General features: G+C 48.6%; 87 protein-coding genes and 5 pseudogenes (2 of these 92 cut by a window edge). 35 read left to right on the top strand and 57 right to left on the bottom strand.

What is annotated here, in order from left to right; all coding sequences use genetic code 11:
- The 3 genes from MJO57_RS19615 to MJO57_RS19605 all read left to right on the top strand — a co-directional run.
- Nucleotides 1–916, top strand: the 3' portion of a protein-coding gene (locus MJO57_RS19615) for an IS66 family transposase (RefSeq protein ID WP_252017330.1). 599 nt of this gene lie to the left of the window's left edge; the window shows 916 of its 1,515 coding nt (coding positions 600–1,515); its start codon lies beyond the left edge, outside the window; its stop codon occupies nt 914–916.
- Nucleotides 913–1,281 carry an IS200/IS605 family transposase gene (tnpA, locus tag MJO57_RS19610; protein ID WP_252027005.1) on the top strand — a complete coding sequence of 123 codons (369 nt, stop codon included), beginning with the start codon at nt 913–915 and terminating at the stop codon, nt 1,279–1,281. Before MJO57_RS19615 ends, tnpA begins: the two co-directional genes overlap by 4 nt.
- Before the next feature lie 100 nt (nt 1,282–1,381).
- The gene (locus tag MJO57_RS19605; protein ID WP_252018082.1) at nt 1,382–2,089 is read left to right on the top strand and encodes a hypothetical protein; all 708 of its coding nucleotides are present in this window, start codon (nt 1,382–1,384) and stop codon (nt 2,087–2,089) included.
- 7 nt (nt 2,090–2,096) lie between these two features.
- On the opposite strand, the gene MJO57_RS19600 is transcribed toward MJO57_RS19605, so the two are convergent.
- The 3 genes from MJO57_RS19600 to MJO57_RS32850 all read right to left on the bottom strand — a co-directional run bounded on the left by MJO57_RS19600 (nt 2,097) and on the right by MJO57_RS32850 (nt 4,362).
- Complete coding sequence (locus MJO57_RS19600; protein WP_252018081.1) at nt 2,097–3,548, bottom strand: NAD-dependent succinate-semialdehyde dehydrogenase; 1,452 nt, start codon at nt 3,546–3,548, stop codon at nt 2,097–2,099.
- A gap of 65 nt (nt 3,549–3,613) precedes the next feature.
- Nucleotides 3,614–4,270, bottom strand: a complete 657-nt coding sequence (locus tag MJO57_RS19595) for an FAD-dependent oxidoreductase (RefSeq protein WP_371924648.1) — start codon at nt 4,268–4,270, stop codon at nt 3,614–3,616.
- Nucleotides 4,228–4,362 carry a hypothetical protein gene (locus tag MJO57_RS32850; RefSeq protein WP_256491733.1) on the bottom strand — a complete coding sequence of 45 codons (135 nt, stop codon included), beginning with the start codon at nt 4,360–4,362 and terminating at the stop codon, nt 4,228–4,230. Before MJO57_RS32850 ends, MJO57_RS19595 begins: the two co-directional genes overlap by 43 nt.
- On the opposite strand from MJO57_RS32850, the gene MJO57_RS19590 reads away from it, so the two are divergent.
- Complete coding sequence (locus MJO57_RS19590) at nt 4,361–5,875, top strand: IS66 family transposase (protein WP_252018080.1); 1,515 nt, start codon at nt 4,361–4,363, stop codon at nt 5,873–5,875. The genes MJO57_RS32850 and MJO57_RS19590 overlap by 2 nt on opposite strands.
- Before the next feature lie 19 nt (nt 5,876–5,894).
- Here MJO57_RS19590 and MJO57_RS19585 read toward each other — a convergent pair whose 3' ends face one another.
- Nucleotides 5,895–6,566 (bottom strand): isochorismatase family cysteine hydrolase, encoded by a 672-nt coding sequence (locus MJO57_RS19585; RefSeq protein ID WP_252018079.1) that lies wholly within the window; start codon nt 6,564–6,566, stop codon nt 5,895–5,897.
- A 545-nt stretch (nt 6,567–7,111) separates the two neighbouring features.
- Between MJO57_RS19585 and MJO57_RS19580 the strand changes: the two genes are divergently transcribed.
- The 5 genes from MJO57_RS19580 to MJO57_RS19560 all read left to right on the top strand — a co-directional run bounded on the left by MJO57_RS19580 (nt 7,112) and on the right by MJO57_RS19560 (nt 15,175).
- Nucleotides 7,112–8,221: an HlyD family efflux transporter periplasmic adaptor subunit gene (locus tag MJO57_RS19580; RefSeq protein ID WP_252018078.1), complete on the top strand. Its 1,110-nt coding sequence runs from the start codon at nt 7,112–7,114 to the stop codon at nt 8,219–8,221.
- Between the two features lie 58 nt (nt 8,222–8,279).
- Entirely contained in the window at nt 8,280–12,020 is a 3,741-nt protein-coding gene (locus MJO57_RS19575; RefSeq protein ID WP_252018077.1) for a tandem-95 repeat protein, read from the top strand.
- A gap of 78 nt (nt 12,021–12,098) precedes the next feature.
- Nucleotides 12,099–14,126 carry an ATP-binding cassette domain-containing protein gene (locus MJO57_RS19570; RefSeq protein ID WP_252018076.1) on the top strand — a complete coding sequence of 676 codons (2,028 nt, stop codon included), beginning with the start codon at nt 12,099–12,101 and terminating at the stop codon, nt 14,124–14,126.
- Nucleotides 14,127–14,166: 40 nt separating this feature from the next.
- On the top strand, nt 14,167–14,616 hold the full coding sequence (locus tag MJO57_RS19565; protein ID WP_252018075.1) for a hypothetical protein: 450 nt from the start codon (nt 14,167–14,169) through the stop codon (nt 14,614–14,616).
- A 124-nt stretch (nt 14,617–14,740) separates the two neighbouring features.
- Nucleotides 14,741–15,175, top strand: coding sequence for a LysR family transcriptional regulator (locus MJO57_RS19560; protein WP_252018074.1), 435 nt, complete (start codon nt 14,741–14,743; stop codon nt 15,173–15,175).
- A 102-nt stretch (nt 15,176–15,277) separates the two neighbouring features.
- Here MJO57_RS19560 and MJO57_RS19555 read toward each other — a convergent pair whose 3' ends face one another.
- The 9 genes and pseudogenes from MJO57_RS19555 to MJO57_RS19515 form a co-directional block, all read right to left on the bottom strand.
- Nucleotides 15,278–15,514, bottom strand: coding sequence for a RidA family protein (locus MJO57_RS19555; RefSeq protein WP_252018073.1), 237 nt, complete (start codon nt 15,512–15,514; stop codon nt 15,278–15,280).
- On the bottom strand, nt 15,511–16,659 hold the full coding sequence (locus tag MJO57_RS19550; RefSeq protein WP_252018071.1) for a pyridoxal-phosphate dependent enzyme: 1,149 nt from the start codon (nt 16,657–16,659) through the stop codon (nt 15,511–15,513). Before MJO57_RS19550 ends, MJO57_RS19555 begins: the two co-directional genes overlap by 4 nt.
- A gap of 325 nt (nt 16,660–16,984) precedes the next feature.
- Nucleotides 16,985–18,652: a helix-loop-helix domain-containing protein gene (locus tag MJO57_RS19545; RefSeq protein WP_252018069.1), complete on the bottom strand. Its 1,668-nt coding sequence runs from the start codon at nt 18,650–18,652 to the stop codon at nt 16,985–16,987.
- Between the two features lie 324 nt (nt 18,653–18,976).
- A complete protein-coding gene (locus MJO57_RS19540) occupies nt 18,977–19,105 on the bottom strand; it encodes a TIGR02808 family protein (RefSeq protein WP_252018067.1) in 129 nt (42 codons plus the stop codon).
- Nucleotides 19,106–19,134: 29 nt separating this feature from the next.
- Nucleotides 19,135–19,746: a NapC/NirT family cytochrome c gene (locus tag MJO57_RS19535; RefSeq protein WP_252018065.1), complete on the bottom strand. Its 612-nt coding sequence runs from the start codon at nt 19,744–19,746 to the stop codon at nt 19,135–19,137.
- A 27-nt stretch (nt 19,747–19,773) separates the two neighbouring features.
- Nucleotides 19,774–20,154 carry a nitrate reductase cytochrome c-type subunit gene (locus tag MJO57_RS19530; protein ID WP_252018064.1) on the bottom strand — a complete coding sequence of 127 codons (381 nt, stop codon included), beginning with the start codon at nt 20,152–20,154 and terminating at the stop codon, nt 19,774–19,776.
- A 158-nt stretch (nt 20,155–20,312) separates the two neighbouring features.
- Nucleotides 20,313–21,203 carry a quinol dehydrogenase ferredoxin subunit NapH gene (napH, locus tag MJO57_RS19525; protein ID WP_252018062.1) on the bottom strand — a complete coding sequence of 297 codons (891 nt, stop codon included), beginning with the start codon at nt 21,201–21,203 and terminating at the stop codon, nt 20,313–20,315.
- Nucleotides 21,200–21,970 carry a ferredoxin-type protein NapG gene (napG, locus tag MJO57_RS19520; protein ID WP_252018060.1) on the bottom strand — a complete coding sequence of 257 codons (771 nt, stop codon included), beginning with the start codon at nt 21,968–21,970 and terminating at the stop codon, nt 21,200–21,202. Before napG ends, napH begins: the two co-directional genes overlap by 4 nt.
- A gap of 27 nt (nt 21,971–21,997) precedes the next feature.
- Nucleotides 21,998–22,333: pseudogene (locus MJO57_RS19515) on the bottom strand (molybdopterin dinucleotide binding domain-containing protein); the annotation flags it as partial.
- Nucleotides 22,334–22,447: 114 nt separating this feature from the next.
- Between MJO57_RS19515 and MJO57_RS19510 the strand changes: the two are divergent.
- Together MJO57_RS19510 and MJO57_RS19505 are read left to right on the top strand one after the other, a co-directional pair.
- The gene (locus MJO57_RS19510) at nt 22,448–23,875 is read left to right on the top strand and encodes an IS4 family transposase (RefSeq protein ID WP_252017676.1); all 1,428 of its coding nucleotides are present in this window, start codon (nt 22,448–22,450) and stop codon (nt 23,873–23,875) included.
- Nucleotides 23,872–24,108, top strand: coding sequence for a hypothetical protein (locus tag MJO57_RS19505; RefSeq protein WP_252018056.1), 237 nt, complete (start codon nt 23,872–23,874; stop codon nt 24,106–24,108). The genes MJO57_RS19510 and MJO57_RS19505 overlap by 4 nt, the downstream gene beginning before the upstream one ends.
- Nucleotides 24,109–24,149: 41 nt before the next feature.
- On the opposite strand, the gene MJO57_RS19500 is transcribed toward MJO57_RS19505, so the two are convergent.
- Entirely contained in the window at nt 24,150–24,323 is a 174-nt protein-coding gene (locus tag MJO57_RS19500; RefSeq protein ID WP_252018054.1) for a hypothetical protein, read from the bottom strand.
- On the opposite strand from MJO57_RS19500, the gene MJO57_RS19495 reads away from it, so the two are divergent.
- On the top strand, nt 24,322–25,836 hold the full coding sequence (locus MJO57_RS19495) for an IS66 family transposase (protein ID WP_252017330.1): 1,515 nt from the start codon (nt 24,322–24,324) through the stop codon (nt 25,834–25,836). The genes MJO57_RS19500 and MJO57_RS19495 overlap by 2 nt on opposite strands.
- On the opposite strand, the gene MJO57_RS19490 is transcribed toward MJO57_RS19495, so the two are convergent.
- The 11 genes and pseudogenes from MJO57_RS19490 to napF form a co-directional block, all read right to left on the bottom strand.
- Entirely contained in the window at nt 25,823–26,497 is a 675-nt protein-coding gene (locus MJO57_RS19490) for a DUF6444 domain-containing protein (RefSeq protein WP_252018052.1), read from the bottom strand. The two genes, MJO57_RS19495 and MJO57_RS19490, sit on opposite strands and share 14 nt — an antisense overlap.
- 48 nt (nt 26,498–26,545) lie before the next feature.
- Nucleotides 26,546–27,022, bottom strand: a complete 477-nt coding sequence (locus MJO57_RS19485) for a molybdopterin-dependent oxidoreductase (protein WP_371924893.1) — start codon at nt 27,020–27,022, stop codon at nt 26,546–26,548.
- Nucleotides 27,023–27,045: 23 nt separating this feature from the next.
- On the bottom strand, nt 27,046–27,465 hold the full coding sequence (locus MJO57_RS19480) for a transposase (RefSeq protein ID WP_252018050.1): 420 nt from the start codon (nt 27,463–27,465) through the stop codon (nt 27,046–27,048).
- A 202-nt stretch (nt 27,466–27,667) separates the two neighbouring features.
- Nucleotides 27,668–29,137 carry an IS66 family transposase gene (locus MJO57_RS19475; protein ID WP_252018048.1) on the bottom strand — a complete coding sequence of 490 codons (1,470 nt, stop codon included), beginning with the start codon at nt 29,135–29,137 and terminating at the stop codon, nt 27,668–27,670.
- A gap of 48 nt (nt 29,138–29,185) precedes the next feature.
- Nucleotides 29,186–29,887 carry a transposase gene (locus MJO57_RS19470; RefSeq protein WP_252018046.1) on the bottom strand — a complete coding sequence of 234 codons (702 nt, stop codon included), beginning with the start codon at nt 29,885–29,887 and terminating at the stop codon, nt 29,186–29,188.
- 48 nt (nt 29,888–29,935) lie between these two features.
- Nucleotides 29,936–30,175: pseudogene (locus MJO57_RS19465) on the bottom strand (molybdopterin-dependent oxidoreductase); the annotation flags it as partial.
- 5 nt (nt 30,176–30,180) lie between these two features.
- Nucleotides 30,181–31,607 (bottom strand): annotated as a pseudogene (locus tag MJO57_RS19460) (IS4 family transposase).
- 242 nt (nt 31,608–31,849) lie between these two features.
- Nucleotides 31,850–33,211, bottom strand: coding sequence for an ISNCY family transposase (locus tag MJO57_RS19455; protein ID WP_252017318.1), 1,362 nt, complete (start codon nt 33,209–33,211; stop codon nt 31,850–31,852).
- A gap of 140 nt (nt 33,212–33,351) precedes the next feature.
- Nucleotides 33,352–34,488: a molybdopterin-dependent oxidoreductase gene (locus tag MJO57_RS19450; protein WP_252018043.1), complete on the bottom strand. Its 1,137-nt coding sequence runs from the start codon at nt 34,486–34,488 to the stop codon at nt 33,352–33,354.
- Between the two features lie 4 nt (nt 34,489–34,492).
- The gene (locus MJO57_RS19445; RefSeq protein ID WP_252018041.1) at nt 34,493–34,744 is read right to left on the bottom strand and encodes a chaperone NapD; all 252 of its coding nucleotides are present in this window, start codon (nt 34,742–34,744) and stop codon (nt 34,493–34,495) included.
- Nucleotides 34,741–35,343: a ferredoxin-type protein NapF gene (napF, locus tag MJO57_RS19440; protein ID WP_252018039.1), complete on the bottom strand. Its 603-nt coding sequence runs from the start codon at nt 35,341–35,343 to the stop codon at nt 34,741–34,743. Before napF ends, MJO57_RS19445 begins: the two co-directional genes overlap by 4 nt.
- Nucleotides 35,344–35,470: 127 nt before the next feature.
- On the opposite strand from napF, the gene MJO57_RS19435 reads away from it, so the two are divergent.
- Both MJO57_RS19435 and narL read left to right on the top strand, forming a co-directional pair.
- Complete coding sequence (locus MJO57_RS19435) at nt 35,471–37,495, top strand: histidine kinase (RefSeq protein WP_252018037.1); 2,025 nt, start codon at nt 35,471–35,473, stop codon at nt 37,493–37,495.
- Nucleotides 37,488–38,123 (top strand): two-component system response regulator NarL, encoded by a 636-nt coding sequence (narL, locus tag MJO57_RS19430; protein WP_252018036.1) that lies wholly within the window; start codon nt 37,488–37,490, stop codon nt 38,121–38,123. Before MJO57_RS19435 ends, narL begins: the two co-directional genes overlap by 8 nt.
- Nucleotides 38,124–38,189: 66 nt before the next feature.
- Here the strand turns inward: narL and MJO57_RS19425 are convergent, their stop codons facing one another.
- Together MJO57_RS19425 and MJO57_RS19420 are read right to left on the bottom strand one after the other, a co-directional pair.
- On the bottom strand, nt 38,190–40,175 hold the full coding sequence (locus MJO57_RS19425) for an ankyrin repeat domain-containing protein (RefSeq protein WP_252018035.1): 1,986 nt from the start codon (nt 40,173–40,175) through the stop codon (nt 38,190–38,192).
- Nucleotides 40,176–40,601: 426 nt separating this feature from the next.
- A complete protein-coding gene (locus MJO57_RS19420) occupies nt 40,602–41,189 on the bottom strand; it encodes a TetR family transcriptional regulator (RefSeq protein ID WP_252018034.1) in 588 nt (195 codons plus the stop codon).
- Nucleotides 41,190–41,340: 151 nt separating this feature from the next.
- On the opposite strand from MJO57_RS19420, the gene MJO57_RS19415 reads away from it, so the two are divergent.
- Entirely contained in the window at nt 41,341–42,726 is a 1,386-nt protein-coding gene (locus MJO57_RS19415) for an MATE family efflux transporter (protein WP_252018033.1), read from the top strand.
- Nucleotides 42,727–42,757: 31 nt separating this feature from the next.
- Here the strand turns inward: MJO57_RS19415 and recQ are convergent, their stop codons facing one another.
- Nucleotides 42,758–44,944, bottom strand: coding sequence for a DNA helicase RecQ (recQ, locus tag MJO57_RS19410; protein ID WP_252018032.1), 2,187 nt, complete (start codon nt 44,942–44,944; stop codon nt 42,758–42,760).
- 12 nt (nt 44,945–44,956) lie between these two features.
- Nucleotides 44,957–48,514 (bottom strand): DEAD/DEAH box helicase, encoded by a 3,558-nt coding sequence (locus MJO57_RS19405; RefSeq protein WP_252018031.1) that lies wholly within the window; start codon nt 48,512–48,514, stop codon nt 44,957–44,959.
- A 453-nt stretch (nt 48,515–48,967) separates the two neighbouring features.
- Between MJO57_RS19405 and MJO57_RS19400 the strand changes: the two genes are divergently transcribed.
- Nucleotides 48,968–49,210, top strand: a complete 243-nt coding sequence (locus MJO57_RS19400) for a DUF5062 family protein (RefSeq protein WP_252018030.1) — start codon at nt 48,968–48,970, stop codon at nt 49,208–49,210.
- Nucleotides 49,211–49,237: 27 nt separating this feature from the next.
- Here the strand turns inward: MJO57_RS19400 and MJO57_RS19395 are convergent, their stop codons facing one another.
- On the bottom strand, nt 49,238–49,495 hold the full coding sequence (locus tag MJO57_RS19395; protein ID WP_252018029.1) for a DUF6482 family protein: 258 nt from the start codon (nt 49,493–49,495) through the stop codon (nt 49,238–49,240).
- Between the two features lie 178 nt (nt 49,496–49,673).
- Here MJO57_RS19395 and MJO57_RS19390 point away from each other — a divergent pair, with 178 nt between their 5' ends.
- Entirely contained in the window at nt 49,674–50,654 is a 981-nt protein-coding gene (locus MJO57_RS19390) for an NAD(P)/FAD-dependent oxidoreductase (protein WP_252018028.1), read from the top strand.
- 92 nt (nt 50,655–50,746) lie between these two features.
- Here MJO57_RS19390 and MJO57_RS19385 read toward each other — a convergent pair whose 3' ends face one another.
- A complete protein-coding gene (locus MJO57_RS19385; RefSeq protein ID WP_252018026.1) occupies nt 50,747–51,331 on the bottom strand; it encodes an AraC family transcriptional regulator in 585 nt (194 codons plus the stop codon).
- 503 nt (nt 51,332–51,834) lie between these two features.
- Here MJO57_RS19385 and MJO57_RS19380 point away from each other — a divergent pair.
- Both MJO57_RS19380 and MJO57_RS19375 read left to right on the top strand, forming a co-directional pair.
- Nucleotides 51,835–52,212: a hypothetical protein gene (locus MJO57_RS19380; protein WP_252018024.1), complete on the top strand. Its 378-nt coding sequence runs from the start codon at nt 51,835–51,837 to the stop codon at nt 52,210–52,212.
- On the top strand, nt 52,136–53,098 hold the full coding sequence (locus tag MJO57_RS19375; RefSeq protein WP_252018022.1) for a reverse transcriptase domain-containing protein: 963 nt from the start codon (nt 52,136–52,138) through the stop codon (nt 53,096–53,098). Before MJO57_RS19380 ends, MJO57_RS19375 begins: the two co-directional genes overlap by 77 nt.
- Nucleotides 53,099–53,158: 60 nt before the next feature.
- Here the strand turns inward: MJO57_RS19375 and MJO57_RS33370 are convergent, their stop codons facing one another.
- The gene (locus tag MJO57_RS33370) at nt 53,159–53,314 is read right to left on the bottom strand and encodes an AraC family transcriptional regulator ligand-binding domain-containing protein (protein ID WP_371924892.1); all 156 of its coding nucleotides are present in this window, start codon (nt 53,312–53,314) and stop codon (nt 53,159–53,161) included.
- 67 nt (nt 53,315–53,381) lie between these two features.
- On the opposite strand from MJO57_RS33370, the gene MJO57_RS19365 reads away from it, so the two are divergent.
- Together MJO57_RS19365 and MJO57_RS19360 are read left to right on the top strand one after the other, a co-directional pair.
- Complete coding sequence (locus MJO57_RS19365; RefSeq protein WP_252018018.1) at nt 53,382–54,188, top strand: SDR family NAD(P)-dependent oxidoreductase; 807 nt, start codon at nt 53,382–53,384, stop codon at nt 54,186–54,188.
- 196 nt (nt 54,189–54,384) lie between these two features.
- On the top strand, nt 54,385–54,990 hold the full coding sequence (locus MJO57_RS19360; protein WP_252018016.1) for a TetR/AcrR family transcriptional regulator: 606 nt from the start codon (nt 54,385–54,387) through the stop codon (nt 54,988–54,990).
- Between the two features lie 192 nt (nt 54,991–55,182).
- Here MJO57_RS19360 and MJO57_RS19355 read toward each other — a convergent pair whose 3' ends face one another.
- On the bottom strand, nt 55,183–56,877 hold the full coding sequence (locus tag MJO57_RS19355; protein WP_252018014.1) for a hypothetical protein: 1,695 nt from the start codon (nt 56,875–56,877) through the stop codon (nt 55,183–55,185).
- 394 nt (nt 56,878–57,271) lie between these two features.
- On the opposite strand from MJO57_RS19355, the gene MJO57_RS19350 reads away from it, so the two are divergent.
- On the top strand, nt 57,272–58,312 hold the full coding sequence (locus MJO57_RS19350) for an IS1595 family transposase (protein WP_252017335.1): 1,041 nt from the start codon (nt 57,272–57,274) through the stop codon (nt 58,310–58,312).
- A gap of 22 nt (nt 58,313–58,334) precedes the next feature.
- Here the strand turns inward: MJO57_RS19350 and MJO57_RS19345 are convergent, their stop codons facing one another.
- Entirely contained in the window at nt 58,335–58,556 is a 222-nt protein-coding gene (locus MJO57_RS19345; protein WP_252018012.1) for a hypothetical protein, read from the bottom strand.
- Nucleotides 58,557–59,106: 550 nt separating this feature from the next.
- Here MJO57_RS19345 and MJO57_RS19340 point away from each other — a divergent pair.
- The gene (locus MJO57_RS19340; RefSeq protein ID WP_252018011.1) at nt 59,107–59,880 is read left to right on the top strand and encodes a hypothetical protein; all 774 of its coding nucleotides are present in this window, start codon (nt 59,107–59,109) and stop codon (nt 59,878–59,880) included.
- Between the two features lie 290 nt (nt 59,881–60,170).
- On the opposite strand, the gene MJO57_RS19335 is transcribed toward MJO57_RS19340, so the two are convergent.
- The 7 genes and pseudogenes from MJO57_RS19335 to MJO57_RS19305 form a co-directional block, all read right to left on the bottom strand.
- A complete protein-coding gene (locus tag MJO57_RS19335) occupies nt 60,171–62,609 on the bottom strand; it encodes a hypothetical protein (protein ID WP_252018009.1) in 2,439 nt (812 codons plus the stop codon).
- Between the two features lie 122 nt (nt 62,610–62,731).
- A complete protein-coding gene (locus tag MJO57_RS19330; protein WP_256493357.1) occupies nt 62,732–66,049 on the bottom strand; it encodes an ankyrin repeat domain-containing protein in 3,318 nt (1,105 codons plus the stop codon).
- The gene (locus MJO57_RS19325; protein WP_252017920.1) at nt 65,950–67,008 is read right to left on the bottom strand and encodes a transposase; all 1,059 of its coding nucleotides are present in this window, start codon (nt 67,006–67,008) and stop codon (nt 65,950–65,952) included. Before MJO57_RS19325 ends, MJO57_RS19330 begins: the two co-directional genes overlap by 100 nt.
- 21 nt (nt 67,009–67,029) lie before the next feature.
- Entirely contained in the window at nt 67,030–67,614 is a 585-nt protein-coding gene (locus MJO57_RS19320; RefSeq protein WP_252018005.1) for an ankyrin repeat domain-containing protein, read from the bottom strand.
- A gap of 190 nt (nt 67,615–67,804) precedes the next feature.
- Nucleotides 67,805–68,988: pseudogene (locus tag MJO57_RS19315) on the bottom strand (transposase).
- Between the two features lie 80 nt (nt 68,989–69,068).
- Complete coding sequence (locus MJO57_RS19310) at nt 69,069–70,055, bottom strand: ankyrin repeat domain-containing protein (protein WP_252018004.1); 987 nt, start codon at nt 70,053–70,055, stop codon at nt 69,069–69,071.
- Between the two features lie 633 nt (nt 70,056–70,688).
- Nucleotides 70,689–73,106 carry an ankyrin repeat domain-containing protein gene (locus MJO57_RS19305; protein ID WP_252018002.1) on the bottom strand — a complete coding sequence of 806 codons (2,418 nt, stop codon included), beginning with the start codon at nt 73,104–73,106 and terminating at the stop codon, nt 70,689–70,691.
- Here MJO57_RS19305 and MJO57_RS33365 point away from each other — a divergent pair.
- A complete protein-coding gene (locus MJO57_RS33365; RefSeq protein WP_371924647.1) occupies nt 72,990–73,238 on the top strand; it encodes a DUF4277 domain-containing protein in 249 nt (82 codons plus the stop codon). The genes MJO57_RS19305 and MJO57_RS33365 overlap by 117 nt on opposite strands.
- Here MJO57_RS33365 and MJO57_RS19300 read toward each other — a convergent pair.
- Nucleotides 73,200–73,502 (bottom strand): annotated as a pseudogene (locus tag MJO57_RS19300) (integrase core domain-containing protein); the annotation flags it as partial. The gene MJO57_RS33365 and the pseudogene MJO57_RS19300 overlap by 39 nt on opposite strands.
- 78 nt (nt 73,503–73,580) lie before the next feature.
- Here MJO57_RS19300 and MJO57_RS19295 point away from each other — a divergent pair.
- Entirely contained in the window at nt 73,581–74,213 is a 633-nt protein-coding gene (locus MJO57_RS19295) for a DUF4277 domain-containing protein (protein ID WP_252018000.1), read from the top strand.
- Here MJO57_RS19295 and MJO57_RS19290 read toward each other — a convergent pair.
- From MJO57_RS19290 to MJO57_RS19255, 8 genes are all read right to left on the bottom strand, one after another.
- Nucleotides 74,180–75,694, bottom strand: coding sequence for an IS66 family transposase (locus tag MJO57_RS19290; protein WP_252017330.1), 1,515 nt, complete (start codon nt 75,692–75,694; stop codon nt 74,180–74,182). The two genes, MJO57_RS19295 and MJO57_RS19290, sit on opposite strands and share 34 nt — an antisense overlap.
- Nucleotides 75,695–76,246: 552 nt before the next feature.
- Entirely contained in the window at nt 76,247–77,326 is a 1,080-nt protein-coding gene (locus tag MJO57_RS19285; protein WP_252017999.1) for an NAD-dependent epimerase/dehydratase family protein, read from the bottom strand.
- Between the two features lie 367 nt (nt 77,327–77,693).
- Nucleotides 77,694–79,478 (bottom strand): BatD family protein, encoded by a 1,785-nt coding sequence (locus MJO57_RS19280; RefSeq protein WP_252017997.1) that lies wholly within the window; start codon nt 79,476–79,478, stop codon nt 77,694–77,696.
- On the bottom strand, nt 79,472–81,409 hold the full coding sequence (locus MJO57_RS19275) for a VWA domain-containing protein (protein WP_252017995.1): 1,938 nt from the start codon (nt 81,407–81,409) through the stop codon (nt 79,472–79,474). The genes MJO57_RS19280 and MJO57_RS19275 overlap by 7 nt, the downstream gene beginning before the upstream one ends.
- On the bottom strand, nt 81,402–82,439 hold the full coding sequence (locus MJO57_RS19270) for a VWA domain-containing protein (protein WP_252017993.1): 1,038 nt from the start codon (nt 82,437–82,439) through the stop codon (nt 81,402–81,404). The genes MJO57_RS19275 and MJO57_RS19270 overlap by 8 nt, the downstream gene beginning before the upstream one ends.
- The gene (locus MJO57_RS19265; protein ID WP_252017991.1) at nt 82,432–82,929 is read right to left on the bottom strand and encodes a DUF4381 domain-containing protein; all 498 of its coding nucleotides are present in this window, start codon (nt 82,927–82,929) and stop codon (nt 82,432–82,434) included. The genes MJO57_RS19270 and MJO57_RS19265 overlap by 8 nt, the downstream gene beginning before the upstream one ends.
- Before the next feature lie 73 nt (nt 82,930–83,002).
- A complete protein-coding gene (locus MJO57_RS19260) occupies nt 83,003–83,905 on the bottom strand; it encodes a DUF58 domain-containing protein (RefSeq protein WP_252017989.1) in 903 nt (300 codons plus the stop codon).
- A 173-nt stretch (nt 83,906–84,078) separates the two neighbouring features.
- Nucleotides 84,079–85,050: a MoxR family ATPase gene (locus MJO57_RS19255; protein ID WP_252017987.1), complete on the bottom strand. Its 972-nt coding sequence runs from the start codon at nt 85,048–85,050 to the stop codon at nt 84,079–84,081.
- A 405-nt stretch (nt 85,051–85,455) separates the two neighbouring features.
- On the opposite strand from MJO57_RS19255, the gene MJO57_RS19250 reads away from it, so the two are divergent.
- Complete coding sequence (locus MJO57_RS19250) at nt 85,456–90,324, top strand: NAD-glutamate dehydrogenase (protein ID WP_252017985.1); 4,869 nt, start codon at nt 85,456–85,458, stop codon at nt 90,322–90,324.
- Nucleotides 90,325–90,466: 142 nt separating this feature from the next.
- Here the strand turns inward: MJO57_RS19250 and MJO57_RS19245 are convergent, their stop codons facing one another.
- A complete protein-coding gene (locus MJO57_RS19245; protein WP_252017983.1) occupies nt 90,467–92,080 on the bottom strand; it encodes a protein kinase in 1,614 nt (537 codons plus the stop codon).
- Between MJO57_RS19245 and MJO57_RS19240 the strand changes: the two genes are divergently transcribed.
- Nucleotides 92,079–93,593: an IS66 family transposase gene (locus tag MJO57_RS19240; protein ID WP_252017330.1), complete on the top strand. Its 1,515-nt coding sequence runs from the start codon at nt 92,079–92,081 to the stop codon at nt 93,591–93,593. The genes MJO57_RS19245 and MJO57_RS19240 overlap by 2 nt on opposite strands.
- 314 nt (nt 93,594–93,907) lie before the next feature.
- On the opposite strand, the gene MJO57_RS19235 is transcribed toward MJO57_RS19240, so the two are convergent.
- Nucleotides 93,908–94,264, bottom strand: a complete 357-nt coding sequence (locus MJO57_RS19235) for a glycine zipper domain-containing protein (protein ID WP_252017981.1) — start codon at nt 94,262–94,264, stop codon at nt 93,908–93,910.
- A gap of 425 nt (nt 94,265–94,689) precedes the next feature.
- The gene (locus MJO57_RS19230; RefSeq protein ID WP_252017979.1) at nt 94,690–95,007 is read right to left on the bottom strand and encodes an HlyD family secretion protein; all 318 of its coding nucleotides are present in this window, start codon (nt 95,005–95,007) and stop codon (nt 94,690–94,692) included.
- A gap of 57 nt (nt 95,008–95,064) precedes the next feature.
- On the opposite strand from MJO57_RS19230, the gene MJO57_RS19225 reads away from it, so the two are divergent.
- A protein-coding gene (locus MJO57_RS19225; RefSeq protein WP_252017319.1) for an IS3 family transposase occupies nt 95,065–96,635 on the top strand; the annotation gives its coding sequence in 2 pieces (ribosomal slippage) (nt 95,065–95,539 and nt 95,539–96,635; 1,572 coding nt in all).
- A 596-nt stretch (nt 96,636–97,231) separates the two neighbouring features.
- Here MJO57_RS19225 and MJO57_RS19220 read toward each other — a convergent pair.
- Nucleotides 97,232–98,746 (bottom strand): IS66 family transposase, encoded by a 1,515-nt coding sequence (locus MJO57_RS19220; RefSeq protein WP_252017330.1) that lies wholly within the window; start codon nt 98,744–98,746, stop codon nt 97,232–97,234.
- A gap of 556 nt (nt 98,747–99,302) precedes the next feature.
- On the opposite strand from MJO57_RS19220, the gene sstT reads away from it, so the two are divergent.
- Complete coding sequence (gene sstT / locus MJO57_RS19215; protein WP_252017977.1) at nt 99,303–100,553, top strand: serine/threonine transporter SstT; 1,251 nt, start codon at nt 99,303–99,305, stop codon at nt 100,551–100,553.
- A 51-nt stretch (nt 100,554–100,604) separates the two neighbouring features.
- On the opposite strand, the gene MJO57_RS19210 is transcribed toward sstT, so the two are convergent.
- Nucleotides 100,605–105,182, bottom strand: coding sequence for a hypothetical protein (locus MJO57_RS19210; protein ID WP_252017975.1), 4,578 nt, complete (start codon nt 105,180–105,182; stop codon nt 100,605–100,607).
- Nucleotides 105,183–105,345: 163 nt separating this feature from the next.
- On the opposite strand from MJO57_RS19210, the gene MJO57_RS19205 reads away from it, so the two are divergent.
- A complete protein-coding gene (locus tag MJO57_RS19205) occupies nt 105,346–106,368 on the top strand; it encodes a quinone-dependent dihydroorotate dehydrogenase (protein WP_252017973.1) in 1,023 nt (340 codons plus the stop codon).
- Nucleotides 106,369–106,435: 67 nt separating this feature from the next.
- Here the strand turns inward: MJO57_RS19205 and rmf are convergent, their stop codons facing one another.
- The gene (gene rmf / locus MJO57_RS19200; RefSeq protein ID WP_081622191.1) at nt 106,436–106,666 is read right to left on the bottom strand and encodes a ribosome modulation factor; all 231 of its coding nucleotides are present in this window, start codon (nt 106,664–106,666) and stop codon (nt 106,436–106,438) included.
- A gap of 124 nt (nt 106,667–106,790) precedes the next feature.
- On the opposite strand from rmf, the gene rlmKL reads away from it, so the two are divergent.
- Together rlmKL and MJO57_RS19190 are read left to right on the top strand one after the other, a co-directional pair.
- Nucleotides 106,791–108,959 carry a bifunctional 23S rRNA (guanine(2069)-N(7))-methyltransferase RlmK/23S rRNA (guanine(2445)-N(2))-methyltransferase RlmL gene (gene rlmKL / locus MJO57_RS19195; protein ID WP_252017971.1) on the top strand — a complete coding sequence of 723 codons (2,169 nt, stop codon included), beginning with the start codon at nt 106,791–106,793 and terminating at the stop codon, nt 108,957–108,959.
- A gap of 129 nt (nt 108,960–109,088) precedes the next feature.
- Nucleotides 109,089–109,712 carry a phosphoadenosine phosphosulfate reductase family protein gene (locus MJO57_RS19190; protein ID WP_252017969.1) on the top strand — a complete coding sequence of 208 codons (624 nt, stop codon included), beginning with the start codon at nt 109,089–109,091 and terminating at the stop codon, nt 109,710–109,712.
- A 35-nt stretch (nt 109,713–109,747) separates the two neighbouring features.
- Here the strand turns inward: MJO57_RS19190 and MJO57_RS19185 are convergent, their stop codons facing one another.
- Complete coding sequence (locus MJO57_RS19185) at nt 109,748–110,056, bottom strand: BolA family protein (protein WP_371924646.1); 309 nt, start codon at nt 110,054–110,056, stop codon at nt 109,748–109,750.
- Between the two features lie 211 nt (nt 110,057–110,267).
- Here MJO57_RS19185 and MJO57_RS19180 point away from each other — a divergent pair, with 211 nt between their 5' ends.
- The 3 genes from MJO57_RS19180 to MJO57_RS19165 all read left to right on the top strand — a co-directional run.
- Nucleotides 110,268–110,960 carry a queuosine precursor transporter gene (locus tag MJO57_RS19180; protein ID WP_252017965.1) on the top strand — a complete coding sequence of 231 codons (693 nt, stop codon included), beginning with the start codon at nt 110,268–110,270 and terminating at the stop codon, nt 110,958–110,960.
- Entirely contained in the window at nt 110,918–111,610 is a 693-nt protein-coding gene (locus MJO57_RS19175) for an SDR family NAD(P)-dependent oxidoreductase (protein WP_252017963.1), read from the top strand. Before MJO57_RS19180 ends, MJO57_RS19175 begins: the two co-directional genes overlap by 43 nt.
- 205 nt (nt 111,611–111,815) lie before the next feature.
- Nucleotides 111,816–115,343: the 5' portion of an ankyrin repeat domain-containing protein gene (locus MJO57_RS19165; RefSeq protein WP_371924645.1), read on the top strand. 246 nt of this gene lie beyond the right edge of the window; 3,528 of the gene's 3,774 nt are visible here — the first part of the coding sequence; the start codon lies at nt 111,816–111,818; its stop codon lies beyond the right edge, outside the window.

The following is a 115,343-nucleotide window of genomic DNA, read 5'->3' as shown; positions in this document are numbered from 1 at the left end:
CCATTTCCTGCCTTTTAAGCGCGTGTCAGAGTATTTTAATACTCTCTATAAAATGAGTGTAAGTGCAGGCACTGTCGCCAATTTTGTGGCCAGAACCTATGAAAATCTGGCTTCTACTGAAGAGGTTATTCGTGACGCCTTGCGGGAATCGTCTGTTGCCGGAGCCGATGAAACGGGTATGCGGGCCGAGGGCTCTTTGCACTGGCTACACGTTATGCGGGATGAACAATGGACGCTCTACTACTTGTCTGAAAAGCGAGGTCGTGAGGCCATGGACACGATGGGCATACTGCTAACATTTGCAGGCGTTCTGGTTCATGATCATTGGAAATCCTATTTTGCATATGCGGCAACTCACGTACTTTGCAATGCCCATCACCTGAGGGAGCTTTTGGGTGTTGTTGATAGGGACAGCAATCAACTGGCGTTGCGATTGATGAAGCTACTGAGGCTTTCCTGGCATTACTGCAAGGGCTTTAAGACCATAGGTATGCTACAGATGCCAAGTGTTGTCTGTGAACGAATCGAGAAGATTTATGACCGGTTGCTTCAGCGGGCTCTAATGAAAGAAGTCGTCTATATGGAGAAGCAACGAGAGGAGCTTAAGCGCAAGAAAGTCAAGAATACTAAAGCTTACAATCTCTTCAAACGACTCACTGAGTTCAAGGCTGAGACACTGCGCTTCATGTCAGATTTTACCATTCCCTTCGATAACAATGGCAGTGAGCGGGATGTTCGAATGGCCAAGTTAAAGCAGAAAATCTCAGGCTGCTTCAGGAGTGCAGACGGTGGTTCTATGTTTGCACGGATTCGCAGCTATTTGTCGTCTGCCAGAAAACAGGGAATGGACATATATCAATCACTTCATAGAGCTGTTCGGAATTACTGTAATATGCCTTTGCTCAGTGCTGAATAGTTACTGTTCATTTAGTGTTCACTACAAAGTACAGACGCAAGCTGTTTGATGGGTACATGATTCAACAATTACGTGATGCGTTCGAGAGTGCCTGCGTGAAATTGGAGTGTGATTTGCTGGAAATGGATGGAGAGAAAGACCATGTCCATTTACTGATTGCCTACCCACCGAAACTGGCTGTCAGTGTCATGGTAAACAACCTGAAATCAACATCATCAAGGCAATTGCGAATATTGAATACCCACCTTACGACTCAAAGTAAATCAGGCCGGTTATGGTCAAGGGCGTACTTTGCTTGCAGTGCAGGAGGGGCGACTATCGAAACTCTCAAAGAGTACGTGAATAGTCAGAGTACGCCTGATTGATAGTGCAAACCTGCTGGCGGAAGGCTCTACGCCTGCGCGGCCCGGCCTTCCCATCTTATATCCCCGCCCGATTGGGCGAGGGTTTACGACGATTTTGCTAATGTCTAAACAAATTCTGATCATTATGGCCATGGCAGCGGAAGCCCGTCCGGTCATTGACCAGCTCGGACTGCGGGAACTGCCCGCCAATCCGCAATTGAAAAATCACTTCCCCCGCTTTCAGGGTGCGTTTGCCGGTAAGGACATCGTTATCTCTCTGAATGGCAAATCCAGTGAGTATGGTGTCGACAGAATAGGCACCGAGTTTGCCGCGCTGAATACCCAGTCTGCCATTCTTGAGTATGCTCCGGAGCTGATCATTAACGCGGGAACCTGTGGTGCTTTTTCAGCCGATGCGGACATTGCTGATATCATCACTTCCGACCAGCCGGTGGTTTATCATGATCACCGGGTGCCCCTGGAGGGCTTTGACCGTTTTGCCATGGGCGCTTATCCAACCGCCTATTGCCCCGAATACTTTCAGGGTATTGAGCATAAGCTTGGGGTGGTCACCACAGGCAACTCCCTCGACATGCCGGATATCGACAGGCAGTGGATTATGCAAAACCAGGGAATGGCCAAAGAGATGGAGTGTGCCGCCGTTGCTGCAACCGCTCATCTTTACGGTATCGACTTCCTGCCGATCAAATCCGTTACCGATCATATTGATATCGAACTGGGTAATGTCGAACAGTTCCTGAACAACCTGAGCAAGGCCAGCCAAAAGCTGAGCGAAACCTTGATCAGGGTATTAACCAATATCAAGTAAAATCCGATTATGCTCCTACACCAAGACAAACGTATTTGATTTCAAGATAGTCTTCGATGCCATATTTTGAGCCTTCCCGCCCGATGCCGGACTCTTTGATGCCGCCAAATGGTGCTACCTCGGTGGAAAGGATACCTTCATTAACAGCGACCATGCCATACTCCAATGCTTCGCTGACCCGCCAGACTCGTGACAGGTCACGGGAATAAAAATAGGCAGCCAACCCAAACGGCGTATTATTTGCCCGATGGATGACGTCCGCTTCTGACTTGAACCGGAACACCGTAGTAACCGGTCCGAACAGTTCCTGGTGAGCCACATCCATGCTTTCATCAACACTTGTCAATATGGTGGGTTCAAAATACAGGTCTCCGACATCGGATCGGGACCCGCCCATATGCACGGTAGCCCCCTGTTCTTTTGCCAGGTTAACGACGTACGCAATTTTTTCTATTGCGCGGCTATTTATCATAGGGCCTATGTCTGTCTCTTTATCAAGGCCATTACCCACCTTAAGTGCCGCAACAGCTGCAGTATACTTCTCCAGGAACTCATCGTAGACACCATCCTGTACGTAAAGGCGGTTTGTACATACACAGGTCTGGCCAGCATTCCTGTATTTTGAGATCAACGCCCCTTGCACTGCCTTGTCGATGTCTGCGTCGTCAAAGACGATAAATGGTGCATTTCCGCCCAACTCCATGGAAACTTTTTTTACCGTATCGGCACTCTGACGTATAAGATGCTTACCAACCGGCGTTGACCCCGTAAAGGAAACCTTTCGAACCAAAGGGTGCGTGGTTAGCACCGGACCAGTCTCTGCAGCGGACGACGACGTAATTACATTAATCACACCCGCAGGAATCCCGGCCTGCTGCGCAAGCCTGGCCATCGCAAACGCACATAATGGGGTGTCTTCAGCCGGCTTGATAACAATAGTACAGCCAGCTGCCAGTGCCGGTGCTGCTTTTCGGGCAATCATGGCAATGGGAAAATTCCATGGTGTTATGGCACTGACCACCCCCACCGGTTGCTTCATCGTTAAATAGCGGGCAGTTGCCATCGTAGAGGGGATGATATCACCATAGGTTCTCTTGCCTTCTTCGGCGAACCATTCGATAAAGGATGCGCCATACAATACTTCACCGTATGCCTCCTTATAGGGCTTTCCCTGCTCAAGGGTTAACAGTTGAGCAAGATCCTCCGCATACGAAGTCATGAGCTGGAACCATTTATTCAAAAGCCCTGCCCGCTCTTTGGCTGTGGTTCTTTTCCATGAATTAAAGGCCTCACTGGCCGCTTCAACAGCCTGTTCAGCATCTGCTGCCCCCATATCCGGTACTTCTGCAATCTGTTGTCCGGTAGCGGGATTGGTTACCCAATAGGTGCGGCCACTTTGTGCACTAACCCACTGACCGTTAATCAATGCCTCGTTACTCTCAAAGAGAAATGGGTTCATCAGCCTGCCTCATTTTTTTTGAATCGGTTTATTCTCATTCTTTGATCTGGATGCTATCAAAGTGATCAACTGCCGATATATATTATCCGGCAAAAGTCATGGACCAGTGAGCCATCCTTAAGAACAGCCTGGGCACGAATACCTGCAGGATAAGGTTCAAGATCATCAATTGTGATTTTGTCGCAGTACTTATTAACCCGTTTCAAGTAACCGGACTTCCGCCAGGATTCCCAGGTTTCTTTCAGCCCGGTGCCCAGGTGTTTCAGAGTAACTTTCCAGAAACCAGGGAAAGTCACCATGTCCCTGACGTCTTTCAGGTCAACATTAAAACGGCCATAGCCCTCCCGCTTCCAGCCCTGAACCGCATTAGGGCCTACTGTGACCGAGCCATCAATCATTCGGGTCAGATGAACCCCCAGAAAAGGTAAATCCGGATCCGGTATCGGATAAATAAGGTGATTGATGACCTCGTTGTGCCGCTTCGACAAACGATAATATTCACCACGATATGGGATAATTTGGAAGTCTGTGGGTATATCAAGCATTTTTGTCATGCGATCAGCCAGAAGACCGGAGCAGGTAATCAGGTATTTACTCTCATAACAGACCCGCTCACCATTATGGCAACATTCGGCAGTGATCGTCTGGCTGGTTTCGGCCAACCCGGTTACGGTGGTATTCAGCTGAATCTCCCCTCCCAGATCAGTAAACTCTTTTGCCATCGTAACTGTTCAGCACCCCCACATAAATCTGGAATTTTCTGATTTTTATACCATCCTCTTAAGCACCATTTTTCCACAATATTCGCCAGCATGATTCCAGAACTACCCGCAACTATGTCGGCTGAGATTCTCTTGAAAGAGAATGCAGAGCTGCGGATGAGAGTTGCCTGTCTGGAAGAGCGATGTCGAGAATTGGAAGAAAAGGTTGGCAAGAACAGTCAAAACAGCAGCAAGCCGCCATCGTCTGATGGTTATCAAAAACCTTGTAAAAACAGTAATTCTCCAGATCATTCTGACGACCTTTCCGCAGATAAAGGTACCGATCCATCGGATGAAAAACCCAATCCTAAAAGTCTGAGACAGTCTTCTGGTAATAAAGCCGGTGGAAAGAAAGGGCATCAGGGCACTTGTCTTAAACAGGTCGATATCCCTGACTATATTGAGTACCTTCCGGTTAAAGAATGCAATAAATGTCAGGCGTCTCTTCTTGATAGTGAGCCGGTCAAATATATTGAACGACAGGTGTTTGAACCAGGGAGACCGGGTGAATTTGAAGTAACGGCCCATAGAGCTGAAGTAAAAATCTGCACTTGTGGTTGTCGGAATCAGGCTGAATTCCCGGAAGGTGTTACCGCTGCCGCACAATATGGCTCAGCCACACAGGCTATGGCCGTCTATCTTAACCAATACCATTTCCTGCCTTTTAAGCGCGTGTCAGAGTATTTTAATACTCTCTATAAAATGAGTGTAAGTGCAGGCACTGTCGCCAATTTTGTGGCCAGAACCTATGAAAATCTGGCTTCTACTGAAGAGGTTATTCGTGACGCCTTGCGGGAATCGTCTGTTGCCGGAGCCGATGAAACGGGTATGCGGGCCGAGGGCTCTTTGCACTGGCTACACGTTATGCGGGATGAACAATGGACGCTCTACTACTTGTCTGAAAAGCGAGGTCGTGAGGCCATGGACACGATGGGCATACTGCTAACATTTGCAGGCGTTCTGGTTCATGATCATTGGAAATCCTATTTTGCATATGCGGCAACTCACGTACTTTGCAATGCCCATCACCTGAGGGAGCTTTTGGGTGTTGTTGATAGGGACAGCAATCAACTGGCGTTGCGATTGATGAAGCTACTGAGGCTTTCCTGGCATTACTGCAAGGGCTTTAAGACCATAGGTATGCTACAGATGCCAAGTGTTGTCTGTGAACGAATCGAGAAGATTTATGACCGGTTGCTTCAGCGGGCTCTAATGAAAGAAGTCGTCTATATGGAGAAGCAACGAGAGGAGCTTAAGCGCAAGAAAGTCAAGAATACTAAAGCTTACAATCTCTTCAAACGACTCACTGAGTTCAAGGCTGAGACACTGCGCTTCATGTCAGATTTTACCATTCCCTTCGAGAACAATGGCAGTGAGCGGGATGTTCGAATGGCCAAGTTAAAGCAGAAAATCTCAGGCTGCTTCAGGAGTGCAGACGGTGGTTCTATGTTTGCACGGATTCGCAGCTATTTGTCGTCTGCCAGAAAACAGGGAATGGACATATATCAATCACTTCATAGAGCTGTTCGGAATTACTGTAATATGCCTTTGCTCAGTGCTGAATAGTTACGCTATCTTTATTGATTCAGCACCGACCATGTTCATCCGGTTCATTGTGTTCACTGATTTCATGAATTATCTCAACGGTGGTGCGTTGGCGGCAGTAGCCATTGACCGCTTTCAAGGAATAATGGTGTCTCGTTTCGGTAAATGTTGTACAGGCATCGGAAACCAGGGTAACCAGATAGTTTAAGTCGCAGGCATCACGCACAGCACTTTCTACACATTGATCCGTCAAGACACCGGCAATGATCAAATGCCGACATTCCATGTTTCGTAAAAGGTAGTCGATGTTAGTTGAGATAAAGACGCTGGATGATGTTTTCGGGATCACTATTTCATCGCTTACGGGTTTGACAATCTCTATGACCTGTGCATCTTTTGAGCCTCTTGGTACGTTAAAACCGGTAATCTTGTAATCAAGTCCTCTGTCTCTCCCATCTAAAGTAAGACTTTCAATAACCGTAAAGAGAACTTCAATCCGTGCCTGTCGACAGGCCTTTTGCAGACGCTGGATATTGGGCAGTACTGTAGAGGACAGTTGCTGGAAGTAGTATTCATAGGATTCCATGTCATTTGAACTCTTACCCTTAAAGTTTCCACCCTCTGGAGTACAGCTGAAGTTTTGAATATCGATAATTAACAATGCACTATGTCCTGAAGCCGGAGGCAAATCACGGGACAGTATTTTGTTCATTTTCCGGACTCTTCTTTAATTGCTCAGGACCAATCAGTGTTCAGTGAATTGTGTGATGGCAGGATAGCTTGACACACATGGGGAAGTTGATAAAGCACTTTAGCTGATGGATTTCTGAGTATCAGATATCCTGAATATAGGATTTATTAAAAGTATCCTTATTTTTATTCATCCTTTAAGGCTGATAGACCTTAATTCTGAGTAATTTTAGTGATTTATCTTGTTTTAGTTCAACTAGATATATCTTTCGTCTTGAATTTAATGGTGGCCAATGAGCGGCGTGTAAGTGGTTAACGAATCCCGGCTGCAGGCGTCAGGCTAAGTAAGGTGGCAATAGAATGAGTAACTATAATAAAGGCATTAATAGTGAAATTCTTAACTTGTTGGTGAATAGTTAATTTATATCTTCCAATTGCGTTAAGATAGCTAAAAATATTTTTTTATTTCTAAAAGTATTATTAGTCGAGACTTTTGTCTTGTTCCAAGCGAAGGAAAAGTCAGGAGGTATTGATTAGTTTTAACTTTTTACCAGGAAGTGAATTCGTATGGATGCAAAAAATGGATTGATACTCAGTGCTTTCCTCTTTTCAACGTTATTACTGATTAGCACATTTGTTGAAGTGGAAGTTTTCACCAGAGCAGATGGAAAAGTTTCTTCTTTTTCATCCCCTGCCTTTGCCGACTTTTCCGATGATGGCGTCATTCAGCACATATTTGTGGCTGAGGGTGATTTTGTCGAAGAGGGTGATATTCTGGTTGAGCTGAATAACGAAGAACAGAAGATTAACCTGGATATTGTCACTGAAAAACGGGCACGACTGGAACAAAAGCTGGAAATTCTCCAGGCGCTGCTTGAAGAGCAACAGCTTCAAAAGTTTGTTGATGGTCAGGCGCTGGAGAAGCAGGTTGAGCGATTTACGCTACTCAGTAATAACTATCAAGACAGTGTGAGAAACCTGCAGAAGCTGGTTGCTATCGACCGACAGAAGAAACAGGCGATCAATGTCCTGGTCGAAAAGAAGGCTGCGGGAACCATGCAGTCCATGGACTCAACCCAGAAAGTGCTCCGTTCCCGAAAGGATCTTTTGAAAGTCAAAAAAGAATTCGAAGAGCGCATTGTTTTTGAAATTGAGCGATACGAAGAGCAACTGCGGGAGGTCAGCAACAGTATCCGTCTCTACAAACATTACATTGAGCGTTCCTATGTTCGTGCTCCCGTGGCCGGTGTGGTCCGTCATGTTCATTTTTCTCAGGTGGGCAAGTTTATCAGTCAGGGTGATACCTTTGCCGAGATTATTGAGCGAACCCCGCAACCCTACAAAATCACGCTCAATGTTTCGGCCAGTGATATTGGCATGATCAAAGCCAATACGGATGTACGGCTGCGTCTTGATGCTTACGACCACACAATTTTCGGCTATCTCGATGGATCGATCAGACGCATCAGTGTGGACAGGCTGGAAGAGTCTGGCGGTGAGCTGTTTTATCGGGTCGAAGTTGTGCCGGAAAAAGGGTTTCTTGAGTACAGGAATAATCGTTATCCCCTGAAATATGGCATGACTCTGTATGGAACGATTGAGCGTGGCAGAATCTCTCTGATCAGTTACCTGATGAGCCCGGTTATTAAACACTTCCATGAGATTGGCCATATCTGAACCAGGTCACCTCTGCCTCTGACTTGAGTCAGTCAGCATAATCCATGGAGGGTTGAGAATGAGTGAGACTAATCAGGTAAATTCGTCTTCGTCTGGCAGCACAAGTGTCGAAGCAGCATTGCAGATCGCAACCGTGTTGGCGGCTTCTGATAGCCTGATTAGTGAGCGTTATGAGGCTGAGGAAAAGGCTCGTGAAGATGCTCTCGCAGGGCTTTCAGAAGAACAGTGGGAATCTTTCTCTGCCTACAGTGATGATGAAGAAATCCAAGAGGAGAGTTCCATTACTGCCAGGTCAGCGAGTCGTGCAGGCAATGTGGTTACCCCGGGTGCTCCAGGTGGTATAGCTTCTGCAGCCGGTGCGGCTGGCAGTGTCGCTATTGCAACGGGAGCGAACTCAGCTTCAGTACAGGCTTCACCCGGTGTTCCGGATGCAGCAGGCGATCCCGGGGCGGGCGCTGGTTCGGGTAAGGACGAAGATGATGGGGATGAAGATGATGGAGATGATCAAGAGAATACCGATGAACAGTCGGAAGATGACGAGTCATCTAAATCTGATCAGAGCAGCGAAGAAGACATTATTGAGGTAGAAAGCTCAGAAACTCCGGAAGAGGGTACGGCTTCTGGACCAAATAGTGACAGTGTTGCTGATGAGACAGTGGCTGCATCCGAAAGTAACAGCGTTTTTGAACCCCCTGCCACGGAACAACCTTTTTTGAACCCAAACCATCAACCAGTAGCCGTTTCCGATGATGTGGTGGGCAGTGAGGGGGACACTTTGCTTTTTGATCCACTGGCTAATGATATTGATGTGGATGTCAATGATCATCCCGCCAACTTTAGCCTCAAAAGCGCTGCAGTAGTGGACGCTAATGGTGATCCCGTCAGTGGACAGGGAAGTGTCAGCATTGTTGATAATCAGATTCAGTTTGAACCTGGCCATGACTTTGAGGCACTTGCTGAAGGAGAAGAGCAGCTGGTCACAGTTCGCTATGTAATGAGCGATGACGAAGGGGCACAATCTTCCGCGACGGTGAATATTACCTTAACAGGCACTAACGATGCGCCGTTGGTCAGCGATCCTGTCTTGCTGGCAACAAGCAGTAGTGAAGACACCGTGATTGAAATTACTGAAGCGGCTCTACTGGCGAATGCGTCTGATGTGGATGGTGATCGGTTGAGTGTTCAAAACCTGAGCTCTGAACAGGGATCAATTGTTGACCATGGTAACGGCAGCTGGTCGTTTACTCCGAATAGCCATTTTAGCGGTACAGCCAGATTTTCCTTTGATGTATTTGATGGAATAACAACCAGTGCTGCACAAGCAACAATTTCTCTGACCGGCGTTGCTGACCAACCATATCTCAATATTTCTCCTGTCCATAATGTTCTAACGGTTGCCAACCATGATTTTAACAGTGGCTCAGAAGGCTGGACCCAGATGTGGACCGGGTCCGGATCGTTTGCCACGGGAAACATACTGGGTAATTACACGGGCTCTGGCGGCAATCAGCTAATATCGAATACTTATGCGATACCACAGGGTGTCAATGAGCTGACATTGAATTTTACCTTCTATGAAATCGATTCCTGGGATGGTGAAGAGTTTCGGGTATTTGTCGATGGTCAGCTTTTTCATGGGCGTCCCTACCATATTTTTAACCATTCCGGTGACGGTGCGGGTTCCGAAACCCTGAAAAACCATCATGGGGATGTTGTTGGCCAAGTGGTGCATGATGAGGGTATTTATGCCCTGGGATCCGGTGGCTGGATTGACCAGGCCCACCATTATACGCTGACCATTCCGGTTGACCCCTATGCGGGGCAAGTCTCCTTTGGCTTTGGCTCGTTGTTGGATGAGGCAAGGAGTAATGAATCCTGGGGAATCGACAACCTGAATCTGGCCATTACCGGGTCAATCAGTGATGCGATTGGCCTGGATAATCCGACCATTGACCTGATGGTTGCCGACCATAATTTTAACACTGGCTCAGAAGGCTGGTCCCAGATTGGGATTGGGTCCGGATCGTTTGCCACGGGAAACATACTGGGTAGTTACACGGGCTCTGGAGGCAATCAGCTAATATCGAATACTTATGAGATACCACCGGGTGTCAATGAACTAACATTGAATTTTACGTTCTATGAAATCGATTCCTGGGATGGGGAAGAGTTTCGGGTATTTGTCGATGGTCAGCTTTTTCATGCGCGTTCCTATCATATCTTTAACCATTCCAGTGATGGTGCGGGTACCGAAACCCTGAAAAACCATCATGGGGATGTTATTGGCCAGGTGGTGCATGATGAGGGTATTTATGCCCTGGGATCCGGTGGCTGGATTGATCAGGCCCACCATTATACGCTGACCATTCCGGTTGACCCCAATGCGGGGCAGGTTTCTCTTGGCTTTGGTTCGACATTGAATGAGGCAAGGAGTAACGAGTCCTGGGGAATCGATAACCTGAATCTGGCCATTACCGGGTCAACCAGTGATGCAATTGGCCTGGCAGGTACGGCCATTCCACTGGAGGTTACCTCGGCACTGGTAGATACCGATGGCAGTGAATCCATGTCCCTGACTTTTTCCGGATTACCCCTTGGGGCAATGCTGTCTGCCGGACAACAGAACCAGGATGGCAGCTGGACTCTATCCGCTGCTGATTTGGATGCTCTGACGATTACCCCCCCCCTGCACTTTAATGGAATGATGTCATTAACAGTGACGGCTACCTCCGTTGAAACTGAGACAGGAGCGTCTGCCAGTATAACGGACACGATTACGGTGAGTGTCGCTGGTCAAAATGAGGTTTCACTGCCGTTGGGTGAATTTCTGGCGACTAATCCGACTGCCACCACAGGTAATGTCTCTGGCTGGACCACCCATGCAAATGGAAAGGGAAGTCTGACGATTGACAGCAGTTCGTTGCAAATCGAGGGTGGTGTCATGCTGGGGACTGATCTTGCAGGGCAGATTGTTGAGAGTAATGGTTTTACCTCCCTGGATCAGTGGTTACTGGAACATGCCGGGGGAGCGCTTTCAGTTTCGTTGAATACCACGGATAGCAACAGCTGGCTTGCCGGTGTCCGTCTGCTGCACAGTGATGCCTATGGCTCTGTCGGTGCAGAAGTGGCTCAGTTCAGCGGACAGTTGGCGGCAACCGGTCCGGCTATGGAGGTACTGACGCTGGATGACTTACCGGCTGGCCATTACCAGCTTGTGTTGGGAAATAATGGCTTTGATGAAAGCGATGTCGGCAGCGCGCTGGATTATCCGGGAATGGTCAGTGGTGAGCACAGCTACGAGGTGGCTGTTTCCGGTCAGGTATCGGTTGTTGGCCTGCCAAGGGATCCTGGTCAGCATGCCCTTATTTCCGGTGAAACCCATGACCAGACTGAAGGAATTCTCACTCTTGCCGTTGTAAACAATGAAGCTGAAATGGTCGATACCAGTAACACCTTGTATTACGAAGTATTTAATAACGATGCCGGGGTTGCTCAGGGAGCGTTGGATTTCAGTAGTGGCGATAGTCCACAGAACATCGCTGTTTCGATCAATAACGAGCTTCTGGAAACGCTGACACTGGACGAAATTCAGGTGATATTCCATGAAATGAATGCTTCCGGAGAAGTGGTCAGTAGTCAGACATTTGAGTTTAATCAGGCCATTATCCCGGATGGGGAGCCGGTAGCAGCCCGGGGAGGTGACGGGTTACAGGGGCTGGAGCTGTTGGAGCTGGGTCTGGATTATTTTGAACTGGGTTTCAGTGAATTAGTGGATGATATGCAGGGGCACCAGGTTTAGCGGTGCCAGCCTTTACATCGATCTTTTGCAGGACCTTGAGTAATTCCCGGTATTGTTGAACGGTAATGGACTGAGAATATGGATAGTGAAGATTGTCTGGTCAATTCAGCCAGTTTGAGCAGTGCACTGGAATACCTGAACAAGCACTTCAAGCTGGACAGCAAGCTTGTGTATATCAACAACAAGCTGCGTAAAACCAGCGATCTGACTGTTTATCAAACGAAAGCTTATCTCGAAGACCTTGACTGTCTTATCAAAATCTCTACGGTAGAAAACCTTGAGCTGGTTGATCTCGATGAACAGCATTTGCTGTTTTGCTTTGACCATGAACACGACATCATCATTCTTCGTCATAACAGTGATATCAATCGAGCACGCTCCAAACACAGTATGGAGCATCCGATTCTGATCATCAGTACTGAAAAGCTGGAAGCCAGAGTAGACAAATCTGGCCGTGAACCCAAGACCATGGGCTGGTTTTTCAGAAAACTTACCGATCGTGACGGCTTTTATCTGATTCTGACCGGAATTATCACCAATCTTCTGGTTTATGTTGTGCCGCTATACAACATGAACGTATTTGACAAGGTACTACCTAGTGGTTTTGTGGGCATCCTGTCTTCATTGGTATTGATTGCTGTTTTCCTGGTATTGATCTGGTTTATTAACCGATCGGCACTTTCTTACTTGCTGAGTGACCGGGTTTTTCGCATGGAAATTGAGCTGGCCAGGGAGTTTTCATACCGGCTTTGTAACCTGAAGCCATCGGCAATGCCTCATTCGGCTTCATTCATGACCCAACTCGTGACCTATGGCAGGTCACTGAGCCAGATGCTCGGGACACTCCATCTGCTGGCATTGGTTGATTCACCTTTCATGCTGCTCTCTCTGGCTTTGATTGCCTATTTCGGCGGTGCAATGGTGGCCATACCTCTGGTTGCCATTGCTCTGGTTGTTGGCATCAATCTTGTTCTACAGCCAAAGATTCAACGATACATTAATGATCACTATGAATTTGAAGGGAGAAAGCGGAAGTTTGAATATGAAATCATGCAGTCACTGCCCTTTATCAAGCTGGCCGGAATGGAGCGCTATTTTACCGAAGTGATCGAGCACAGAAGACCGGACCATCGACACTATTTTTCCATCTCGGCCCATATCAATCATATATCGATGTTGATTCTGTTTCTCTCTCTGATTGCTGTTACTGGTTATGGAGCCTGGCGGGTATCGGAAGGATTGATGACCCTGGGGCAATTGGTGGCTTGCTCACTTCTCGCGTCCAAATCGATCTCAAATGCATCCATCACCAATTTGCTATTCAATATCAATCGCATCCGTATTCTTTTTGATAACTTGAACAAGTTTTATGCAATACCCGTTGAGGAACGTGGTGCCTCTTTCTGTTTGACCCGGATTAAACATCTTGAACTGAAAAACATCGAGTTTAACTATGCCGACAACAAATACTTTCAGATAAAAGGGGCAAACATCGATCTAAACCTGCCTGATTCACTGTACGTCTATGGTCGGCCGGGAGCTGGCAAATCAAGCCTGTTTAATATCCTTGCTGGGCTTGAAGAACCGTCCAGTGGCCATTTGCTGGTTAACAATCTGAATATCGAACACTTTGATTATCGGGACGTGCGCAGCCACATTCATTTCTCACCTTCCTACTACCGGTTTTTTACCGGTTCTCTGCATGAAAATCTGACGCTTGGTCGTACGTCAGTAACAGCAGAACAGGTAGCTGATGCTCTGGAAAAAATGAACCTGACAGAAAAAATAAATCAGATTGATGATGGCCTGCACTTTCAGGTGGATAATAATGATATTATTCCCTTGTCTTCCGGTGAGCGGAAACGCTTCATGTTGGCCAGAGTCTTTCTGTCAGATGCTGATCTTGTTGTTCTGGATGAACCATTTGAATTTTTGAGTGATGACGACAGTCTTCATTTTATTCAATCGGTTCGATCTTTTTGTGAAGAGAATAAAAAAGGGTTGATCGTGTTGAGTAATCGCAAGTCTTTTGCTCATTTCTGTCATCATGCTCTGACACTCAATAATGGACAGCTTTACCCAATGAAAACTCAAAAGAGCTACTGATAGCGAGAAGCCAGAGAGGGTTTCTGCAACTCCCGGATTATTGGTTTTATCTCCTTCATTACTTTCCCTTTTTCTACTGAACACTGTAGGCTTTACGCCTTGCTGTATTTTAAAAAAACGACAAAGTATGATGGACCGATATGAGGAAACGGCGCAGAAGAGTGGCGCACGAATTGTCCACTGCAGTGGCTTTGATTCCATTCCTTCGGATATGGGCGTGTATTTTACCCAGAGAAAGGCGAAGGAGGTATTGGGTTCATTCTGTATGGAGATCAGCATGCGGGTGAAAGCTGCGAAGGGCGGGCTTTCAGGAGGAACGTTGGCCAGCATGATCAATATCACCCGTGAGGCGGCAAAAGACTCTGCATTACGCAGGCAGTTGGCTAATCCTTACATCAGCAAAAGACTGGTCAGCCGGGTGGTTTCTGGACAACTTCCACTTTGTTTGGTGATCGGCTTATTGAGCGGTTGGAAAAAGATGCTGATATAAAATTTGAAATTATCCAGCCCTAATATTTGCAACCTGAAGAATACTGTTTATAGCCGGTTATCGATTGGCTTTTGTCATCTACTATGGCATTGTTCCGTGACTTCCCGGCGGCATCAGAAACATCATGTTATTAGAAGGCATTGAGACCTTGCTGGTTCTTCAGAAGGAGAGAACCATGAGCCGTACCGGCAGTCATCTTTATGTTAGCCAGTCTACGGTCAGTAAACGCATTGCCAACCTGGAAAAGAGAATCGGAAAAAAGCTGATAGAGCCGGATGGTCGCTATATTCGCCTGACAGCGGATGCTCTGGCTCTGGTGGAAACCATTGAGCCGACATTCCGGGAGTTGTGTGGTCAGATCTACGAGAACCAGGCCCTGGAAAGCCATACCCCCATTCGTCTGGATTGTTCTGAAACTCTGGTTGCCGGGTTAATCAGTGAAGCGTTGGCGGATTGTGTGCGACAGGATCGCTATATCACCATTACTACCAACCATACCCCAAGAATTGTTGAAGGCTCTTGTAGGATTTCAGACTGCTACTGGGTTGAACATTGCTGAAGCCCTTTATCTACAAAGGTTGTCAGCATATTGTCCGGTAATGTTGCCCAATCCTTGTTTTTCGTGACCTACAGTCAGTTTTCACTGTAGAGCAGTTCGTAATCAAAATAGAGCCACCAGCTTTATGACCTGATTAAGGGTGGTGCCCGCTTCACTCAAAATCAGGGCCAGGTTATCCAACACTTGTCGGGTTTGCTGCTCAATATCACCCGCTGTTTTCTCTCCTGTATCGGGGTTAACCGGTAGCTGCCCTGAGACGTAGAGTAATCCATGGTGGAGGATTGCCTGGGCGTAATGGCCGGCAGGTTTGAGCTGGTTGCTGGTCTGAATATAGTTCATTGCAGACCTCCTTGGCCGGATAAATCTTCTTCCAGCAGGTGCCGGATGGTGCCAGTGGCTTTCAGGCCATGTCCGGTGATAACACCGACGGTGGTATCACCGGTACTGATTCTGCCATCCTCAATCAGACTGGCAATGCCGGCAAAGGCCGTCGCGGATGTGGGCTCAATAAAAAAGCCTTTAGATCCCATATCATACAGTGCAACCTTGATTTGATCTTCTCCGACACTCAAGAAACCACCGTTGGATTCACGAACAAAACCGATGATTTCCTCAAGGTGTGATGAACGTTGAATCTTGATGCCCTCAGCCAGAGTGTCGGTGTCCCCTATCTCGATGGCCTGGTCATTAAAGCACTGAACAAAGGGCTGGATACCATGGGTTTGAACCCCGAACAGACGCGGCATTTTACTGATTTCACCATTCCTCAACAGTTCTGAAAAGCCCAGGTAGGCCCCTGCCAGCAGACTGCCATTGCCCGCCGGGACCACAAAATTGTCCGGGGCCTGGTAACCACATTGTTCCCAGATTTCATAGGCAATGGATTTGACGCCCTCAATAAACAGTGGATGCCAGTTATGACCTACATAATAACCGCCATCTGTCTGAATACTGTTCATGGCGGCTACAGCCACATCATTTCGGGAGCCACTGACTTCAATACAGCGGGCTCCGTAAACCCGGGTTTGCACGGTTTTTCCCGCCGAGGTGCCTTTGGGGACATAAATATGGCAGGCCAGCCCGCCTTTTGCGGCATAGCCTGCATAAGCTGCGCCGCCATTGCCACTGGAGTCCTCTGCAATGCTGTTGACGCCCTGATTATTCAGATAATTGACGACCAGTGCCGCTCCTCTGGCTTTGAATGACCCCGTTGGCATAAGTGAATCCATTTTTACCAGGACCGGAACACCGGCAATCTGCGTCTTGGCCAATGGCGTAATGGTTTCATTAAACGATATTGTTATCTCTTCTCTGTTTAATGGGTAGGCTGTGGAGTAGCGCCACATGGTAAAGTCATTCGGAATCAGATCGGCCCTGGTGAATTCAGACTCATGTTTTACCCACAATGATGATCCGCACTGGCATTTAATTAATTCTGGTGCTGGTGGGTATTCGCTCTGGCAATGCCTGCAGAAATAGTGCATCTATGCTTCCCCCTGATTTGGTAACACTGCATAACGTCAATGTATTGGTAATACGGCATGGGGATAAGCGAAATGTGAGCATGGTATCTATTCTATTTTTGCATCGGTTGGTATCCACCGCTATCTCATTCACACTATTTGCGTGAATCGTTCCTGATCGGGAATAGGAAGTCCTCAACATGCACTTTATACCAGCATTCAGGAACAGCTGACTCTGGCTGGAAACCACGTTGCCGGTTTATCATGAAAACATGGTAAATGTTGAGCGGTAGATATATCAGGGTCACCGGTTTTGTCATTCATCGCACTGCTGAATTGATGCCATTTATACGAGCCTGGGCTTTTTCCTGATGTGATATGTCATCTCTTTATCAGGGTTCATCTCTTTACACAGCATCTCCTGGTGCTGTTGCTCAAGGATATAGGGTCGCTTTTCTTCAGCTGTCAATGACTGCCATACCATAACGGCTTTTTTGGAGATATCCTGCTCAGATACTTCCTTATCCTGGAGGCGGCATATTGTGCCAAATAATTTACGAAAAGGTATGAATGCATCTTTCTTTTTTTGTTGCTCAGCACAATCATCATGGAAATTTTCAGTTTTAAAGACACCTTCTCGATGAGGAACGGTTTCCAATGAATCGAGAGGAGATGAAGGCATTCCTTCCAAAATACGCAAGGTTGTGAAGCTTGACCTCTGGAGATTATCCCGGAATGCGGTATCAGGTGGGGTTATCCTTGTCCTGGCTGCCAATGACTCCGGGGGTAGAGATGATTCAAAACGATGGTCATAAAGTTGTTGATAAGTGCTTTGCATTGCACGCAGATGGGCACAACCGGGAAGTTGTTCTTCTTTATTTTTCTCAGGAACTTCTGCGCCCTGTCTCATGTTTACATGAGCAACGGGCATTTCTACATGTCCGGGGGCTCGGGACTCATAAGTAGCAGGTTTCAATATGTTGCTTTCATTCGAGTATGAAGAGTACTCGCAATCGCAATCTTCACCAGATATGCCTGACAGACTGAGTGAAACTGCTGCTACCAGACTTGACCCAATGTTGGGTTCAGTGGTTCCCGCTTTAGCTGGTGAGCCGATCAATGATGAATTGAAACATCCTGTGTTTTCAAAAGGCTGAGGGAGTATGGGTTGGTTCTCGATTTCTTCTCTGATTTCCCCTTTTTTCTCTGTTTTTATACATGAAATATGGCTGAGGAGTATTTCCGGGAGGGAGTGACTGGCTGTTTCTTTTGGTTGTGTCTGCCATCTTAACAGGTGTTCTTGTTGAGAATATCCGAATGGAAGCCTGGTATCATCAAGGTGTCTGTACCCGCAGATACCTTGTTCTGCAGCATCGAATCTTCCGGCTATCAATGCTGTTTCTGAACTTTTGACCTCTGTTGGTGCAGACAGGTGTCTGTTAAGAATGTTGATATATTCTGTGGCTAACTTAAGAGTTCCAAGTTTCGATAGTCTGCTTACTCTTGGTGTTAACTCATCAGGAAGCAGGTCTCGTAACTTTTTGAACGCAACATTGATGGCTGCCACACGCCTTCGTTCTTGCCTGTTTTTTGTCAGTCGCAATTCCTTTGCCAGTGTATCTATATCGGGCCTGGCCTGTTGGTTTTCGTGAACAGAGTGCGCGTGACCTATTAGCTCGGGCTTTGCTCCAAGATAGGCAGAGCCTTGTAACTTTGTGTGGCGCAAGGTATGGCATAAGAGATTGCCGGGTGTACTGTTACGTTCATTGTAATTGCAGACCCTGGCGGCATCAGGGGAAGGGTGTGAGTCTCTTGCTATATAAGATTGAGCAGCAACTGCCACAGGTGAGAATGAATTTGTACCATATTGAGGTGGAAGTGTATTTAACGAGCGTCCATAGTCGTTTGCGACACCTGATTGTACTGGTAGAAAAAGCGAACTTGAGTTTGGCAACATTTTCTCATGTCCCTGATTATATATTGTTGAATATTCACTGTGGGTCTGAAACAGCACAATTAATTATGAAATACCTGTGTTGTAACTCATTAAAATACCAATATATTATTTTCATAAACTACTGACTGTGGATAGTAAAAAAATCAAAATAGGAAAACATACCGGGTTTATCAAATATTATTTTTGAATGTTGTCCATAAGGTAAGTGTTATTAATTGTGGTTGTTGCAGTTTTTGCAGGCAGTTTCTCGGGAATTTTCCGGGAATGTGTCGAGGCGCAGTTGAATTGAGACTTTTATAGAAACATGTCGGTGATAAAGCCAGCGGATACTGGCTTCACCACAACCAGACTCTTTTCCAAGAGCCTGATGTGTACAAAGTGTTATCGTTTTCCTGCCTTATCCATAACAAAACAGAAAATCAATGCCGTGGCGATAAACCCACCGATAAAAATAGCAGGCATAGCGGCATAGCCCAGTAAGTGCCAGATGACAGACTCCAGTGTGCTCATTGCATTCTCCTTGCGTTCTCCGGGGCTGCTTACCAGCCCTCAATACCCTGCATATTGGGCAGCTCATGGGCAATACCCTTGTGGCAGTCGATACAGGTCTCACCGGTAGGCGGTTGCTTATCCGTACCCAGGAAGGCCCTGGTGTGACTCTCCATCGCTCTGGCAGACTGTTCAGAAAAGTCCATATAGTCAAAATTGTGGCAGTTCCGGCACTCCTGGGAATCGTTGGCCTTCATTCGGGCCCATTCACGTTCAGCCATTTCACGACGATGCGCGACAAATTTTTCATGGGTATCAATTTTTCCGGTCATTTTGCCCCAGAGTTCTTTGCTGGCCTGTATCTTTCTTACCAGTTTGGGTGTCCACTCTTTGGGTACGTGACAATCCGAGCAGACCGCTCTGACACCGGAACGGTTATTGTAGTGGATGGTGGTTTTGTACTCTTCAAAGACATTGTCTGCCATTTCATGGCAGCTGATACAGAACGCTTCGGTATTGGTTTTCTCCATGCCGGTATTGAAACCACCCCAGAAAATAATGCCTGCAACAAAGCCGAAGGCGAGGATAACGCCCATGGATATTTTGCCAGCCGGTGTGCTCAGCATCGTCCAGTAGCGTTGCAGAAAAAAGTCCTTACTCATCATGTTCACCTTTACCTGGATGCGTCCTTACTTCAGGGAATCAACCGGCTCAAAATTGTTTTTTTGCAGTGGCACCGTATCAGCCTGAGGCACATGACACTGCAGGCAGAAGTAGCGGTTGGGGGCGACATCGGCACGTTGTTTGCCATCCCGGTCATAGAAGTGGGTGACGCTGATTCGGGTGGCTCCCCATTTGCTGGCATGCTTCCAGCTGTGGCATTGCAGGCAGGTATTGACGTCTTTATTGACTTTGTAACCGCGAATGTCGTGAGGAATCAGAGGAGGTTGTTCAATAAAATCACGGTGAAAGTTGGTGTCACTCTCCAGAACCTTTTTCATGGCTTCCGCAGGGGCTTCGGTGGAGAGGTCAATGGTTCTCAGTGAGTCGATACCACCCGTCTCCGCCATCGCAACCGTGCTCAATGTGATTGAAAAAACGGAGGCCACCAGCCTTTTGCCGAATGTTTTCAATGTATGAAGATGGTCTGGTTTGCATGTGCTTATTATTCTCGTAGCGATGGTCATGGGTTGGCTCATGGCAGTGTCTCCGCCTTCCTGGTCAGTCATTATTCAGGGTCCACAACCCGGTTATCTGGCCGGGTTGATGCAATGATGTGATGGTTAAGGGATGTCTGAAAGGAAAAGACGTTCTTTTCACAGACATCAATACAACGACCGCAGCGGGTGCAGTCACTTTGGTTCAGTACCGGGCTGTTGCCCTTTTTTTCCTTAAGGGCAGCCGGGAGAATTTGCGGTTCAGGACAGACGGCATAGCAGTCCATACAGTCATCGCAGTGTTGGCGCCCGGTGGCACAGACCTGCATAGGACTAATGCGGCCAAGCAATCCATAAAACGCACCCAACGGGCAGAGATGGCCACACCAGCCCCGGGCGCTGACCAGGAAATCAAACAGAAAGACGGCAGCGATCAGATACCAGCCCGCTCCCATGCCAAACAGTAAGCCTCTGACCATTTGGCTCACCGGGTTGAACAGTTCCCAGACCATCATTCCGGTAACCAGCGGCAGTACCAGAATCATGGCCAGAATCCAGTAGCGGCTGTTTCTGGACAGCTTATGGCTGTTGCGGATTCCCAGCCTTTTTCTCAACCAGGCGGCCAGGTCAGTAACAAGGTTGATTGGACAGACCCAGCTGCAGAAACTCCGCCCTCCAAGCAATCCATAGAGAAGAGTGACCACACCAGCACCAATAAGTCCCTGAGCTGCCATTGGGTGACCAGCCAGTAGCCCTTGCAATATGGCCAACGGGTCACTCATTGGCAGAATGCCTAATGTTAAACTGGACGACAGGTTTCCGTTGATTAGCAGTGTGTCACCGGTCCATTGCACCAGGAATGGGGATGCCAGAAAAAGGGTTGGTACCATCAGCTGGCAGCAACGACGGAGCAGAAGAAAGCGCCATTTCTTCCAGTGGTTTCGTGATGTTATGGCCCTCATGATCCTTCTCCTGCTGGTCGATGCGCAGGCAGTTTCAGGTTGCGGGGCACCAGCTGCGTGCCGGTGCGTTCCTCCTCCTTCCAACCCAGCCGGTAGTGGCTGCCCAGTTCGCCCTGAGCCAGCTTGTGGGGCACTACCTTGATGGCCGCTTCATCCAGCACACAGGTCTGTTCACATTTGCCACATCCGGTGCAGGCATCAGCATGCACAACAGGTTCAAATATTGCATGCACATTGGTGCGTGTATTACGGCTCAGCTGTAGGGTAATGGCTTCATCAATACGGGGGCATACGCGATAACAGACATCACAGCGAAGTCCCTGCAGGTTCAGGCAGTTCTCGCGATCAATAAGAACCGCCAGCCCCATTCGGGCATCGTTAATATCCGTCAGTTCCGGTGACAGCGAACCGCTGGGGCAGTTGGCGGTACAGGGAATGTCTTCGCACATCAGGCAGGGATTTTCCCTGGCCGTAAAGAACGGTGTACCGGAAGCAACCGGGTCTTCCGGTTGAGCCAGATTCAGTACATCGTATGGACAGTCTCTGACACAGATACCGCAGCGCAGACAGGAGGCCAGAAACTCATCTTCCGGCAGCGCGCCGGGTGGGCGCAGAACCTGAGCTTCCGGGGAACTTGACTTGTCAGCAACCCAGCTCAGTCCCAAACCCAGCAGGCTGACAGCACAGGCGGCCTGGGCTGTGCCGGTAATAAAACGACGCCGGCTTACTGTACGATGGTTGTGCTGGCTGGGCTTGTTCTTACTCATACGGTTCCTGCTTATGGCTCAGCTGCATCAAACTCTGACGATCTTCGCGGCGGTTTTTTTGAAATCCGTCTCTTTCGACAGTGGGTCGGTTGCGTCCAGGATTAACTTGTTCACCAGCTGACCGGCATCAAAGAACGGCATAAATACCAGACCTTTTGGTGGCGTATTACGGCCCCGGGTTTCCACACGGGTACGCACTTCGCCATAGCGGGTCACGATTTTTGCTTCCATACCACGACGCAGACCACGTGTTTTGGCATCGTCTGGGTGCATGTAAACCACGGCATCGGGAAATGAACGATAAAGTTCAGGTACCCGGCGGGTCATAGAGCCGGAGTGCCAGTGTTCAAGAACACGTCCAGTGGAGAGCCAGAGATCGTACTCGTCATCCGGTACTTCATGAGGTGGCTCGTAGGGGCTGTCTCTTGATCACAAATAGCTACCTTGTTCTATCATTTCTCACTGATAAAACAGGTCATGCTTCCACTTTCTCCTAAACCATGGTCAGAACTAACTTTTGGATGTGCTGATTTGGGCGATACTCGACGTACAAAACGACTTGTCAAAGTTGCTGCCGAGCTTTCAGCTCATACCGGTAATTCTTTGTCATCTTCATGCGAAGGTTATACCGCACTGGTAACTGGAGCTTACCGGCTGATTGAGAATGAGGCCGTAAAGCCTGAAGCAATAGCTGAGGCAGGCTTTCAGGCAACTGCCAAAATAGCGAGACAGTCTCGCCTACTTCTGGCTCTCGAAGATACAACAACCCTGGGTTATAAACATGCTGTCAGATCCGAGCTTGGTGATCTTGGAGGTCCTGAAGGCTCTAAAACCAGAGGATTCCACGTCCACTCTGTCTTCTTGGTTGATGCGGATACAGAGCGAAGCATTGGGCTTATTGATCAAGAACGATGGGTTAGAGAGGACGTTCAGCGGGGGAAAAAGAACCAACGTCGTCAGCTACCTTACGAGGGAAAGGAAAGCTTTAAGTGGCAAAGAGCCTCTGAAAACACAGAACAAAGGATGGGGGGTAAAATGCCTGACATCATCAGTGTTTGCGACCGGGAGGCGGATATATACGAATATATGCACTACAAACTGGATAACCGACAGCGGTTTGTTGTAAGAGCTACACAAAACAGAATCCTGGTGGATGGCGAACTCTTATTATTTGATTCCTTAGCTCAGACTGAAGTGTTGGGGAAATATACGATAGTGGTTCCTCAAAAAGGAGGTAGAAAGAAGCGAAAGGCAACGCTGCAGGTCAAAAGAAAGAAGATGACAATACAGGCGCCGCAAAGGCCAGGCGGCAGGCCGGAACCGGTAACTATGAATATTGTGTCGGCTGAAGAGATTGGCAATGACTCCGAAGACCGTTTGCACTGGGTACTATTGACAACTGAAGATATTGAAACATTCGAAGACTGTCGCTCTATCATTCGATTTTACGAGCTCCGATGGCGAATAGAAGAGTTCCATAAGGCTTGGAAATCGGGAGCAGGAGTAGAAAGGCTTCGTCTGCAATCTCCGGATAACATTGAACGACTTGCGGTCATATTAATGTTTGTCGCTGTCAGACTAATGCAAATCCGTGAAGCATTAATGTTACCGAATGACAGGCAGCACAAAGACAGAAAGCTTTGGAGTGAAAAAACACTCGCGAATGAGGTGGTCAGTGATGATGAATGGCAGGTTCTCTGGCTAACCTATGAAAAAAAAGCGTTGCCCGATAAGCCGCCAACAGTCACTTGGCTGCTTCAAACGATTGCTCGGCTTGGTGGTTGGGGTGATTCAAAGCATACAGGGCAGCCCGGCTGGTTAGTGGTATGGGAAGGCTGGGCGAAATTGCAGGATCGGGTAAAAACCTGGCAGATAGCCCGGCAGTTCAGCGCTGGAGAGATGTGATCAAGAGTCAGCTCGTAGGGGAGGGCAAACAGCCAGGCTTTACCATCGGGCTTGCCGTAGAAATTCACTTCTTCTCCAGCTTTGACATATGGGTCGTAGCCTTCGCGGTAGCGCCAAAGGGTTTCCTTGCCATCAACCACCGGCCAGCGCAGTCCCCGGGACTGGTGATACAGGTCGAATGGTGCCAGGTCATGGGCCTTACCACGGCCAAAGATGGCGTACTCTTCAAATAGGCCTTTCTGAACATAGAAACCAAAAGCACGGCTTTCGTCGTTCAGGCGATCGGCAGGAATCTCATCCAGGGAGTATTTATCGGCCTGTCCATTGGCGTAGAGAACGTCAAACAGGGTTTTGCCCGTAACTGTTCAGCACCCCCACATAAATCTGGAATTTTCTGATTTTTATACCATCCTCTTAAGCACCATTTTTCCACAATATTCGCCAGCATGATTCCAGAACTACCCGCAACTATGTCGGCTGAGATTCTCTTGAAAGAGAATGCAGAGCTGCGGATGAGAGTTGCCTGTCTGGAAGAGCGATGTCGAGAATTGGAAGAAAAGGTTGGCAAGAACAGTCAAAACAGCAGCAAGCCGCCATCGTCTGATGGTTATCAAAAACCTTGTAAAAACAGTAATTCTCCAGATCATTCTGACGACCTTTCCGCAGATAAAGGTACCGATCCATCGGATGAAAAACCCAATCCTAAAAGTCTGAGACAGTCTTCTGGTAATAAAGCCGGTGGAAAGAAAGGGCATCAGGGCACTTGTCTTAAACAGGTCGATATCCCTGACTATATTGAGTACCTTCCGGTTAAAGAATGCAATAAATGTCAGGCGTCTCTTCTTGATAGTGAGCCGGTCAAATATATTGAACGACAGGTGTTTGAACCAGGGAGACCGGGTGAATTTGAAGTAACGGCCCATAGAGCTGAAGTAAAAATCTGCACTTGTGGTTGTCGGAATCAGGCTGAATTCCCGGAAGGTGTTACCGCTGCCGCACAATATGGCTCAGCCACACAGGCTATGGCCGTCTATCTTAACCAATACCATTTCCTGCCTTTTAAGCGCGTGTCAGAGTATTTTAATACTCTCTATAAAATGAGTGTAAGTGCAGGCACTGTCGCCAATTTTGTGGCCAGAACCTATGAAAATCTGGCTTCTACTGAAGAGGTTATTCGTGACGCCTTGCGGGAATCGTCTGTTGCCGGAGCCGATGAAACGGGTATGCGGGCCGAGGGCTCTTTGCACTGGCTACACGTTATGCGGGATGAACAATGGACGCTCTACTACTTGTCTGAAAAGCGAGGTCGTGAGGCCATGGACACGATGGGCATACTGCTAACATTTGCAGGCGTTCTGGTTCATGATCATTGGAAATCCTATTTTGCATATGCGGCAACTCACGTACTTTGCAATGCCCATCACCTGAGGGAGCTTTTGGGTGTTGTTGATAGGGACAGCAATCAACTGGCGTTGCGATTGATGAAGCTACTGAGGCTTTCCTGGCATTACTGCAAGGGCTTTAAGACCATAGGTATGCTACAGATGCCAAGTGTTGTCTGTGAACGAATCGAGAAGATTTATGACCGGTTGCTTCAGCGGGCTCTAATGAAAGAAGTCGTCTATATGGAGAAGCAACGAGAGGAGCTTAAGCGCAAGAAAGTCAAGAATACTAAAGCTTACAATCTCTTCAAACGACTCACTGAGTTCAAGGCTGAGACACTGCGCTTCATGTCAGATTTTACCATTCCCTTCGATAACAATGGCAGTGAGCGGGATGTTCGAATGGCCAAGTTAAAGCAGAAAATCTCAGGCTGCTTCAGGAGTGCAGACGGTGGTTCTATGTTTGCACGGATTCGCAGCTATTTGTCGTCTGCCAGAAAACAGGGAATGGACATATATCAATCACTTCATAGAGCTGTTCGGAATTACTGTAATATGCCTTTGCTCAGTGCTGAATAGTTACACTCATTTTATAGAGAGTATTAAAATACTCTGACACGCGCTTAAAAGGCAGGAAATGGTATTGGTTAAGATAGACGGCCATAGCCTGTGTGGCTGAGCCATATTGTGCGGCAGCGGTAACACCTTCCGGGAATTCAGCCTGATTCCGACAACCACAAGTGCAGATTTTTACTTCAGCTCTATGGGCCGTTACTTCAAATTCACCCGGTCTCCCTGGTTCAAACACCTGTCGTTCAATATATTTGACCGGCTCACTATCAAGAAGAGACGCCTGACATTTATTGCATTCTTTAACCGGAAGGTACTCAATATAGTCAGGGATATCGACCTGTTTAAGACAAGTGCCCTGATGCCCTTTCTTTCCACCGGCTTTATTACCAGAAGACTGTCTCAGACTTTTAGGATTGGGTTTTTCATCCGATGGATCGGTACCTTTATCTGCGGAAAGGTCGTCAGAATGATCTGGAGAATTACTGTTTTTACAAGGTTTTTGATAACCATCAGACGATGGCGGCTTGCTGCTGTTTTGACTGTTCTTGCCAACCTTTTCTTCCAATTCTCGACATCGCTCTTCCAGACAGGCAACTCTCATCCGCAGCTCTGCATTCTCTTTCAAGAGAATCTCAGCCGACATAGTTGCGGGTAGTTCTGGAATCATGCTGGCGAATATTGTGGAAAAATGGTGCTTAAGAGGATGGTATAAAAATCAGAAAATTCCAGATTTATGTGGGGGTGCTGAACAGTTACTTTTGCCCTTCAGTTCAGGTGCTCTGGCCAGCAACTCATCGGACCAGACTTCTTCTACTTTGAAGCGTTTGGAAAATTCCATCAGCTGCCAGAGGTCAGATTTGGCTTTGCCCTGTGGGGCTACCTGTTGATACCAGAATTGGGTCCGGCGCTCGGCGTTGCCATAGGCCCCTTCTTTTTCCACCCACATGGCGGTTGGTAGAATCAGGTCAGCGGCCTGGGCCGTAACGGTCGGATAGGGATCAGAAACGACGATAAAGTTTTCAGGGTTGCGATAACCCGGCAGGCTCTCATGATTGATATTGGGCGCTGTCTGCATATTGTTGTTACACATCACCCAGTAGGCATTGAGCTTGCCATCCTTGAGCATGCGGTTTTGCAAAACCGCGTGGTAACCCACTTTGGCGGGGATGGTGCCTTCGGGGAGTTTCCAGATTTTTTCAGACTTATCACCTGAAGTTACGCAGCTAACAGCTCTCTCAGCTGCCCCAACGAAGCTTTCAGCCCTGCCATATAGATTTTGGCTCTGAGCTGAAAGTGATTCAGATTTACTTTCAATGACAATACTTCCAACCTGAAGGCTGAGTAAATTGAAAGAAAGATATGATTACTCTGTGTTCTCACAGTATGCGCCGGTGACTTGGCCATTGACGCATTCGATTTCAGCGTTTTATGGAAGACCTCGACTTTCCACCGTTTCTCGTAGATTGCCTTGAGAGTCTCGGCATCACAGTCAAGATCGCTGCAAACCAGATAGAGAATGCCTGTGCTTCCGTCTTTGTTTTTAAAGACCTGACGGTATAGCAGAACAGGGAAATCGACACCTGCTATCCACCCTTGTACAGGCTTATCTTCTGAAAAATCGTAACTATTCAGCACTGAGCAAAGGCATATTACAGTAATTCCGAACAGCTCTATGAAGTGATTGATATATGTCCATTCCCTGTTTTCTGGCAGACGACAAATAGCTGCGAATCCGTGCAAACATAGAACCACCGTCTGCACTCCTGAAGCAGCCTGAGATTTTCTGCTTGGCTCTATTTTGATTACGAACTGCTCTACAGTGAAAACTGACTGTAGGTCACGAAAAACAAGGATTGAGCAACATTACCGGACAATATGCTGACAACCTTTGTAGATAAAGGGCTTCAGCAATGTTCAACCCAGTAGCAGTCTGAAATCCTACAAGAGCCTTCTGCTTTAACTTGGCCATTCGAACATCCCGCTCACTGCCATTGTTATCGAAGGGAATGGTAAAATCTGACATGAAGCGCAGTGTCTCAGCCTTGAACTCAGTGAGTCGTTTGAAGAGATTGTAAGCTTTAGTATTCTTGACTTTCTTGCGCTTAAGCTCCTCTCGTTGCTTCTCCATATAGACGACTTCTTTCATTAGAGCCCGCTGAAGCAACCGGTCATAAATCTTCTCGATTCGTTCACAGACAACACTTGGCATCTGTAGCATACCTATGGTCTTAAAGCCCTTGCAGTAATGCCAGGAAAGCCTCAGTAGCTTCATCAATCGCAACGCCAGTTGATTGCTGTCCCTATCAACAACACCCAAAAGCTCCCTCAGGTGATGGGCATTGCAAAGTACGTGAGTTGCCGCATATGCAAAATAGGATTTCCAATGATCATGAACCAGAACGCCTGCAAATGTTAGCAGTATGCCCATCGTGTCCATGGCCTCACGACCTCGCTTTTCAGACAAGTAGTAGAGCGTCCATTGTTCATCCCGCATAACGTGTAGCCAGTGCAAAGAGCCCTCGGCCCGCATACCCGTTTCATCGGCTCCGGCAACAGACGATTCCCGCAAGGCGTCACGAATAACCTCTTCAGTAGAAGCCAGATTTTCATAGGTTCTGGCCACAAAATTGGCGACAGTGCCTGCACTTACACTCATTTTATAGAGAGTATTAAAATACTCTGACACGCGCTTAAAAGGCAGGAAATGGTATTGGTTAAGATAGACGGCCATAGCCTGTGTGGCTGAGCCATATTGTGCGGCAGCGGTAACACCTTCCGGGAATTCAGCCTGATTCCGACAACCACAAGTGCAGATTTTTACTTCAGCTCTATGGGCCGTTACTTCAAATTCACCCGGTCTCCCTGGTTCAAACACCTGTCGTTCAATATATTTGACCGGCTCACTATCAAGAAGAGACGCCTGACATTTATTGCATTCTTTAACCGGAAGGTACTCAATATAGTCAGGGATATCGACCTGTTTAAGACAAGTGCCCTGATGCCCTTTCTTTCCACCGGCTTTATTACCAGAAGACTGTCTCAGACTTTTAGGATTGGGTTTTTCATCCGATGGATCGGTACCTTTATCTGCGGAAAGGTCGTCAGAATGATCTGGAGAATTACTGTTTTTACAAGGTTTTTGATAACCATCAGACGATGGCGGCTTGCTGCTGTTTTGACTGTTCTTGCCAACCTTTTCTTCCAATTCTCGACATCGCTCTTCCAGACAGGCAACTCTCATCCGCAGCTCTGCATTCTCTTTCAAGAGAATCTCAGCCGACATAGTTGCGGGTAGTTCTGGAATCATGCTGGCGAATATTGTGGAAAAATGGTGCTTAAGAGGATGGTATAAAAATCAGAAAATTCCAGATTTATGTGGGGGTGCTGAACAGTACGAAAAATCAACAGTATCTATACGCTGTGAACGGCCTTGTAATTTGTCGTCCAGACTGAGGGATACCTTGCGGTTTGACTTCATCGCCATCAGGAAATGTTTATTACAGTCGTGTCGAATAAACATCATATTGTCGTTTGAGCAAAACCAGCTATCTGCAAGGACATAGCGGAACATAAGCTGGTTATGGCAGCAAATCATCAGCATCTCCCGCATCATTTCATTTTTGGTTTGCTCTGCATATCGTCTTACCTTTTTTGTCTTCAAGTCGGTGTACAGGATGGTTTTCTCGATCAATTTATAGGCGACAGGAATCGACGCATCTCCGGCATGGTAGTGTGCATTGAGCAGATTTATACCTTTCACGGTGCGATTTTTTGTATGATCAAAATGCCAGGTGTTCAGGGCATTCTCTTTGCTGAACTGCTTTTCCTGAATCGTATCGTCAAAGATCAAAACCCCATCACTGCACTCAACCTGTCGCACGACGGGTTTAACGTAAAGCCATAAGTCACGACTGGTAAACTCATTGTTTGAAAGCAATCGGGTGAATTGGTCATGACTGTAGACATTATCCAAAAGCTCTGACACTCCCGTTGCAGTGGTCTTCCCAGACGACGACAACAGGTAGTCAGAATAAAGTTCTATGAGATCATTTTTCATGCCACCAATAATGGCTGATTTTCAGCAAGGTGCGTAACTTGAGTTATCACGATGCTGTTTGTTGGCCACGACCATATCGGCGGGCAGACGGTGGGCAAAGGTGCCCACTTCACGGGCGGTACCGCAGGCAGAAGGCTGACCGGTCAGGGAGAAAGGACCACAACCCGGTTTGGAAATCTTGCCAGTGAGCAGGTGCAGGTTGTAGATGATATTGTTCATCCAGACACCGCGGGTGTGCTGGTTAACCCCCATGGTCCAGAGGGACATCACCTTGACCTTGGGCTGACTCTTGATCACATCTCTCCAGCGCTGAACTGCCGGGCTATCTGCCAGGTTTTTACCCGATCCTGCAATTTCGCCCAGCCTTCCCATACCACTAACCAGCCGGGCTGCCCTGTATGCTTTGAATCACCCCAACCACCAAGCCGAGCAATCGTTTGAAGCAGCCAAGTGACTGTTGGCGGCTTATCGGGCAACGCTTTTTTTTCATAGGTTAGCCAGAGAACCTGCCATTCATCATCACTGACCACCTCATTCGCGAGTGTTTTTTCACTCCAAAGCTTTCTGTCTTTGTGCTGCCTGTCATTCGGTAACATTAATGCTTCACGGATTTGCATTAGTCTGACAGCGACAAACATTAATATGACCGCAAGTCGTTCAATGTTATCCGGAGATTGCAGACGAAGCCTTTCTACTCCTGCTCCCGATTTCCAAGCCTTATGGAACTCTTCTATTCGCCATCGGAGCTCGTAAAATCGAATGATAGAGCGACAGTCTTCGAATGTTTCAATATCTTCAGTTGTCAATAGTACCCAGTGCAAACGGTCTTCGGAGTCATTGCCAATCTCTTCAGCCGACACAATATTCATAGTTACCGGTTCCGGCCTGCCGCCTGGCCTTTGCGGCGCCTGTATTGTCATCTTCTTTCTTTTGACCTGCAGCGTTGCCTTTCGCTTCTTTCTACCTCCTTTTTGAGGAACCACTATCGTATATTTCCCCAACACTTCAGTCTGAGCTAAGGAATCAAATAATAAGAGTTCGCCATCCACCAGGATTCTGTTTTGTGTAGCTCTTACAACAAACCGCTGTCGGTTATCCAGTTTGTAGTGCATATATTCGTATATATCCGCCTCCCGGTCGCAAACACTGATGATGTCAGGCATTTTACCCCCATCCTTTGTTCTGTGTTTTCAGAGGCTCTTTGCCACTTAAAGCTTTCCTTTCCCTCGTAAGGTAGCTGACGACGTTGGTTCTTTTTCCCCCGCTGAACGTCCTCTCTAACCCATCGTTCTTGATCAATAAGCCCAATGCTTCGCTCTGTATCCGCATCAACCAAGAAGACAGAGTGGACGTGGAATCCTCTGGTTTTAGAGCCTTCAGGACCTCCAAGATCACCAAGCTCGGATCTGACAGCATGTTTATAACCCAGGGTTGTTGTATCTTCGAGAGCCAGAAGTAGGCGAGACTGTCTCGCTATTTTGGCAGTTGCCTGAAAGCCTGCCTCAGCTATTGCTTCAGGCTTTACGGCCTCATTCTCAATCAGCCGGTAAGCTCCAGTTACCAGTGCGGTATAACCTTCGCATGAAGATGACAAAGAATTACCGGTATGAGCTGAAAGCTCGGCAGCAACTTTGACAAGTCGTTTTGTACGTCGAGTATCGCCCAAATCAGCACATCCAAAAGTTAGTTCTGACCATGGTTTAGGAGAAAGTGGAAGCATGACCTGTTTTATCAGTGAGAAATGATAGAACAAGGTAGCTAGTTCTCGTCCAAAAACGCATCAGGCAATCATAATTAGATTGTACGTGCGTTTTGATATTTCCTGAAATTCCAGAGAGCCGCAAAAACTCTTCCTTTTTTTCTCTAATCTGGGACGGATATTGGAGAAAAACGCGAAAAGCAGGCAGAAAACATCCTCCCACCATGCTGGAAAGGTACTTTCATGTAGCGTGGAGGTGGCTATCAGGATGGTGCCGGGTGTCTGGCCAGAATCACCAGGTTGTAACAGACCACCGATAACCAGCAATGAGAATCAAAACGCTCAGAACCCTTGCAGTGGCAACGTGATAGCCCAAAACATCTCTTTAGCCACGAAATTCCCGCTTCAATACCTGCCCGGAAGCGAAAGAGCGTTTTATACACATACTGACTTTTAGTCATCTCTTCGACTTCAAGTCCGCGCTTCTTATTAAAAGCTACATCGCTGATTCCCATGGCCTTGGCTTTTTCCAAATTAGCGCGACACGCGTATCCGCCGTCACCGCTTGTCTGGCGAGGTACACGACCATAAATTTCTTTTTGTCTTTCCATCATCGGAATGAATTGGTCCGAATCCGCTGGGTTACCTTCCTCAATAACCAGGTCCAGGATCAATCGACTTTTTCCCTGAACCAGGTTCAGTTTATGGCCATACTGTACTTGCCGCCTGTCTTTTACGATGATATCCGTATGGGGTTCATACAGGCTAACCACTTTTTCCTGGGCTGGCACCTTTTCACCCTTAAAGACCCTGCGCTCTGTCTGGGAGACTATTGCATCCACCAGGGGTAACAGGTGATCCACATCGGCCTGCCACTTGTCGGCATCATCAGCCAGGAGACACTGCCCCTGCTGACGGGCGTTTGCTAGCGTGACAGTAGCTTCGATAAGTACCTTCCGGGATTTTCGGGTCAACTGCAGCAGTTTTTTATAATGCTGATGCCGCTCTTCTTTGCCAGCGTAGATGCATTTTCTGGCCGCATCTTTTACGGCTCGGTTGTGATGGGTATATTCATAAAGCGGTGTCGCTGTCAGTGTTTGTCCCCGTTCCAGCAGCCGACAAATTTCTTTAACGGAACTGGCTAAAAGATCACTGTCGCAAGGAGGTTTGATATCCGATTCGGTGACTGTGCTGTCAATAGCCACAGTGCGCCCTTTTTCAATACCCTGATCTTTAGCGGTCATTAGCTGACAGTTATTAATCCGTTCCCATGTAGATGCAGTAAGAAGGCTGATGAGCCCATGCAAACTGGAGCGACTGGGGCGCTGGTTTGGTTCGAGGCGACAAAAGTCTCGAAAGAGCATGGAGTCCATCAAAACAAACGACAAGTAGTCATAATCACAATTCAAATACTGTTTCAGGAGTGCCGCACGAAGAACGGATTCTGCTGATAGTCCGTTCCGCCCAGTGTTCTGTTTATCACCAGAACTTAAGTCCTCATAAATCCAGTCATTGAACTGTGGATGGGCGTCAAGCCATTGCGAGATACCGGAAAGCTGGGAGCAGATTTCATGAGGTACGTAATGGAGTTCCATACTACACTGCGGGTTGCGTTTTTTGCGCATTTGGAGTCCTCTGTTTTTGGCAATCCCTTATGTTTCTTGCTCTTGGGAAGTTTAGTCGCCAGATAGCAGTAGGGCTCCACTTAATTTTTCAGGATAAAATCTACAGTTTTCAATTGGTTGTGTTTTTGGACGAGAACTAGCTATTTGTGATCAAGAGACAGGACCTTGGGGTCTGCATACAATTTGGCCAGGGCTTCCAGCTGCTCTACCGGTACACCGGACAGCGTCGAGGTTTTTTCTGCCGTGTATTCGCTGACAAAGGCTGCAAATTGATCAAAGGTAATCTCCTCAGAGCCACCATTGCCGGGGTTTTTGGCCTGCTTTTCCAACGGGTGGTCCGGGCGAAGACCGTAGCCGATATCGGTGACACCGCTGCGGAAACGGGTATGCTTTTTGACGAAGTCCTGGTCAACGGCCTTGTTCTGGATGATGTAATTGGCAATAAAGTTACCAATGGCCAGATCGGTATGAGGGGTAAATATCATGCCAATGTCAGCCAGTTCAAAGGAACGGTGTTTGAACGTCGACAGAACGGAGACATTGACCTGGTCACTGGAGAGGCGACGGTCGGTCAGTCGTGACCAGAGCACCGGGTGCATCTCGGCCATATTGGCGCCCCAGAGTACAAATGCATCGGCTTGTTCGAAATCGTCATAACAGCCCATTGGCTCATCCATGCCAAAGGTACGCATGAAGCCTACGACAGCGGATGCCATGCAGTGACGGGCGTTGGGATCAATGTGGTTACTGCGGAAACCGGCTTTCATTAATTTTGCCGCAGCATAGCCTTCCCAGACGGTCCACTGACCGGAACCAAACATGCCGACAGCGGGCATCTCGGCTGTGTTTCGGGTTTTGGCAATGGCAGCTTTCCATTTGTCAGCCATGATGTCGAATGCCTGATCCCAGGTGATGGGCGTGAATTCACCCTCTTTATGGAACTGGCCATTTTTCATCCGCAGCAAGGGGGTCTGTAAACGGTCAGAGCCGTACATGATCTTGGACAGGAAGTAGCCTTGGATGCAGTTAAGGCCACGGTTGACCGGTGCTTCCGGGTCACCCTGGGTGGCGACGATACGGCCATCCTTGCTGCCTACCAGAACGGAGCAGCCGGTACCGCAGAAACGGCAGGGTGCTTTGTCCCACTTGATCTCTGTTGCTTTACTGCTGGTTATCAGATTGGTGGCCGCTGCTGGTGTACTGACTCCGGCAGCCGCTGCGGTGGCAGCAATCGCGCTGCGCTTTATAAAGTCCCTTCGAGTTTGCTTTATATCCATCTGTTTACTCCTGATGCGCATAAATCAGTGCAGCAGACAACACTCCCGCCACAGCATTAATCTCGGTCAGCCGGTCAACCATCAGTTTTTCACCGGGTAGCTCTTCAACGGTAACCACCAGTTTCCCCCGGGGATCACAGGCGTGAACCTCAACACCTGGCAGGGCCTCCAGTTGCCGGGTGACGTCGGTTAACTGGCCCGGCAGGGCCCGGACGACAACGCCGGAGATGGCGCAGATTTCGGCAGATTGCGTCATTGATAAATCCCTCTGGCCGGTGCTGTTTCTGAAGATGGTTGTTCTGAATTTGACATCATGGCAATGGCTTTTATCGGGCACTGGGAGACACACTCACCACAGCCGGTACACTGGTCGGTATCGATGCCGGGAATGGCCACACCGCCAGTTTGTAGCGTGAAACTGATGGCGCTGGCTGCGCAGGATTCCTGACAGGTGCGGCAGTGCACCCGGTTCATTGCCAGACAGTGCGAATTGATCGTGGCCAGAATATTCCAGGGCGTGCCTTCGGTTTTTTCAGTAACGTTGTTTTGAATTACGTTTCTTTGAGTTACAAGGTACTGACAGGCATCACTGCAGGCTGCGCAGAATGAACAGCCTGCCCGGGAAAAGTCTGCCTCTGGAAAGCCACCGCTGCCTTTTTTCAGAAGTCCGGTTTCACAAACAGCAATACAGTCATCACAACGACGACATTGGTCGATAAATTCGGTTTCTGCTGGCGTCCAGGGTGGACGAAAAACCGGACCTTCCTGTCGGCTGCCGGTTAAGAAACGACGTCGTGAAATCAGGTTGCCTGCCCCCATGGTGATCAGTATCGTTTGTTCTGAGTTGACGTTCATAATCGGTTTTAAGTGATCATAACCCTCTGAATAACAGCGTAAAGACGGTGTCGATTGGGGGTGTCAGGGAGGGGGTACGGGTGTTGTACCTCTAAAGAGGTATGAGCTTGATGATCATTATCAGGTTATGATTCTTCAGGTCAGAAAAATAGTGTTAAAAAACAAGAGTGTCTCTCCATTCAAGCGCCATTCAGGCGCCATTCAGGCGCCATTAGAGTACAGGCTTTGCTGCTCGTGGGACTCTTTTCGGGCAAAACGGGAGATAATGGGAAAAAAGAGGTACATGCCATTAATTACAGGGGATGTTGATCTGGATCAATTAGTCTTTGGCTCTGAACAGGAGCGGGAAAAAAAATGTATTGGCTCGCTGCGGCAGAAAGCGCTGCTGGTAATAGCAGGCATCTGTCTTTTGGTACTGGTCAGTGTGGGCAGCTCGCTATGGTTTGCCCTGGTGACTGAGAGTGATGCGGCGGCGATCAATATCTCAGGGTCATTGCGAATGCAGTCCTGGCGACTGGCTGAACATGTATTGATTCCTGAGCTGACCAGCCAGGACACGCTGGACCGGTTAATAGATATCTACGACAACAGCATCAACAGCGAGCCACTGAGAAAATTACTGGATGATCGGGGCGACTTGGGAGAAGCCTATCGACGGGTGGCCAGCCAATGGTTTGTTCAAATGAAGCCATTGCTGGCTGATCCTCATGGCTATGAGGCTTTTGTTTACCAGGTGCCGGAGTTTGTTGATCGTATCGATCATATGGTCAACTCTCTTCAGCTGCATACCGAGCAGAAACTCCGGCAGCTGTTTTTAACAGCACTGTTTGGGCTGGTTGGTATTCTCTTCATGGCATTGATGACCGTCCGGTTTATTAATCATCATCTTCTCAAACCCATGGATGAGCTGGGAAACGCTGCAAGCCTTATTCAGCATGGTCAGTTCAGTGGGCTTGGTCTGAATTATCAGGCCAGTAATGAAATCGGAAACCTGACCCGAACCTTCCGTGGAATGGCGCTCGAACTGGGGAACCTGTATGGCCACCTGGAAGAAAAAGTTGAACAGCAGACGCAGGCATTGGCTCAGTCCAACCATGCCCTTGAGCTGTTGTACAAAGCTTCCAGAAACCTGGCAACCAATCCATACGACGAACGTCTGGTGGCTTCTTTGGTCAGAGAATGGCAAGAACTGCTCGATTTGGAGGACTGTTATCTGTGCCTTTCGGATACGGAAGACAGTACCCGTTTGCAGAGAATTGCCAGTGATCGCAAAAAGCCCTGCGCCGGAGAGCATTGTCTGGACTGTCTGAACAAAACAGTGGCAATTCAGGTGGCTGAACCAGGATCTTGGCAGTTTGCCCTGTTGTCCAAACAGCACCGCTTTGGCTTTTTGCAAGTAACCGCTGGTTCAGCCACTGATTTGTCCGAAGAGAGCCAGCAATGGCTGCAGACCTTTGCCGATATTATTGCTACGGCTATTGACCAGAGCCGTGCCAAAACCCATGAACGTCGCATGTTGTTGATGGAGGAGAGGGCGGTGATTGCCAGAGAGCTGCATGATTCATTGGCCCAGGCGCTGTCTTATCAGAAAATTCAGAGCTTGCGGCTTAAGCGACAATTAGAAAAACTGGAAGTTCAGCCACAAGTTATGGGGATTCTTGACGAGTTAAGGGAGGGTACCAATAATGCCTATGCCCAGTTACGGGAGCTGTTGAGAACCTTCCGGTTGACCTTGTCAGAGGGAGGCCTTGAACAGGCCCTGCAAAAGACGCTGGAAGAGTTCTCTCAGCGCTCACCGAAGATTCATTTTCAGCTGGATTATCAACTGCGCTTTTCCAGTATTGATGCCCATGACCAGATTCATGCCTTGCAGATTGTGCGGGAGGCGCTGATGAATGTGGTCAAACATGCGAAAGCCAGTGAGGCCCGGGTCAGCTGTTTTATAACCGCTGATGGTGCGCTGGCTATTACTGTGACTGACGACGGCTGTGGTATTGAGGCCAAACCTTCATCACATGGCCATTACGGCACAGCCATTATGCGTGAGCGTGCAGCCAGTATGGGTGGAATACTGGATATCAGGACGTTATCACCAAGGGGGACTGAAGTGTATCTGGAGTTCGGGCGATCTGAAGAGAGAACCTATGAGTGAGCAAACCATCGATATTCTTTTGATTGATGATCACCCTTTGTTGCGCAAGGGCTTGGCCCAGTTAATCAATGAAGAAGACGGATTACATGTGATTGCCGAAGCGGGCAGTGGGCAGGCCGGACTGGAAGCAGCGATCAAACTGGAGCCTGACCTTATCCTGCTGGACCTGAATATGAAGGGCATGGATGGTATGGAGACACTCAAGGCGATGAGAGCTGCTGATGTGAATAGCAAGGTGATCGTGTTGACAGTTTCTGAGCACCGTGAGGATGTTGCAGCGATGTTCCGGGCCGGAGCCGATGGCTACCTGTTGAAAGATATGGAACCTGAGGACTTACTGCTTCAAATAGGTGAGGCTGCTCATGGCAAGCTGGTGGTGGATGACAGGCTGGCGGAAGTATTAGCGTCGTTGCTCAGGCCGGAGCAGCAACATGAGAACCGGCTGGAGCTGCTTACAGCCAAGGAGAGAGAAGTACTCAATCTGATTGCTGAAGGGCTGGCCAATAAAATGATTGGACGAAAACTGTCAATCAGTGAGGGAACAGTCAAAGTACATGTAAAACGGCTATTGAAGAAACTGGGTGTTCGTTCCCGGGTTGAGGCAGCGGTGTGGGTACTTAGAAATTAAGAAGATAGCATCGACGGTTATGGAAATAACATGCCATACAAATCACCTGGAATGATGTAATTTGAGTTAATGTTCACCAACTGGAACCGTTTCCATGAGTAATTGATCGAGCCTCTCTCTATTTTCAGTCGATAAATTATCCACGAGACTGTGTTTATGTGTACAAATTGTTTGATGAAGTTCATCGTGCGACGAAAGCAGTTGACGTAATGCTTCGAAACGATGCTCAAACAGCCAGTCATACAATCTGATATCCGTATGTACAATAGAGTCGTCCTCTACATAGTCCTTGATATCATCAGAATCAGAATCTTCCCAATCACTATCTATTCTATCTATGAACTTTAAATATTCCAGAGGATACTTTAATCCGGATTTCATGAATTCAGTACTGATAAAATCATCTCTTGTTGCGTTGAGCATGTTTTCCATCCCGGGTGTGAAAGAGTCTTTGCATGAGCGCGCAAAAGGTTCGCGCGGCAGATAAACGAAAGGGAGAAGACTCATATCTGGACAATGAGTATCTCTGGCGTTTGCCAGCATCATTTCCAGTTTCATTTTATTTTGCTCACTCAAGTTGTCGGCAATGACGGCAATGGTGTTATCAATCAGATAAAACACATCGGCATAGCCTGTTAACAGGTTGCCAATATCCTGCGCACGCGTTTCTATCAACGCATCGGTAATGGCACCTTTCAGAATGTCAGTATTTCCGGGAAAATTGTATTTATAGGCAGCTTTCAGGACGTAACTACATAATTCCAGCTTTCGAATAGACCCGCTATTGTCGTTGCTATCTTCTTCATAAGCACTGAAACACATGGCAAGCAATGATTGGCCAGCATGATCAAGACGGTTCAGGTGCAACCCTGATTTTATCAAGTAGAGCAGCGTCTCGGCATCACGATAGAAACTGTCATTATCCATGACTCTGACAAACTCATTGAACGGGAGTATTCCTTCACTGGTGCGTTTATTGATAGCTAAGCCATAGTGGGCAAGTAAATTTATTTTTTCACTGCTCAGCAGCTGACGTTCGATCATTGCACAAAGCGGACCAAACCGGTACCGGTTGTTGGGATCGTCGATACTGGCCCCAGCCCGTAATAGAAGAATTGCAGTAGCAAGCCCTGATGATGATTCTATGCTCAAGTGCTCAGACAGGGCTGTTTTACCGTAAACGTTAACGGCGTCAAGGATTTCCGGACTGCCATTGACCTTTTCCAGCAACGTCTCTATGAGCTTGAAGACAGCATTACCCTGACAGGCAATGTGTAATGGCGTGTTACCAAAGCGATCGGCGATCAGCGAGGCCCCGCGGCTCAAAAGGAATTCCACCACACTATGGGGATACTGTGGATACAGCTCTTGGGTATAGCGCCAAAAATGGCAGCTTGCTTTGCAAAACTGGTGCAGTAAGGTTTGCTGCGCCTGGTTGATGGGTTGATTGATATCAACACCTTCTTTACTCAGGTACCAGCGCAGATGTTCCAGTATATTTGGGTCATCTTCTCGTGGTGGAGAATTCCAATACACTCTGTCATAGGGTTCATACGCCGAAGTTTGGCTTATATACTGAACTTTCTTCGCGTGAATATCGATGTTCTTGTTCTGTAACAGCGTATCCAATTCCCGAATGTCAGTATTGCCATGAAACAGAGTGTTGCACTGGCAATCAGGGCTACGGATCAACCGTGTAGTGGGGGTTTCGCAGACAATCAACTGACGATCATTGAATATCTCTATACCGTCAGGCAGCTTTGACAAGTGATGACAGACCACAACGGGGAGTGTAATTGACTTGAACTCCTTGAGCTGGTCAGGAGAGACTGAATGCGTGATAGGCTCTCCAAAGCGGGTGTGGGCATTAAAACCATCTCGCCTGTTGCTGTTAAATGTATGGTAAGAACCGCCATCGCCTGGCAATTGTGAATCGTCTTGAATATTCGAATCAACACAATCCCGAACCTTTACTGAACTGTTTTTATCGTCTGGAGAATCACACCGTTCAACACGGGCAGACGCATGCAGTTCCTGAATGAGTTGTTTCAAGACAACCCGACCGGAAAATAACTTGTTAGCTACTTCACTTCGAAACGAATTAGCAGCCATTGCAGAAAATTGGCTGTTTGAGAGCGGTCTCGTGTGTTTAAGAATGTTCAAAGCATGTGTGTGCATTATTATCTGCCAACTAAAGTAATTTCCCTGATCATTTGCTCAGTCTTTTGATTATTTTCAATTGATCATTTACAAACAAGATAGTGCTTATATTTACTAATATTTTTAATTGCGACTTTATATAGAAACAGAAACTGATTCCTGAATATAACTAATGGTCCAGTTTTGTATAAAATCGGAAATAATCAAGTTTTACTGGAAAAATCCTCAAGTCAGACATCAACGGATCCCCGCTGCGCAGGCTGTGGGGCATTTTTCTTGTGTTCCCGGCTCCTGTTGACATGATCCGTCCGGGCGTAATCACTTCATCCCCAGCGTTAGCCGGATATCATTCATCACCAGTTCATCTATTGCCTGAAGAGTGAGGCTTTTATCACCCAGATAAGAATAACTGGACAGGGTGAGACTGGTAGCTATCAATTTCCACGCGCAGTGTCGTTTATCAAGCGTGAGGTGAAAGGTCTCATCTTTTTGACCCTGGGCTAACACTCTCTCAACCAGGTCTGTCAGGCCGAGCATGGATTCACAATAGACGGTTTTTAAGGATTCATTGCGCCACATTTCATCGGCTGCACTGAGCCACACGCGGTTTTCAAACTCCCGATCCGGTAAATTTGATGGTAGCAACATCTGCAACAGGGCTTCGTAGGGGGGCAATCGTTTAATGGCCTCCAGGTCGCGGTCAACGGATGATGACACGGCATAACGGATGACTTCGGTTTTCAACTCATCCAGAGAGGCAAAGTGGTGGTGGATGGTGCCTGTCGCGGCTCCCATTGCTTCGGCAACCTTGCGGGCGGTTATCCCGGCAAAGCCACAGGATACTACCAGGGAAAGGGTGGCCTCCAGGATGGCTTTGCGTTTTTCATCTTTTGGCAGGTAACTCATTGACCGCATCTGTCCGATATAACTACTGGTTGACACAGCATAAAAACAAATTGAACATATGTCCAATTTGAACAAATGTTCATATTAATCAGTCAAAGGAATAAAGTATTGCTGGCACAGGGTAACCTCTTGCCGCAATAAGGAAACGCTTATGTCAGTTCACACTACTGATGAAACAATGACCTCCGGCAGTACCACGGTGGATTTTTTCCGTTTTGTTGTGCCATCCATACTGGGTCTGGTGGCGCTGTCTTCAGCGGGCATTGTTGATGGTATCTTTGTTGGTAATTACGTGGGGGCAACAGCCCTGGCCGCAGTTAACCTGGTGGTACCACTCTATTCGGTGTTCTTTGGTCTCTGTGTCATGATGCTGGTCGGGGGGGCTGTGGTTGCCGGTAAAGCCCTGGGGGCAGGCGATACACGCACGGCATCCAATATTTTTACCAAATCCCTGACGGTGGTTGTTATCTTTGCCCTCATCGTGGCCAGTCTGGCATGCTATTTTGCCGGGAATATTGCCGCTTTTGTGGGCGCCGAAGGGGAAGCACTGCCGCTGACCACAGATTATATCCGTGTTATTTCGCCCTTTATGTTTTTTATGGGGCTGGCTTATGCACTGTCGTCTTTTTCCCGGGTTGATGATGCACCAAATTATGCGTTATTCGGGCTGGTACTTATTGCGTTCACTAACATCGTGCTGGATGCGTTGTTTATCAAAGTATGGGGCTGGGGGATCAGTGGTGCAGCATTTGCCAGTGGTATTGCTTACATGGTGGGTACTGCGTTTCTGATGGTACGATTTTTCGGTAAACAGGCCCGCATTCGGTTGATTAAACCCTATGGTTCCTGGTGTGAACTGTTCCGGGCCGCCTATAACGGTTTTTCCGAGTTCATTAATGAGATGTCCAGTGGACTGATCATGTTTGTTATCAACTGGATTCTGATGATCGAAGCAGGCACAACGGGCGTTGCTGCCTTTACCATTGTCAACTATATCCTGTGGCTCAGTATCATGATGGCCTACGGTACTGCAGAAGCCCTGGGTCCTCTTGTCAGCGTTAACTTTGGTGCCAGAAAGCCAGAGCGTATCGCAAACTTTATGAGACTGGCTGTTGGTCTTGCTGTTCTGTTAGGTATTACCTTTGCGACAGCTCTGCTGGTTTATCCTGAGGCGTTGGCCAGTGTCTTTATCCAGAGTGACGAAGTGGCTACGCTGGCTCTGACCCTGTCGATCATCGCCGTTATCTGGCCTGCCTTTCTGTTTAACGGTATCAATATTACCCTGTCCGGCTATTTTACCGGGATGCATGCAGCTACCCAGTCGGCCCTGATTGCCATCAGCCGCTCCCTGGTTCTGCCGCTGGTGCTGATCATTCTGTTCTGGAAAACCCTGGGACTTGAAGGAGCATTTCTTGCCTTGCCGATAGCAGAAATACTGACGTTTGCTCTTAGTGTTGCCCTGTTTTACCGGGCAACACCGGGGGTGATGGTTGATAAAGATAGGGTTACTTACGATAGCGGGAGCGTTAAGCTGTGAACTCCCTGAAGCTGACAGGGTGAGATTGGCATTATCTGTGGGTCAGATAATGCAGCCTTAATAAGTGCAGCTCATCATAACTGATCTCTCCCCGCAGCTCTTCAAATACCGGTCGTAAGCGCTCTGTACCATGGATAGCCATCGCCGCCATCACCCGGTCTTGCTGGTCCGGAGCCAGGCTTGACTTGCAGATAAAGGCGTCGGTTGTCGGCAGTTGGGCAACGTCGCTCTGGTATTTGTAGAGATGGCTGAGGGTGGTGGACAGCTTTATGTTGAGGTCGCTCTGCATTTGGTCAAGACAGCCAAGTCGGGTAAATAATTCGCCAATTTCGATATGGCGGCCTGATGCAACCTTCTTCTCCACTGAGCTACTCAAGGGGACTGTGCGTGAAGGCCTGGCAATTTCGGCAATCTGGTGTTCGCTGCAGAATCTGGTGATTTCATCAAGAAAGGCATCCCCATAGTGATCCAGTTTCACCTGGCCAACCCCGTTGATTTGCAACAGGCTTTCTTTTGACTGGGGAAACCAGGTGGCCATTTCCATCAGGGATTTATCAGAAAAAATAATATAGGGTGGCACGTTTTCCTGGTCTGCCAGCACCTTTCGACAGGCTCGCAGTGTATGGAATAACGTATGGTTATAGTCAAGTTGGGTCTGTTGTTCTGCTGCTGTTTTACTTTTACCGGTAAACTCAGGCCGCTGGGTCAGCCTGATCTCTATCTGACGCTCACCCTTGAGCACAGTCCGGGCAGCTTCGGTCAGTTTCAGGCTGCCAAACTCCTGGTCCTGGATAATCAGATTTTCCTGCAGGAGCTTGCGGGACAGCTGTTGCCACTGGGGTTTGGTCAGCTCGGTGCCGATGCCGTAGGTGGGTAGCTGGTCGTGCTGGCGTTCAAGTACCTTTTTGGCTTTAGAGCCCCGCAACACATCGATCAGGTAGGCTGCACCAAACAGCTGGCCGGTGCGATAGATGCACGAGAGAAACTTCTGGGCAGGCACGGTAACATTGCAGAGCGGCTGCTTTTCTGACAGACAGTTGTCGCACAGCTGGCAGTTTTCCAGGGTGTAGTGCTCGCCAAAATAGTGCAGCAGGGGTATGCGGCGGCACTCTTCAGCCTCGGCAAAGGCAATCAGGGTGTTCAGGTGCAGGTTGGCAATGCGCTGTTCAGATTCAGACTTCTGGTTAATAAAAAACTTAACCTTCTGTATATCGCCATAGCCAAACAGGAAGTGGCAATAGGCTGGCAGTCCATCCCGCCCGGCACGGCCAATCTGCTGGTAGTAGCTTTCGATATTCCGGGGCATATCAAAGTGCAGGACAAACCGTACGTTGGGTTTGTTGATTCCCATGCCAAAGGCGATGGTGGCAACAATGATCTGAATATCATCGCGGATAAAAGCGGACTGATTGGCAGCTCTCTCATCATTGGTAAGCCCGGCATGGTAGGCCGCCACGGAGCAGTTATGGCCAGCCAGCACGGCGGTCAATTCATCCACCTGGCGCCGTGAGTTGCAATAGATGATGCCAGACTGGTTCGGGTATTTTTCGATCAGTCGCAGTGTCTGCACCACCGGGTTCTGTTTCTCTATAACTTCCAGAAACAGGTTGGTCCGGTTGAAGCTGGCAATAAACTCATTGGAGTCAGCCATTTGCAGACTGTTTTTAATATCCTGCTGCACCTGTGGCGTGGCGGTGGCCGTGAGGGCCACACAGACGGCGTTGGGGAATTGTTGGCGCAACCCGGCAAGCTGTCGGTATTCCGGGCGGAAATCGTGTCCCCACTCAGAAATGCAGTGGGCTTCATCAATGGTCAGGCAGTCAAGGTGGATACTGTCAAGCAACTGTCGGGTGCGCTCCAGCATCAGGGTTTCCGGGGCCATATAGAGCAGCTTGATGGTACCTTTCTGCACATTGCCCAGGGTCTCAAGGTATTCCCTGCTGGAGAGTGTACTGTTCAGCAGTGCGGCAGGAATCCCCAGGGCCTGCAGTTGGTTAACCTGGTCTTCCATCAGGGATATCAGGGGCGAGATAACCAGGGTCAGGCCGGGAAAGATCAGGGCCGGGATCTGATAACAGATAGATTTGCCGCCACCGGTGGGCATGATGGCCAGCGTGTCGTTGCGTTTCAGGATATTCTCGATGATGGCGCTCTGGTGGGAACGAAACTCATCGTAGCCAAACACGGTTTTTAGTATCTGTAATGCTTGTTCAGACATGGTTAAATTCTATTAAACGCCTTTCAATGGCTCAAACAGCACATTGAGATCCTCAGCTGTAATGGTGGCTTTTTTCCGCCTGCCAGCACCTTCACTCAAAATGGCATCGGCAAGAGCTTTCTTCTTCTCTTTCATGGCCTGGATTTTTTCCTCGACAGTGCCTTCGGTGATCAGTTTGTAGATAAAGACGGGTTTATCCTGACCGATCCGGTGTGCCCGGTCACTGGCCTGATCTTCTGCGGCGGGGTTCCACCACGGGTCATAGTGTATCACAGTATCCGCAGCCGTGAGGTTCAGGCCGGTGCCGCCGGCCTTCAGGCTGATCAGGAAGACCGGTGTGTCACCGTTCTGGAAGGTTTCCACAGGCTTCTTCCGGTCCCGGGTCTGGCCGGTGAGTTTGACCCAAGGAATATTGGCCTGTTGCAAGCGGTGTTCGATCAGTGCCAGCATGCTGGTGAACTGGGAGAAGATCAGTATCTTCCGGCCTTCTTCCGCCATGGGTTTAACCAGGTCCATCAACAGTTCCAGTTTGGCCGACTCGCGGATATCGGCGGCCTGTTCCACTTTGACCAGGGTAGGGTCGCAGCAAGCCTGGCGCATTTTCAGCAGGGCGTCCAGAATGACCATCTGGGAGCGGGCCAGCCCTTTCTTTTCGATCTCTTTCTGAACCCGGGCTTCCATGCTGGCCCGAATGGTTTCGTAGAGGTCCCGCTGTTTCCCATTGAGGGCTGTGGTGCGCAGGATTTCGGTCTTGGCGGGCAGCTCTTTGGCCACCAGGTCTTTACTGCGACGGAGCATAAAAGGCGCAATACGTTTCTGCAGTTTTTCCGCCTGTTGCTGGCTGCCCTGTTTTTCGATGGGCGTGCGGTAAAAGCGGGTAAACTGGTCCCTGGCGCCCAGGAAGCCCGGCATCAGGAAGTCAAACAGTGACCAGAGTTCACCCAGGTGGTTTTCCATGGGGGTGCCGGTGAGGCAGAGCTTATGCTCCGCGTTCAGGCAGCGCACCGCTTTGGCGCTTTTGGCATTGGGGTTTTTGACCGCCTGGGATTCATCCAGGGCCAGCAGGTGAAACCGGGTTTTGGCCAGGTCTTGAAAATCCCGCTGAACTACACCGTAACTGGTCAGCACCAGGTCTGCGCGGTTAATTTCCTCGCTGTCCCGGTTGGCACCGTGATGGATATGGACCGTTAAGTCCGGGGTAAACCGGCTGGCTTCATGATGCCAGTTGTGCAGCAGGCTGGTGGGACAGACCACAAGACTGGGAGGGAGTTTATCCTTGAGGCGTTGTTTTTCCAGCTGGATATGGGCCAGAGTCTGCAGGGTTTTACCCAGCCCCATATCGTCTGCCAATATGCCGTTGAGGCCGTATTCCCGGAGGAATTGCAGCCAGGAAAGGCCGTGCAGTTGGTAACTGCGCAGTTCTGCCTGTAGCCCGTTGGGCGGTTTGACCGACTTCAGTCGTTTAAAACCTTTCAGTTTTTTGCTGAGGGCCAGCAGTTTTTCTCCGCCGGACCAGGGCAGACCGAGCTGATCATAGAGTTCCTGCCAGACCTGGGCATGGTAGTTCTGCAGCTGGTATTCGTTCAGCGGCCGCTCCCCGAACAGTTCCAGCAGGGTACCGGCAATCAGCCGTAACCGCTCGGCAGGCAGCTGGATGAATTTACCGCCGGGCAGGGCGATGGGAACCAGGGCATCGCCGGGCATGGCCTTGAGTTCATCCAGTGTCGGCAGCTGGTTTATCTGGCGGGCCAGCAGCGGTAGCAGGTCGATGGGTTTATCATCAACGGTGACGCCCAGGCGCAGGTTGAACCAGTTATTCTCCGACTCATCCAGTTCAGCGTACCAGTCGTCATCGGTGAGGGTGGCAAACTGAAACGGGAAGTTGTCATCCATGGTGACCGACCAGCCCTGTTCTTCCAGTTCCGGCAGGACATTGCTGACAAAACGTAACCAGCGGTTGCGGTATTCGCTGCCGGATATGCCGGTAACCAGATCGTGCACATCCAGTTCGCTGATTTGTCGCACACTTTCAATATGGCGGATATGGGCGGGTTCAATAAAATCGGGCAGCTGTTCCAGGGCGTGGTATTCTGCACTGGCCTGACGGGGGATTATTTGATGGCTGTCTTCTGTTGGTTTGAGGGATTGCTGGTGGCTGCCAAAGGGTATGGTCTGGCCATCGTAATCAAAGCGAACCCGGCCACGGGCCAGACGTTCATCGGATTTTTTCTTACCGGTGGGAATGCTGTCCAGCAGCAGTTGGGGTTTGGGTATAACCGTCAGTACGGCGACCTTTTCCGGTAACGGGATGATCGGTTTTTTCTTGCTTTTGCTCTTTTTGTTGCCGCTGGTTTCGCTGCTGTCACGGAACACCGTTTTCAGGGTTTGGCTGGTGATATCAATACCAGCTTCGTCCAGCGGCGGTGCGTCCAGCAGCAGGCCCAGCAGGGTTGAGTCCGGCAGCCCGGTCAGGTCGCCACAGTGATACTCATCCTGTTGCCGGTGCAGGTAGCAGGCTGGTTCTGAAGGAATCAGCAGCAGCGGCTGGCCATCGCCGGCAGCCACCAGTGAGGGGCGTTGCAGCCCCTGTTCATCCAGCTGCCAGCGGATTTCACCCCGGATGGCAGGCTGGCGGACAACCGGAAGTTTTAACTCACGATCCACCACACAACGGCCGGTGGCCATGATTTTTTCCAGCAGCTCGTGGCCGTCCTCACCATTCAGGGTGATTCTCCCCTGGTAAACATCAATCCGTTTATTGATATATGCCAGCTTGAGGATGCGGCGGTCATTATCGGCCATGCTGGCGGGCCAGTTGCCATGATGCAGGCAGTTGTACGCGCCACCAAAGGGGGAGGGTTTGCCAAAGCCGCCACTTTTCAGGTAGCGGGAGAGGCAGATCTGGACAATCACGCCGCCGTGATAGGTGTTCTCTTCCAGAACGTAGAGCGCGATATTGGTGGCTTTGCCCTGTTCCACCCGTTTTTTCTCTTCGCTATCCCGTTCTTTTACCACGGCATTCAACCGTCGCAACCAGTTATTGCGCTGCTCTTCGAGCTTTTTGGCCTGATCCCTGGCAGCGTTTGCGGGAGATGCACCCTCGAACTCCCCGAGAAACTCTTCCACCATGGTTTCCAGTACATCACTGTTCAGGCGACCACCAAATTGCTCTTCCAACAATTGTTTTATAGCGTTAATTTCAGCAACGGATGCCTTTGGAGCCGGGTATGAAGCAGCATTGGTGTTACCTGTCCCCATCATTTGATTAAGGCGTTTGGCGCCGTACTTTTTCTCCCCTGCCAGCAGCAGCGCGACGGTATGTTTGCAGTTATAACCCACCGGACAGGAGCAAAACCCCTCAAGGTTATCCTCTTCAGGATCATCGTGATCATAGAAGAAAATCTCAACCTCGTAGGTTTTCCGGCCACTGCCGCGCACCAGACCCAGCAGCATGTCCTGATCTTCATCCAGTTCAAGCTGGCTGACTTTGTTTTTTCTGAAATAGTCCCGCCCCCTTTGCAGGGTGGTGGTAGGGAATAGGTTGTTCAGGTTAATAATTAGCTGGGTCATGGGGGAGTGATTGTTATTTAATGAATAGAGATGGTGAAATTATGGCCGATCAAATCATCAATTGAAATATTGTTATAGGCTCTTTTCGTATTGCAGACTGCTGATTTCATAAATCAGGCTGGAATCCTCCTGTGGCAGGGCTTGGCAATATTTAGCCAGCAGTTTCCTGAAGGCATTGTATATCAAGGCCTTTGGCCAATTTTCATTGCAGAGCAGTCTGTAACCCGAAAAGAGCCTTGTTATAAAACACTTCGATATACTCAAAAATTATCTGATGCCCTTTCCCGTGTCTGGATGTCCTCAAGATGAATGAGCGCTCTTCAAGGCATGGAAGAAACTCTCAGCTACGGTATTATCCCGTCAATTCCCTTTGCGGCTCATGCAGGCCAGTTTGCCAGAAATGGGTTATAAAAGTTAATCTCCTGATAGGCCACTGGACAGGATGAGGCTCCAATGAAGAAACTGAAGAATGAAAAAGAGCTGGTGAAGAAGGCCATTGAGTATGGCATGAAGTATGGTGAACAGCGCGGAGTTGTTGAGTTTGAGGCTACCGATTCTGCCAATGAGAAAATCGAATATATCTACCGGCTGCTGGTCCATGATAACCTCATCCAGCCTCTGCCGGAGGATCAGGTATCCCAGGTTACCATGAAGCACAAACTGGCAATTTGGGCATCTAAACAGAAGCCGGGCTAATCATGACCTTATACCACTGACAGCAGATTATGGTTTTGTTTGGTCTTCAGGATGGAACATCTCATCGTAGGTTCCGGAAAAAACCAGCTGCAAGTGAGGAGCAATCTGATGCCCAAGGGTTTCTTTTGCTTCACTGATGCTGTGAAAAATAGCGGGGGAGGTATCGTTATTTCTCAGCAGGTACTTTCCGTCCACCTGGCATAAATAGATATCCCCTTCCTGACTCAGCAGCTGTACTGATAACGGGTTTTTTTTGAAGGCTTTTTTCAGTTCTTTGATGGTCATTGAGCTTCTCCGGGGGCCTTGATGTAAAGCTGAAGAGGAAAACGACGGCTTTATTTTACTGTTTTTGGGGTATTAACATACTCAATTTCTTCAGTCTTGGGGAGTGAAACCATATATCGTGGTAATCCGAATAAACTTTATGTTCAGAGGGCTGGATGACAAATAACGAGGCATCGCCATGAAAGTTGCACTGATTGGGGCCGGACTCTCCGGAATCAAGGCCGCAAGTGATTTAGCTGAATTGGGTCATGAGGTGGTTGTTTTTGAGAAAAGTCGCGGATTGGGTGGGCGCTTAGCCAATCGCCGAAAACCATGGGGCAGTCTGGATATTGGTGCCCAATACTTTACCGTCAGGGACCCGGGGTTTCAGCAGCAGGTAGCGATCTGGCTAAAGGCTGCTGCAGTAAAGATTTGGGATTTTTCACCTTACCGAGTTGAGCAAGGACAATTAACCCCTTCACCAGATGACACGGTGCGTTACATTGGCTCTCCGTTAATGAATCAGTTGGTTCATTCTTTGAGTGACAATTTTGCCGTTCACTTCCGATGCGAAATCTCGACGGTGGAAAAGAGCAGGGACGGTTGGTCGCTGCTCTCTTCTGATGGAGACATTTTTTCCGGCTTTGATTGGTTGATTGTCAGTAGTCCTGCCGAGCAAAGCCGTGCTCTTCTTGTGAGCTGTTCTGATGTAATGGCCGATGTGCCAGAATCAGTCCATCAACCCTGCTGGGCGCTTGGCCTTGCCACCCGGGGTGAAATTGCAGAGGACGTGCAGGGTATCTTTGGTGATGAAACCGTTCGCTGGGTTTCCAGATTATCCAGCAGACCCGGTTTTATCAAAGCACCGGATATTGATGATGTCTGGATGTTGCACTTCTCCCCTGAATGGTCAGAACAACAGGATAAAAAAACGACAATGGACATAGGTCAGACAGGTTTGGACTGGCTCCGGAAGATGATGGGTACTGAGATTGAGAAAGTTGCAGAATGTCGCCATTACTGGCGTTATGCCAATATTAAACCCATAGCGTTTAACCAACCTTATCTGGTGGATGAGTGTCAGCAGCTTGCTGTAATTGGTGCCTGGTGTGCAGGTGGCAGGGTTGAAGGAGCCTGGCTGTCAGCAGTGAAGTGGGTTGCTGATTTTGTCGAGTTATAAAGCGATAAGACATTGCATAATGATCAATAAAACGGTTGAGGCTGCAATTACCGCTATTTAAACCGAATCAGGTTAATAAAGAAAAACGTCGGTTATCTGCTATCCGTTTTTTTCCATATTTCGCTTATTGAGAGCTTGTTTCTTCGGCGGAATTCGCCGGGTGTAATGCCCGTCCATTTCTTGAAAGACCGGTGAAACGCACTGGGTTCATCAAAACCCATTAGCAGGGCGGCGTTAGTGATGCTGATATCGGACTGACTCAGGTATTTAATGGCGATATCCCGACGATATTCGTCTTTTACCTGTTGATAGGAAGAACCTTCGTTGACCAGGTGTCGACGCAGGGTTCTCACCGGGATATCGACCATCCCGGCCACTTCTCTGAGATTTGGAATATTACCGTTTTCTTCATCGCCCAATAATGAACGCATTTTGGCGGCAAGCCGATGACTGTTTTGCATAGCTTCTATGTTAAACAGGGCAAACGGCCCGGCGCTCAATAGTGTTTTAAGGCTTTCGGGTGTTTGCACCACCGGGGCATCAAGGGCGCTGGCATTAATCTGGATAAAGTTTTCAGCTTGGTACGCCCGGCATGGGCATGAACTGATGGGGTGAAAGTCCCCTGTGGGAGAACCTACATCTGACTGGCGGTAAAGACGCCTGCTGATGACAACCACTAGCTTAAGGCAAGTGCAGTCCCGCGAGGGGCTGTGCGGAGGCAGTCTGAGTGCAAAGGTGCGAGCCGACGTACAGAAATCGCATATAAGGCTGAGTCTCTGGGCGAGTGAGCCAAGGATCACAAAGCCCTATGGTTCGTGAGACACGGTAAATGCGGCGGTTGTGCACTGAAAGTTCATGTCCTTATCCGGGGAGATCTGTTCAACATGCGATTGGTAATTCCCAGTTCTCAGCCACTGGTTACAACAGGCTCGGCGAACAGGTCTCATCATCCTGTTCGAGCAAACCCGATGGCAACCAATAGCGCCAGCAGAGGTAACTCCGCGTGGTGATTGGACAGAAGTCAGCAGAGGCCATAGTAGCTGTACGACAGAAGCCATTAACGGATGGGAAGTCGTTAGCGAAGGGCCGAACATCGACGACAAAGAGGAGACTGATTCCCTCAAGGCGATGCAGCCGTCCGGCGACTCACCGTACTTGGCGACAGAATCTTTAACCAGCTTTGAACCATGATCTACTAAATTGCGTACTTGAACCGGCTAATCTGGCAAGTGCATGGAAACAGGTCAAAAGCAACAAGGGTGCTCCGGGTATTGATGGAGTCACTATTGAAGCTTATCCAGACTTTGCCAAACAGCATTGGCCTTCAGTGCGTCAAGCCTTATTGGACGGAACCTACCAGCCATCACCCGTGCGCCGACATGTTATAGAAAAGCCGGACGGCGGTGAGCGTTTGCTGGGAATCCCTACCGTGATGGATAGGGTCATACAGCAGGCCATTGTGCAGGTGCTGACCCCTGTCTTTGATCCGGGTTTTCTCTCCAAACAGCTTCGGCTACCGACCGGGACGGTCAGCACACGACGGAGTCCGTCAGGTTAAGCAGTTGATCAACCGGGGGCTTCATTACGCTGTTGACGTTGATCTGAGTAAATTCTTTGATACGGTTAATCACGACGTTTTGATGTCGAGGGTCTCCCGTAAGGTCCGCGACAAACGCCTTCTGAAACTGATTGGTAGCTACCTGCGCTCCGGTGTCATGATTGAGGGCAATGTCTACCCGACCAGGGTTGGCATGCCACAGGGTGGGCCTTTATCACCCTTGCTGTCTAATGTGGTCCTCGACGAACTCGACAAGGAGCTTGAATATCGGGGTCATTGCTTTGCAAGATACTGTGATGATTTTGTGATTCTCGTCAAAAGTCAGCGTGCAGGGGATCGGGTGATGCACAGCATTACCCAATTCATTGAACGCAAATTGAAACTGAAGATTAACTCCCGGAAAAGTAAAGTTGTGAAAGCAACAGAAAGCGAATTCCTGAGTTTCACCTTCACAGGGAAGAAAGTTCGCTGGGCCCAGAAGTGTCTGGACCGATTCAAATACCGGATACTCAAGTTGACCAGTCGTCGCTGGGGTGTCTCAATGCAACATCGGTTACGCAAATTGGCACAATATATCCGGGGTTGGATGGGGTATTTCCGGTTATCGGAATATCACCGACCAATTCCCCTGCTGGATCAATGGATACGTCGGCGAATCCGTTGCTGCTTTCTGAAGCAATGGCGCAAGCCGAAAACCCGTTTTAAGAATCTGGTCAGGTTAGGCGTTGATAAAATTAACGCCGCCAAGATCGCAGCCAGCAGCAAAGGGTATTACCGTCTGAGTAAAACCTATGCGGTACAACAGGCACTGAATAACAGTTACCTCGCGAAAATTGGGCTTGTTTCATTGAAAGACTTATGGATCAGGTTTCACCATCATCGTTGAACCGCCCGGTGCGGACCCGCATGCCGGGTGCTGTGGGGAGGGCTGGAGAAAGACCGGCCCTTACCCGATTTTGAACTGAATCGGACACTCAAAATGGAAGCGGTAATCCGTCAGATTAAGCATGGCCGGGCCTATCAGGCTGACAGCGTGTACTTCAAGGTATTGACCTGTCAGCCAGCAGCAGAAACGGTGCCACAGCGCGAGGCTATAGACCATGCGTAGCTGTCGTGAGGTGTTAATGTCATGGTTTTCCAGTCTATGGTAGCCGGCATGAAGCATACGGATGCTGGGAAAGGAAGGAGCCAAGGTTGTCGTTTCTGATATTGAGGCAGGAGCGCTGGATAAAACGGTCAGTGAACTGCAGGCCAATGGCGTCGACAGTTTTGGCTTCAAGGCCGATATCACCAGCCAGGAAAGCCTGGATGCACTTGCTCAGGCGACACTGGATAAATACGGTGAAATGCATCTGGTCTTTGCCAATGCCGGTGTGGGTACTGGCGAAGCAGGCAACCTGTGGAACTATAGCATGAATGATTGGGAGTGGGGCTTTCGGGTCAACACCCGGGGGCTGATCAACACTATCAATGTGTTTATGCCAAAGCTGTTGGCCCAGAAGCAGGAAGCGCATTTTGTCGTGACCGGTTCCGGTAACGGTGCTTATTTTATGTTGCCACATACCCCGATCTACACGGCTACCAAGGCAGCAGCCCAGGCCATTACTGAAAACCTGTACTTTCAGCTGCAGCAAATGAACTCAAAGGTTAAGGTGAACGCACTGTTTCCCGGACCTCATGTGGTCAACACCGGTATCTTTAACTCGGAAAGAAACCGTCCGGAAGATCTGCCAACAGATCCTGACAAGCCGGATTCCGGCATCCACTCTGTTGAAGATATGCGTGCCATCATGGCTCAGTTTAAAATGGAACTGCAGACCACTGAGCCGGAAGAAGTGGCCGAAACTGCACTCCGGGGCATCCGCGAGAACAAGTTCTGGATTGCCCCCATGACGGACAAAATCCGTACTGCGATCCGGGAGCGTACCGACAATATGCTCAATGGTGTTAACCCGACACCGCCCAATGTTATCTAGCAATGATTTTTTGCTTCACAGTGCCGTTGTCTGTGAGGCAAAAACGTCCACTTAACAGAAAATGGTTTCTGCTATTGCCCAGTGTCAGCGGCCATTGTGATTCCTGTCTTTTAAGGTTAATTTATCGCTTTTTGCCAGCTCCTTCAGCGTCAGATTTGATGAGCGCATAATCCTGCAGAGAAAAGAGGTTAGATCGTTGACTGTCCAGACCATGGGGCGCCGGGAACGTAAGAAACAGGCGGTAAGGGATAAAATCAGTGAAGAAACCATTGCTCTGATCAGACGACAGGGGGTTGACGGTGCCACGGTTGAAGCCATTTGTGAAAGGGCAGATATAGCCAAGAAGACTTTCTACAACTACTACAGCTCAAGGCATGAGCTGATGATTGAAATCTGTGATGCAAAAATCCTGGTTCTGAATCAGGAACTGGTGGAGGCAGCCCTTGGCTCGGGGAAACCACTTGAAGCGCAGCTGACTTTTCTGTTTGATCAGCTGAAAACCAATTACACCCACGCCGATCATTTTGAAAAAGAGTTGATTGATTATATGGTCTGCAACTTTCCAAACCACCGAAGTCAGGGGGTGAATCAGCTTAATTTTATGAACACATGGTACACGAGACTTTATGAGCACAACGCTACCCGGCTGAAACCGTCACTGACGCCCGATTTTTGTGCAGAAGTCACCGTCGCCATGGTCAATGGCCTGACACTGAACTGGCTGAATGATGAACAGTACGACATTGAAGCCAGGCTGGATAAGCTGAGGTGTTACCTGATCGATAGTTTTTTAGGAGGCTGAAAATATTTGATTTGTCAGAGATGCTACAAACGGGTAAACCCTGTATATCCGTGCAAAAGCCACTCGGCCAAAGAATCAATAGCTGGTCAGATGTGTCGTTGCAAAACACCACAAGCCTCGTGAGACATGGTTGTGAAAACTTCACCCATACATCTGACCTACCATCATTTTTTCTTCTTGGTTTCCTTAGCACTAACTGGTGGCGGTGTCATTAAAATTTACCAACAGTTCAATGCACTCCTGATACACCGGCATTTGGGATAAGTTCCCATCAAGCAATCTGTTCAGGACAGTGGCAACAGCATCCTTGTACTGTTCATTTTTTTTGTCAACAAAAGATAAGGCCCTGTTGAAACACAGTACTAGATTTCTTAGATTCGATATGCCCATGCCTGAAGAAGGGGGGTTGGTTAATATTTTCAACAGGTAATCTTCCAGGGATTGAGGATCGATAACCGCCTGAAATTTTTTGTTCAAGGTTACTGCCCATTCTTGATTATTGTTATCCAGGGCTTGCTTTAGCGCTTTGTTGACCAGTTGCTGACTCCAGATACCATTTTCCAGACAGGCAGTCAGCAGGTGTTTGATTCTGTAAAAACCGTATGGATCATTTACCGTTGTAACTCTGAGCAAGGCTGCCAGCAGGGCTTCTTTTGATAGTTCATCGTCCGCTCTTAGGTTCAAGAGGTCTTTGATTGTTTCGACCAAGTTAGAATCCCTGGTACCTTCGAGCAGATTTTTAAGGAATATAGGTTCCAAAACGGCGCCATATTTCTCTTTCAATTGATCTTGCCAGCTGCGATCTTTAAATAACACAGCCAGACAAAGGGATTTATTAATCTCGTCCTGATCCTGAATTCCAACGCTTAGCAATGTGTTAATAGCATCCCGGGTCCTGAGGTGGATATCCTGTGAAATTATGGTTTCATTCAAGGCTTTCAGTGCCTCAAGTACTGCCTGCTGAAAGTTTTCGTTGCCGGCCATCCTGGATAATTGGTGGAGATCGTCTTTACCCCTAACCTGCATTAGTGACTGCTTCAGCGTTTCATGGTCAATGTGCAAACCGTATTTTTCATGAATGTTTGCAGCCTCACGAAAAGACTCTTTCCGGAGGTAATATTCAAAACATTTTTGCAATGCTTCCTTTTCCAATACTCCCTGTTCAAGTAAAAAAGCAATGGCATCCTCTTTACCATCCCCTGTCTTGCCCAGGATTTTCATGAAAAATTTGTTTATCACCTCTTTAGATGCTTCATCATCAGACCCCAGTAACATGGCCATTTTGATTTTATTCATAGCAGAAGAATTTATAGTCTCCATCCGATGATTGAACCAGGTGGTATGCAAGGCTTGATTCATAATGGTGTCCAACTGTTCGGCACTGAGGGCAATGCCATAACGATTTTTCATTTGATGCAGGGCAGGAAAATTACTGACGGTAAAGTAAAAATCTGAAAAATCGGCGGAGACCGCTTGATCAAAAATTGCCTGTAGTGCTTGAACGTCACAATGATGGTCAAAATTTCGACTTTCTGAAAAAGGAAGGGGCAGATCAGATTTAGGCTCAGTGTCGTGGCTTGCCTCGTGATTTGACATACACCAAAGGGTAACTAACTGAGAGGCCTGGTCTGGGTTAACTTCCACTTTACACAGTGGACAAGTAGGACCATCAAAAATGCTTACATCACGTTTGGCTAATTGTCTGGAGTGAGACGACCAACGATCAAGGCACCCTCTGTGCAACATATGTTTGCATTCAGGTAAAGCCACAATGTCCCATTTGGAATCAGAATTCTTGGTATTGGAATAGCCAAGGTAGTTAAGACAGCCGGGACAAGATGGATGGTAAGTTCTCGTGTCGCATTCACTAGAAAATGATGTGTTCATTTAAGACTCCTTTTATTAAATTAAATCAAAATAAAATAAATTGTTTTCATCAGTAGTTGATTATCTGAGTTTGGAGTGGAATGTACTTCCGTACTTAATTTACTCGTTGTGTTAGTGAGACTCATTTATCAAAAATAAGTTCAATTTTTGTGCAGGTCAGAAACGCAATCTTTTGCGTCTGCTGCTTATTGACGGTCTTGAGAAGAATGGGTGAGAAGCATAGTAATGATTTGAAAATCGGGCAGTAATGCCTGCCCTTTTTTAAAAATACTGTTTATATAAGTAGCTGGCCATCAACAGGCATGGAAACCTTCACACCCAGCCCGGGGGCTAAGTTACCGTTAATGGTTGAATCAGCTAAACTCCCATAAAATCTACGTTGTAGGGGAGTGATATGCAATCTGAACTCTTCCAGAATTTTATTGATTCCATTTCAACATTAACCAGTGAACAGCGAGACATTCTTAACAACTCGCTCCTTAGTACTCAAATAGAGGTTACCGAGGTAGTAGAAACCACTGACTCTGAACCTGTTTACAGTGAATCTATACCCAATAACGATAATGCAACACCTGACGTAGAAAAGAGCATACTTGCCCAATTTGCCGAAAACCCCAGGTGCCCCAAATGCAAAAGCCATAGCGTTGGTCGCTGGGGCATACGAAATGGCCGACAGCGCTACCACTGCAAGACTTGCGACTCAACGTTTAACGCCTTTAGTGGAACGCCTTTGGCAAGGCTCAGGCACCCTGAAAAATGGAACAAGTACCTCGCAGGTATGACTCACTCTATGGTCTTGCGACCAGCTGCTGCTGAGAATGCCATTGACTTGAAAACTGCGTTCCGCTGGCGTCACCGCTTTCTTGAAGTGATTAATAATGATCAAGCAGAAGAGCTTTGTGGCATTACTGAGCTTGATGAAACATTTTTCCGTGAATCCTTCAAAGGGCAAAGAGAAGGCCTTCCACGGCCAACCCGAAAGCGGGGTAATGATCCCAACAAAGCCCGAAAAGTCCCGGTAATGGTGGCTCGGGACCGTAATCGAAATACCGTTGACGGTGTATTAGAAAACGAAAGTGCTAATGAATTGTGCAGGCATTTAAATGGCCGCATATCGATACAGGCCACGGTCTGTGCGGATGCACACCTCGCTCACGAAAAACTTGCTGACAAGCTTGGATTTGTCTTCAAGGAGCTGGTGACATCAGCAGGTCAACATGTTGTTGAAGGCATCTACCACATCCAGACTGTAAATTCTTATCACAGTCATTTAAAACGCTGGATTGGCGGCGTATTCCAAGGGGTTGCAACTCGTTACCTTCCCCATTATCTGGCCTGGAGGCGAGAACTGACGGCAGCAAAAAAATTAACTGTTGGCCGGTTGATCAGCAGAATTACTGAACATTGGTGCTTCCAACCATTAACGGTAACTTAGCCCAGCCCGGGCATGCAATCACTCAACGCAATGTAACCATGATGGGGTTGTTGTTGGGATTCTGGTCATTGGCTGGCTCAGCGGCATCATTTTCCCGGTTTTTATGGTGTTGCCACCTGGCAATGATTACCGCTGCCACACCTGCTAATAAGCAGGCACCCAGTGTTACCAGCCCCATAATAAAAAACAGGGAGAACGATACCACGCCGGTCACTTCCTTGAGACCATTTTTGCGTATTTTCATGGCTGTCGATTGAACGCGGGACCACAGAGTGGATTTATTGTCTGATGAGTTCATAGAGTGACTCCTGCATAGTATCGAATAGTCTTGTATCAAGATTTGCTGACAGGCCTGATGGCATCAATCCTGGTTTCAATGTGCTGACCGCGGGCGTTCAACAACTCAATTTCATAGGACAACCTGTTGTGTTGTCTCTACTAACCGGTTTGTTATGGATTCTAATGGTCGAATGCTGTTACAAAAATGGATGATTGTAAAAATGGCCAGACGGCTATCCGGGAATAGACAGCACTGGGTGCCAAGTATTCTTGCATTGCCCTGATCCCGGCTTCCGTGCAGTGGCAGCCAGTTGGTCTGCAAATTCTAACATTTTTTTTTACTTTGGGGTCGCCCAGACGGGGTCGCCGAGACGGGGTCGCCGAGACGGGGTCGCCGAGACGGGCGGTATGCTCGGACAGCCCCCTAAAGTAAAAAAAGCAATTTGAATTAGAGCGTACATTAAGAAGAGTTTTTTTACTTAAAAGGAATTAATTATTTTCCCAGAGGTGCCGTGATGGATTGCAATACAGTAGGCAGAAACCAGCTGATAGAAAGTAATATGACAAACTCCGCTTTTCTGGCGGCAGGAAAGAAAACCGCAGAAACCAGCTGCACAATTTTTGGAAAATCAGTGGTTAAACATCTTTGCTTTGGGGGGGATCTGACAACAACAATTTCTGAATCGATTTCTGATTATTCAACAGAAATTGCCGGTGAGATGTTGGGCGAAAGTGGCTATGAGGTTTTGGAAACGGTGGCTGAAAAAATTCACTGTAGACGTTGTCTGCCACAATCCGTTTCAACGGCTCTTGTTAATGTCGGTAGCAAGTTAGCCCAGGTCAGCTTTGTCAGTTTTGGTGAATCACTGGTTAAAGTGATGGTTTTTTCAGGCAGTCCAGCCACTTCATTCTGTCGTTATTTCGCCACAGAATGCCTGATGAAAGTAGCGGGTGAGTATTTTGCTGAGGCGGGCAATTATGTATTGGAAACCATTGGGAAAAAGCTCTCTGACAGGGGATGCGTACCAAGATGTATTGAAGGATCGTTATTTGTGGATATCGGCAAAAAGATCGGGGAAATCTGCTGTTCAGCATTTGGAAAATCATTAGCCGGAGGGGAACCTCTGGATTGCTTCACTTCCGTTACTACGGAGGATTCTGCTATTGGTGAATGTATCATTGAAATAGCAGGAGAACATTTGGGAAGTGTTGGCTACAGTGCAGTTGAGGTGATCACTGATTATGGTTTTGGTAACAACCCGGATGAATTAAAGGCCCATAAGGACTAAGCCTGTCAACCTTACCCGATATCAAAGATCACATAAAGATCAGGGATCTCACGAAAGCCTGACTCAATGCGGTGGGATATTCAAAGCCCGGTGGTGAACGATATAATACCAACCGATAGTTTCCCGATGAACAGGCTTTAACATGGCTTACACCGCAGCAGCATTACACATTCTGGCCAAGCATAAAGAGATTGCCGAAGATATTATCAAATAGCTCTGAAAGGGTGCCAAATAAAGGTTTCATCTAACACTAACTGATTCTCACAGAAAAGCGTCCTTAGCAGCTGAACTCAGGATTGCATACAACCGGATCGTTTTTCCTCTTGCTCTTGGGTCGAATCTTCTTGATTCAGCCGGTTGATCAGCTTTTGCAGAACTTCGATCTGCATACGCAGATGATCCATATTGTGAACTAGGATCTGGCGCTCCTTATCATAATCTGGTTTGCCTGCAATTTTTTCGAACCTCAGTGCTTTTGCTGTCTTTAATGAATTTTCATAAAATTCCTTAAGATCCTGCATTCTACCTATGCGTAATTCTTTAGGCTGCTCCGGTCCGGAATATTTCACCACCTGCTCCTCCAGATCCCTGGACTTGCGATCATATTCATTCCAGTAATCATCATACTCTTTCTTAAGAGGATCTGTCTTGACTTCACTGCTTGCGGCAGTCGCTTGTTGACTATCACTGATATCTTTCTTGTACGATTGTAGTTTTTTCTGCAATTCATGAAATTGAGAAAGAAGCCCCGCTCGTACAGTGTCATAATTACTCCCACTCAATTCTTTTAGCTCCAATCTTGCCTGCTTAAACAGAGCTTCCACCGCGTTTACTTCTTCTTGTTCTGGGTGGCTGGGGAAAGATTCCATAGCAGTTTGTGCCTTATCCAAGAGTTCTTTGACTTTTTTCTGAACAATCTCCCCTTTTTGTTCCTCAATTTTCTGCAGCCTAAAGCCCATATTTCGATGCCTACCCAATAATTCATTTCGTTGAGCTCTGTCACGTAATTTACCACACTGAGCTATTGCCTCATCAAGATACTCCTTTGCCTGCGATGCTCTTTTTTCACTAAAACCGTAGGGATCACTTTCTGAAGTGGCAATCAAACCTTCAGCGGCATCCAGATTTTCGATAATGTCACCTGTCAGACCAGAGCGGGAAGAATTCACTTTTAATACCGAAGTCTGCCCATCAACTCCATCATTGATCAGTTTTAACCTTGCCTGCCTGTGATCCAGGTCTTTTAATATTGCACTCTCTTGCTCATCCATCGTCAATCTGTTCATTAATACTTTGAGATCATGTAATTGATCGTCAACTTGCTCCAACCTGTCTTTACTCAGACTGAAGCCCTTCTCATTATTATTTTCCTGAGTTTTTATTAGCTGTTCCATGTGATCAAGCCGTTGACGCTTAACTGTTTTCTTGCTGTTATTTAATAAGTCCCTGAGCTCACTCTCTTTCTCTAACAATTCAGTTCGTTGTGACCCTGCAGGCTGGCTGTCAATTGACCCACTTATTTCCCTTAACCCGCATTCTATACGGTTGAAAAAAACCACCATCTGCTCCGAGTTCGCCGACTCTCTGTATTTCAAATCATTAAGATCAGTGATTAAGGATTCAAGATCATTGAGGACCCCGAAAGACCTCTTTGCTTCGGCCAGCTGGTAATTTAATGCCTCCTGGCGCTCCACAAGCCGTGAACGATCTTCATCACCTACAAGTGCCAGTTCATCGAAGCATTTGGAAAATTGGGCAATATCGCGTTCCATCGACAGTATATCCCTGCGACTCCTTATATTGACCTCTTCCAGCTTGTCCAGACGATGGTGTAAATCCTTTACCTGAAGCTCCTCAAACTGCTTGCGGACCTCTGAGAATTTTCCAGAAAAATGTTCAAGCCCCGAAGATTCCAAACTGGCCAACTCCGCGTTGATAAACTGCATCTGATTGCGGCACTCCGTTATCTGATCATCCCCCCACTGATCACCAATCAATCGTTCAATGTGAGCACTCAGATACGCTAACTTGGTTCCGGCATCAGATGAACAGACATCATAAGAAGGCGGTGGAGCCACCGGTGTTTCTATTGGATTGGCCATCGCAAAGTGCAATGGCCGCAGTTCAGCCGATGGATAAATTGACTCAGATTGACTGGCAGGAAGACCTCTGAATCCTGACGAGCTATCGTCGTCTGCCGTACTCTTGCCATCAGCTGCACAGGATGCATCATCCGCCATGGCCATCGGCTCTTCAGCACCACGGCCGTTGACTTCATCCAGCAACTGCTGCATCCCTTCAGCGATGGAACTTTCGGATTTTTTTATCAGTGCGCAAAAACTGTTCCCCAGAGGCCGATCCACAACACCACTGTTCGCTTCAGTCTGGAGCCTGAGGATCAAGCCGGTAACAATCTTGACCTTTTGCTCCTTGCTGCGCCCTTGACTGCCATCCACTGGCAGCCCGCAGGCACCAAAATCTTTTTTCAGATTACTCAAGTTGAAGGATTTTGTACCTTGTTGATGCTCTGCCCTTCTGCACATACGCTCTGCGATATTCTCAACTGCTTCACGACCCTTACCCCGCAAGAAACCGTCAATAGCACTTAAACTGACAGTCCAACGGTCACACTTTACCGGGGCTGCGCTGGCGTTTTCGCCCCCGTGACCACTATGGAACCGAGATTGAGACACAGCAGCGCTTTGAGCAGGAACGGATGGCATATTCATAGCAAATTTTCCCTCGACTCCAGGGTTCGATACCAGAGCTCAGAGTTTTGCTACAAGACAAAGTTCAAACATTTGGTTAAACGATTTAATTATTTCCAGATAATTTTTAATAGCCTTTTAAACTACATTTGTTGTGTAGTACTGAATAGCTGTCGTATCGCCTCCAGTAGCAGCTTCACAGCCTTGACACACTTATTCCTGGCAGCGATCCCGAGGGGGGTTATTATCCTAATGGCTCCATCCTCTTCTTCAACTCTGCTGGCAGAGTACAGCACTTCCCAGGCCTCTTCGCGTTTTCCATCATCCAGAAGCGTAGACACGGCACCCAATAACAGCCCTATGATCTCGTCATTTCCCGAACTGGCAGCAAGATACAACGGTGTTGCTCCATCTGCCCGGGTTTTCTTTAGTGCCGCCATGATGGCAGAACATCTTGCTGTCCTTGGTAACGAGTGCAACGCTTGTATGAACTGCTTCACGCTTTGATTATGACCGCCCAGGATAGCGCTCAAGAGCGGGAAGGCCTGAATCAGCTGATTCATAATGTTCTCGTGGCCGTTATTGAAAGCTGCGTACAGTGGTGTTCTCTTGAGTGTATCCACCGCGCCTACCATTGCTGCGAAGACAGCAATTCTTTCTGCTTCCGGGAGCCCATTCACAGTATTCAGGAGTTGCTCCACAACTGCGTACTGGCCATTGATGGCAGCCCTATGTAGCGCAGTGGCTCCTTTTTGGTCGGCGGCCTCCACCACAGCAGTGAAGGCTTTCAGCCTTCCTGGTTCGGGCAGTCTGCCCACCGCATTCAGTAAGTGCCCCACAACCTCGTGATGCCCTTTGAAAGCAGCCCAATGCAGCGGTGTTGCTCCATGTGCGTCCACGGCAAGCATCACCGTTGGGATTGCATTGCTCCTTTCAGGTTCCGTTATTCTGTCCAGGGTTTCCAGCAAATGCGCCACAACCGCCCGTTGATCGCTCTGGGCAGCCAGATGGAGTGGTGTTCTCCCATCTTTATTGAAGGCAGTCATTACTGTCGTAATGGCTTGGCCATGTGTAGATTCAGGCCAAGTCGCCAGCATTTTCAGTATCTGGGTCACAATGGCGGTTTGCCCGTTCCTGGCAGCACTCAGGATGGGGAAAGCTTGCAGAAGTTCCGCTACTTGCTCTTGCCCTTCATTGGCCACGCAGGTATAGGAAAACCCGGCTTCACCATCCTCACAGAGACAATCGATGACCTTGAGGATGGCATGATTTCTTGATACGTCTTCGGGGGCATCTGGCAGCCTTTTCAGGGCCGCCAGTGTCTCAGCCACCAGCGTGTCATAACTTTCCAGATCCGCCACATCCAGCGTTAACAACACGTCTTCTCTGGCATGATGAAGCACTGCCATAACAGTATTCAGCCTCGCGGCTTTTGATAATGCATTCAGGCGCAAAAGCACATCGCGGAAAGGCACGACGTCACTCGGAGCATCTCTTGTTGCTTCCTCTGTGTAGACTGAGTCCGGGAAGGCTTTGGTCAACAAGCTTTTGATCTGGAAATGCCCGAGGGAGCGAGCTTGTGAGACAGCTGTTTTCCCAAATAGATCGGCGGCGTTTACCAAGGCAGAGATTGCATGTGACCTTGCCCATGGTCTCCATGGCATTTCTGCTTTTGCCAGTCCATGTAAAGCAGCCAGTAACTGGGTAACGATCTTATCGTGGCCAAACCGGGCAGCCATATAAAGCGGGGTTCTGCCGAATCTGTCTGCCGAACTCAGCACCGCCCTGATAGCTCCGGGCTTTTTCTCCTTCGGTAGATCATTCAAGGCATTTAGAAACAAGGCTACAACTTTTTCGTGCCCGCATTCTACAGCCAGGCACAGCAGAGTTTTCCGAGTTTTACCGTCCCGGTCGGTTACATTCAAAACTTGCATGATGGTCTCATACTTTGCGGGTTCCTTCAGTGTTTTCAGGGTGTCCAGTATCCCCTTCAGAAGTTTGGTTTGCCCATCCCGCACAGTGTCTGGGAGCGTGCTTTTCACTTCCTCTTTAACAATCAACAGTTTCAGACACTCTGCATGGCTATATTCGGTAGCGATGCGCAGGGGCGTAATACCATCGTTAGTTTTCTCATTGACCAGAATGCTGGGAGCACTCAGTAATGCCTTGACGCACTCGGCGTGGCCTTCATTGGCAGCGGCGCACAGGGGCGTCCAGCCATCGTTATTCTTTTCATTGACCAGAATGCCGGGAGCACTCAGTAACACCCTGACGCACTCGGCGTGGCCTTCACAGGCAGCGATGCACAGGGGCGTCTTGCCATTTTTATTCTTTTCATTGACCAGAATACCGGGAGCCTTAACTAACTCCTTGACGCACTCTGCGTGCCCATTTTCGGCAGCTAGGTTCAGGGGCGTCCAGCCATCGTTATCCTTTTCATTGACCAGAATACCGGGAGCACTCAGTAACGCCTTGACGCACCTGGCGTCGCCTTCATAGGCTGCGATGGACAGGGGCGTAGTACCATCGTTATTTTTTTCATTGACCAGAATACCGGGAGCACTCAGTAACGCCTTGACGCACTTGGCGTCGCCTTTGCAGGCTGCGAAGGACAGGGGCGTAGAGCCCTTTATCTTTTCATTGACCCGAATGCCGGGAGCCTTAACTAACTCCTTGACGCACTCGGTGTGGCCGTTACAGGCAGCGTCGCACAGGGTCGTCCAGCCATCGTTATCCTTTTCATTGACCAAAATGCCGGTAACCTTAACTAACGCCTTGACGCACTCTGCGTGGCCGTTACTGGCAGCTAGGTTCAGGGGCGTCCGGCCACCATTGTTATTCTTTTCATTGACCAGAATGTCGGGAACCTTAACTAACTCCTTGACGCACTCGGTGTGGCCTTCATTGGCTGCGATCAACAGAGGCGTAAGGCCATCTATCTTTTCATTGACCCGAATGCCGGGAGCCTTAACTAACTCCTTGATGCACTCGGCTTGGCCTTCATAGGCTGCGATCAACAGGGGCGTAAAGCCATCTATCTTTTCATTGACCCGAATGCCGAGAGCCTTAACTAACGCCTTGACGCACTCTGCGTGGTTGTGATGGGCAGCAACGTACAGGGGCGTCTTGCCATCTTTATCCTTTTCATTGACCAGAATGCCGGGATCCTTAACCAACGCCTTAACGCACTCTGCGTGGTTGTGATGGGCAGCAATGTACAGAGGCGTCCAGCCATCCTTACTCTTTTCATTGACCAGAATAGCTGGAACGCTCAGTAACGCCTTGACACACTTGGCGTAGCCATTACGGGCAGCGGCATACAGGGGTGTCCAGTCATCGTTATTCTTTTCATTAACTGAAGTTACGCAGCTAACAGCTCTCTCAGCTGCCCCAACGAAGCTTTCAGCCCTGCCATATAGATTTTGGCTCTGAGCTGAAAGTGATTCAGATTTACTTTCAATGACAATACTTCCAACCTGAAGGCTGAGTAAATTGAAAGAAAGATATGATTACTCTGTGTTCTCACAGTATGCGCCGGTGACTTGGCCATTGACGCATTCGATTTCAGCGTTTTATGGAAGACCTCGACTTTCCACCGTTTCTCGTAGATTGCCTTGAGAGTCTCGGCATCACAGTCAAGATCGCTGCAAACCAGATAGAGAATGCCTGTGCTTCCGTCTTTGTTTTTAAAGACCTGACGGTATAGCAGAACAGGGAAATCGACACCTGCTATCCACCCTTGTACAGGCTTATCTTCTGAAAAATCAACAGTATCTATACGCTGTGAACGGCCTTGTAATTTGTCGTCCAGACTGAGGGATACCTTGCGGTTTGACTTCATCGCCATCAGGAAATGTTTATTACAGTCGTGTCGAATAAACATCATATTGTCGTTTGAGCAAAACCAGCTATCTGCAAGGACATAGCGGAACATAAGCTGGTTATGGCAGCAAATCATCAGCATCTCCCGCATCATTTCATTTTTGGTTTGCTCTGCATATCGTCTTACCTTTTTTGTCTTCAAGTCGGTGTACAGGATGGTTTTCTCGATCAATTTATAGGCGACAGGAATCGACGCATCTCCGGCATGGTAGTGTGCATTGAGCAGATTTATACCTTTCACGGTGCGATTTTTTGTATGATCAAAATGCCAGGTGTTCAGGGCATTCTCTTTGCTGAACTGCTTTTCCTGAATCGTATCGTCAAAGATCAAAACCCCATCACTGCACTCAACCTGTCGCACGACGGGTTTAACGTAAAGCCATAAGTCACGACTGGTAAACTCATTGTTTGAAAGCAATCGGGTGAATTGGTCATGACTGTAGACATTATCCAAAAGCTCTGACACTCCCGTTGCAGTGGTCTTCCCAGACGACGACAACAGGTAGTCAGAATAAAGTTCTATGAGATCATTTTTCATGCCACCAATAATGGCTGATTTTCAGCAAGGTGCGTAACTTGAGTCATTAACCAGAATTCCTGGAGCACTCAGTAACTCCTTGATGCACTCGATGTGGCCGTTAAGAGCAGTGAGGTGCAGGGGCGTCCAGTCATCGTTATTCTTTTCATTAACCAGAATTCCTGGAGCACTTAGTAACTCCTTGATGCACTTGGCGTGACCGAAAAAGGCAGCAGAGCTCAGGGGCATCCAGCCATAGTTATTCTTTTCATTGACCCGAATGTCGCGAGCGTTCAGTAATGCCTTGACGCACTCGGTGTGGCCGTAACGAGCAGCGACGCACAGGGGCGTCCAGCCATCGTTATTTTTTTCATTGACCAGAATGCCAGGAACACTCAGCAACGCTTTAGCACAATCGGCGTGGCCGTAACGGGCAGCGAGGCACAGGGGCGTCCAACCATCGATATACTTCGCATTGACCAGAATGTCGGGAGTGGTCAGTAATAAAAGTTCCAAGTACTCAATATTGCCCCCTTTCGCAGCACGATGCAGGGACGGCGTCAAGCCGTCCATATCAGTGGCATTGATATCCATTTCCTCGATGGAGTTTAGATAGTTCTCGTCCAAAAACGCATCAGGCAATCATAATTAGATTGTACGTGCGTTTTGATATTTCCTGAAATTCCAGAGAGCCGCAAAAACTCTTCCCTTTTTTTCTCTAATCTGGGACGGATATTGGAGAAAAACGCGAAAAGCAGGCAGAAAACATCCTCCCACCATGCTGGAAAGGTACTTTCATGTAGCGTGGAGGTGGCTATCAGGATGGTGCCGGGTGTCTGGCCAGAATCACCAGGTTGTAACAGACCACCGATAACCAGCAATGAGAATCAAAACGCTCAGAACCCTTGCAGTGGCAACGTGATAGCCCAAAACATCTCTTTAGCCACGAAATTCCCGCTTCAATACCTGCCCGGAAGCGAAAGAGCGTTTTATACACATACTGACTTTTAGTCATCTCTTCGACTTCAAGTCCGCGCTTCTTATTAAAAGCTACATCGCTGATTCCCATGGCCTTGGCTTTTTCCAAATTAGCGCGACACGCGTATCCGCCGTCACCGCTTGTCTGGCGAGGTACACGACCATAAATTTCTTTTTGTCTTTCCATCATCGGAATGAATTGGTCCGAATCCGCTGGGTTACCTTCCTCAATAACCAGGTCCAGGATCAATCGACTTTTTCCCTGAACCAGGTTCAGTTTATGGCCATACTGTACTTGCCGCCTGTCTTTTACGATGATATCCGTATGGGGTTCATACAGGCTAACCACTTTTTCCTGGGCTGGCACCTTTTCACCCTTAAAGACCCTGCGCTCTGTCTGGGAGACTATTGCATCCACCAGGGGTAACAGGTGATCCACATCGGCCTGCCACTTGTCGGCATCATCAGCCAGGAGACACTGCCCCTGCTGACGGGCGTTTGCTAGCGTGACAGTAGCTTCGATAAGTACCTTCCGGGATTTAAAAGATCACTGTCGCAAGGAGGTTTGATATCCGATTCGGTGACTGTGCTGTCAATAGCCACAGTGCGCCCTTTTTCAATACCCTGATCTTTAGCGGTCATTAGCTGACAGTTATTAATCCGTTCCCATGTAGATGCAGTAAGAAGGCTGATGAGCCCATGCAAACTGGAGCGACTGGGGCGCTGGTTTGGTTCGAGGCGACAAAAGTCTCGAAAGAGCATGGAGTCCATCAAAACAAACGACAAGTAGTCATAATCACAATTCAAATACTGTTTCAGGAGTGCCGCACGAAGAACGGATTCTGCTGATAGTCCGTTCCGCCCAGTGTTCTGTTTATCACCAGAACTTAAGTCCTCATAAATCCAGTCATTGAACTGTGGATGGGCGTCAAGCCATTGCGAGATACCGGAAAGCTGGGAGCAGATTTCATGAGGTACGTAATGGAGTTCCATACTACACTGCGGGTTGCGTTTTTTGCGCATTTGGAGTCCTCTGTTTTTGGCAATCCCTTATGTTTCTTGCTCTTGGGAAGTTTAGTCGCCAGATAGCAGTAGGGCTCCACTTAATTTTTCAGGATAAAATCTACAGTTTTCAATTGGTTGTGTTTTTGGACGAGAACTAGATATTTCAACCACTCGCTCTGGTCGTTCTTGACGGTCCAGTGCCAAAGGTGTTTGGGCTCGTCAGTGTCTTCCACTAATGCTATTGGATTAACCAAACTAGCGCACTGAAATTCATCACAAGAAAGCGGGGGTGGAACATACATTGTTGCGGGTTCCACAGTAACAACAGGCAATGACGGGTGTGGAGAAACCTCACATGCCTCATTCGATGTACCTGGTTGAGCTGCCGGAAGCTTGCCTAAGCCTGGTTGATCAGAGACCTCTGGCAAGATGCTATCAGGTCTTGGTGTATGTGGCAGTTTTTGCCGAGCATCTCGCAGCAAAACCTCAACTTCGTGATGGTTTCGTTGGCTGGCAAGCTGGAGCGGGGTCTGCCCATTATTGTCAGTGGCACTCAGTAGCCTTTGAACGGCTGCGGATCTTTGGGTTTCCGGCAGTCTATCCACAGCTTTCAGCAACCGTTCCACTACCTTGATATGTCCTCCGGCGGCAGCCAGGTGAAGCGGCGTTCTCCCCAACCTGTCGGCCGCATTGATAACGGCCATGATGGAACCACCGGGCCTTTTTCCCTCAGGCAGCCTGCCCAGAGCAGCCAGCAACTGCTCCACGGCTTGCTCATGCCCTTCCCGGGCAGCGATACAGAGCGGATATACCCAACTCTCGCTTGCCATACCCGATGGTGCTGCCCGGTAAGCCAACGCCGGGTCTTCCTTGAGCAACTCCTGTAACCAGGCAATTTGGTTGTAGCGACAGGCGGCCAGTATCGGGGGGTCATTCAGAGGGTTTGACCGGTCTGTATGATGGCTGTTGTCAGGGGTAGGCAGTGAGCTTCCTGTTTTTTCCTGCTGGTCAGTAGTTGTCAGTTTGGCCTTGTTATCCGGGGGGCGAATGGCGTTTTCGGTACTGTCATGTTGCGATAATTCCAAACCGAAGGTCTGCGCCTCTGTAGCTTGTTGCACATCCCTGGTTAAGATCGATTGGCCAGTACCCGAATCCATCTGTTCAACGGAAGCACTTATGACAGGCGTAGCTACTGGTCTGACGGTGCCTCTCTGATCCGATGACACGGTATAGCTCGCACTAGAAAACCTTGACTGAGAGGCAGTGTAGGGTGATGTGTTCTTGGGCAGCATGACAAACCAACGCTTTCAAGAGGTTTGAGGTTTCGGACAGACACTATCCAGGAATTGCTACACAATTTCGTCGCGCCCCTCGCAAACGGTCTGGTAATGGACTGTGGCTCCGTTTGGGTCAGCGGCATCCACCTCAGAAGTGAAGGTTTCCGGCCTTTCTGTTTCTGCTAGGAGGCTGTCCGGGAATAGCGCCCGTAGCGAGGATGGCAGAAAATTGAGGATAAAAATCCGGTTTTGTGAGGTGAATAGTGGTTCTATTTGCCGAACAAAACCGGATTTTTAGCCCAATTTTCTGCCATCGCAGTAGGGCAGTCTATTCTCGGATAGCCTCCTAGTATCCCCGCCAACTCCCCGGATTGTCCATCACGGGTAGCGTTCAGGAGCATGGTTTTCATTGCATTGCTAGCAATCAACAGGTTTAAGCACTCAGCATGACCGCCACGGGCAGCAGCGTACAGGGGCGTCCCGGCCGTCGTTATCATTCTCATTGACCTCAATGCCACCAGCGTCCCGTAACAACTCGACGGTCTCTGAGTGGCCGTTATAGTCCGCTAAATGGAGAGCCGTCGAGCCATTGTTTGTCTTTTTATTGACCTCAATGCCGTCGACAGCCAGTAGCAACTTGACAGTGTTTGAGTAGCCGTAATAGGCAGCTAAATGGAGAGCCGTTCGGCCATCGTTATCCTTCTCTTTGTTCTCGACGCCAGCGGCCAGTAACAACATGACAGTGTCTGTGCAGCCGCCATAGGCAGCTACATGGAGAGCCGTCGAGCCATTTTTTGTCTTCTCATTGACCTCAATGCCACCAGTGGCCAGTAACGCCTTGATGGTTTCTGTGTTGTCGTTGTGGGCAGCTATATGCAAGGGCGTAATACTTTTTTTACAGGTTTTGACGTTGATATCTGCACCCTTTGCCAGCAGCTTATTGAGGCACTCGGTTCCCACCTCCAGTTCGGCAGCCATATGAAGTGCTGTTCTACCGCACTTAGCAGCGATACGAATATCCGCTCCTGCGCCGAGCAGCCGATCCAGGTGCTCAGATCTGCCCCAAAGGGCAGCTATCATCAACGGTGTGACGCCGTCGTTATCGGCGATATCAATCACTTCCTTTTTGGCGATTAGTTCTTTCAGACACTCGGCGCCATTCTCTTTTTTGATGGTGTAGTGTTCGGGTGCTCTGCCATTGTCGTTAATTTCAGAGAAGTTTCTGCCCGTGTCAGCCCAGAGTTGACGAGCCTCGGCTACGCTGATTTTGGTGGCTACATGCAGGGCGGTTTCGCCGTTATTATTGGTGGTATTCAGATTCGTCCCCTCTCTAATCAGCTGTTTCAGGCATTCAACATGGCCGTTATATGCGGCCAAGTGTAGGGCGGTTTCCCCATTTTTATTGGCAGCATTAACATCCGCTCCAAGCTCAACCAGCCGTTTCAGACACTCCAAATGGCCGTTCTCGGCTGCCAAGTGCAGAGGTGTTGCTCTGTTGGTGCTGGATCGGACACGGGCGTTAATTTTCGCTCCCATTTCAAGCAGCCATTCCAGGCACTCCAAATGGCCGTTTTCGGCTGCCAAGTGCAACGGCATTTTGCCATCAGCTTGAACCAGATGAATTTTGGCTTTCGTATTCAACCTTTTTCTAAGCGTTTTGATAACCTTACAACCCGGTTCAAGCGGCAATTGCAGATCCGCCGTTTTTAATTTCCGATAATTTTTTATATTGCCAATGACTTTATCACAAAGTTCCTGCACACTGCCTTCACCATCGGGTATGGGTGTAAAACCGGATAGAATTTGCAAATGCTCATGGTTGCCATTGCTGGCGGCGATGTGCAGAGGCGTTTCACCAGTGGTTTTCAGTCGCTTATTGACATTCCCACCCGTGGCAATCAGGATCTTCAAGCAGTCAACCTTATCGCTTCGAGTGGCGATGTGCAGAGGCGTTTCACCAGTTTTTTTCAGTCGCTTATTGACACCAGCGATGCCCCAGTCTTCGTAAAGCTTAGGCACGTACCACTTAGGCACCAAACTACAAAAGCTCCCTGCCTTCCCGATTAATGCGATCAAGTCTTTAGGATCTCCTCCCGGGAAAGCGGTCAAAGCGGCAGCTTCCGACTTACGAAGTAATTTCATCAGGTCAGACAGGCAATCGGCCTTTTTGCCGATCAGTGCTTCCACACACTTAACATGACCACCAGAGGTAGCAATGTGCAAAGGCGTGCTACCATTCTCGTCCGTGGCATTGACATTTACACCATGGTCGATCAACCTTTTCAAGCGTTCAGGCTCGTTCTTTTTGGCAGCATCGAACAACATCCGAACCTGAGCAGCTGGCCGGAAGTGACTCTGCGGCGTAATATTATCAGCGGCTCCCCGCGTCGGGGCATCAAGCTCGGTCTGAGCGCCGGAAGAATTTGCGCCAGCAGGCAAGGCTTCGTGTGCTCTCCTGCCCGGTTCCCCCATCCGCCTTATCGGTTCATGACACAAATGACAACGGCGTTCCCCTAAATCACTTGAAACCCAACCGCTACCGCATGGGGAAATACACTCCAGGTGGAAAAAGTGACTGCCCGATCGGCAAATACCCATTGGTCGCCCCGGGTCAAGATCTGAACTATTGCAAATGACGCTGGATGGAGAAACTAAAGCGATATTGCTGCAAAGCATGTCATTCATCTGTCTTTCACCTCTCTGATCGGGATTTTTGCAATCTGATTTCAAAGGACGGATCAAGTGTTCAGGAGCATTAAAACGCCGCCAATTCAACACCAGATCAAGAACCTCAATCACCTTGGCTTGGTTGCCGCCATATATCGAGAGCTGAAGATAGCCGAATATTTCGATACGCACATAACCATTGATCCTGACGCGCGTAATGTCACTATTGGACTGATATGGTTAGCCTTTCACGGCAAACGCAGTTGTAGTACAAGGCGATCTGATTCACCCCACCGTACCCAATGGCCATGTGTACTGGGTTGAGGCCGGAGGCACCTTACCAGTCACCGATGATATGGCAAGACTTTTCCGGGCACTTTGCGCCTCTTCCCGCGTCTGGAAGTCCTCATGATGAATGAGTTCTGTCTTCAGAGTATGGAAGAAGCTTTCGGCCACTGCATTATCCCAGCAATTCCCTTTACGGCTCATGCTACATATAAGACCATTGTCCCTGAGCAACTATTGATAACGATCCGAGACATATTGGCTCCCCCGGTCGCTATGAACCAGCAGGCCTGCCAGCGGTCTACCCGTCATTCAGCACTCAATCTGAGAATTTCCCTGCACCGGCTAAAATGTAAAAAATTTTCAGAATGAACATGTCCAATGCATCCTCATCAGTTCCACATTCAACGTATCGATCATATGGGTTTGGTTGCCGGTATGTGCAAAGAACTCGGTATCTCTAATCATCTGGATTCCCTGGTTCCTAACCAATCTGAACACCGGAATATGCTGATGATGACGGAAAATCAGGCCGGTATTCCCGTTTTTATGAAAGCGTCCAGTGGCAACGTAAACGACAATGAAAACTTTAAAAAAGTCATCAGCAGCCATTTGAAATCCTACCGGGAAGCTCTGAATAATCGCTACCTGATTGGTGATGCAGCACTTTATACAACATATTGTCAAGCGGAACCTGTCATTACTGAGAAACCCTGCTATACCAAGGTAGGTCGTTCGGAGAAAGGCTCTAAACCGGACAGTATTGAATATTATGTGAGCGGATATCCTTGGGTATCCGTTGGCTGTCGCAAAGATGTAGAGTGTTCTCTGGGTTGCTTTGTGCTGGCGACGAATGATCTGGACGACAGTCGGCTGAGTACAGCAGAAGTGCTAAGTACTTACAAATCACAACAGTCAGTAGAGCGTGGCTTTCGGTTTTTGAAGAGACCGGAGTTTCTGGTTTCTTTGCTGTTTTGTAACTATTCAGCACTGAGCAAAGGCATATTACAGTAATTCCGAACAGCTCTATGAAGTGATTGATATATGTCCATTCCCTGTTTTCTGGCAGACGACAAATAGCTGCGAATCCGTGCAAACATAGAACCACCGTCTGCACTCCTGAAGCAGCCTGAGATTTTCTGCTTTAACTTGGCCATTCGAACATCCCGCTCACTGCCATTGTTATCGAAGGGAATGGTAAAATCTGACATGAAGCGCAGTGTCTCAGCCTTGAACTCAGTGAGTCGTTTGAAGAGATTGTAAGCTTTAGTATTCTTGACTTTCTTGCGCTTAAGCTCCTCTCGTTGCTTCTCCATATAGACGACTTCTTTCATTAGAGCCCGCTGAAGCAACCGGTCATAAATCTTCTCGATTCGTTCACAGACAACACTTGGCATCTGTAGCATACCTATGGTCTTAAAGCCCTTGCAGTAATGCCAGGAAAGCCTCAGTAGCTTCATCAATCGCAACGCCAGTTGATTGCTGTCCCTATCAACAACACCCAAAAGCTCCCTCAGGTGATGGGCATTGCAAAGTACGTGAGTTGCCGCATATGCAAAATAGGATTTCCAATGATCATGAACCAGAACGCCTGCAAATGTTAGCAGTATGCCCATCGTGTCCATGGCCTCACGACCTCGCTTTTCAGACAAGTAGTAGAGCGTCCATTGTTCATCCCGCATAACGTGTAGCCAGTGCAAAGAGCCCTCGGCCCGCATACCCGTTTCATCGGCTCCGGCAACAGACGATTCCCGCAAGGCGTCACGAATAACCTCTTCAGTAGAAGCCAGATTTTCATAGGTTCTGGCCACAAAATTGGCGACAGTGCCTGCACTTACACTCATTTTATAGAGAGTATTAAAATACTCTGACACGCGCTTAAAAGGCAGGAAATGGTATTGGTTAAGATAGACGGCCATAGCCTGTGTGGCTGAGCCATATTGTGCGGCAGCGGTAACACCTTCCGGGAATTCAGCCTGATTCCGACAACCACAAGTGCAGATTTTTACTTCAGCTCTATGGGCCGTTACTTCAAATTCACCCGGTCTCCCTGGTTCAAACACCTGTCGTTCAATATATTTGACCGGCTCACTATCAAGAAGAGACGCCTGACATTTATTGCATTCTTTAACCGGAAGGTACTCAATATAGTCAGGGATATCGACCTGTTTAAGACAAGTGCCCTGATGCCCTTTCTTTCCACCGGCTTTATTACCAGAAGACTGTCTCAGACTTTTAGGATTGGGTTTTTCATCCGATGGATCGGTACCTTTATCTGCGGAAAGGTCGTCAGAATGATCTGGAGAATTACTGTTTTTACAAGGTTTTTGATAACCATCAGACGATGGCGGCTTGCTGCTGTTTTGACTGTTCTTGCCAACCTTTTCTTCCAATTCTCGACATCGCTCTTCCAGACAGGCAACTCTCATCCGCAGCTCTGCATTCTCTTTCAAGAGAATCTCAGCCGACATAGTTGCGGGTAGTTCTGGAATCATGCTGGCGAATATTGTGGAAAAATGGTGCTTAAGAGGATGGTATAAAAATCAGAAAATTCCAGATTTATGTGGGGGTGCTGAACAGTTACGCTGTTTTTAAAGAAACCGGAACGAATAGAAGCCTTGCTGATGGTGATGACGCTGTGTCTGTTAGTGTATGCCGCGATTCAGCATCAAATTAGGTAGGCATGAGCTAAAACGACAGAGTCGGTTTTTCCCGGACATGAAGCGGAAACCCTGCCAAAACCCGACAGCGCGTTGGGTGTTTTTCTGCTTTCAGGGTATCAACGTGCTATTGGTCGATGGACATGAAAAGCATGTGGTTGGATTACAAGAAAGGCAGTTGACTATTATTTCAATTCTTGGGCGATCGTATCAGGAAATTTATTCCTGATACGGGTGCTGAATGACGGATTGATTGATTATGGGGCGCAATACTGGCAGGCATCACGGGAGCCTATAGCAATTTTTGACGACAACTCCTGGTAAGCGTGAATTCAGGGTAGTCTATAAGAGTGCACCCCGGGAGCTTGTCGGACTTAAGACGGCAGGCTACTGTACGGTTTCTTCCTTCATTTTGTCATGAAGTTTCTGGTAATAAGGCATCGCCTCTTTCATACCTTTCTCGCTGGTGTAGAGCGGTTCGTAGCCCAGGTCACGGTGCGCCTTATCAATACTGAAAAAATTATCGATTCCGATTCTTTCCAGAGCCAGTGTGGACTGTGGAGGTTCACCAATCTTAAACCACTGGTGCAGTTTCTCCCAGGTTGAGATCACCGTTTTTATCAGTTGATAGGGGACTCTTTTTTTCGGATAAGGGTGTCCCAGTTGTTCCACCAGAGGCCGTGAAAACTCCATCATATTGACGGGCTCACCATCATTGATGAAATAGGCCTGACCAGAGGCATTGCCATTTTTACTCAGCTGGGCAGCGGCAAGCAGTTTTCCATGAATCAGGTTGTGAACGTAAGCGTTATCGAGTCTTGCTTTTCCGTCACCGACCAGAGCCTTAAAGGAACCGTTGATCAGCTCTTTAATCAATAGTTTAAACATGGTCTGGTCGCCGGGGCCCCAGATTCCACTGGGGCGTATTGCGCAGGTATGCAGTCCGTTTTGGCCATTGGCTGCCAGCACCCGTTGTTCTGCTTTGGCTTTGGTTTCTGTATACAAATCCCTGAATTCGTCTACATATGGCAGGTCTTCATCGCCATTGGTAATGGGCTGGCCATTAATAACCACACTGTTGGAGCTGGTATAAACCAGTCGTTTAACTCCCTGAGTGAAGCAAGACTCAATAATATTCTGTGTGCCACCAAGATTGATGTCATAGGAGAGCTTTTTCACTTGCTGACTGACAACCTTGGTTGAACGAATGTCAATAACAGCAGCAGTATGAAAAACCGTATCAATTCCCTGACATATTTTGGTGACCCATGTTGTGTCACAGATATCTCCCTGTACCTTCTCCAGGTCAGGGTGCTCAAGGTCACACACTGCCAGGTCGAAGACCCTTACCCGATGCCCCCGGTTGAGAAGTTCCCTGGCAAGATTCTTACCCAGAAAGCCGGCATCGCCAGTGACCAGGACTTTACCAAGCGCCACAGCTTCAGGAAGTTTTTTTTCGATTGTCATAAGAGCAGTACACGGCTGTCATTATTATTGTTTAAGATGAAAATGAAGGGACCCCAATCGGTTAGTTGTTTGGGGAGAGTTCATTTCCAACTGATGGTTTTCGGGTCATTTTTGTCAATCCCGGCACGAGTCACATACCACATATGGATTACAGAGTTGACGAAAATCTGATTTGCTGTGGACGCATTTGCTGAAAACCAAACGGTTGCTGTGCAGCCAGGGCGCTTTATCGAACCGGAGTCGTTGGCCAAATGGAATACGTCCTGATATTGCTCAGGGCGTTTCTGTTCAGAGCTTCTGTTTTGTTACCTCAACCAACGCTGGAAAATGCTTTTCTTAAGAGCCACTGTCCATGGAGTGTCACTGCCTACTCTGGGTAAAGTCTGCCAAGCGGCTGATCTTTTTTTCCACCGGACTGTGTGTCTCTGATTTTTCTGCACACTGCCAGCAATGTGGCCAATTGCACTTCTTCAGCAGCCTCTCCGACTTGAGAACCATAAAGGCTGGCTGACAGTTGATTGCAGATTGAGTTCAGTTCCTCCGAGCCAAGTTGATTGAGGCAGTCTGTCAACGATGTCAATTTTGCATTGTCGATGTTGTTGGTGTTGTTTGTATTGTTTATATTGTTGCCGAGATATAGACGGCACCAGTTTTTCAATTCACCCAGCGCCAGGCGAACGTCTTGCTTCAGGCAGGCTGCTTCCAGTTGCCTGAATGCCTCTGCTTCAGAGGACGGTTCCCCGAGTTGATGGTGACCACCCGTTTTACTGACTCGTTGTTCAGTATTGGTTGTGGAATTTGATTTGAATCGCCAGAGTCCCAAAGTCGCTAGCCACAACAGAGCAAAAAATGCGGTTAAATACGGCCAGATTCTGGTAGATGTCGGTGGTGTTGTATCGGTGGCTGGTTCCGGACACTCTGCCGGCTTGTCTGTCGGTAATGTGGTCGGTGAGGCAACAACCGGTGGTGTTAAAGCATTAGCGTTTGGGTCTGCAATAACATCGATCTCTGTGGCAGGCAGTCTGGATGTTTTAATCTCACCACTTTCGGTATCAAACCAGGTGTATTCGATAGCAGGCAGCATGATTTTTCCGGGTCGTGTCGGGATCATGGCTATTGAGTCTGTGCGCTGCCCCCGGATGCCATTTGCCGTCTCACGATCTTCGGTACCGGATTTATCCGGGTAGCTGTTCACTCCCTTTGGCTGAGCCATCAGAATCGGTGGAAGTTGTGCGGCACTGAGACCGTCAGCATCGACGGTAATGGTTCGGGTAATGGCATCACCCACGGTTACGCGGTCCAGGGGCTGACTCCATTGCTCCTGAATCGATAGATTTCTCGCTGGTAACCAGGTGTCACCGGCAGGGTAACTTTCAGGCCTGGGCTTTACCTCGATTTGAATCTCCCTGGAGCGGGCCAGCACCGGTTTGCCGCCACTGGAAAAGATGCTGCCAAATGGGTCCCGGGGTTCTGCCGCCACACCGGTAAACGTCAGCGATGGTATGATCATTGCACCCACAGATTGGGGATGAATCGAGTACTTCAACTCAAAACCCCGGTAGCGAATACCATCAATGATGGTATCCAGTTTCCGGGTTTCCCCCAGCTGCTGAATCAGCGCATCGCTGATATCCATGGCACTCAGCCGGTTATCATCATACAGCTGGACGTTGAAGAGAATTTTCAGGGTGAAAATCAGCTCCTGCTGGACATAGATGCTGTCACTGCTGACATCGGCTTTCATCAGGATAGGGCCGGTATCACCTGTTGAGTCATCTGGTCTGTTATCACTGACGGTGACGGTTACCGGTTCGGATTGCAGGCCGCCCAATTGGATCGGTGGAATAACCAGTGTTCCCTGTTGTTTGGGAGCCAGGGTAACGATCCAGTCGCGGGTAAACTCCCTTTTGCCATTAATGATACTGGTCTGGCTCTGCTGTCGGGTCCCCAGTATGTCAAAGCTCCACTCCAGAGGTTTGAGATCTGGAGCATTACCGGAACTTTCATCCGTACGCAGTGTCAGCTCAAGAGTTTCATGGCTGGCCAATGAGGTTCTGTTAACGCTGGCGGTAAATGCGGCATGGGCCGTCATGGAAACCGCAAGACTGATCAATGTGGTCAATAGCAGGTGAAATGACTTACGGTTTACCATGATGCCTCCTCCTTTCTGTTTTGCTGTTGCGAAGAGCGTTGCTGCTGTAGGAACTTCCTGCGTAATAAACCACCCGGGTCATCTGGAATGGTTCTCAACCAGCTTTCAATCGCCTGCTGTTCGGGAGAAAGTGGCTGTTTATCCATTTCTTTATGCACTTCTTTATGCTCTTCTTTATGCAACGCGCTGGCTATTGTTTCCGAAGCCTCATCATCAGCATTATGTTTTTCTGTCTGAGCGGACTGTTGCGATGGGCTTGCGCTGGGTTCTTTTTCAGACGGTTCTGGTTGGGCCTGTTTCTGGCCTTGTTGCTGGCTCTGATCAACTGATGAGTTGTCCCGGGAGGGAGGGAGAGACGAGGGCTCCTGTTCTCTGGTGTTTTCACCGGCTTTCTCATTGTCTGAAGAAGCTTCATCACGGTTGTTGCTGGACTGGCTATTATCGCCCCGGGACGCTTGCTGGGTATCTTTACCTTGGTCGCTTTGTTCCTGGCTGTTATCTTGCTCCCTGTTGTTTCCCTGATTTTGCTGTGACTGCTGCTTTAACAGCTGGTCAACCAGATTACGATTGAATCTGGCATCGTCCATGTCCGGCTGCTGTGATAATGCCTGATCATAAGCGTCAATGGCTTCCTGAAGTTTGCTTGCTTTCGCCAGTGCATTCCCCCGGTTGTAATCTGTTATCGGATCTGCAGATGGACCATTCGGAATGTCCAGTGTTGATGCAGACTCATCAAACTGCTGGTTCTGGAACAATGCCTCCGCTTTCCAGGCCGGATCAGCGAAAAGGCTGGCTGCCAGCTCCGGATTACCTTCTTGAAGTGCCTTCTGTCCCTGCTGATCCCGTGTCTGCCACAGATCATCCCAGCTCAATGCCATGGCATCCTGAGTGACCGGCAGCAGGGCGATCATAATGAGCACTAACCAACCCCGGCGAAAGCCCAGCAGGGCGGCCGGTAATAGCAGCCATATCAGCCAGTAACCGGCATCGTGCCACTGATCAAACTCACGATCAGTGGTTATCTGTTCACTGAAGAGTTGATTTAGGTTGCCGGTTGGCAGAAGGGCTTGCAGGTCTGTATCGGCAATGGTCATGGTTTGGTATCGACCATCATTGGCCCGGGCCAGTGACTGCAGGCGAGGCTGTTCCAGCTGAGGTACGACAATGGCTCCCTGTTGATTTTTCAGATAACCACCATCAGGCAATGGAATCGGTGCTCCCTGTTCTGTTCCGACACCGAGAATGGATAGACGGATACCACTGTTCTGCAGCAAGCTTGAAATCTGCGCCACCTGTGCTTCGGTCATTGAGCCGGTAACCAGTAAAATATCACCTGATTCACTGCTGCCCTGAGTCAGGAGTTGTTTTGCCAGACGTACGGCTTCGACGGGGTTATTTCCCTGAACGGGCATGATCTCCGGGTCAAGTGCCTTGGTCAGGTTGTTCAAGGTGCGACTATCGTCTGTCAGAGGGGCAACGGTGTGGGCTGAACCGGCATAGGCAACAAGAGCGGAGAGCCCTTCACTGCGCTGGTCGAACAGGTCCTGAAGCTTGAATCGCATCCGGGTCAGGCGGTTGGGGGACAGGTCAGCCGCATACATGTGGTAGGAGAGATCAACGGCGACCACCCATGGCTGTTGTTGTTTACTGATGGGTACCGGCTGCTTCTGCCAGGCCGGGCCGGCAAGGGCGCAAGAGGTTATCACCCAGCCAGTGAGTAAAAGCATCAGCGGCCAGCGAGCCTGTCTCTGTTGCTCTCCTTCCAGTAACCAGGGAAGGAGCGCGGGGGCAATGACTCTGGACCAGCTGCCGTGATCCTGGCGTTGTCGCCAGAGCAGGCATACCAGGGTGATGCAGGGCAGGAGCATTAGCAGCCAGAGGGGTCTGAGAAAATGGAATTGCTGCAGGAACAAAGAGAAAAATTCAGTCATGGCGATTCCTCCCTTTGTCAGTTTTCCATGCACACAGAGTACCAGGTAAATAGATATTCATGATGGCCGGGATCAGGCTTAACAGCAGCGCCAGCCCCAATGGCCAGAAAAACAGGTTCCTGCTGGGGCGAAACAGTTCGTTTTCCTGGGCAACCGGCTCAAGCTGATCCAGCAGGGTGTAAATGTTATTCAGTTCTTCAATATTACGGGCCCGGAAATACTGACCGCCTGTCAGTCCTGCCATTTCCTGTAAAGTGTGCTCGTCCAGGTCGGCCGATGGATTAACCCGGCGTGAGCCAAAGAAACTGCGTTCGACCATCTCTTCAGCCCCCAGGCCAATGGCGTAGATTTTGATGCCTTCTTCTTTGGCGATCTGTGCGGCTTGTAATGGCGAAATTTCGCCAGCGGTGTTAGCGCCATCAGTCAGCAATATAAGTACACGGCTATCTTCAGGGCGTTTACGAAGATGTTTGACGGCAAGACCCAGGGCATCACCGATGGCGGTCTGGTTACCCGCCATACCAATCCCTGACTCGTTCATCAGTGTTCTGACTGTTTCACGGTCAAAGGTCAGCGGTGTTTGCAGATAGGCCCGGGTACCAAACAGGATAAGTCCAAGCCGGTCCCCTCGACGTCGCTCGATAAAATCATTCATCACCGCTTTGGTGGCGCTTAGCCGATCAACCTGACGGCCATTGAGCACCATATCATTGATCTCCATACTGCCTGACAGGTCAACGGCCATCATCAGATCCCGACCACTGTCCTGTACCTCAACGGGGTCTCCCAGCCAGACCGGTTTGCTGGCAGCGAAAAGCAGCAGAATCCAGATCAGGCCGGGCAGCAGGATTCGTTTGCCAGCAGGCGCCTTCGGTTCTGCGTTTTGCTCACCCATCATGGACGACAGTTTTCCGTAAAAAGGCGTATACAGCGCGGCATCATTACCGCTACTGGCGGGTTTGATAAATCGATAAACCAGCAGGGGTAAGGGCAGGGCAATCAGTATCCAGGGCCATTCAAGCTCAAGCATGGTGTTTCTTTATCCATCGCCGGGTGAGTTCGTACACGTTCTCTGGCATCTTGTCGGGAGAACCATCGGGGGGCATTAGCGGTATCTCCGGATGATAACGGTCGTTATTGAATGCACTGTGGTGAAGGAATTCGGGGATGTCCCCGGTATTCGCCAGAAACTGGCTCCAGGCGTCCCCGGTCAGCCCGGCAACCTGGGCCCTGGGAAACGCATGCAGGGCTACCCGCTTTAACAGTTCATTGGACTCATTGGCCAGTCTGTGCAGTGACTGATGAACCTGGTAGTCAGCCAGAATTTGTCTGGCCTGATGCAGCGCCTCTGAGCGGTAACGGTTTTTCTGCCATCGACGCCGGATAGAGACAGTAACCAGAACCAGCAGAGCAATAACGATAACCGCCACAAGCCACCAGCCCATGGCCGGTGGCCACAATCCAACAGGGTCCGGAAGATGGTTTGGGCGGAGCTGGTCCAGAGGGTTTTGCTGGTCCATGATTAAGTCCCCTTCGCAGCCGTAAGCTCTACACAGGTTTCAACCACCAATACTTTCAGGTGCTGATGTATTTTCACTGAGGCAGCTCCCTGTTGTTGGTATTGTTGTTGGTATTGCTGTTGGTATTGTTGTTGGTATTGTTGTTGGTATTGCTGTTGGTCCTGACACCATACAATCCCAGTAATTGCTGTGCGGAGGGTGAAGCACAATTAATCTCCAGCAGCGGGATACGATATCGTGAAAGCATCTGCTTCAGCTGTTCCTGATGCCGGAGGAAGTGCTGATGGAACTGCTGGCGAAGCTGAGGGTGGCCGGTGTTCACCCACAGAGTGTGCATACCATCGGTTATCCGGTATTGATCCGGATTGGGCAGATGCTGCTCCAGCGGGTCATTCACCTTGATGGCCATCAGTTCATTGTGGCGGGCAAGTTGAGCCAGGTGTTGCCCGGACTCTTCGTTCACATGATTAAAATCGCTGATCAGGAATATCTGGGTGCCGGGATGAGCCACTCGCCGGGTGTGCCGGAGGGTTCTGGCCAGACCATTTTCCGCATCCATACCGGATATGGAGGCCAGGCGGAGCTTCCGGTTCATCTGCTCAGTCTGGTTCAGCCAGTGCATGAGTGTTTTTCTGGAGCGTTTTGGCCGTGTTTCCAGTAACTCATGTTCATTGAAAATAACACCGCCGATCCGGTCACCATGGCTAAGGGTCGCCCAGGCAATCAGCGCAGCGATTTCTGCCGCAGTGACGGATTTGAAGTTCAATTGACTGCCAAAGAACATGGCGTGGCTCTGGTCGAGCAAAATCATTACCGGCCGCTCCCGCTCCTCCTGAAACACTTTGGTGTGCGGCTTCATTCTCCGGGCAGTGACCCGCCAGTCGATGGAGCGGATATCATCACCGAACTGATAAGCCCTGACTTCTTCAAAGTCGATGCCACGGCCCTTGAAGGGGGAACGGGCGTTACCCAGCATCTGCCGCAGGCTCCGTCCTCGGCGAAACAGGGGCAGGTCCTTTGCCTGCAAGCGCAGATTGACCAGACTCTGTAATGTACAGTAGGCTCCACTCATGGATCTTCTCTAATTGCGCTTCTTACTAATAGCTGTTCTAACCAATAGCTCTTCCTGCCATACAGTTCCGAATTCGCTCAGGCGACGGGAACCATTTGTAACAACTGGTTGATGACCTGGTCTGCGTCCTTACCTTCGGCTTCTGCCTCAAAGGTCAGCAGCAGGCGGTGGCGCAGCACGTCTTGAGCGATGGCCTGGACATCATCAGGGCTGACATAATCACGGCCATGGAGCCAGGCATAGGCACGGGCGCAGCGATCAAGGGCAATGGTACCCCTGGGGCTTGCCCCATAATCAAGCCATCCTGAGAGCTGATTACTGTAAAGTTCAGGGTGGCGACTGGCATTAATCAGCTGAACAATGTATTCCTCAACAGGCGGTTCCATGTGCACAGCCAGAACTTCGTGGCGGGCCTGCAGAATGTCTTCCTGCCCAAGCAGGGACTGTGGGCGTTCAACCGCTGTCTGCATGGCTTCTCCCCTGGCCAGTTTCAAAATCGCCCGCTCTGCTGCAACATCGGGATAGCCGACCCGGACGTGCATGATAAAGCGATCCAGCTGGGCTTCCGGCAATGGGTAAGTGCCTTCCTGTTCAATGGGGTTCTGGGTGGCCATGACCATAAAGACATCAGGCAGTGGATAGGTTTTCTGGCCAACACTGACCTGACGCTCGGCCATGGCTTCCAGGAGCGAAGACTGAACTTTGGCCGGTGCGCGGTTGATCTCGTCAGCAAGAATCAGGTTGTGAAATATCGGGCCGGGCTGAAACCGGAAACTGCCATCTTCCGGTAGATAGATGTCGGTACCGGTGACATCGGCAGGCAGCAGGTCAGGGGTAAACTGGATGCGGTGAAAATCGGCATCCAGACCATCCGACAGTGCTTTAACTGCTCTTGTCTTGGCCAGGCCGGGCGCACCTTCAACCAGCAGGTGCCCGTCAGCCAGAAGAGTGATCAACAGGCGGTTAACCAGATGTTCCTGACCAATAATGGTGTTGCAGAGGTAGTTTTTGAGCTGACTGAATTGGGTAAAACAGTGGCTTGATGACATTTTTTCAACCTGGGATTGTCTGCGTCGATCAAGGGAGTGCGTAAGTCACCGGAAAGAGTCGACCCTGCATGAGCTAACGACTTCTGCATGAGCTAACGACTTCTGCATGAGCTAACGACTTCTGCATGAGCTAACGACTTAAAGTACTTAACCCAAAGTACTTAACCCAAAAGGGTTGGCAGCACCCTGATGTTTAGCTGTAAGTGACGGGCACACCCCACTTTACGTTTCGGAGATTCTACAGGCCATTTCACTGATTGATAACCCCCGCTTCCGAGTCTTGGCAAATGCTTTACGGTTATAGGCGCTATTTTTGACAGCACCGTTCAATATAGATTCGCCGGAGCCGATGGTCTAGTACATGGATTTCAAAACAGATAACTATTCACAGTGGAGATGCCAGGGATGGGGGCGTTAAACAGTCAGGAACGTGAAGAAACGCTGGATAAACTGATTAGCGATTTGGCTACCCATCTTCCGGAAGATCAGCTGGATAGCTTTCATGAGTTTGTCTATCGATACTACTCACTGGATACCCATCAGGATCTGGTTTCAGGTAACTGGCAGGAACTGCTGGGAGCTACCCACTCATTCTGGAAGTTTATTCAATACCATAATCCGGAGCAGCCGCGCATTGAGGTCATCAATCCGGAATATAACATGCATGGCTGGCATTCAACCCACACCGTCATACGCATTCTCCACCGGGACATGCCGTTTGTCGTAGACTCCATCCGGATGAAACTGAACGAGTATGGTTCAACCATTCATTTGTTGCGCAATGGGGTGCTGTACTCCCGACGTGCCGAAGATATGACCCTGCAGTTCGGGGATGAACCCGGGAAGGGGGAGTTTATTAGCCAGGAGGCCTTTGTTTATCTTGAAATTGACCGTTGTGAGGACCAGGGCGAACTGGACCAGCTGAAAATCCAGTTGAACGCGGTTCTGAGGGATGTCAGTCGTGTTGTGGATGACTTTGATGAAATGACCGGGCGGGTGAAACGGCTGGCGGCAATAACAGGGCAGCTGGGGGAAGGACAGTCAGGGGCTTTGCCGGGAGGTTTGCTGAAAAAGGACGATGAAGTTCAGGATTTTCTGGAATGGCTGCTGGATGACAATTTCACGTTCCTGGGTTATGAAGAACTGATTGTCACCGAGTATGAAGGCAGCCGTCGGCTGAGAAGACCGTCGGAGTCATTGTTTGGACTATTGAAGCCAGTCAGGGAGGGTCAGCCCGGTCAGCTGTCACTGGAACCCTTTATTGAACATGACCTGTTTGAGCTGACCGAGCGGCTCTCTTTCTCCAAAGCCTCTGTCCGCTCCAGTGTTCACCGGCCAGCCTACCCTGATTTTATCACCGTACGACGCTTTGATGACCAGGGGGAGATTGTTGGTGAGGCGCGCATTGTTGGTCTCTACACCTCTCCGGTGTATCGCAAGACGCCCTATGCCATTCCATATATCCGTAACAAGGTGTCGGCGATCATTCAACGCTCTGGCCTGGACCCCAAAAGCCATCATGGCAAAGATCTGGTACAGATACTGGAGATTTTCCCGAGGGATGAACTCTTTCAGACCCGTCAGGACGAGCTTTTTCAGACCGCGATGTCAATTCTGCGCATGCAGGAACGTAAACAGATCAAAGTCTTTATCCGCCAGGACCCATACGGGCCTTTCTGTTCGGCTCTGGTCTATGTGCCAAGGGATATCTACAGTACCCGCTTCCGCCAGCGGGTGGAAAACATTCTCTGTCATCGTCTGGAGGCAGAAGACAGCGAGTTTACCACGTATTTTTCTGAATCAATCCTGGCCAGAGTTCATTTTGTGTTCAAGTTGAAAGGTCGGATTGATTACCATCTGGACGTGATTACCCGGGAGATTGTTCTCGCTGGATCGTCATGGAAGGATGAACTCAGGGAAGAGGTTCTGGAAACGTTTGGAGAGGTGCGGGGGAATAAACTGCTGGCAAGGTTCTCCGATGGTTTCAGTGCTGCTTATCAGGAAGCGTTCAAACCTCAGTCTGCGGTCACGGATATTCGCCATTTTGCCGAAATGGACAATGACCGACCACTGTCCATGGGATTTTACCGGTCACTGGAGGATGCTGCCGGGCTGGTTCATCTGAAACTCTACCATTTTATCGAGCCTTTGCCGTTAGCGGACCAGATTCCAATTATTGAAAACCTGGGCCTGCGTGTGCTCGGTGAGTACCCCTATCTGATTCACACCACTTCCGGTGAGACCATCTGGATTCATGACTTTCAATTAAGCTTCGATTCACGAATTAACATCGATCTGCAGAAAGTGGGGCCGACCTTCCGGGAAGCGTTTGGAAAAATCTGGTTTGGCGAGGCGGAAAATGACCGGTTTAACCGACTGGTATTATCCGCCGGCCTGAGTTGGCGGCAGGTGGCCATGCTGCGGGCCTATGCACGTTATATGAAGCAGATTCGTGTCGGTTTCAGTCAGACTTACATTGCTGAAACCTTGTGCAATAACATTGAAATTGCCCGGCTATTGGTGGCGTTGTTTGAGGTTCGCTTCAATCCCTTGCTGGAGCTATCCATAACACAGCGTCTGGCCCGTCAGCAGCACATTCAGCAGCAAATTCTCCATGGGCTTGATCAGGTGGAAGTGTTGAGTGAAGACAAGCTCATCCGGTGTTACCAGGATGTGATCAAGGCAACACAGCGAACCAACTTTTATCAGCAGAATGACGAAGGGAGTACCAAGTCGTATATCTCACTGAAAATGGCGGCGAGGGAGATACCCGACATTCCCAGGCCGGTGCCACTGTATGAAATCTTTGTCTACTCGCCCATTGTTGAAGGTGTCCACCTCAGAGGTGGCAAGGTAGCACGTGGCGGTTTGCGCTGGTCTGACCGGGTTGAAGATTTCAGAACGGAGATTCTTGGGTTGGTCAAGGCCCAGCAGGTTAAAAATGCCCTTATTGTTCCGGTAGGTGCCAAAGGTGGTTTTGTCCCCAAGCAGTTACCGGTTAATGGTACCCGGGAAGCGATAATGGCAGAGGGGGTACGTTGTTATAAAACCTTTATCAGGGGGCTGCTGGATATTACGGATAATCTGGTGGATGGGAACGTGGTTCATCCGGATGGCGTGGTGATGTATGACGACAGCGACAGTTATCTGGTGGTGGCCGCTGATAAAGGAACGGCAACGTTTTCCGACATCGCTAACGGGATTGCCAGGGATTATAACTTCTGGCTGGGGGATGCCTTTGCCTCTGGCGGCAGTGTCGGCTACGACCACAAGAAGATGGGGATTACCGCCAGAGGTGCCTGGGTTTCGGTTCAGAGACACTTCCGGGAAAAAGGTATTCATGTCCAGCAGGATGTGATCTCTGCCATCGGTATTGGCGATATGGCAGGTGATGTTTTTGGCAATGGTATGCTGTGTTCCGAAACCATTGCTTTAGTGGGGGCGTTTAATCACCTGCATATTTTTGTCGATCCCAACCCCGATGTTTATCAGAGTTTTGCCGAACGGCGTCGCCTGTTTGAATTGCCCCGTTCCAACTGGACAGACTACAACACCAGCCTGATTTCTGAAGGTGGCGGGGTTTTTTTACGTCAGGCAAAGTCAATTGCCATCAGTCCTGAAATGAAGCAGCGTTTTGGCATTACCGCCAATCACCTGCCACCCAATGAGTTGATTCGCTGTATGCTGCGGGCCCCGGTTGACCTGTTATGGAATGGCGGTATCGGTACCTACATCAAGTCAATGAACGAAACCCATAGTGACGTGGGGGATAAGGCCAATGACCCATTGAGAATTAATGGTTGTGAAGTGCAGGCCAGTGTGGTCGGAGAAGGGGGGAATCTTGGGCTGAGTCAGCTTGGCCGGATGGAATATGCACTTAAGGGCGGTGGGTTGAATACCGACTTTATCGATAATTCCGGGGGGGTTGACTGTTCTGATCACGAGGTCAATATCAAGATTCTTTTGAATGATATGGTCGCCAATGGTGACATGACCATTAAACAGCGAAATCAGCTGCTGGAAAGCATGACCGATGAAGTAGCAGCCCTGGTATTGACCAATAACTATCGTCAGACACAGGCTATTTCAGTGGTTGAATCGGATGTTGCCACAAGAATGGGCGAGTATCGTCGTTTCATGGAACACCTTGATGAGCAGGGTAAGCTGGATAGAACCATCGAGTTCCTGCCAGATAATGAAACGATGGCAGAACGCGCCGCTAGTGGCCAGGGGTTAACCCGGCCTGAATTGTCGCTGCTAGTGTCATACAGTAAGGCAGACCTGAAAGAAGCATTGCTGAATTCGACGGTGATTGATGATCCATACCTTACCCGGGAGCTGTACAGTGCTTTTCCACAGATTCTGGTAGACAGGTTCCCGGAAGAGATCAGACGACATCGTCTGCGCAAAGAGATCATCTCCACCCAGATCGCCAACCATTTGATTGATATGATGGGGATCACCTTTGTTTATCGACTGCAGCTGACAACGGGGGCTTCATCTGCCGAGATCGCCCGTGCCTTCAGTGCCAGTCGTGATATTTTTGATGTATCCCGTTACTGGATGATGATTGAGCAACTGGATCATAAAGTGCCCAGCTCACTGCAATACAAGATGATGGGTGCATTGATCAAACTGGTGCGGCGAACAACCCGTTGGTTTATCCGCCTGAAGCGTCAGGACCTGATACCCGCCGAATGTGTTGAACATTATGGACCCAGGGTTGAGAAATTCCTGTCTTGTTTTACGGAAACGCTCGGTGAAGAAGAAAAAGCCCGGTTAGACAAGACCATTGACAGTATGGTCGCGCAAGGTGTTCCACCGGATCTGGCTCTGGTGGTTGCCGGACAGCGTTATCTGTTAAGTGCGCTGCCGGTAATCAGGGCAGCCGATGAAACCGGGGTTCCCCTGGAGGTAGCCGTCAGAACTTTCTTTGCCATTGGCTCTCGCCTGGAACTGAACTGGTATGGTCATGCCCTGTCGCAACTGGAGGTGACTAACCACTGGCAATCTCTGGCACGGGACAGCGCCAGGGATGAGCTGAACTGGCAGCAGCGTAACTTGTCTAAAGGCCTGATTAATATGGCCCAGGATGGCGTCCCCATTGAGCAAACCATCGATAAATGGATAATGGATAATCATGCCCTGGTTGCTCGTTGGCAAAGTATGCTGGCGGATATACGCAGTGCCCCGCAGGCAGATCTGGCCATGTTTGCTGTTGCCAATCGTGAGTTAATGGACCTGGCTCAGGTTAGCATGCATGGTAGCAATTGATGAAAAATTAAGGTAAGTAGTTGGGGAACTGCATCTACCCCTAATTTCACCCGTTCGGGATGTTTAAATCACCGGCGATAAGGTCATGGGCAACAGATGTTCAACACTGACACCTTTGGCCTGATGGTGGATTTTGGTGACTTCAGGATCTGCCCCCAACCCTTTTAAACAATTTTGATCCGGGTCTTTGATCCTGGTCGTTGATGTTGAGCTCTTGCTCAATCTCTGATCTCAAGGCGTTTAATTCCTCTTCTCGCCTTACCCTTATGGCTTTTAGTTCCTCTGCTCTCTCGTCCAGTGCTTTTATCCTGTTTTGTATCTCTTTAACTCTCGATTGACAGCGCTCAAGATTTTCCTGAAGTCGGTGTTCTCCTCCAGAAGTTGATTGATCCGCAGCCTCAATGGCCTTCTCTGCCTCCACCAACGCTTTAAAGGCATTACCATGAGCTACATTGAGTTCCATAGAACTCATTTCATGCAGTTCCTTCTCGCGAAAATAAGGATAATTTAGTAACTCTTCGGCCGTTGGTCGCTTATCAGGATCAAGTTCAAAACACGCTAGCAAAACTTCTTTACACTCTTGCGAAATTCTTGGGTTATGCTCGATGTAATTAATAGTCCGTCGGTATGCTTCTTCATCAAATTTAGCGAATAAAGTTAACTTGCACTCGGGTTTTAGCATACAAAGGTATCTATGCATTATCGGCACTTCACTTAATTTACTCGCCTTGCACATTACAGGACTATGTCCGGTTTCCATTTCAAGCATTACCATACCCATGGCCCAGATGTCTAATTTCTGAGTGGCTGTTTTTTTACCAAAGGCCTCTGGCGAACAGTATCTTGGTGTTAAAGATAAGGTTTTAAATTCTGTTTTACTATTAACTTGGCCTTTTGATTGGATAGCAAGACCAAAGTCAATAAGAGATACTTCACCACGACTATTAATTGCGATATTTCCCGGCTTAATGTCTGAGTGCAAAATTCCTTTGCTATGAATTTTTTGCAAACATTGCATCGCCTGTTTGCTAATGCTGTGTCTTTGGTTGGCAGGAATTATCTTAGAACCCAATCCATAAGCATCGCTGTCATTCCCGGAAGGTAATAGCTTGTCTAAGCTAGCGCCTTTGTCGTGCATCACGACACAATTCTTTTTATACCAGGGTGTGAATCCAAACTCACCAGCAGCTCTTAGACACTTTGCTTCTTTTATTTTAAATGAGGTTATCCACTTGTTAATTTTTACTGCATAAACACGAGATAATTTTTTTCTTCCCTGATCATTCACCCAGTCTTTTTTTGGAAATATCGTTGCCATAAAAACTCGGCCAAACCCTCCTTCCCCAATAGACTTTTTAACGTTTTTCAGTTTCTTGATTACAAGATCTTTGTATTTGAATGGCAACAATTGTCCTGATTCCTCAGGAACTAAATCTTTAGCTCTTGTTAATATCCGAGGCTGGGTGACTTCCTGAGCATTTCCCCGGTCTCTGGAATAGTCGGTAGCAGATTGAATTGTTGGATTTTTATTGTGGCTTACAGAAAGTCCTCCAGGTTTAGCACCTGAGCCATGCCGGGTTTCATTCTGGTCGAATGGAGATGGAACCTTAACATGTCTTGTTAAAAATGAACCAATATCAGGTTGGTCAGCAGTATTGCATGATCGTAACTGTTCAGCACCCCCACATAAATCTGGAATTTTCTGATTTTTATACCATCCTCTTAAGCACCATTTTTCCACAATATTCGCCAGCATGATTCCAGAACTACCCGCAACTATGTCGGCTGAGATTCTCTTGAAAGAGAATGCAGAGCTGCGGATGAGAGTTGCCTGTCTGGAAGAGCGATGTCGAGAATTGGAAGAAAAGGTTGGCAAGAACAGTCAAAACAGCAGCAAGCCGCCATCGTCTGATGGTTATCAAAAACCTTGTAAAAACAGTAATTCTCCAGATCATTCTGACGACCTTTCCGCAGATAAAGGTACCGATCCATCGGATGAAAAACCCAATCCTAAAAGTCTGAGACAGTCTTCTGGTAATAAAGCCGGTGGAAAGAAAGGGCATCAGGGCACTTGTCTTAAACAGGTCGATATCCCTGACTATATTGAGTACCTTCCGGTTAAAGAATGCAATAAATGTCAGGCGTCTCTTCTTGATAGTGAGCCGGTCAAATATATTGAACGACAGGTGTTTGAACCAGGGAGACCGGGTGAATTTGAAGTAACGGCCCATAGAGCTGAAGTAAAAATCTGCACTTGTGGTTGTCGGAATCAGGCTGAATTCCCGGAAGGTGTTACCGCTGCCGCACAATATGGCTCAGCCACACAGGCTATGGCCGTCTATCTTAACCAATACCATTTCCTGCCTTTTAAGCGCGTGTCAGAGTATTTTAATACTCTCTATAAAATGAGTGTAAGTGCAGGCACTGTCGCCAATTTTGTGGCCAGAACCTATGAAAATCTGGCTTCTACTGAAGAGGTTATTCGTGACGCCTTGCGGGAATCGTCTGTTGCCGGAGCCGATGAAACGGGTATGCGGGCCGAGGGCTCTTTGCACTGGCTACACGTTATGCGGGATGAACAATGGACGCTCTACTACTTGTCTGAAAAGCGAGGTCGTGAGGCCATGGACACGATGGGCATACTGCTAACATTTGCAGGCGTTCTGGTTCATGATCATTGGAAATCCTATTTTGCATATGCGGCAACTCACGTACTTTGCAATGCCCATCACCTGAGGGAGCTTTTGGGTGTTGTTGATAGGGACAGCAATCAACTGGCGTTGCGATTGATGAAGCTACTGAGGCTTTCCTGGCATTACTGCAAGGGCTTTAAGACCATAGGTATGCTACAGATGCCAAGTGTTGTCTGTGAACGAATCGAGAAGATTTATGACCGGTTGCTTCAGCGGGCTCTAATGAAAGAAGTCGTCTATATGGAGAAGCAACGAGAGGAGCTTAAGCGCAAGAAAGTCAAGAATACTAAAGCTTACAATCTCTTCAAACGACTCACTGAGTTCAAGGCTGAGACACTGCGCTTCATGTCAGATTTTACCATTCCCTTCGATAACAATGGCAGTGAGCGGGATGTTCGAATGGCCAAGTTAAAGCAGAAAATCTCAGGCTGCTTCAGGAGTGCAGACGGTGGTTCTATGTTTGCACGGATTCGCAGCTATTTGTCGTCTGCCAGAAAACAGGGAATGGACATATATCAATCACTTCATAGAGCTGTTCGGAATTACTGTAATATGCCTTTGCTCAGTGCTGAATAGTTACGCATGATCTTTTATATCCGTCCGAATAAGGCTTACTGATCAACCTTGGTATATTCATACAAAAATTCCTTGTCATTTATTCAGTGGATTGGACCAGGTACCAATAAATATTGATTCTGAAATACATGCTAGCGTAAGAAAACAGCATAAAAAATAATACGTTAGTATGAAAATCTTTGATATGAACTGAGGTGTAATCCCAGTACCATAAGGCACTGAAGGGCATAAAGGTGGGTCAAGCTGATAGAGAAAAAGAAGAGCAATAAATATTCCGGCCAAGGAAATTTAATGAGCTGAAATAGTCTTTAAATTTATTCTCTGTGCATATGCTGCGTATTTGGCAATCGAATAACGAGTGTTCTATTAAAAAATACTTCTTCAACAGGATTTTCTGTACGAGTTTCCTTGAAACAACCTCCGTATAAACTGCCTATTATCGCCCCTGTGACGCAGCCTTTAACCGAATGACCCGCAAAGGAACCAGCAATACAGCCAGTCATACTGCCAGTCATACAGCCAGTCGCAGCGTAAGCACATGAAGGGTCATTAGGTCCTTGATATCTAATGTTTATACTGAAATAGATGTCATTTTGAGGTTGCATATGAATCAACTCCCTGGTTGGATTTTTATAAGTTAACACCTTAAGTAGTTGGTAGTTTGCTTTCATATATCCTGACCATATAATCAGTAATTAGTTCAATCCCTTGTTATCCATGGCCTTAGACTGACTACATCTTCATGATTGGTTAGAAAAAATATCTAAAACCAAACTTCCACCTACTTTAAAGGTACAGGATAGAACCGGAGACGTAATTTCCCCGAATCCTAGCTGTGAGATAATAATGCACTGTGATTTGTCCTGTTTTTGCCATCTTCCAGCAGTTAATCAGAGCAATTATTACTACCTCATAGGCCGTTGAATCGATAAATAGTTCAATCAATGGATGCAATCACTGGATAATAAAGTACCCAGTGCACTCCAGAACAAGACGAGGGCGCATTGATCAAACGGGTGAGGCGAACGAACCGCTGGTTTATCCGCCTGAAGCGTCAGGATCTGATACCGGCCGAGGGTGTTGAACAGCTTGCCGGTTAACTCTCACGCAACGCCCGGTTAAAACTGCGCAGCAATGGCTCAAACAGATAGCTGACCACCGAGCGCTCGTTCAGAGTTAACAGCACCTCGGCAGGCATACCCGGGTAGAGCAGGATGTCCTGGGCCATCAGCTCATTGACCGCCACTTCAATCTGCCCCACGTAGGCGGTTTCCCGGGTCTGTTCGTCGGTTACCACGTCGGCGGAGATACGCTGCAAAATGCCATCAACGGGCAGGTAATCCCGGTAGTTGTAGGCCGTAAAGCGGACCTTGGCGGCCATGCCGGGCATGATCTCATCCCCCTGTGTCAGCATAGTTGTCGCCTCTCCTGAAATTAGAAATCTCAACAGGGGGCGGTCTATGAGTAATCAATGGCCCGCTATTCAGAAGAGTTCAAAGAGTCCATCATTCAGAAGATGATGCCACCCAATAATGTGCCAGTTTCGCAGTTGGTACGTGAGACTGGTATCTCTGATGTGACCCTGTACACTTGGCGAAAGAAAGCAGTATCTAAAGGAGTGCCTGTGCCGGGCGACGGAAAGAATCCAGATCAATGGACAACTGAAAACAAGTTAGCCGTAATCATTGAAACGGCTGCGTTAAATGAAGCAGAAATGGCTGAATACTGTCGTAAAAAAGGTCTGTTTGCTGAACAAATTCAGCAGTGGAAGGCTGCCTTTATTAACAGTGTTTCTGTCCAGCCTGAAAGTCAGTCAAAACAGCGTAAGGCGCTGTCTGACGAACACAAAAAAGATAAGAAAACCATCAAAAAGCTTGAGCGTGAACTCAATCGCAAGGACAAGGCGTTAGCAGAAACTGCTGCCTTGCTGGTACTCACAAAAAAGGCCCAAGAGATCTGGGGGGCGCCAGAGGACGATTAGTCTCTCTCCCGGATCGACAAAATGCTGTTAGCCTGATTAAACAGGCAGTTAAAGATGGGGCTCGTCAGTCAAAAGCCTGCAAAGCCCTTGGTCTTACAGAAAGAACTGTACAACGCTGGATGCAGGGTGATGACGTGCGCGCAGATAATCGCAAAAATGCTGACAGGCCAGAACCGGTTAACAAGTTTTCTGAAGCTGAGCGACAGGCGATTGTTGACGTCTGTAACAGCGAGCGGTTCAAAAGCCTTCCGCCCAGCCAGATTGTGCCCACATTGTTAGATGAAGGTCTCTATATGGGGTCTGAAAGGACATTTTACCGGGTGTTGGAGGAAACAGGGCAACAGCATCATCGGGGCAGTGCTGCCAAGCCAAACAGGTATAAGCCAACGTCCTGGTGTGCTACCGGACCCAACCAGGTCTGGTCCTGGGATATTACCTATCTGCGCTCTCCGATACGGGGGCAGTTTTATTACCTGTACCTGGTGATAGACATCTTTAGTCGTATGATTGTTACATGGGAAATTCATGAAACCGAATCAGCTGAGCATGCATCAGAAATGATCACTAAAGCCTGTATCAAACAGGGAATTGCAGCCTTGGAGTGGCCACTGGTTCTGCACTCAGATAATGGTAGTCCCATGAAGGGTGGCACTATGCTGTCAACACTGCAGCGTCTTGGGGTCGTGAGCTCATTCAGTCGTCCCCGGGTCAGTGATGATAACCCCTTTTCCGAGGCCATATTCAGAACCCTGAAATACCGCCCTGGTTATCCGCGCACGCCATTTGCTGATCTTGAAGCAGCACGTAGCTGGGTGCATGGTTTTGCCCAATGGTACAACGAAGAGCACAAGCACAGTGGGCTGAAATTTCTGACACCCGGGCAAAGGCATCGTGGTGAAACCAAGGTGCTTATGGCTAACCGCAGAAAGGTTTATGAACAAGCCAAAGAACGTCACCCAGAGCGCTGGGGAAAGAGGTCAACAAGGAACTGGGATCTGGCTGATGAAGTCTGGTTGAATCCCGACAGACCTGCTGATGATCAACTAAGCAAAGCCGCTTAAGTTGAGGCGACAACTATGTTGACAAACACCGTTGTAGTTGTCACCGAAACTTTCTTTTGAAGGTGGTTTATCTATTTCTGTGCTCATCTCTTAATCTCTCTATATTTTTGTTTTTTTACCGCCGGTGCAGTATAACCAACTATTGATATACGGCAATCACCTATATAGTCCATTCAGCGTGTTTTATTGATGTGCGTCAATAAAGTTAAATCCTTTAATATCAGCTGGTTATAAAGTGTTCTGAGCCTGTTTACGTTATGACCATTGTGCGCTTATTCCCTGTGATCACGTCCTGGATACAAACGGATTTCCCAGCCTTTGGACAGTGATAAACAGTAACGTGCTCGATTTTGAGGTCTGGGTTGATTCTCTTTCGACGGATCCAGACCGCAACGGATTCTGAGCTGTCGTTTGATGATGGAGCAGAGTATTGTGAAGGCTATTGTGTTTGGTTTGGTTGATTTTCATGTTTTCATTTTAATAATAAAAATATAATTCTGTCTGGTGTTTTTTTTTGGATAAATATCCCGTTAAAAAAGGTTGTCGTGGTGCGTTTAATGGGCTTTCTTATCTTCATTACTGTGATACTATCGTAACTATTCAGCACTGAGCAAAGGCATATTACAGTAATTCCGAACAGCTCTATGAAGTGATTGATATATGTCCATTCCCTGTTTTCTGGCAGACGACAAATAGCTGCGAATCCGTGCAAACATAGAACCACCGTCTGCACTCCTGAAGCAGCCTGAGATTTTCTGCTTTAACTTGGCCATTCGAACATCCCGTTCACTGCCATTGTTATCGAAGGGAATGGTAAAATCTGACATGAAGCGCAGTGTCTCAGCCTTGAACTCAGTGAGTCGTTTGAAGAGATTGTAAGCTTTAGTATTCTTGACTTTCTTGCGCTTAAGCTCCTCTCGTTGCTTCTCCATATAGACGACTTCTTTCATTAGAGCCCGCTGAAGCAACCGGTCATAAATCTTCTCGATTCGTTCACAGACAACACTTGGCATCTGTAGCATACCTATGGTCTTAAAGCCCTTGCAGTAATGCCAGGAAAGCCTCAGTAGCTTCATCAATCGCAACGCCAGTTGATTGCTGTCCCTATCAACAACACCCAAAAGCTCCCTCAGGTGATGGGCATTGCAAAGTACGTGAGTTGCCGCATATGCAAAATAGGATTTCCAATGATCATGAACCAGAACGCCTGCAAATGTTAGCAGTATGCCCATCGTGTCCATGGCCTCACGACCTCGCTTTTCAGACAAGTAGTAGAGCGTCCATTGTTCATCCCGCATAACGTGTAGCCAGTGCAAAGAGCCCTCGGCCCGCATACCCGTTTCATCGGCTCCGGCAACAGACGATTCCCGCAAGGCGTCACGAATAACCTCTTCAGTAGAAGCCAGATTTTCATAGGTTCTGGCCACAAAATTGGCGACAGTGCCTGCACTTACACTCATTTTATAGAGAGTATTAAAATACTCTGACACGCGCTTAAAAGGCAGGAAATGGTATTGGTTAAGATAGACGGCCATAGCCTGTGTGGCTGAGCCATATTGTGCGGCAGCGGTAACACCTTCCGGGAATTCAGCCTGATTCCGACAACCACAAGTGCAGATTTTTACTTCAGCTCTATGGGCCGTTACTTCAAATTCACCCGGTCTCCCTGGTTCAAACACCTGTCGTTCAATATATTTGACCGGCTCACTATCAAGAAGAGACGCCTGACATTTATTGCATTCTTTAACCGGAAGGTACTCAATATAGTCAGGGATATCGACCTGTTTAAGACAAGTGCCCTGATGCCCTTTCTTTCCACCGGCTTTATTACCAGAAGACTGTCTCAGACTTTTAGGATTGGGTTTTTCATCCGATGGATCGGTACCTTTATCTGCGGAAAGGTCGTCAGAATGATCTGGAGAATTACTGTTTTTACAAGGTTTTTGATAACCATCAGACGATGGCGGCTTGCTGCTGTTTTGACTGTTCTTGCCAACCTTTTCTTCCAATTCTCGACATCGCTCTTCCAGACAGGCAACTCTCATCCGCAGCTCTGCATTCTCTTTCAAGAGAATCTCAGCCGACATAGTTGCGGGTAGTTCTGGAATCATGCTGGCGAATATTGTGGAAAAATGGTGCTTAAGAGGATGGTATAAAAATCAGAAAATTCCAGATTTATGTGGGGGTGCTGAACAGTTACATACTATCTTTACGTAATCCCCATAAACCAGTAGTACTTTCATGTTCAGGAATTTCATGAATAGGTTGGTTTGCTGAAGCTTCGGCATCCCACTCCATTCCATAACGCTGCCTTTGTTCATCAGGTAACAGAAGCTCTGTAGCTTTTACACTGTTCCCCGATTGCAAAAGGTATCAACGTGTTATGAGAAGGAGGCTCTCTCTGGCTGAGGGTTGGCCAGAGTTTTCTCCTGCCCTGAAACGAACCAAGGAATCTGTTGTAGAGATTATAATTTTCGGTGAATGCTCCCTGCGTTATGAACACCGGGTTGTTGAGCATCACGGCAATCCGTTGTCAAACCATGAAGATGTGCATAGCCGAAATTCCATGAATGCTGGCCTTATAGAACTGAAGGATCTATTTGGGGCGGTTTCCAGTCCCTGCAGTTTTGGCTGATAAAAACGTGAACGTAGTACAGCAGGTAAATCATGAGTCAAGCCCAATCATTGTATGAACGAATGGCAAACACCAGCCTGGTTCTCAGGATTATCACTGGTATTGCCCTGGGTGCTGGTCTGGCGGTTATTTCACCGGATACGGCGGTGGCAATCTCTTTTCTTGGCTCCCTGTTTGTCGGGGCGTTGAAAGCGGTAGCCCCTGTGTTGGTATTTGTTCTGGTGGCTTCTTCTATTGCCAACCAGAAACAGGGGCAGCATACTAATATGCGGCCGATTGTTTTCCTCTATATTCTTGGCACGCTGGCGGCTGCTTTTGTCGCCGTATCCATGAGTTTTCTCTTTCCGGTAACGCTGACGCTGGTGACCAGCAGCGGTGGAGCCTTGCCTCCGGAAGGTATCATGGAAGTTCTCCATACCCTCCTGTTTCAGATTGTTCAGAATCCGGTTGAAGCGCTGCTGACCGGTAACTTCATCGGTATTCTTGCCTGGGCTATCGGTTTGGGCCTGGCATTGCGCCATGGCAGTGAGTCTACCCGGGTTATGGTCCATGATCTGTCAGTGGCGGTCTCTGCCATTGTGCGCTTTGTTATCCAGCTGGCTCCCATCGGTATTTTTGGCCTGGTTGCCAATACCATTGCGCAGACCGGTTTCGGGGTGCTGGTAGGGTACAGTAAGTTACTGGCGGTTCTGGTCAGCAGTATGTTGATTATTGGCTTTATCGTTAACCCATTGATGGTTTACCTGAAAATTCGTCAGAATCCTTTCCCTCTGGTGTTGCGTTGTATCCGCGAAAGTGGTGTGACGGCCTTCTTTACCCGTAGCTCTGCAGCCAATATTCCCGTGAATATGCAGCTTTGTAAAAGCCTGAACCTCCATGAAGATACGTATTCAGTATCCATTCCCCTGGGGGCAACCATCAATATGGCGGGCGCAGCCATTACTATCACGGTCATGACCCTGGCTGCGGTGCATACACTGGGTATTCCCGTTGACCTGCCAACCGCTTTGATGCTCAGCGTTGTCGCTGCTGTTTCTGCCTGTGGCGCTTCCGGTGTGGCCGGTGGTTCACTGTTGCTGATCCCGCTGGCCTGTAGCCTGTTTGGTATCTCCAATGATATTGCCATGCAGGTCGTTGCCGTCGGTTTTATCATTGGCGTGATTCAGGACTCTCTGGAAACGGCGTTGAACAGTTCTACGGATGTTGTCTTTACTGCAGCTGCATGCATGGCAGCGGAACAGAAAGAAGCAGCTGTGTCAGAGGCACCTTCCGTTAGCCTATAAGCCGGGTCGTTATCTGTATGCCGGTAGCATGTCCTGCTGATTCGCAGCCTTTCATGCTACCGGAACTTGCCCTGCTAAATGTTTGCAAGCCTCCCGTGGTTTATAGCCGCAGCCATGGGTGGCCAGCAGAGGATACTGATGTTGATACTGATGTTGAGTTGACGGATGTGTGTCATCAGTAGCCAGACGCAAAGCTGCTTCATTCAGTTTGCTGGTTTGAATCTCAAGGTTTGCTTTATACAGTGAAGTTGCCAATGCGGCAGCAATACTTTGCTCTGTGTGTTTCTGCTTATCTTCAAGGGTTTTGAGCAATGCCTGGCGGGTTACGGTTTTCATCATTCTTTCCTGCACCTGTCGCTCTCTTTCCAGCCATTGCCCGGCAAACTCGAGATCTGCTTTTTTGATCATTTTCCGCAGTGCAATGACATCAACAACATCAGGAAACGATAGCTTTGAACCATTGCCAGCCGGCTTCCTTGCTGAAGCCTGTACCTGTGGCTCATCAGTAGCCATGTTGGTATGCAAAAACGTTGACTTAAGGTCGTGTATACAGGCCAGATGTTCCAGATAAGCCCCCAGATACAGCTTGCTATTGTAACTTTCAATGGTATCCATGATCTCCTCAATGCTGTCACCCAAGTCAACGGTTCCATAGGTATATTGTAAAAAATTAGCGATTGTCTCTTCCTGAATGGTTAGCTCGGCAGAAAAATTCCCGGCAGGGATAGGCTTGAAATGCAGCCTGGCCAGCTGTTGGTTGAAATCAGTATGTTGTTCCGGGTCAGCGATTATTTTTTCCGGATTCTTTATGGCGCTTTTCAACAATGTGCTGGCTTTCAATAAGTGATTCAGGTAATAAGCCTCCTCCATTATTTCAGGGCGTTTTGCCCTTATTTTTCTTCGAATGTCCTGATGGATGAGCTCCTTGTTTTTATAAGGAAGTCGGTACCAGAGTTGACTCAGTTTTATTCGGCGATGATTTTTTTTAGCCATTTGCCAACTTGATCGTTCTGGATCTATAGGCTCCTCTAACCTGGCCAGATTAGCCTTGCTGATGGTATCAATTCGTTTTCTGGCCTCAATAGCCTTTGGGCTGTCTGCAGCAAAGGTTCTTTTCATCTGTTCAGAGATGGTTTCGGATAATGATGTCCAGATTTCATCCATGTCGTTATAGCGCCGGGCCACGAAGCAGCTGCTGCCAAGGAAAGTAATGATCCCGATGCAGGCAGTTGTCAACCATGGGCTACTGAAAAAAATAATGATCTTAAAGGTATTAACAAACAGAATGGCTGCAGTGGAAAGCACCGACGATACGCCCAGAATGCCGGCAACTTTTTTCCGCTCTGATGTTAACTCATTGCGGGCGTCCGTGCTGGATGGGTTGGCTATTACATTGTTGATTGTCTCTTGGTATCGGTCAAAGCGCAGGATTAGCGGGTCCAGAAAAAAGCTCAAAAAACCACCGATTACACTGGTGCGTCGACCAATATGGTGTGCAAGTCTGGCTGTTTCCTCTGGGATCATAGAGACAAGAAAGTCTGAGGTCAGCCTCAGGGTCAGGCTGGGCATTAAATCCCTGGCATAGAGAAGGTTATTGCACAACCTGATAATCGGCGGCTTCATGTGGCGGACACACTGTCTGGCAAGGTAGGTGGACGAAACGTTCAGGAGGAATGTTTTTGCCTTCTCTTTAACTCGGTGCCAACTCATTCCCTGAAATATTTCAGCAACCGGTAGTCCTGTTTCAGCAATGTTAATCATGTCCCGGAGCAGTTGATATCGCCTGAATACCGTGGCAATTTCCGGATTTTTTAATGGGTCAGCATCCAGTTGCTGTGGTTGGTCACCAGAGAATAGCGAAGCCAGAGCCTGGCCGCGTATACAGAGGCTGATGTTTTCAAGCAGCCCTGTTATCGATGTGTCATACCCAAGGAGACTTTTCAGTCGAGGTATTAATAGTGCGAAATCCCCGCACATGACCCGAAAAAATTTTGGGTTTTGCTGTGCCACTTTGAGCATGGTGCTCAGGGTGCTGGTGATTCTGGCGTGGATTGGATTGCCGAGAGAGAATAGGGACGATATCAGTCCCTTGCCTTCTCGATAGAGAAAGTCGAGTGCATTAGACAACCCTGACTTTTTGAGCGCATTGATCAGCAATCCTGCTTTAGGCGCTATTGTTCTCCGTAGCTTCTTCCCTTGATTACATGCATCGCTGAATAATGATAAGAACTCGGTATAGGGATCATAATGCAGCAGTCGTAAATATCGCTTGCGATAAAGTTCTGCAACGATGTCTTCAATGTTTTCTTCTTCCTGCCAGACAAAATCCAGGTGGCTGAGAGCATAGGTATAGGCGTCAGGGTTCAGTGGTCGAAGACCGGTCTGCTTTCTTGCTGTTGCCAGTCGCAGGAGAGCGTTGATATTCTGCTCGAAATGATCAAAGGGTAGCAACTGGCTGGGTTCTGCCTTGTCGATCAGATCAATAAACAGCTGTTGTTCATGGTAGGTCATGTCGTAGTGGCACTGCATCCAGTGTAAGTCACCCTCATAGCTGTCGTCCTGCCCGGAGCGGTTCATCGCATCGATGAATCGTAATGTGGCCAGATAAAACGATTTCTCGGGGGTAGTGCTGGTTTTTGACAGTACGGTGAAGATACGATCAGACGTTGGTGGCTGCAAAAAAAAACAGTGTGAAAATAGTTCAGGTTCACCCGGGGATGATTGAGCGGTCAGAAAATGATGAATTAACCGGGCAGAAACTTCCCGCTCAGCAGAAACAAGGCGGTTTGGCTTGCCACTGGAGGTCGGTTTTGTTTTTTCAGGATTCAGTAACTTAAGATTCAGGATATGCTGTCGTTGATCCATCAGCTCTGGCAGACTGGCTTCAGTTTGGGACGATTCAAGCGCATGGGCAAGGCGTTCGGCATGTAGCCGACCAATCTCATGTTCCAGCTGTTTGGTTGGTTCTGGCATAAGATTTTGTCTGGTCAGTCTATCAAGCAAGGCTCGAACACTCTCCGCTGTGCACGCATCCTGACCCGTGGTCAGGACAAGTTTGGCGGCCTTGATATTGCTTATGCTTCGATACTGTTTTACGTTCAGGCAAACCAGATAAGTCAACACTTTGATAACGGTTTCAGGCTGTTCCCGGATGTAATGATTAACGGTATTCCTCATGCCGGTATCTGTTCCGGAAACCGTTATATTGACTGGTGGGTGCTTCATCAGCTCGGTGAGTACGGATTGGGCGGATTGTTTCATTTGATATTTTGCCAGGCTACCCATGGCGCCTCTTAAAATAAATTCACGTTCTTTGCACTGGTAACCGAGCCTTCTCAGCCAGGTAGTGGGCTTGAGTGGTTTAGGATCTTTGAGCAGGTTACCCTCGATTTTGTCAAGTGAAGTTGCCAGCAGCTCTGAAGAAAGTCTTCCTTTCTGCACCAGGAAGTCGGCATCCATTTTCGATTCGAGGGAGTACACATGGTATTGGTGCTCGAATTTTCTCAGGTTCTTCAACATCGCGAGCTGGAAGCAGGCATTGTGCAGGTCACTTTCAAGGTCGTTGAGGTTTTCCCTGAGCGTTGCAAGGTTTGTCTCCAAAGTGAGCCTGAACTTATCACGGTTTCCTATCCGGGATTTCTGGAGTTTTTCAAAGGTATCCACAGAGGTACTGCTCAGCTTTTCAAGCCGGCTTTTGAGAATGTCAACAGCGGTTTCAGGGAATAAAATGAACAGGAGCTGCAGGATGCCATGGGGATAAAGAGAAATAAGCAACTCAGGCTGCTCATCTTCCATACCGTTTAATGTGCTGCCGGAGTCGCCGCTGGTTTGTGAAGAGAGTTTCTCGATGGGGAGTGACTGTTGGTAGATTTCCTGAAGTTTTAAGGGCGAGTGATGTTTCCTGGCGCTGACGCAGGGCGCTCTCTGGGCTGTTTCTGCTGTACTATCGTCAGTTTCTTCGGATTCAAAGGATGTGCTGGCACTCGCTATTTGGGACTGAGCTCTTTTGGGCTGATCCCTGCTACCGGGTTGTCCCCTGCTATTCAAGTCGCTATCGATGGCATCGACATTCATAGGCAGGTCAATGTATTGATGGCCTGCATGTTCTTCTCTGAAGCATGGCATATCAAGATGGATATGCTCCAGGGCTTGTGATGGTGTTGGCAAGACGGCGTTAGCCAGCTTTCTGATTCCCGACAGAATATACTGCGCTGTAGATTGCCAGTAAGTGCTTTCTGCTTCTATTGGTATTGGGTATTCCGGAGGAGGGGCTGGTTGAGTGGCAGCCTCTTTGTTGACTGGCGTATTGCCGGGATTGATGTTTTCAGTCGCAGAGGGCTGGCTGTCCAGTGTGCTGGTATCTGTGTCTGTTAGTGTCGTTTTTCTTGCTGGCTTGTTGGTTAACCGTCCTGTTTCCCTGTCTGAATACGGTATTTCCAGATTATTCCGGGTTGAGTCGGAGAAATAGCTGTTATCAAGCTGGACTGGTCGGGTTTGGCGATGGTGAATTGAGGTGTTGTTGAAATCCGGGCATTCGCCATTGTTTGCCGTTTCAAGAGGCTGTCGAGGGGAGTAGGTATTAGCTGGAGCGTTAAGGGGGAGATTAGACGATGCAAGAACCGGCTGCATTATTTTGCCCAGAATGTTGAAGAACAGTTAACCAATTGTTCAGACCGGACCGGTGGATGATGGTTTCATCTGCTTATTGTAAATGTTTTGGCAGAGACAAAAGGGATTGGAGGTCGTATAATCCTCCGAATTTTTGTCTGGCGCATACTGATCGATCACTCCTATGTATAAACTGACACGAAGTGCCCTGTTTTGCCTCTCTGCTGAAACTGCTCATGATTTCGCGATGGAAATGATCAGCGCTGGAGGACGTCTTGGCCTTACCCGGCTGATGGCACCTGAAGTCCCTTCCAAACCAAGAGAAGTGATGGGGCTGACTTTTAACAATCCGGTTGGGTTGGCAGCAGGGCTTGATAAGAATGGCGAGTGTATTGATGGCCTGGGCAGTCTGGGGTTTGGTTTTCTAGAGCTGGGAACCGTGACACCGGTTGGGCAGCCCGGTAACCCAAAGCCAAGAATGTTTCGTATCCCTGAGAGAGAAGCGCTGATCAACCGCATGGGGTTTAATAATCTTGGGGTTGATCAGCTGGTCGCGAATGTGCAAAAAAGCCGGTACCAGGGCGTTATCGGTATTAATATTGGCAAGAACCTGACCACGGCGGTTGAAGATGCCAACCGGGATTATCTGATTTGTCTGCGTAAAGTGTACCCTCATGCCGGTTATGTGGCCGTTAACCTGTCTTCTCCCAATACCCCGGGATTAAGAAAACTCCAGTATGGTGATGCTCTGAAAAGCCTGCTTGCAGCCCTGAAGGAAGAACAGGCGTCACTGGCTAAAGAGTATGGTCGCCAAGTGCCTTTGGCCATCAAAATTGCCCCTGATATGACCGATGAGGAAATGGCCGCGGTTGCTGCTGAGCTGGTGTCCTATGAACTGGATGGTGTCATCGCTACCAACACGACACTGGATCGGGACAAGGTCAGTGGTTTCGCGACTGCCAACGAAGCGGGTGGTCTGAGTGGCAGGCCCTTGAGTGACAAATCAACCGCAGTGATCCGACTGCTGGCTGGTGAGCTTTCCGGTAAACTGCCAATTATTGGTGTTGGTGGTATCATGGATGCTCAGACCGCCGCAGATAAAATCAAGGCAGGAGCCAGTCTGGTGCAGATATACTCAGGCTTTATTTACCAGGGGCCGGGGTTGATTCGTGAGGCAGCTGAAGCAGTCTACTCTGTTGGACCATAAGCAAGGCTGTGTTTCAGGGAGTCAGATGATTTCTGAAAGCCCCGGAAGGGGCTTTTTATCAGCGCCATCAGAGCAGGTCGGCTGAATAGGAGTGAGAGAAGTTATACATTCGGTGTAGCCCTGAGATTCCCGTCATTCCCTCCCAGTTATCAACGCGACCTTCTCGCCAGCCACTTAACCACGACTGGCGTAAATCCGGCTCCTGATGGGGGCAGATGTCCCTGGAGCGGCCAGACAGGCCTATTTGGTATCCTTTATTAAAGGCTCTATCTGATTTATCCCTTTTGTGTCTTTTCAACATGGTAACTGCCTCTTGCTGATCTGGTTATAAGTTTTATCCAAATCTGACGCATTTGTTGAGAAATTATTGAGAATTTTTAGTTAATAAAAGCTGTTGTTTAGCTTTTTCAGGAATATGACCTATGAGTACAACCATGCTGACTCTGTTTGCCAGTTGTCCCAGGGGCGTGGAGTCCCTGCTGGCAGAGGAGCTGAAGGAGCTGGGAGCCAGTGACGTGGCGGAAACCGTTGCCGGAGTCAGCTTTTCCGGTCAGCTTCAGCTGGCCTACAAGGCTTGCCTCTGGTCGCGTCTGGCCAGTCGAATTTTGTTGCGCATAGGCGAGGTGGATGCTGCCGATAAGCAGGCATTGTATCAAGGTGTGCACTCTTTCGATTGGGATGAACACCTGGATCAGGGCTCCAGTTTCCGGGTCGATTTCAATGGCTCGACACCGGATATCACCCATACCCGTTTCGGATCACAATGGGTCAAAGATGCGATTGTTGATCAGTTGTGTGAGCGCCATGGCTGGCGCCCATCGGTCGATAACCGTAAGCCGGACCTGCGGGTCAATGTGCACGCCAGAAACAACAGGGCATATGTCGCCATTGATCTGTCTGGCCAGAGCCTGCATGAGCGAGGTTATCGCCTGGAAGCCGGTGCAGCACCGTTGAAAGAAAATCTGGCCGCAGCGATTTTGTATCGGTCTGGCTGGCCGGAACTGGCAAAACAGGGCAGTACACTGCTGGACCCTATGTGTGGCTCGGGAACCTTTCTGATTGAAGCTGCCATGATGGCTGCTGACATTGCTCCCGGACTGTTCAGGGCACGTTTTGGTTTTGATAAGTGGATGGGGCATATTCCCAAAATCTGGCTGGCGGTCCTTGAGGAAGCACGTGAGCGTCGTACTGCCGGTCTGGCTGCGATGAAGTCGACCATTGTCGGTTATGAAGGCCTGCCAAAAATGGTCGGGCGAGCCAGGGCAAATATCCAGCGTGCCGGTCTGGGCAAGCTGATTACTGTCAAACAGCAGGAGCTGGCGAGTTTGAAGGTTGATCCGGATATTCAACCCGGACTGGTGATCGCCAACCCACCCTATGGTGAACGTATGGGGGATGAGGCCAGCCTCGTCTATCTCTACAAACACCTTGGCGAAAAAATTAAACAGCAGACGCCGGGTTGGCAGGCCGCCATCTTTACCTCGTCACAGGCGCTGGTCAGAAGTCTGGGGATGGGGCCGAAGAAGAGCTATACCCTGTTCAATGGTGCGCTCTCCTGTAAGTTGTTTCTTTATGATGTCCGGGAGCGTCAGGTGGATCAGCCAGCTTCCCGGCAGAGTTCCCTGGACAGTACCGCCCATCCCTTCAAGGCCAGTACGCCGGGTGGCGAAATGTTTGCCAACCGCCTGAAGAAAAACCTGAAGCTGCTGGGTAAGTGGGCCAGGCATGCGCACATTGACTGCTATCGCCTTTATGATGCTGATATGCCGGAATATGCAGTAGCTGTCGACTGCTACAGAGACTGGGTTCATGTGCAGGAATACGCGGCACCGAAAAGCATTGATGAGGCAAAAGCCCATCAGCGCCTGTTGGAAGCGTTGGAAGTGATTCCCGGCGTACTGGGTATTCCGGAAAGTCATGTGGTCTTCAAGCGTCGCGAACGGCAGTCTGGCAAGCGGCAGTACGAAAAGCTTGAACAGTCCGGTGATATGCTGGAGGTAAAAGAAGGGGAGTGTCGTTTACTGGTAAACCTGAAGGACTATCTGGATACCGGCCTGTTTCTTGATCACCGGAAAATGCGCCTGCGCATTGCCAGAGAGACAGCTGGCAAAGATTTCCTGAATCTGTTCTGCTATACCGGAACGGCCACCGTCCATGCGGCGGTGGGTGGTGCGGCCAGTACCACCAGTGTCGACCTGTCCAATACCTATCTTGGCTGGGCCCGGAAAAATCTGGCGCTGAACGGCCTGTTGGATCGCAAACACCGGCTGGAACAGGCAGACTGCCTGCAGTGGCTGAAGCAGGATACCCGGAACTATGACCTGATCTTTATGGACCCCCCCACCTTTTCAAACTCCAAGCGAATGCGGGGAGTATTTGATGTGCAGGAAGCCCATGTTGAGTTGGTTGAGCGGGCAATGGCCAGGCTGAAACCAGCGGGAGTACTCTACTTTTCCAACAACTTCCGGCGTTTCCAGCTGGCCAAAGCGCTGGAGCAAAAGTTCAGGGTTGAAGAGATCACGGCTGCTACCATTGATCGCGATTTTCAGCGTAGACCGGGCATTCATCGTTGCTGGTGTATTCAGCACTGAGGCTGACGATAGCAGCAACAGAGTCTGATTATTGAATTAAGTAATATTTATAGTCCATATTAGTCTTTGTGGTTATAAGTCATCAATCATATAGTGCCTCCATTGAGTTATGGGTTGATGGGGAAAATAATGAATTTGAAGATGATCAATCAGGAACTGTCGACACTGAGTCCGCAGGCTGTTATTCAGTGGGCTGTCCAGCGTGCGGGAAAACCCTTGCTTACCACCAACTTCGGGCCGCACGAAGCGGCCATCATCCATATGGCCACGCAGGCCAAGCCCGATATTCCGGTGGTTTGGATCGATTCGGGTTATGGTACTAAAGCTACTTATCGCTTTGCTGACCAGCTGATTCAGCGTCTGAACCTCAATATCCGGATCTTTCACCCGGAGTACAGTCGTGGCTTTCGTGATGCTGTTTATGGTGGTGTACCGGAGGTCGATACCCCGGAACATGATGAGTTTACCCGCCAGGTGAAACTGGAGCCTTTTGCCCGTGCCATGAACGCATCAGCACCGGATTACTGGCTGACTGCAATCCGAAAGGACCAGACCGAATTCCGGCAGAACCTTGAAGTGGTCAGTTTGACGAAAGAGGGTTATTACCGTGTGGCGCCGTTCCTGAACTGGACTGAACTTGATGTTGAGGAATACCTGGTCACCCACGATCTGCCGATTGAAGCAGATTACTACGACCCGACGAAAATATACGGACATCGAGAGTGTGGGCTGCATACTTCAATTGCGCAGTAGTGCGATTGTTTTCACTATCTGACGATCCAGCCCGGTTACTTTTTATTACCACCAAGACAATCGGGTGATGCCGGGGCAGCCTGGTTTCTTGCCTGCCATTCGCCTGGTGTGTAGGTGTGTAGGGCCAGCGCATGGATCTGCTCGCGCAGTTCGTCAGCCAGTAGCCCGTAAATCATCTGGTGTCGCTTAACCGGCATTTTTCCCTGAAATGCTTCACTGACAATCACGACCTTAAAGTGTGACTCGGAACCCGGAGGCGTGTTGTGCAGATGGCTCTCATTGGTTACCTCGATAACGTCGTTCTGCAAGGACTCATTCAGCTTATCGATGATATTTTCTTTCATTCCCATACATCACCTCTTCAGTCCCGGTCTGAACGACAAGGAATTTGTCTCACCTGATAATCACTTATTATAAGTAGCTAGCCTTGGGAATTATATATTTCTAACGTCTGCCCCATATAATTCGGTATATGTTGGTATTGAAAAGTGCCTTCAAACATCCGTTAATCGTTACCTGCAACACCAAAAAAACAGTTGATAGCAGAGAGTACACTTGAACGAATTACTATTGATTGGCCAGCTTTTCTTATTTTACGGCATGGTCATTTTAACCTACCGGCTGTTCGGTAAATTGGGGCTTCTGTGTTACACCGTGCTGGCCATCGTGGCCGCTAATATTGAGGTACTGGTGCAGATCAATGCCTTCGGTATGGACATGACCCTGGGGAATATCATGTTTGCCACCACCTTCCTGATAACCGATATTCTCAGCGAGGTTGGCGGTAAAAAATGGTCCAATTATGCGGTAAATGTGGGCTTTTTCACCTCGGCTCTGTTTATTGTTATTTCCCAAAGCTGGCTGTATTTCATGCCCAATACACTGGATTTTGCCATGCCACATATACAGGCAATTTTCAGCAATACTCCACGCCTGATGATTACCGGCCTGCTGGTTTATGCCATTGCGCAGCGCTTTGATGTATGGCTGTACCACAAAATATGGCACTGGACAGGGTTTAACGAGAAATATCTATGGCTGCGAAATAATGCTTCCACCATGATCTCCCAGCTGTTAAATGCAGTTTTGTTCACTTTTGGCGCTTTTTACGGCACGTTTCCGGTAATGGATCTGCTCAGTATCATCATCACCAGCTACGGTATTTTTTTGGTGACCAGTATGTGTGATACACCTGTCGTGTATTTGTGCAGAAAGATCAAGGTCAGGGAAATATGGGAGCGCACATGAAAGTCATCATTACCGGAGCCAGTGCAGGTATCGGCCTGGCTGTCTGTGAGCGTTTTTTGCAGGATCGGCGCATCACTGTGGTGGGTATCGATATTAACCCGGGCAAGCTCGTCAATGAACGCTACCATCATGTACTGGCTGATGTGTCTGACCTTGAGTCGCTCCCTGAAATCGGGGAGGTAACCCATCTGATCAACAATGCCGGAGTGCAAAATACCTCGCAGGATATCGCCATCAATTTGGGTGGGGTAATGAACTGTACCAGACTCTATGGTTTGCAGCCGGCGATTCAGTCCATTGTCAATGTGGCCTCTGCCAGTGCCCATTCCGGTGCCGAATTTCCGGAGTATGTTGCCTCCAAAGGCGGTGTAGTTGCCTACACAAAATGGACTGCATTGCAGGTCGCTCAATACGGTGCCACCTGCAACAGTATTTCACCGGGAGGCGTACTCACCGAGCTGAACCGGCCGGTAATGGACGATCCTGATAAATGGCGGGCCATTATGGCTGAAACACTACTGCCCAAATGGGCCAGTGCTGAAGAAATTGCGGAATGGGTTTACTTCATGGCGACTGTCAATCGTAGCATGACCGCACAGGATATTCTGGTGGATAACGGAGAAATGGCGAAGTCCAACTTTGTCTGGTAATTGACATCAGAGGAGGTTATTCGAGGTAGCTACTTAATGATGGAACACGAATTTACAATAAAAAAGCTGCCTTCAGGTAGAAATGGCGCTTAGGAATTGTCCTGAAATTTAGGGAAACTTTTTTGTTACTGTGGGAATTCAGACGGCCTGCTGGTGTCCAATAGATTTATTGTCGGACGTTCATTCTGACCAATCCGCTGCTGATATGCTGAAATGGACTACCGCTTCTCTGGGATACAGGGAATTAAATTCTATCAAAACGTCAATCAATATGAATAACATCAGTGTAACCCAATCATCTCCTGCACCAGTTCATGCACCATCTCCTGCACCATCTCCTGCACCATTGCCCGCTGTCTCAGAATTGCCAGAATCAGATAATCATTGCATTAATACGGTGGCCAGCACTCTGGACTGCTCGACTGGCAACTTATCACGCAAGCGGAAATGCCATATTCCCGATTCAGAGCCAGAGGTTCGAGTCAATGCTCCCTGCCCTGGTGGTGACGATCCAATAGTGCCTGTCAAGCGTTGCAGAAGGGCAGATATTGACCGTGGGGACAGCAACGGTAACACCCCTCTGTGTCTGGCAGCACAAAATGGCCAGGGTGAAGAAATCAACCGTCTGGTCCGGGAAGGCGCTTATATTCATCATCTTAATCACGCCGGTAATAACGCTTTGATGCTGGCCGCACAAACTGGCCAGCATGACATTTTGACGCGTTTTGATCTGGAAGAGGTTGATATCTTTCATGTGAATCATCAGGGTGATAACGCTCTGACGCTGGCGGCCCCCGGCGGGCATCTGCTGGTGGTGAAATGGCTGGTGGTGATGGGCGTCAACATTTACCAGTGCAATCTTAACGGCGATAATGTCCTGACCCTGGCAGCGGGCAGTGGACAACTTCCTTTACTGCACTGGTTATTGGACAGTGCGAGAAATTTCATCACCACACCGCTTGATGTCAATCAGGAGAATTTCGAAGGCAATACTGCGCTGATGCTGGCAGCCCGAAACGGCCATTTGGAAGTGGCCCAGTTGCTGGCAGGGCACGGGGGCACACTCACCCACTACAATAACGAGGTGAGTGATGCCCTGTCACTGGCTGCCCGGGAGGGCCATATTGAGATCATCCAATGGCTCTGTACCCAAAACGTGAATATCCATAAAATATATCCAGACTGTCGTACTATTCTTCATCATGCCATTAAAGGCGGCCACTTACCTGTGGTTCAATGGCTGTTGCGAATGGGCGTCAATCCCTGTCAGATCGATCATAATGGTAATAACTGTCTGATGTATGCGGCAGATTGTGGGCATGTTGAACTCCTCGAAAGTTTGCTTCCAAAGGCGCTTTCCGGCATTAATCAAACCAATCAATGTGGTAACAGTCCTTTGCTCCTGGCCGTTTCGGGCGGACATCTCACAGTGGCCCGGCTGCTTTTGCAACACGGAGCCAATATCCATCAGATTAACAAAAAGCATGACAGTGCCCTGACCCTGGCCGCCAGCCATCATGAACCCACGGCTCGTTGGTTATGTTCACTGGACGCAGATATCCATTACGTTGACAGAGACGGCAATAATGCCTTCATGCTGGCTGCTGGCAGTGGCTTTATGGAACTGATGGAGAGTCTTGCGCTATCAAGCGTTGATATCCATCAGGTAAATCACAATGGCGATAACGCCTTTACTCTGGCAGTAAGCAAAGGTTACCTGAAAGCGAGTCAATGGCTGTGGCAAAAAGGGTTGAATATTCACCAAATTAACCAACAGCACCACAATGCTGTTACTCTGGCTGCCATGGCAGGCTCATTGGCAATGGTTCAGTGGTTGCATTCAGTGGATGTTGACATGGATCAGATAGCGAGTGATGGCAGTGCTTCCATACCCCAACGTTTTGGTTGTAATGCGTTCGTTCTGGCCGTGAGTAATGGTCATATTGAGCTGGCGCAGTGGTTAAAACGGCAAGGGCTTAATATCCACCACACAGATTATTCTGGCAATAATGCACTTATGCTGGCAGCAAAGAAAGGACAGCTGGCTGCAGTGCGTTGGCTTCATCAGCAAGGTTTCGGGCTTGATTGTGCCAATAATTCTAACCGTTATTCCAGTGGTAAGGACAGTGCCTTGTCTCTTGCCGCCAGCTATGGCCATTTATCGGTGGTACAGTGGCTTTTTCAACAGGGGGTTGATCTTTCTCATATCACTGAGTGCGGAAATAATGTCCTTATGCTGGCAGCCCAGTGCGGTAATCTCGATATGGTACGTTGGCTTCATAATCGGGGTGTGGACCTTCATCATTTCAATAAACTCGGTGACAGTGCCCTCAATCTGGCCGCCAGTAAGGGGCATTTAAGTGTTGTCCAATGGCTCAGTTTCCGGCATGTTTTGGGCGGTCGCAATAACGAAGGTGATGATGCTGTGGCACTGGCTACCATTTATGGTCATGTTTCCGTCGTTAAATGGCTGGGTCAACGCATCGCTTTACATCAGCGTTACCCAGATCTCTTGCTGCTTGCCCTGAGATGTTCTCGCCAGTCATTAGCGGTTTGGTTCTACCTTGTGGGAATGAATGTCTCTTGTTTCGACAAGCGCGGTAATAGCCCCCTGATGCTGGCGGCAAAAAATGGATATCTGGCTCTGGTTAATTGCTTTTGGCAAAAGGGCTATAACTTGCATCATCTTAACCATGATAGAGAAAATGCCCTGATGCTGGCCGCAGAAAAAGGCCATCTTCCAGTGATTCAGTGGTTATATGAACAAGGTGTGGATATTCATCAAAAGAACGCTAGTGGTCGCAGCGCTCTGGATATAGCGGTTGTTGAAGCCCGCTTTGAAGTGGCAAAGTGGCTCTTTCAGCGAGGGGCTACTTTTCAGTCTGATTACAGGGAGATCGGCCACATCACTTGGGTCGCTCAATCAGGGCAGCTTGAGTTTCTTCAATGGTTGCATCAGCTGGGTTTTAATCTGGATCATCCTGACGATTCAGCTATGTTGTGCGCGCTTTTGGGAAACCATTTACCGATGGTTAAGTGGTGCTTCCAGGTGGGAACAAATTGGCAAATCCTTACCGATGGTGGCGATACTTGCTTTACTCTGGCGGCGGAGTGGGGGGATTTGCGGATACTTAAGTGGCTGTGTCAACAGACAGCGAGCATTCAGTATGCTGATGGTATCGAGGGCGTTTATAGAACGATGCTGGAAGCGGCCGCTTCTGGTGGACATTTACATATACTGCAATGGCTAAAGGATCAGGGCCTTTACTTCATGGCTATTCATCCCGGTGATGAAGTACACTTTGACGCTGCTTACTCTGCGGCCCGAAATGGCCAATTCCATATTGTTAAATGGTTACATAAGCAAGGCGTTGATCTTCACTTTGCTGGTCCAAGGGGCTTCAGTGTTTTGGATGCTGCTATCGAAGCAGGCCATCTGCCCATGGTCCGTTGGCTCTATGAGCAAGGGATGGATATTATTCACTGGGTAAATCCACTTGGGCAAGGGACATTGTCACGGGCGATATTTCACGTTCATCATACATTGTCTAAATGGTTACTCCTTAACGGAGTTCATTTAACAAAAAAAGACATCAATCGAGCTATGACAGCTTCCGTTGACTTCCATGATCCGAAAAAGAAACTCTATGCCACTTTATTTAAAATGACTTCTGTCGTCCGGCGAGTTGGTCTGGTCCAGTCGTTATCGTCCAATCAAAAACGTTGGCTGTTG

This window comes from Endozoicomonas sp. SCSIO W0465, from assembly GCF_023716865.1.
GTDB lineage: Bacteria > Pseudomonadota > Gammaproteobacteria > Pseudomonadales > Endozoicomonadaceae > Endozoicomonas.
The sequence above is the reverse complement of the archived record's forward strand: the minus strand, read 5'-3'. Positions and strand labels throughout refer to the sequence as shown.

Bases quoted from the DNA above. Each gene is read 5' to 3' on its own strand.
- MJO57_RS19445 (WP_252018041.1), bottom strand. From the start codon at position 34,744: ATGACGCAATCTGCCGAAATCTGCGCCATCTCCGGCGTTGTCGTCCGG.
- napH (WP_252018062.1), bottom strand. From the start codon at position 21,203: ATGAGGGCCATAACATCACGAAACCACTGGAAGAAATGGCGCTTTCTT.
- MJO57_RS19435 (WP_252018037.1), top strand. From the start codon at position 35,471: ATGATTCTTCAGGTCAGAAAAATAGTGTTAAAAAACAAGAGTGTCTCT.
- MJO57_RS19265 (WP_252017991.1), bottom strand. From the start codon at position 82,929: ATGGACCAGCAAAACCCTCTGGACCAGCTCCGCCCAAACCATCTTCCG.
- MJO57_RS19420 (WP_252018034.1), bottom strand. From the start codon at position 41,189: ATGAGTTACCTGCCAAAAGATGAAAAACGCAAAGCCATCCTGGAGGCC.
- MJO57_RS19495 (WP_252017330.1), top strand. From the start codon at position 24,322: ATGATTCCAGAACTACCCGCAACTATGTCGGCTGAGATTCTCTTGAAA.
- MJO57_RS32850 (WP_256491733.1), bottom strand. From the start codon at position 4,362: ATGCTGGCGAATATTGTGGAAAAATGGTGCTTAAGAGGATGGTATAAA.
- recQ (WP_252018032.1), bottom strand. From the start codon at position 44,944: ATGTCTGAACAAGCATTACAGATACTAAAAACCGTGTTTGGCTACGAT.
- MJO57_RS19580 (WP_252018078.1), top strand. From the start codon at position 7,112: ATGGATGCAAAAAATGGATTGATACTCAGTGCTTTCCTCTTTTCAACG.
- MJO57_RS19280 (WP_252017997.1), bottom strand. From the start codon at position 79,478: ATGGTAAACCGTAAGTCATTTCACCTGCTATTGACCACATTGATCAGT.
- MJO57_RS19340 (WP_252018011.1), top strand. From the start codon at position 59,107: ATGGATTGCAATACAGTAGGCAGAAACCAGCTGATAGAAAGTAATATG.
- MJO57_RS19585 (WP_252018079.1), bottom strand. From the start codon at position 6,566: ATGAACAAAATACTGTCCCGTGATTTGCCTCCGGCTTCAGGACATAGT.
- MJO57_RS19475 (WP_252018048.1), bottom strand. From the start codon at position 29,137: ATGATTCCAGAACTACCCGCAACTATGTCGGCTGAGATTCTCTTGAAA.
- MJO57_RS19455 (WP_252017318.1), bottom strand. From the start codon at position 33,211: ATGCGCAAAAAACGCAACCCGCAGTGTAGTATGGAACTCCATTACGTA.
- narL (WP_252018036.1), top strand. From the start codon at position 37,488: ATGAGTGAGCAAACCATCGATATTCTTTTGATTGATGATCACCCTTTG.
- MJO57_RS19590 (WP_252018080.1), top strand. From the start codon at position 4,361: ATGATTCCAGAACTACCCGCAACTATGTCGGCTGAGATTCTCTTGAAA.
- napG (WP_252018060.1), bottom strand. From the start codon at position 21,970: ATGAGTAAGAACAAGCCCAGCCAGCACAACCATCGTACAGTAAGCCGG.
- MJO57_RS19605 (WP_252018082.1), top strand. From the start codon at position 1,382: ATGTCTAAACAAATTCTGATCATTATGGCCATGGCAGCGGAAGCCCGT.
- MJO57_RS19355 (WP_252018014.1), bottom strand. From the start codon at position 56,877: ATGAACACATCATTTTCTAGTGAATGCGACACGAGAACTTACCATCCA.
- MJO57_RS19575 (WP_252018077.1), top strand. From the start codon at position 8,280: ATGAGTGAGACTAATCAGGTAAATTCGTCTTCGTCTGGCAGCACAAGT.
- MJO57_RS19550 (WP_252018071.1), bottom strand. From the start codon at position 16,659: ATGCACTATTTCTGCAGGCATTGCCAGAGCGAATACCCACCAGCACCA.
- MJO57_RS19535 (WP_252018065.1), bottom strand. From the start codon at position 19,746: ATGAGTAAGGACTTTTTTCTGCAACGCTACTGGACGATGCTGAGCACA.
- MJO57_RS19345 (WP_252018012.1), bottom strand. From the start codon at position 58,556: ATGAAAATACGCAAAAATGGTCTCAAGGAAGTGACCGGCGTGGTATCG.
- MJO57_RS19415 (WP_252018033.1), top strand. From the start codon at position 41,341: ATGTCAGTTCACACTACTGATGAAACAATGACCTCCGGCAGTACCACG.
- MJO57_RS19220 (WP_252017330.1), bottom strand. From the start codon at position 98,746: ATGATTCCAGAACTACCCGCAACTATGTCGGCTGAGATTCTCTTGAAA.
- MJO57_RS19390 (WP_252018028.1), top strand. From the start codon at position 49,674: ATGAAAGTTGCACTGATTGGGGCCGGACTCTCCGGAATCAAGGCCGCA.
- MJO57_RS19230 (WP_252017979.1), bottom strand. From the start codon at position 95,007: ATGCTGACACAGGGGGATGAGATCATGCCCGGCATGGCCGCCAAGGTC.
- MJO57_RS19205 (WP_252017973.1), top strand. From the start codon at position 105,346: ATGTATAAACTGACACGAAGTGCCCTGTTTTGCCTCTCTGCTGAAACT.
- MJO57_RS19600 (WP_252018081.1), bottom strand. From the start codon at position 3,548: ATGAACCCATTTCTCTTTGAGAGTAACGAGGCATTGATTAACGGTCAG.
- MJO57_RS19365 (WP_252018018.1), top strand. From the start codon at position 53,382: ATGCTGGGAAAGGAAGGAGCCAAGGTTGTCGTTTCTGATATTGAGGCA.
- MJO57_RS19500 (WP_252018054.1), bottom strand. From the start codon at position 24,323: ATGCTGGCGAATATTGTGGAAAAATGGTGCTTAAGAGGATGGTATAAA.
- MJO57_RS19555 (WP_252018073.1), bottom strand. From the start codon at position 15,514: ATGAACTATATTCAGACCAGCAACCAGCTCAAACCTGCCGGCCATTAC.
- MJO57_RS19510 (WP_252017676.1), top strand. From the start codon at position 22,448: ATGCTTCCACTTTCTCCTAAACCATGGTCAGAACTAACTTTTGGATGT.
- MJO57_RS19185 (WP_371924646.1), bottom strand. From the start codon at position 110,056: ATGAAAGAAAATATCATCGATAAGCTGAATGAGTCCTTGCAGAACGAC.
- MJO57_RS19540 (WP_252018067.1), bottom strand. From the start codon at position 19,105: ATGAGCACACTGGAGTCTGTCATCTGGCACTTACTGGGCTATGCCGCT.
- MJO57_RS33370 (WP_371924892.1), bottom strand. From the start codon at position 53,314: ATGGTCTATAGCCTCGCGCTGTGGCACCGTTTCTGCTGCTGGCTGACA.
- MJO57_RS19275 (WP_252017995.1), bottom strand. From the start codon at position 81,409: ATGACTGAATTTTTCTCTTTGTTCCTGCAGCAATTCCATTTTCTCAGA.
- rlmKL (WP_252017971.1), top strand. From the start codon at position 106,791: ATGAGTACAACCATGCTGACTCTGTTTGCCAGTTGTCCCAGGGGCGTG.
- MJO57_RS19325 (WP_252017920.1), bottom strand. From the start codon at position 67,008: ATGAAAAATGATCTCATAGAACTTTATTCTGACTACCTGTTGTCGTCG.
- MJO57_RS19570 (WP_252018076.1), top strand. From the start codon at position 12,099: ATGGATAGTGAAGATTGTCTGGTCAATTCAGCCAGTTTGAGCAGTGCA.
- MJO57_RS19210 (WP_252017975.1), bottom strand. From the start codon at position 105,182: ATGCAGCCGGTTCTTGCATCGTCTAATCTCCCCCTTAACGCTCCAGCT.
- MJO57_RS19285 (WP_252017999.1), bottom strand. From the start codon at position 77,326: ATGACAATCGAAAAAAAACTTCCTGAAGCTGTGGCGCTTGGTAAAGTC.
- MJO57_RS19560 (WP_252018074.1), top strand. From the start codon at position 14,741: ATGTTATTAGAAGGCATTGAGACCTTGCTGGTTCTTCAGAAGGAGAGA.
- MJO57_RS19350 (WP_252017335.1), top strand. From the start codon at position 57,272: ATGCAATCTGAACTCTTCCAGAATTTTATTGATTCCATTTCAACATTA.
- MJO57_RS19240 (WP_252017330.1), top strand. From the start codon at position 92,079: ATGATTCCAGAACTACCCGCAACTATGTCGGCTGAGATTCTCTTGAAA.
- MJO57_RS19490 (WP_252018052.1), bottom strand. From the start codon at position 26,497: ATGATTCCAGAACTACCCGCAACTATGTCGGCTGAGATTCTCTTGAAA.
- MJO57_RS19245 (WP_252017983.1), bottom strand. From the start codon at position 92,080: ATGCTGGCGAATATTGTGGAAAAATGGTGCTTAAGAGGATGGTATAAA.
- MJO57_RS19400 (WP_252018030.1), top strand. From the start codon at position 48,968: ATGAAGAAACTGAAGAATGAAAAAGAGCTGGTGAAGAAGGCCATTGAG.
- MJO57_RS19190 (WP_252017969.1), top strand. From the start codon at position 109,089: ATGAATTTGAAGATGATCAATCAGGAACTGTCGACACTGAGTCCGCAG.
- MJO57_RS19470 (WP_252018046.1), bottom strand. From the start codon at position 29,887: ATGAAAAATGATCTCATAGAACTTTATTCTGACTACCTGTTGTCGTCG.
- MJO57_RS19290 (WP_252017330.1), bottom strand. From the start codon at position 75,694: ATGATTCCAGAACTACCCGCAACTATGTCGGCTGAGATTCTCTTGAAA.
- MJO57_RS19250 (WP_252017985.1), top strand. From the start codon at position 85,456: ATGGGGGCGTTAAACAGTCAGGAACGTGAAGAAACGCTGGATAAACTG.
- MJO57_RS19235 (WP_252017981.1), bottom strand. From the start codon at position 94,264: ATGAAAGCAAACTACCAACTACTTAAGGTGTTAACTTATAAAAATCCA.
- MJO57_RS19255 (WP_252017987.1), bottom strand. From the start codon at position 85,050: ATGTCATCAAGCCACTGTTTTACCCAATTCAGTCAGCTCAAAAACTAC.
- MJO57_RS19335 (WP_252018009.1), bottom strand. From the start codon at position 62,609: ATGAATATGCCATCCGTTCCTGCTCAAAGCGCTGCTGTGTCTCAATCT.
- napF (WP_252018039.1), bottom strand. From the start codon at position 35,343: ATGAACGTCAACTCAGAACAAACGATACTGATCACCATGGGGGCAGGC.
- MJO57_RS19295 (WP_252018000.1), top strand. From the start codon at position 73,581: ATGCATCCTCATCAGTTCCACATTCAACGTATCGATCATATGGGTTTG.
- MJO57_RS19450 (WP_252018043.1), bottom strand. From the start codon at position 34,488: ATGGATATAAAGCAAACTCGAAGGGACTTTATAAAGCGCAGCGCGATT.
- MJO57_RS19405 (WP_252018031.1), bottom strand. From the start codon at position 48,514: ATGACCCAGCTAATTATTAACCTGAACAACCTATTCCCTACCACCACC.
- MJO57_RS19595 (WP_371924648.1), bottom strand. From the start codon at position 4,270: ATGGCAAAAGAGTTTACTGATCTGGGAGGGGAGATTCAGCTGAATACC.
- MJO57_RS19395 (WP_252018029.1), bottom strand. From the start codon at position 49,495: ATGACCATCAAAGAACTGAAAAAAGCCTTCAAAAAAAACCCGTTATCA.
- MJO57_RS19530 (WP_252018064.1), bottom strand. From the start codon at position 20,154: ATGGCGGAGACGGGTGGTATCGACTCACTGAGAACCATTGACCTCTCC.
- MJO57_RS19270 (WP_252017993.1), bottom strand. From the start codon at position 82,439: ATGCTTGAGCTTGAATGGCCCTGGATACTGATTGCCCTGCCCTTACCC.
- MJO57_RS19260 (WP_252017989.1), bottom strand. From the start codon at position 83,905: ATGCTGGGTAACGCCCGTTCCCCCTTCAAGGGCCGTGGCATCGACTTT.
- sstT (WP_252017977.1), top strand. From the start codon at position 99,303: ATGAGTCAAGCCCAATCATTGTATGAACGAATGGCAAACACCAGCCTG.